The sequence below is a fragment of the Sphingomonas sp. KRR8 genome (assembly GCF_023559245.1).
GTDB lineage: Bacteria > Pseudomonadota > Alphaproteobacteria > Sphingomonadales > Sphingomonadaceae > Sphingomicrobium.
In genome coordinates this window covers 2363201-2476224 of sequence record NZ_CP097462.1, presented here as the reverse complement: position 1 = coordinate 2476224, position 113024 = coordinate 2363201, and the positions used below count along the sequence as shown (strand labels likewise).

The following is a 113024-nucleotide window of genomic DNA, read 5'->3' as shown; positions in this document are numbered from 1 at the left end:
CCACTGACCTGGTTCGCCCCTTCCGCGACCAGGGCGTCGATGATCCGACCGGATGCGCGGATGTCCCGGAAGCGGATGCTGAGCTGGTTGGTGGCCTGGTACCCCGTAAGCCGCGGTGGCTGACCGTCCGCATAGACGTAATCAGGATTGAGACTGACGGAACTGGTCTGAATGTCGCGCTCCGCCACTCCGGCGCGGCGCAGGGCGGCCCGAACCCGCTCAATCCGTGCCGCATTCTGCGACAGCGCGTCGACGGCATTGGCCGAGCGGGTCACGACGCCCGTCGCAATGATCGCCACGTCGGGCACTCGCGAGACTTCGCCCGTGGCGGCGATGTCGAGGCGTGTTCCACCGGTGGTTGCAACAGTGGCCAGCGGCTGCGCCTCGGCGGCGAGTGGCAAGGCGGCTGAACTCAGGGCCAGACCGATAAACCAGGCGTACTTCATTTCCTGCCTCCCTTGTGACGTGCTCAATCTGGAGCATCACAAGTGGAGGCAGGATGAACAAGCGAGCTGTCAGAGGCGGCGGCGGCCGACGATCATCCGGTAGATGAAGAGGATGATGAAAGCGCCGACGATCGCGGCGATGAAACCGGCATTCTGACCGGGCTGATAAAGACCAAGGATCTGGCCAAGGAACTTGGCAAGCAGGGCGCCGGCAATGCCGAGCAGGATGGTGATGAGGCAGCCACCCGGATCCTTACCCGGCATCAGCAGCTTCGCAATCGCGCCGGCCAGCAGGCCGATGACGATCGTCCCGATGATCCCATTGTCTCCGATCATTGTCGCTCCCTCACAAAGCCTCGCGGGTCACTCCCGTCGAAGCCAGCCATAGCCGAAATGACGGTTTGCGACACTGGTATAGCCGTTCATCGAAGAATCATTGCCGGTCCGACACCATTGCGGCCTGTTGCCCTTGGTGCTCTACTAGAGTAATACAGCTTCGCTCGGCACAGTTGCCAGACGGCACAGGATAGAAAGACGTTGGACATGAATCGCGAGACTCGGCTCGAGCGTTCGGACACTCTGGTAGTAGTCGATCGCTCCCGGCGTAACCGCAATCTGGCGATCGGCGCCTTTGTCGCGGTGGCAGTGCTGCTGGCGGGCTATTTCCTGATAGGCCATTCGCGCAAGCAATCGGCCGCTGCCTCCTCCGCGGCGGCGGGCAGCGCCGGCAAGGGCGGGCAGGTTCCGACCGTGACTGTGGTCGTGCCCGGCCGCACGCAGGTCGCCAGGGTCATCTCGGCGACGGGAGCGCTGGCAGCCAGGCGCGACCAGCCGGTCGGCGCCGCAGGCACCGGCGGGCGTGTCACCGCGGTGCTGGTCGACGCCGGCAGCTGGGTCAACGCAGGCCAGACGCTGGCGACGGTGGATCGCTCGGTGCAGACCCAGACCGCCGCGCAGCTGGCCGCTGCGGTCGACTCGGCGCGTGCATCGGCCGCGCTCGCGCAATCCAACTACGACCGCGCCGCCTCGCTGGTGAATCGCGGCTTCATCTCCAAAGCGGAGCTCGAGAGCCGCCGAGCCGCGCGCGATCAGGCACAGGCCCAGATCCGCGTTGCACAGGCACAGCTCGGCGCGACCCGCGCCGGCATCGGACTGCTCGACATCCGGGCACCGACCAGCGGCCTCGTGCTCCAGCGCAACCTCGAGGTTGGACAGGTGATCGGCGCGGGCAGCCAGGGCCTGTTCCGAATCGCCAAGGGCGGTGAGATGGAAATGCGCGCGCAGGTCAGCCAGCAGGACTTGGCGGCGCTCAAGGTCGGCATGCCCGCGTCGGTCACTCCGATCGGTGCCCAGCGCAGCGTGTCCGGCACCATCTGGCAGGTTGCCCCCGTGATCGATCCGCAAAGCCGGCTCGGCGAAGTGCGGATCGCCATCCCCTACTCCTCCGACATCCGCCCAGGCGGCTTCGCGGACGCCCGGATCACCTCCGGCGCCACCACCGCGCCGATCCTTCCGCAGAGCGCGGTGCTGGCCGACGAGGACGGAAACTATGTCTACGTCGTCAACGCCAAGAACCAGGTCGAGCGCCGCGCGGTGAAGATCGGCAACGTCAGCGAAGTGGGCGTGAGCGTGATCGACGGCCTGAACGGCACGGAGACGGTGGTCCTCTCGGCCGGGCCGTTCCTGAACCCGGGCCAGAAGATCAATCCCAAGCGCCAGGCGGCGCGCTAACTTTACCAAGGACGGCCCCGCGCCATGAGTTTCCGCAACATCTCCGCCTGGTGCATCCGCAACCCGGTGCCGCCGATCGTCCTCTTCATCGCGCTGCTGCTGACCGGCATCTACGCCTTCGCGACGATGGAAGTGACGGACAATCCGGACATCGATTTTCCGGCCGCTACCGTCACCATCTCGCAGCCGGGCGCGGCGCCGTCCGAACTGGTCAACCAGGTCACCCAGAAGGTCGAGGCGGCGGTGCGCGGCGTCGAGGGAATCGACGAGATCAACTCGGACGTGCGCGAAGGCACCAGCAACACCTTCGTTCAGTTCAAGATCGGCACCCCCACCGACCGGGCGGTGAATGACGTCCGCGACGCGATCGCGCAGATCCGTGGCGACCTGCCCGAGGGGATCCTCGAGCCGCAGATCAACCGGGTGAAGGTGAACGGCGACAGCTTCGTCTACATCGCCGCCCAGACCACCGACATGAGCCTGGCGGACCTCAGCTGGTACATCGACGGCAAGGTATCGCGCCGGCTGCTCAGCCAGGATGGTGTTGCGCAGGTCACCCGCGAAGGCGGCGTCGACCGCCAGATCCGTATCGTCCTCGACCCGGCATCGTTGCAGTCGCAGGGCATCACCGCCGCGCAGGTCAATGCGCAGCTGCGCACCCTCAACCTCAACGCCGCCGGCGGCCGCGCCCAGATCGCCGGGTCAGAGCAGACCGTGCGCGTGCTCGGCAACTCGCAAACCGCGCAGGAGCTGTCGCAGAAGCAGATTGCGCTGCCCGGTGGACGCTTCATTCGCCTGGGTGACATTGCCCAGGTCCAGGACGCAGCGGCCGAGGCTCGCTCGGCGGCGCAATATGGTGGCCGCCCGGTGGTCAGTTTCAACGTCGCCCGGGCAAAGGGTGCGTCCGACGTGACCGCCTACGACAATACCTGGAAGGAACTGCACAAGATCGAGAAGGAGGACCCGCGGGTCCACTTCCTGGAGATCGACAACAGCGTCGACCGCACCAAGCTGCAGTATAGCAGCGCGATCGACGGCCTGGTCGAGGGTGCGGTCCTCGCGGTGCTGGTCGTGTTCCTGTTCCTTCGCGACATTCGCGCCACCCTGATCAGCGCGCTCGCCATTCCGCTGTCGGCCATCCCCGCCTTCTGGTTCATGGACCTGATGTCCATCAACCTGAACGGGCTGTCGCTGCTGGCGCTCAGCCTGGTTGCCGGCGTCCTAGTGGACGACGCGATCGTCGAGATCGAGAACATCGTTCGCCACATGCGGATGGGCAAGTCCGCCTATCAGGCGTCGATCGACGCGGCCGACGAGATCGGGCTGGCGGTGCTTGCCACTACCATGTCGATCGTCGCCGTCTTCCTGCCGGTCGCGCTCATGCCGGGCATCTCGGGCCAGTTCTTCCGCAACTTCGGGTACACCGTCGTTCTCGCGGTGCTGATGAGCCTGCTCGTTGCCCGGATGATCACGCCGCTGATCGCCGCTTATTTCCTCAAGAGCCACGGCGTGCAGGAGCATGCCGGCGGCAAGTCGATGATGCGCTACCTCGCAGCGCTTCGATGGACCATCGACAGCAGCAAGGTCGCCGAGGCCCAGGCCCGCGCCAATAGCTGGCTCGGCCGGCGGCTGGCGCGGCTTCGCGATCACCGGATCTGGATGGTTGGAGCAGGCTTCCTGATCCTCGCCTCGACCGGCGTGGGTATCGCGACGCTGTCCATGGCCTTCCAGCCGGATCAGGATCAGGAATCCAGCAGCGTCCGGATCCAGATGCCGCCGGGAACCACGCTCGAACAGACCATGCGCGTGGCTGATGAGGCAGCAGCGATCATCAAGCGCAATCCGAACGTCGAGAACGTGTTCATGCGCAGCTTCACCGGCTCCGCCTTCGTGAACGTGCTCTACAAGAAGAACCGGACCAAGAAGAGCTTCCAGATCGAGCGCGAGATCAATCCGCAGCTGGCGCAGATTCCGGACGCGAGGGTGAACTTCAACAGCAACGATGGCGGCCCCGGAAGCGGCGGACGCGCCCTCAGCCTGTATCTGGGCGGCGACGATCCGCAACAGCTCAACCACGTCGCCAATCAGATCGCAGCCGAGATGTCGAAACTGCCCGAGGTCGTGGCGCCCCGCGTGCAGGGCGACAATGTTCGCCCCGAGCTGATCATCAAGCCGCGCTTCGACCTGGCCGCAGATCTTGGTGTCAGCACGTCGGCCCTGGCGCAGACGATCCGCATCGCCACGATCGGTGACATCGACCAGAACAGCGCGCGCTTCTCGCTGTCTGATCGCCAGGTGCCGATCATCGTCAGCCTGGCCCAGTCAGAGCGTAAGGACATCGCCACCCTGGAGAACCTGCCGGTTCCGACGTCGAACGGCGGATCGGTGCCGCTCAAGTCGGTGGCCGAGATCAGCTTCAGTTCGGGACCGGTGGTGGTCAACCGTACCAACCAGGTGCAGCGGATCGTGGTCGGCGCCGATCTCGCACCCGGCCTGGTGTCCGGCGACGCATGGAAGAAGATCGACCAGCTCCCGACCCTCAAGAACCTGCCCGAGGGCGTTCAGCGCCTGCAGCTGGGATCGCAGAAGTGGCAGGCCGAACTGGTCATGAACTTCATCCTGGCGGTGCTGGCGGGCGTAGCCCTGGTGTTCGCGGTGCTGGTGCTCCTCTACCGGCGCTTCCTGGTTCCGTTCGTGAACCTGGGTTCGCTGGTCCTGGCGCCACTTGGGGCAGTGATCGCGCTGCACATCGCGGGGCAGCCCTTGAGCCTTCCCGTATTCATCGGTCTTCTGATGCTGCTCGGCATCGTCGCCAAGAACTCGATCCTGCTGGTCGATTTCGCGGTGGAGATGATGAACCACGGCATGCACAAGGACGAGGCGATCGTGGAGGCGGGCCACAAGCGCGCCCAGCCGATCGTGATGACCACGGTGGCAATGGTGGCCGGCATGATCCCGATCGCCTTGAGCCTCAGCGGTGATGGAAGCTGGCGCGCGCCGATGGGCGTCACCGTTATCGGCGGCCTGATCATGTCGACCGGGCTCACCCTGCTGCTGGTCCCCGCCTACTTCAGCCTGGCGATCGACATCGAGCAGTGGATCGGGCGTAAGTTCGGCAAGGGCCTTCGTGCCACCGCTCACGCCGTGCATGAGGAAGTGCCGGAGCAGCGTGCCCCCGGCTTCGGCGGGGGCGAACCGCAACCCGCGGAGTGAACCGGACGGGTGGCTCGGCTATTACACCGGCGATGAGCCGAGCCGAGCCAACCAGCCGCCGTTCCCTGACCCGCTTCAATCCGGTCCAGCCGGGTGCGGCCGGCATGAAGCTTGTTGCGACCGGGCTGTTGCTGGTGATGGCCGCGATCTTCGTCAGCGCACGGCTGCTGGAAGCACGCTGGCCGTGGCTTGCTTACCTGAAATCTTTCGCCGAGGCGGCGATGGTCGGCGGCCTTGCGGACTGGTTCGCGGTAACGGCGCTGTTCCGCCACCCTTTGGGTCTGCCAATCCCACACACGGCGATCATTCCGCGCAACAAGGACCGGATTGGCGACACCCTCGCCCAGTTCCTCAAGGACAATTTCCTGACTGCCTCCGTGATCGCGAGGCGGATGCGCGACATCGATCTGGCGGGCGCCGCCGGCAAGTTCCTCCAGGCGCCGATCGAGAGTGAAGGGCGTGGTCTTCGAATCCGGCAAGGTGCCTCCCGGCTGATCGCCGACGTGTTCGAGGCCCTGGATGACGAACGGCTCGGCGGAATCGTCAAAACCGCCATCTCTTCACGGCTGCGGCAGGCCGAAGTGTCGCCGGTGATCGGCGCGGCGCTGGCCTCGGCCATCAGCGAGGATCGCCACGTGCCGATGCTCGAAGCTGCCATCCGGGCGCTTGCCCGCACCCTCGACGCCAACGAGAGCCTGATCCGCGACATGGTCAAGAAGCGGGCCAGCTGGGTGCTTCGGCTGGCCGGACTGGACGAGAAGCTGTCGGATTCGATCATGGAAGGGATGCGAAAACTGACCGTCGAGATGAGCACCGATCCCGAGCACCCGGTGCGAAAGCGGATCGAAGCTGCCCTGGCGGACCTTGCGCGCGATCTTCAGGAAGATGCCGACACCCGCGCGCGGGTAGAAGGATGGAAGGACGAATTGCTCGCCAACCGCTCGGTCGCGAGCTGGCTCGACACCCTGTGGCAGAAAGGCCGTGCGGCCATCATCGCCTCGGCTCGCAATCCCGATGCGGTGCTGGCCGGCAAGCTGGGAGAGGTCATGCGATCGATGGGTGGCACGCTGGAAAGCGACCCGCGCATCCGCAAGGCGGTCAATCAGTTCGGACGGCGCGCGGTGGCCGGCATGGCGGCAAGCTACGGCAGTTCGATCGTCAAGCTGGTCAGCGACACGATAAGGGGTTGGGACGCACGCACGATCACCGCCCGACTGGAATCGGCGGTCGGCCGGGACCTCCAGTACATCCGCATCAATGGAACACTGGTGGGCGGGCTGGTAGGGCTCGTCCTGCACGTGCTGGACACGCTGTGATGGACGCTGACGCGCTTGCCGAACTGGCGAAGAACCGAGGCCTGAAGCTTAAACGATCGCGGGTGCGCTCACCAGAGAAGCCGGGCTTCGGCATGTTCGGGCTGACCGATGCGGCGGGTGAGCCGGTGTTCGGCATCCGTGGCAAGCGGGCGCTGCGGGCCAGTGGCGAGGAGCTTGAGAGCTACCTGCGCGGGCTGGAACAGGACGACTGGCGCAAGAGCCTGCGCGAAGCGGGTGCTTCCGTTTCCAGCGGCAAACGCAAGAAGGTACGGGAGCCCGTCGCCGCTGAAATCGCTGCACCGGAAGCCACGCCAGTGGCCAACCTCAAGCAGCCGCCGCCGCCTGCCTTGCGCGAAGCCAAGGGTAAGGACGCCGAGCAGCTTGCGGAACTCTACGCCCTGCTTGGCCATGCCATCGCTCCCGAACTGGTCCGCAAGAACGTGAAGGCGCTCGCCAGGTCGGGTGAGCCAGTGCTGGTGATCGCGCAAGGCGATACCGTGCTGGGCACCTGCGCTTATCATGCCACGCCGATGCCGCACCGCGACCCGCCGGTGGGCCGCATCACCGTGCTGGTTCTGACCGAAGAAGCGCGCGGGAAGGGGTTCGGGCGGCAGCTTGTCGCCGAGGCCGAGCGCCGCCTTGGCAAGCTTGGCTGCGGCATGGTCGAGGTCACCAGCAACGACCGGCTGCGCGAAGCCCACGCCTTCTACCGGCACCTTGGCTACGAGCGAACCTCCATGCGCTTTGCGAAGCCGCTCGGCGGCGGCTAGGGAGCGCCGATGACCAGCGAACCACGCAACTTTACCGTCGGCGAGGACGACGACGGCATTCGCCTGGACCGCTGGTTCAAGCGCCACATGCCCGACGTCAGCTTCAATCTCGTGTCGCGCTGGGCGCGGACTGGGCAATTGCGCCTCGACGGCAACAAGGCGACGCCTGGCGATCGGCTCCAGACCGGCCAGCAATTGCGCGTGCCACCGCCCGAAGCCGCGCCGGTGCGCACGGGCAAGCCGCAGCCGCGCCGCGATCCGCTCACCGCGGACGAGAAGGAGTTCGTGCGCGACATGGTCATCAAGACCACGCCGGACGCCTTCGTGCTAAACAAGCCCCCGGGTCTGGCCACCCAAGGCGGGACCAAGACAACCCAGCACCTCGACCGCCTTCTGGACGGACTCACCGACGATCCGGAAAGCCGGCCCAAGCTGGTCCACCGGCTCGACAAGGACACCAGCGGCGTGCTGCTGGTCGCGCGGTCCGCGCGTTCGGCGGCGTTCTTCTCGAAGAGCTTCTCCGGCCGCACGGCGCGCAAGGTCTACTGGGCGCTGATCAATGGGGTGCCCTCTCTGGATGAGGGATTGATCGACGCGCCGCTCGCCAAGCAGCCGGGTACCGGCGGCGAGAAGATGCACGTGGCGGAGGACGGACAGTCGGCGCGGACGAAGTGGCGGGTGATCGACCGCGCAGGCAATCGCGCGGCCTGGTTAGAACTTCAGCCGCTCACGGGCCGCACGCACCAGTTGCGCGCGCACATGGCGCACATCGGCCATCCGATCGTGGGCGACGCCAAATATGGCGGAGCCGAAGCGTTCCTGACCGGAGGGGTCAGCCGCAAGCTCCACCTCCATGCACGGCGGCTCAAGATTGATGCGCCTGGCGGGGTCATTGATGTGTCGGCCGAACTGCCGAGCCATTTCGCCGAGAGCCTGGGCCTGCTCGGCTTCGATCCTCTGGCTGGCGACAGCTTGCCGCTGGAGGCGCCCCGCAAGACACCCGAGGCGAAGAAGCGTGCCGCGAGTGCGGCCGCCAAGGACCGACGCAAGGAGCGGCGCGGCGAACGGCGTTCCCGTGGCGCTCCGAAGGCAGCGCCCCGGCGATGACGCGCCTTGCCATCTTCGACTGCGACGGAACCCTCGTCGACAGCGGCCACAGCATTCACGCGGCGCTGAGCGAAACCTTCACGGCCCATGATCGGCCCGTACCCCCTCGGGCCGAGGCTCAGCGGGTGATCGGGCTCAGCCTGACCGAAGCCATGGCGTTCTTGGCGCCAGATGCGGCGCCGGATGATCATGAGCGGTTCGCCGCCACCTATCGGTCTTCCTTTGCCAGCCTTCGGCAACGCGGGGCGGTCGAGGAGCCGCTGTTCGACGGGATCGTGCCCCTGCTTGACGCGCTTGAGGCGGACGGGTGGCTGCTGGCGGTGGCGACTGGCAAGTCCGACCGCGGGCTGCACCACTGCCTGATGGCGAACGGCCTCTACGACCGCTTCATCTCGCTGCAGACCGCCGACCGGCACCCGTCGAAGCCGAACCCCTCGATGGCGCTGGAAGCGATGCTTGAGGCCGGCGCGACGCCGGAGCAGAGCGTGGTGATCGGCGACACGGGCTGGGACATGGGCATGGCGCGCGCGGCCGGCGCGCATGCGGTGGGTGCCCTCTGGGGCTACCACGACGGCGCCGAACTCAAGCTGGCGGGGGCGCAGGCGCTCGCCTCGTCTCCGGCCGACGTGCACGGGCTCATGACCCGAATGATGGAGCAGGTGCCGCATGGCTGATGACGGTGGAAAGCGCGATTTCCTGATCTTCACGGCGCTGCGGCTCAGCGGCGCAGCCATCTTCATTCTGGGTGTTGCGATCACTTATTCCGATCTCGTGGCGAAGGGCGGCATGCCTTTCCTCGGCATCCCGATGGCGACCGCCGGGCTGGCCGAAGCGCTGTTCGCGCCCCGCATCGTGCGGCGGTTGAAGGCCTGACGCCTTGAAGCGCTTCTGGAAGGATGTGGCAGTCGTCCCGGAGGGCGCTGGCTTCGGTGTCACGCTCGATCAACGGCCGCTGCGCACCCCCGCGCGCCAGCCGCTGGTGGTGCCGACCGAGGCACTGGCGGCAGCAATCGCGGCGGAGTGGCTCGACAGCCCAGAGGAAGTCGATCCCCGGTCCATGCCGCTGACCGGCCTTGCCAATGCGGCCCTTGATCGCGTCGCTCCCGATCCAGAGACCTTTGCAACCAACCTCGCGCGCTATGGCGAAAGCGACCTGCTCGCCTATCGCGCAGAAGGGCCGTTGGCGCTGGCCGAACGGCAGGCCGACGCGTGGGACCCGCTGCTGCAGTGGGCACGGCGGCGCTTCGATGTCGATTTCGCCACCACGGCCGGTGTGTCCTTCGTTGCCCAGCCGGCCGACACAGTGCGCCGGCTTGCCCATGCAGTGGCGAGCCACTCTCCCTTTCAGCTTGCTGCGCTGTCACCCCTCGTGACCATCAGCGGATCGCTGGTGATTGCGCTGGCGGTGATCGAAGGCGAGGTAACGGCCGAGCAGGCGTGGGCGGCGGCGGCGGTGGACGACGCCTGGCAGCTGGAGAAATGGGGCGAGGACGCGGAGGCGATGATCGCTCTCGGCAATCGTCGGCGCGACTTCCTCAGCGCGGCCCGATTCCTGTCCCTGCTCGACTAGCGCGGGGCGACGAGGTCTCGAACGAAGGGCACCAGGCCAATCTGGCGCTGCCGCTTCAGGCGCTCGGCCGCGACGATCGAGCGGACCTCCGCCAGGCATGACTCCATGTCCTTGTTGATCAGCACATAATCATATTCGGCCCAGTGGCTGATCTCGCTCGCCGCCCGGGCCATGCGGAAGGCCACCACTTCGTCGGTGTCGGTGGCGCGTGTGCGCAGACGACGCTCCAGTTCGGCCATGGACGGCGGCAGGATGAAAATCCGGACCAGATCCTCGCCCATCGCGGCGTGAAGTTGCTGGGTGCCCTGCCAATCGATGTCGAACAGGATATCGCGCCCGGCCTTCAGCGCCGCCTTCACCGGAGCCTTCGGAGTGCCGTAGCGATAGTCGAACACCGGTGCCCATTCGACGAACTCGCCCGCCGTCATCAGTCGGTCGAATTCCTTATCGTCGACAAAGTGATAGTCGCGATCGGCCTGCTCGCCAGGGCGCGGCGGCCTGGTGGTGGCCGAGATCGACATGGTCACCTCGGGGTCGGCGCGAAGCAAGAGCCGCGAGATGGTGGATTTGCCGGCGCCGGACGGCGAGGAAAGCACGATCAGGAGGCCGCGGCGCGTGCGGGAAGGCTGGTCCATGCGCGCCTATGGCGCGACCGGCCCGAAATCGTCAATGCTGCGAGTGCGAGATAGGTCTTGATTTGCGGCGCGCTGCACTATATTGTGCAGTGCAACATAAAGGTACGATTGCATGACCGAGATCGAAAACGCCATCGTTGATACCGCCGCCGACGACGCCGTCGTTGAGCCGACGGTGCTCGAAGCCGTGAAGAAGGTCAACGCACGTCGCGTGAAGACCGAGCGTAAGCCGCGTGCCCGCAAGGCTGTGAATTCGGCCGCGAAGGCCACCACCACTCCGGCCCAGACGCCGGTCGAGACGAAGGAAATCCCCATGAACTATGATCCCGCCAATTGGATGAACCAGTTCGCGACCGCCATCCCGGGTGCCGACAAGTTCCAGACCCTGTTCGCTGACGCCGGTGAGCGTGGCCAGCAGCTCGTCGAGCGTTCGCAGAAGGTTGCGGGCGAGGTGGTCGAGCTGACCCGCGCCAACGTCGAAGCGCTTGTCGAGAGCGGCAAGGTCGCCGCTGCCGGCGCCCAGACGCTCGGCCAGGAAGCGATTGCCCGCACCCGCGAGAACCTGGAGCAGGCGACCCAGCAGGTCCGCAGCCTGACCCAGGCCGGTTCGCCGACCGAGTTCTTCCAGCTGCAGAGCGAGATCGCCCGCACCCAGTTCGACCGCATGGTCGCCGAGGGCAGCCGCTTCGCCGAGTCGATGGTCAAGCTGGCCGGTGAAGCCTTCCAGCCCTTGTCGACTCGCGCGGCGCTCAATGCCGAGAAGATCAACGAGATCACTGCCTGATAACTCCTCCTCCTGTCAGGCCAGTGCCGGCCGCCCCCCAACTCCTCCGGGGGGCGGCCGCTTTGTTTTCGGGGCAGAGGCGCTTGTTTTTGCGCCACTTCGGGTCAGGGGAAGCGCGGCGGTGCTTGGCAATGCTCCGGCGCGTGCCCTATCTAGGCGGAACATGATCACCGCGAACCACATGGGTCCTGAGGACGACGCCCCCGGGCAGGGCGACGGCATCGACGAGATCGAGCGCGGAGTCGCTGTTCGAACGCGGCCGCGCACCCGCAAGCCCAGCAACTACAAGGTGTTGATGCTCAACGACGATTATACTCCGATGGAGTTCGTCGTACTGGTCCTGCAGCAATTCTTCTCGATGAGCATCGAGGACGCGACCCGCGTCATGCTTCAGGTTCACCAGCAGGGCGTCGCGGTGTGCGGCGTCTTCACCTACGAAGTGGCCGAAACCAAGGTGTCGCAGGTCATCGACTTCGCCCGTGAGAACCAGCACCCCCTGCAGTGCACGCTCGAGAAGGCCTGATCGGGCGCTGCTCCGGGCGCTCCCTTGCGCCCCTCAAACGAACTTCTAAACGCTGTGCATGGACTCGATACTGATTCAGGGTGGCCGCCGGCTCGAGGGCGCCATTCCCATCTCTGGTGCCAAGAATGCGGCACTGACCCTGTTGCCCTGCGCGTTGCTGACGGCTGAGAAGCTGACGCTCACCAACCTGCCACGGCTGGCCGATGTGGACAGCTTCGGTCACCTGATGAACATGCTGGGGGTGTCGACCAAGGTCGACGCCATGCGCCCCGGTGAGTTCGGGCGGCGGATGACGCTACAGGCCCGGGAGATCACCGAAACCGTCGCGCCCTACGACATGGTGCGGCGGATGCGCGCATCCATCCTGGTCCTCGGACCGATGCTGGCGCGGGCCGGCGAGGCCACCGTTTCGCTACCGGGCGGCTGCGCCATTGGCGATCGCCCGATCGATCTGCACCTGAAGGCGCTCGAGGCCATGGGTGCCGAGATCGAGATCGCGGCCGGCTATGTGAAGGCGGTGGCGCCGAAGGGACGGATCAGCGGCGGCGACTTCAGCTTCCCCGTGGTTTCCGTCGGAGCCACCGAGAATGCGCTGATGGCGGCCGTCCTCTCGACCGGGCGCACGCAGTTGTTCAACGCGGCCCGCGAGCCCGAGATCGTCGACCTGTGCAACCTGCTCGTGGCCATGGGCGGCCGGATCGAGGGCATCGGCTCCTCACACCTCATTATCGACGGGGTCGAAGCGCTTCACGGCTGCACCTACGCCGTGATGCCCGACCGGATCGAGGCAGGCAGCTATGCCTGCGCGGCAGGGATCACCGGGGGCTCGATCGACCTGATCGGCGCGCGGGCCGAGGACATGCTGGCGACGACCAACGCCCTGGCGCACTGCGGCCTTGTGGTCGAACTTCACGACAAGGGCCTCAAGGTCACTGCCGACGGCCCGCTGAAGCCCATCGCTCTGTCTACCGCGCCTTACCCTGGCTTCGCGACCGACATGCAGGCGCAGCTGATGGCCATGCTGTGCCGCGCGCCGGGCGAGAGCTTCCTCGAGGAGACCATCTTCGAGAATCGCTACATGCACGTGCCGGAGCTGCGCCGCATGGGCGCCAACATCGACGTTCGCGGGCGGTCGGCAATCGTGCACGGGGTGGACAAGCTCACCGGCGCCAAGGTGATGGCGACCGACCTGCGCGCCTCGATGAGCCTCATCCTCGCCGGCCTCGCGGCGGAAGGCGAAACCGAAGTACTGCGGGTCTATCACCTCGACCGCGGCTATGAACGGCTGGAAGAGAAATTAAGCGCGGTCGGCGCGACGATCGAACGGCGCGGCGGCGGTTAAGCCTCCCGCGCCTGCCAGTAACGAAAGGCCAGGCGCTGCAATCGCTCGACCAGCTTGGCCGCCTCGGGACCGGTCCATTCGCCCGTGAAGCGGTGCTGCTCCCAGCTGCCGATCCACCACCCCTGCCCGGGAAGACCGTCCGACTGGCGCACGACCAGCACCGCCAATTCCGGCTCACCGGCTGCGGCCGCTTGCTCGTCGATCAGTGTCAGCACCTTGCAAAGCGCCCGCATCTTTGGCCGCGAGAAGGCGTAGCCAAGCCGCTCCAGCAATTCACCGTAAGTGAGCGCCGTTCCTGCCCGCGCGGCCGCGATCAAATGCGCACGGACCTCCTCGGGCGCGGCGAGCGCCATGCCTACTTCGGCTGCTCCGCCACGGGCGTCAGCTCATAGACGTCGAGCTTGGAGCCGGCCTGCGGCCATGGGATTACCAGCCGCCAGCGGAACGGGCCGATCCGCTCGAACACGCCGGCCATGTCGCGCTTGGGGTCGTCACCATAAGCCTTGGGCTGCTCCTCGTTCCCAAGGGCCAGGCTGCCCAGATAGATCAGCCGATTGGGATTGTCGTCGTCCCACAGCCGACCGGCCGGGCGCTGGCTGCCAGTCTGCTTCACGATCGTCAGAAGATTACCCTCCACTTCGACATAGCAGAAGAAGGGTTTGAACTTCTCGAACGCCTTGCCACGCGGCGTCGTGCGGCCGAGCCGGACCATGCGGCACTGGTAGCTCCCGGGAGTGGGCGAAGGTCTCGCCAGCGCCGCATCGGCCTTCAGCAGCGCGCCCTCCGCGTCGACGTCCCGACGGCTCCCGGCCGAACGGGCATCATCGAGTGCCTCGTTCCACGCCTGACCGAGGCGCGCGAGGCGGTCGCTGTCGGCCTTGCTCGCTACCCGTTGCCATTCGTCCGCCTTGGTCGATGCTTCCTGGACGACAGGCGTTGAAGCGGGTCGCGCCTCGGGCTGCGTACAGCCCGCCAGCAGCGTCGTGGCGATGAGCAGTGGAAGGCGGTTTCGCACGATGATTCCCCGAACAGCAACATGCACTCAGGTGCAAGGGTCTGCCGTCCGCTTCCATGCCCAAAGGGTTAACAAATCCTTTCACTTGCGCTCTCCCCTGCGCTAGCCGCGCCGGATGGAGCCTTCGTCCGGGCAACGCCCCTCACCCGCCAGTGCTGGTATCGCTTTCGGCCTTGCCGCTTATGGTTTCTGGGGCCTGCTGCCGATCTATTTCAAGCTGCTGACCAGCGTTCCGCCCGTCGCCATCGTCGCCCAGCGGATCGTCTGGTCGATCCTGTTCCTTTTCGTCCTCACGCTGGTCATGCGAGGATTCAGCCAGGTCCGCTCAGCGCTGAGCGACCGCCGCACCTTGCGCCTGCTGATGCTCACCGCCCTGCTGATCGGGACCAATTGGCTGATCTACGTCTATGCGGTGAACAGCGGGCATATTCTGGCCGCCAGCCTTGGCTATTACCTCAACCCCCTCGCCAACATCCTGCTCGGCTATTTCGTGCTGCGGGAGCCGCTGACCCGGACGCAGTGGATCGCGGTGGCGATCGCGGCGGTCGGCGTCGCCGTGCTGGCGGCCGGCGCACTCCAGCATCTGTGGATCAGCGTCGCGCTCTGCATCAGCTTCGCGCTCTATGGCCTGTTCCGGAAGATCGCCGCGGTCGAGGCCTCCGCCGGACTGGCGATCGAAACGGGGCTGCTGCTGCCGGTCGCCCTTGGCTGGCTGTTCTTCGGGGCCAGCAGCGGTATCGCCATCTGGGGTGACGGCAGCACCCGCGTGCTGCTCCTCCTGCTCGGCACCGGCATCGCCTCAACCCTGCCCCTGCTGTTCTTCACGGCCGCCGCCCGTCGCCTGCGCTACTCGACGCTCGGCATCCTCCAGTTCGTCGCTCCGACGCTTCAGTTCCTGCTGGCCGTGTTCGCTTACGGCGAGCCATTCACCCTTGCCCATGCGGTCGCCTTTGCCGCCATCTGGACAGCGGCGGCCCTCTACCTCATCTCGTCCGTGCGCAGCGCCCGTGCCGCGCATTGTGAAGCACTGCCCGACTAGGAGCCCGGCCCCATGTTCAACATTGTCTCGCTGCTGATCGGGCTGGTCAGCCTGGTGCTGGTCGCCATTGCCTTCCTGCCCATCCTCGGCGCCCTCAACTGGCTGATACTGCCCTTGCCGATCATCGGCGCGGGCATTGGCCAGCTTTCGGGTGGCAGCCGCTCCGGCCGTAACCTCTGCCTGATCGTGCTGGCGATCGGAGTAGTCCGGCTGATGCTCGGCGGCGGTATCCTCTGACCTTTGCTTGCACGGCGGTGACCGGTTAGGGCCACTCCCATGTCGGACTCGAAATATGACGCGTGGAAACATCTCGCGGCCAAGGAAGCGCGCGGCGCCGACCTGACCCGCACCACGCCGGAAGGCATTGCGCTGAAAACCGTCTACGGGCCCGGCGATGCAGCCGGGATCGACAGCGGCTTTCCCGGTGTCGCGCCCTACACGCGCGGCCCCTATGCGACGATGTACGCGGGGCGTCCCTGGACCATCCGGCAGTACGCCGGCTTCTCGACCGCCGAAGAGTCGAACGCCTTTTACCGCCGCAACCTCGCTGCCGGGCAGAAGGGGCTGAGCGTCGCTTTCGACCTCGCCACCCATCGCGGCTACGACAGCGACCACCCGCGCGTCACCGGTGACGTCGGCAAGGCGGGGGTGGCGATCGACAGCGTTGAAGACATGAAGCTGCTGTTCGATGGCATCCCGCTGGGCGAGATGAGCGTCAGCATGACCATGAACGGCGCGGTGCTGCCCGTGCTGGCGTTCTACATCGTGGCTGGCGAGGAACAGGGCGTCGAGCGCAAGGCGCTGACCGGGACCATCCAGAACGACATCCTCAAGGAGTTCGCGGTCCGCAACACCTATATCTACCCGCCCGAACCCTCGATGCGGATCGTCAGCGACATCATCGCCTACACCTCGCGTGAGATGCCCAAGTTCAACAGCATCTCGATCTCGGGCTATCACATGCACGAAGCCGGAGCGACGGCGGTGCAGGAGATGGCCTACACGCTGGCTGACGGCATGGAATATGTCCGCGCAGCGGTGAAAAGCGGGCTCGACGTGGACGCCTTCGCTCCGCGCCTCAGCTTCTTCTGGGGCATCGGCATGAACCTCTTCATGGAGGTCGCCAAGATGCGCGCGGCGCGCACCTTGTGGGCGCGGATCATGACCGACCTCGGCGCCAAATCGGAGAAGTCGAAGCTGCTGCGCACCCACTGCCAGACCAGCGGCGTGAGCCTCACCGAGCAGGACCCCTACAACAACATCGTCCGCACCACGATCGAGGCGCTGGCGGCAGTGCTTGGCGGCACCCAGTCGCTGCACACCAACAGCTTCGACGAGGCGATCGCACTTCCGACCGACTTCTCGGCCCGCATCGCCCGCAACACCCAGCTGATCCTCGCCGAGGAGAGCGGTGTCACCGCCGTGGCCGATCCGCTCGGCGGCAGCTGGTATGTCGAGGCGCTGACCCGCGAACTCGAAGACAGGGCCTGGGCGTTGATCCAGGAAGTCGAAGCGCATGGCGGCATGACCACGGCCGTTGCCGAGGGGCTGCCGAAGCGCAGGATTGAAGAGGCCGCCGCCGAGCGCCAGGCCAAGGTCGACACCGGCGAAACAGTCATCGTCGGTGTCAACCGCTACCGGCTGGAGCAGGAGGCGGAGCTCGACATTCTCGAGGTCGACAACGCCAAGGTCCGGGCTGGGCAGATCGAGCGCCTGACCAAGCTGCGCGCAAACCGCGATGAGGCGACGGTGCGGGCTGCTCTTGAGGCCCTGGAGCAAGCCGCCCGCGCCAACACCAACCTCCTGACGCTTGCCGTTGAAGCGGCCCGTGCCCGCGCAACGCTGGGCGAAATCTCCGATGCGTTGGAGCGCGCCTTCGGCCGCTATTCCACCAAGCCCACACCCGTCAGCGGCATCTATGGAAAGCGCGCGGACCAGCGGTGGGAAGAGGCCAAGCAGGGCACCGTCACCGTCACCCAGCGCCTCGGCCGCAAGCCGCGAATGCTGGTCGCCAAGATGGGTCAGGACGGCCACGACCGGGGCGCCAATTTGGTCAGCTCGGCCTTTGGTGACTTGGGCTTCGAGATCGTCGCCGGCCCACTGTTCCAGACCCCGCGCGAAGCGGCCGAGCTGGCGGTCACCAGCGACGTCGACGTGGTCGGCGCCTCCAGCCTTGCCGCCGGTCACAAGACGCTCATTCCCGAGCTGATCGACGCGCTGAAGGACATGGGCCGCGCCGACATCAAGGTTGTCGCCGGCGGCGTTATCCCCGCGCAGGACTATGCCGCGCTGCGGGCCGCGGGCGTGCAGGCGATCTTCGGGCCCGGCACCAACCTCGCCGACGCCGCCGACGAGGTTCTGCGCCTCCTCGGCCACAACAAGCCGCCGCTCGACGAGGCGGCGGAGTGATTGCCGTTCTACTTGCCGCTGCTGCGTTGGCGGACTGCGGCACTAAAGGCGCTGCTATCCTGATCGATCGGTGCCGTCTCGCAGAGTCGATTGCGTCGGAGCCGGATGCGAATTGCGCAAAGCAGAACACGCAATTCGACCTGAACGTCTGCTCATTCCGCGAATATCTGCGTGCCGATATTGAGCTCAATCAAGCTTGGGATGGCATCAAGCGCCGGCTGTCGAGTTCGCGCAAAGGTTACACGACCATGCTTGCCGGCCAGAAGGCTTGGCTAACGTATCGCGACAAGCAATGCCAATTTTGGGAGGGTTGGTATGAGGGTGGCAGCATCGCTGCCCTCGTCTCAAATTCGTGCCTGACCGACATCACGAAAGTGCGGTCGAAAGAACTTGGACAACAGTTGAAAGACCTCGACCACTGATGTTTTCCAAAATCCTTATCGCCAACCGCGGCGAAATCGCGTGCCGGGTGATCCGCACCGCCAAGCGCATGGGCATCAAGACCGTGGCCGTTTATTCCGATGCCGATTCGCGGTCGCCGCATGTGCGGATGGCGGATGAGAGCGTGCGGCTTGGGCCGGCACCGGCGAGCGAGAGCTACCTCAAGGCCGAGCTGATCATCGAGGCCTGCAAGGCGACCGGCGCCGAGGCGGTGCATCCGGGCTATGGCTTCCTGTCGGAACGGACGAGCTTCGCCCAGGCGCTCGCCGACGCCGGCATCGCCTTCATCGGTCCGCCGCCGAACGCGATCGCGGCGATGGGCGACAAGATCGAATCCAAGAAGCTCGCCAAGCAGGCCGGCGTCAACGTCGTCCCGGGCTATCTTGGCGATATCGCCACCACCGACGAGGCGGTAAAAATCGCGTCCGACATCGGCTTTCCCGTGATGATGAAAGCGTCGGCCGGCGGCGGCGGCAAGGGGATGCGCCTCGCCTGGTCCGAACAGGACGTGCGCGAGGGCTTCGAGGCGACCAAGCGCGAAGGCCTCGCCAGCTTCGGCGACGACCGCGTGTTCATCGAGAAGTTCATCGAGAGCCCGCGCCACATCGAGATCCAGGTGCTGGGCGACCAGCATGGCAACATCCTCTACCTGGGCGAGCGGGAATGCTCGATCCAGCGCCGCCACCAGAAGGTGGTTGAGGAAGCGCCCTCGCCTTTCGTCACGCCCGAGATGCGCAAGGCCATGGGCGAGCAGGCCGTCGCACTCGCTCGCGCGGTCGGCTACTATTCCGCCGGCACCGTGGAGTTGATCGTCTCGGGCGCCGACCCGACAGGCAAGAGCTTCTACTTCCTCGAGATGAACACCCGGCTGCAGGTCGAGCATCCGGTGACGGAGGAGGTGACCGGTCTCGACCTCGTCGAGCAGATGATCCGTGTCGCCGCCGGCGAGAAACTCGCCTTCGCTCAGGACGACATCAAGCTGAACGGCTGGGCGGTCGAGAACCGCGTTTACGCCGAAGACCCCTACCGCGGCTTCCTGCCGAGCACCGGACGGCTGGTCCGCTACCGGCCGAGCACGCCAACCCGCTCCGACGATCATGTCGTACGCGTCGACGACGGCGTGTTCGAAGGCGGCGAAGTGTCGATGTTTTACGACCCGATGATCGCGAAGTTGATCACCTGGGCCCCCACCCGCCAGCAGGCAATCGACGCGCAGGTGGAGGCGCTGGACGCGTTCGACATCCAGGGCATCGGCCATAACGTCGATTTCCTGTCCGCCCTGATGCAGCACCCGCGCTACCGTTCCGGCGACATCACCACCGGCTTTATCGCCGAGGAGTATCCCGACGGCTTCCAGGGCGCTCCGCTCGACGAGAAGCTGACCGCCGACCTGAGCGCTGTCGCGGCCTTCATCGCCGCAGCTCACGAACGTCGCAGCGTGCTGATCGACCAACAGCTTGGCCATACCGTCGGTATCAACGACGACCATATTGTCCGCCTGGACGGCGGAGCCGAGCATCGAGTTCACTTCGAACTCGACCGGGTGATCGTCGATGGCGGCGATCCGCTGACCTTCGACGCCGATTATCGCCCGGGCCAGCGCAAGGTGATGGCTCGCATCGGCCACCGCACCCGTATCGTGCTGGTCGCCAAGGACGGTCGCTCCTGGAAGATGACGACGCGCGGTGCCACGCACCGGGTTACGGTCATGACGCCGCTGGTCGCCGAGCTCGCGCGACACATGATCGAAAAGGTGCCGCCGGATCTGTCCAAGTTCCTGCTGGCTCCCATGCCCGGGCTGCTGACGCGGCTTGACGTGAAGGCGGGTGACAAGGTCGAGGCTGGCCAGCCGGTCGCGGTGGTCGAGGCGATGAAAATGGAGAACATTCTCCGTGCCGAGAAAAGCGCGACGGTGAAGTCGACCCCGGCCGGAGCTGGCGAGAGTCTGGCTGTCGATCAGGTCATCGTCGAATTCGAATAGGCAATGCGGCGACCGCCTGACCGTCGTCGCTTGCTCTTGTAGGCTGACGCCCTTTAGCGCGACCAGTCCACTACGGACCGATGTTGCGTTTTCGTTTTGTTCCTTGCTGCTACGATTGCGGGAGGGAGCCGGACGATGCCTGGTTGGTCGGAAGAAATCGCAAAGGAGTTCGTGAGGCTCGCCGAAGCAGGCGAAAGCCGCCTCGACCAGATGCAGCTCCAGAAGCTCGTTTATATTGCGCACGGCTGGTGCTTGGCCGCTACGGGGCAGCCTCTAACGGGCGATCGACCAGAGGCCTGGAAGTTCGGACCCGTCTACGCCCGTCTTGCTAGAGCACTAAAGATCTTGGGGACAAGTGCCGTCACCCTCGACAACTTCAATGCGGAGTCCACTGCCGACCTTGAAGCGTTCGAAATGGACCTAATCGTGATGACGTGGCGAGACTTCGGCATGTTACAAGCGCCGCAACTCGCCATTCTGACGCAAGGTGCCGGAACTCCGTGGATGTCCATCTATGCCGATGGTGTGGGCGAAGGACGCGACATCCCTCATCGGCTTGTCGCGGACCAATTCTGTGACTTGGCCCGCGCTTCCGGGCGCAAGCTCGCTTGCTGAGACCTCGCGCGACTGGGCCTCCCGTTCGAGCCGAAGTGAACCGGACGCCGACAATGCGGAGCTTGAGAGGCAGGCCTACCTTTCCTCGGCTCGCGAGGGCGCGCTTGAGTCAGCCTGCAAATCAGACAGGCTGGCCGTGCCGAAGCGGCCGCTTGCGTGGCTGGCAAGTCGGACCGACGGCATGCTGATGATGCTGCTCGGCTTGCTGATTGTCTCGGTCGTGGTACCCAACCGAGGCCCGCCGCCGATGGTCCTTGTTGCGCTGATGGGTCTGGTTGCCGCGGCCTTGAAGCAATTTGGATCGACCAGCGTCGCTTGGGCCGAGGCGGAAAGGCGTTCCCGTGAGCCGTGATCCGGCAAGAGCGTCGTTCTACTCCGCTCCGGCCGTGGATTTTGGCCGTGGCTTACGCGGCGCGCGCTTGCGCTTGGGAGCGGGCTTGGAATCCGACAAGGTGGCCAGAACCTCGTCCACAGGGGGCGGGTCAGCGCTTCGGCGGCCGAAGAGTGCACGAGGCCCGGATAGGAATAATCGTTCCATGACGGGCAGAAAAGCACGGGAAACTTAGGAAAGGCTTAAACCCGGCGCTTGCCTGCCTGACTCCGCGCGGCCGCTTAGGCAGCGGTGCCACCGTCAATCGTTACGCAGGCTCCGTTCACGCCGCCAGAGTCAGGGTGACACAGGTTGAGGATCGCGCGCGCAACTTCGTCCGCCCGGATCAGCCGGCCGTTGGCGTTCGTTTTGGCTAACCATGCGCGCGCCTCGTCCACGCTCTTCCCCGTCGCGCCGGCGATCCGCGCGGCGCTTTCATCGACCATCGGCGTATCGACGAAACTTGGGCAAATAGCGTTGACGGTCAGGCCGGTACGGGCGAACTCAAGCGCGAGGCTCTTGGCCAGCCCGACCGCGCCGTGCTTGGACGCGACATAGGGTGCCGCCATCGCAGCGCCCTTTAGCCCGGCCGCCGACGCGATGATGATCAGCCGCTTGCCTTGCTCCTGCAGGTCAGGAAGCGCGAGTTGCGCTCCGTCGAACAGGGCCGTGAGGTTTGTAGCGATGATCCGTTCCCACTGCTCACGCTTCGTGCGCAGGAAAGGTCGGCTATCCCCGATCCCGGCGTTCAGGATGACGAAGTCCAATGGGCCATGTGCCTGACGCGCGGCGGAAAAGGCGCCCTCTTGGGCTTCCGGGTCGGTCACGTCGCAGACGAAAGCGCGTCCACCTGTCTCGCTCGCGACCGCATCGAGCGGCTCCGACCGGCGGCCAAGCAGCGACAGGCGCGCGCCCTTGGCGGCAAGCCCTCGCGCCGTGGCAGCGCCGATACCCGTTCCGCCGCCGGTGATCAGCACGTGCTTGCCAGCTGCCCAGCTCATCACTTCCTCCGCTCCATCCTGCCCTTCGCAGGCTTGGCCGAAGCACCTCGGCGTGGCAACAGGCGCCCGAGGAGAGCCGCCCCATGAAGACCCGTGCCGCCGTTGCCTTTGAAGCCAAGCGCCCGCTGGAGATCGTGGAAGTCGATCTCGAAGAACCGAGGGCAGGCGAAGTCCTGGTCGAGATCATGGCAACCGGCATCTGTCACACTGACGCCTACACGCTGGATGGACTGGACAGCGAAGGCCTGTTCCCCTCGATCCTTGGTCATGAGGGCGCCGGTATCGTGCGCGAGGTTGGTGCGGGCGTCACATCGGTCGTGCCGGGTGACCACGTCATCCCCTTGTACACGCCCGAATGCCGCCAGTGTAAGTCGTGCCTGTCGGGCAAGACCAACCTGTGCACCGCCATTCGCTCCACCCAGGGCAAAGGCGTGATGCCCGACGGCACCAGTCGCTTCAGCTACCGCGGGCAGCCGATTTTCCATTACATGGGCTGCTCCACCTTCTCGAACTTCACGGTGCTGCCGGAGATCGCGGTGGCGAAGATCCGCGAAGACGCGCCGTTCAAGACCAGCTGCTACATCGGTTGCGGCGTCACCACGGGTGTCGGCGCGGTGACCACTACGGCCAAGGTCCAGGCCGGCGACAATGTCGTGGTGTTTGGGCTTGGCGGCATCGGCCTCAACGTCATCCAGGGCGCACGTCTGGTCGGCGCGGCCAGGATCATCGGCATCGACATCAATCCCGACCGCGAGGAGTGGGGCCGGCAGTTCGGCATGACTCATTTCCTCAATACCAAGGGGATGAGCCGCGACGAGATCGTCGCCAAGGTGGTCGAGCTGACCGACGGAGGTGCTGACTACAGCTTCGATGCGACCGGCAAAACAGAGGTGATGCGCACCGCGCTGGAATGCTGTCACCGGGGGTGGGGAACCAGCATCATCATCGGCGTTGCCGAAGCCGGCAAGGAGATTGCCACTCGCCCCTTCCAACTCGTCACCGGACGCAACTGGCGCGGAACGGCGTTTGGCGGAGTGAAGGGCCGGACGGGCGTGCCCAAGATCGTCGATTGGTACATGGATGGGAGGATCGCGATTGATCCGATGATCACCCACGTGCTCACCCTGGACGAGATCAACAAGGGCTTCGACCTGATGCACGCGGGGACAAGCATCCGCAGCGTCGTTGTTTACTGAGCAAAGAAGGAGAACCCGGTGTTCAATCATATCATGATCGGCTCGAACGACCTCGACCGGTCCAAGAGCTTCTACGACAAGGTGCTCGCGACCCTCGGCTTCAAGGGCGAGGCGCTCAAGAATGACGCGGCGACCGGTCATTCGCGATTGTTCTACCGCCATGCGGGCGGCACCTTCTGCATCTCGCAGCCGATCAACGATGAGCCCGCCACGGCCGCCAACGGCGCAACCATCGGGTTCAAGTGCGACTCGCCGGAGCAGGTGAAGGCCTTCCACGACGCCGCGGTCGCGGCGGGAGGCACGTCGATCGAAGACCCGCCCGGACCGCGCGATGCCGGCCAGCTTGGCCAGATGCACCTCAGCTATGTTCGGGATCCGGACGGTCACAAGCTCTGCGCGATCCATCGCTCCGCGTGATGGACGTCGTCAGCGAGAACCGGTCCCACGGTGGGCGGCAGTTGATCTGCCGCCACCTTTCGGCCAGCACGGGCACGGACATGGTCTTCAGCCTGTTCCTGCCGCCGCAAGCCGAACAGGGACCGGTACCGCTGATCACCTATCTGTCGGGCCTCACTTGCACCCACGCCAACGTCACGGACAAGGGCGAGTATCGCGCCGCTTGCGCTGAGTTGGGCCTGGCCTTTCTTGCGCCGGACACATCCCCGCGCGGAGAGGGCGTGCACGACGAGGAAGGCTGGGACATCGGGCTTGGCGCCGGCTTCTACGTCGACGCAACGCGGCAGCCGTGGAAGCCGCATTACGCCATGTGGTCCTATGTGACGAATGAACTGCCGGCAGTGGTGGCCGCCGAATTCCCGCTCGACCTCGCGCGGCAGGGGATCACGGGTCACTCCATGGGCGGCCATGGTGCCTTGACGGTGGCGCTGTGTCATCCGGATCGTTTCCGCAGCGTGTCGGCCTTCGCCCCGATCGTCGCGCCGTCACGGGTGCCGTGGGGCGAGAAGGCCTTCTCCGCTTACCTTGGCGATGATCGCTCCGCGTGGCGCCGCCATGACGCCGTGGCGCTGATCGAGGATGGCGCGCGCTTGCCCGAGCTGCTGGTCGATGTTGGCGAGGCGGACAGCTTCCTCGAGCGGGAGCTCAGGCCCGAGCTGCTTGAAGCGGCCTGCGCAAGGGCCGGCATCGGGCTCACGCTGCGGCGGCAGGCAGGGTATGATCACAGCTACTATTTCATCTCGACCTTCATGGCCGATCACCTGCGCTGGCACGCCGCAAGACTCGACTGACGCACTTGGGCTTTTCTTAACTGCCCTCCTCCTATGATGGGGCATGAGCAGCATCGCGCCCGCCATTCCCCCTGCCCGCTCTTCCTGCGCGGAGTGCCGGGAGGGCAAGCCCTTCCCGCTGCCCACCCGCGCTGCTTTCCACCCCATCCTCGACCTGCAGGAGGAGCGGGTGTTCGCCTACGAGGCGCTGATCCGCGGCATCGATGGACAGAGCGCCGCCTTTGTCCTCGAGCAGGTGGGCGCGGATCAGGAGCATAGCTTCGACCAGGCGTGCCGGATGACCGCCATCCGCGACGCGGCCGCCGCCGGCATCGCCGGGACCGGAGCCAAGCTGTCGATCAACTTCATGCCGAACGCCGTGCGCAACCCGCGCAGTTGCATTCAGCAGACGCTGCAAGCGGCGGAGCAGGCAGGCCTGTCGGCCAACCGGCTGGTGTTCGAGTTCAGCGAAAATGTGAAGTATGACCTCGCCCACGTCCGCGGGATCGTCGCCTGCTATCGCGAACTCGGCTTCCAGGTTGCGATCGACGATTTCGGCACCGGTCACGCGGGGCTTTGCCAGCTGGCGACCCTCCAGACCGACATGGTCAAGCTCGACATGGAGCTGATCCGCGGCGTCGACCGTGACCAGCGCCGTCGGGCGATCGTGGAATCGCTGGTACAGCTGATCCGCCGCCTCGGTACCGAGTGCATCGCCGAAGGCGTGGAGACCGAAGAGGAACTGGGCGTCCTGCGCCTGCTGGGCGTACGATACGTGCAGGGCTTTCTGTTCGGCCAACCGGTACTCGGCACCCTGCCATCCTACCCTGACCGCCTGCGCCGCGGCGCCGTCCGCCGCCGCCACGCACCGATCAGCGCCCGCTTCGGCTAGGCGTCCGCCGGCTTCTTGTCCTTGCGATGCGCGGCGCAACCTAGCGCCGCGTGGCAGCCCATTGGCTGATCCGGCTGTGGCTGCTGATGATGGCAAGGCATCGCCATGTGCTGGTGACCGGGGATGACGCAGCACAGGCCCGACAGCGACATGGCCGCGCAAGCTGCCAGCCCGAGAGTCGCTCCGCCCAGCATCAGATGGCGCTGCTGAAGCGACGAGCCTGCGGCTGTCGGTACTGGTCGAAGATGGCGGCGATCACGCGGGCATAGGGTTGCGCGTCTGGACGGAGGAACAGCTCATCCCCGTCCAGGCGGATGAGATCGGCGTCGACGAATGGGTGAAGGCGCTCGCCCACCGAGGCATCGAGCAGTCCAGCCGCCGAGGCGTTGCCACGGCAAAGCAGTGATTCGATCAGCCGCCCCCGCCGCTGGTCGGTCGCCGAGCGCCGCACGCCGCGCTCGACCGGCAGCAGGTGAGCCCCGACCTGCATACGGTAGCGCCCCGCGTTCTTTTCATTCTGGGCAAGCAGCCCTGGCAATTGGCTGATCGCGCTTGCGCCCATGCCGATCAGCACCTCCGCCGGGTCGTCCGTGAAGCCCTGAAAGTTACGGCGCAGCGTGCCTCCGCGCGCCGCGAGGGCGAGCGGGTCAGACGGCAAGGCATAATGATCGAAGCCCACCGGCTCATAGCCGGCCTCGGTCAGCAGCGCATGGCCAAGCTCGGCCTGGTGGAAGCGCTCGGCCGCGCCGGGCAATGCGCTGTCGTCGATCCGGCGCTGCCGCGGAATGAGGTGCGGCACGTGCGCGTAGCCGAACAACGCAGTGCGGTCGGGACGAAGCCTCACAGCATCGCGCAGCGTGGCCTCGAGGATTGCCGCATCCTGACCGGGGAGGCCGTACATCAGATCAAAATTGAGCGACGTCACGCCCGCGCGGCGGAGCCCCACAGTCGCTTGCTCGATCAGGGCGAGCGGCTGGACCCGGCCGATGCCGGCCTGGATATCTGGATCGAGCGTCTGCACGCCGAGGCTGGCGCGGGTGATGCCGGCCTTCGCAATGGCGTCGAACCAACCGTCATCGAGGGATCGCGGATCAAGCTCGATCGAGATGTCGGCGTCGTGGGCGTCGAACGCCTCGCGTACCTGTTGCAGCAGTGCCGCGAATTGCGAGGGCGCGATCGCATTGGGGCTTCCGCCGCCAAAGGCGATCCGCCCTATTTGCCCGCGACCGCCCAACCGAGCCGCCATCAGAGCGACCTCGGCGGCAAGCGCTTCGAGGTAGGTCGCGAGCCGGTGCGTCCGGTTTGCCGCCCCGGTGTTGCACCCGCAATACCAGCAGATCTCATGGCAATAAGGGATGTGCAGGTAGAGCGAGACCGGCTGATCCGCCCCAACCGCAGCGAGCGCCGAATCCATGTCGGCGCGTCCGACTTCGGTCGTGAACTCGGCCGCTGTCGGGTAGCTGGTGTAGCGCGGGACCGGCGTCGCCAGCAGCTCGGGATGGTAGGTCCAGCTCATTCCTCATCCTCGATCAGGATACGCATGCCTGCGCCGTCCATGTCGTCGAACTGCCCGCGCCGCATCGCCCAGAAGAAGGCGCCAAGGCCGCACAGGCCGAGCGCAAGGGCCAGCGGGATCAGCAACGCCAGGCCGGTCATTGTGCGGCGCTCCGCAGGCGCAGCGCATTGGCGACGACAACGATGGAGGAGCCGGACATGGCCAGCGCGGCGACTAGCGGTGTCACCAATCCGGCAAAGGCCAGCGGAACGGCGATGATATTGTAGCCGACCGCGATGGCGAAGTTCTGACGCACGACCCGCATGGTGCGGCGGGCTGCCCGAACCGCGCTTGCCACCGGCGCCAGGCTGTCGCCCAGGAAGACGGCGTCGGCGGCGTTCTGGCCAACGTCGCTGGCCGAAGCGGGGGCCATGGAGACGTATGCGGCGGCGAGCGCAGGTCCGTCGTTGAGGCCATCGCCGACCATCAGCACCTTGTGACCGGCACCCTGCAGCCGAGCGACCGCATCCATCTTTTCTTCGGGCCGCATGCCGGTCTGTGCGGTGAGACCCAGTCCGGCCAGCGCAGCGGCTACCGAATTGCGATTGTCGCCACTGACCACCGAGGCTTCGATCCCGAGCCGCTTGAGTTGCTGCAGGGTGGTCGCGCAACCAGGCCGAAGCACATCGGTGAAGTGGAGGACGGTGCGGTCATCGCCGATGGAGAGCGTGGCCGACAGCGTATCCTGGCCATCGCCGCGGCCAAGCGCGACCGGGACGCTGTTGCACGTGGCACGGATACCGAAGCCTGGCTCCTCCTCCGCCCCGGCGAGCGGCGCGGCGACGACGTCGGTGCTCTGCAAGGACCTCGCCAGTGCCCTTGCGAGCGGATGCCGGCTGGCCTGTGCGAGGGCGAGCGCGACGGGCCGCTGTTCGGGTCCGATCGCTTCGAGGTTGACCAGATCGGGCCGGCCGAGGGTCAGCGTTCCCGTCTTGTCGAACAAGGCCCTATCGGCCTCGGCCAGCCGCTCCAGCGCGGAACCGTCCTTGACCAGCACGCCGGCGCGCATCAGCGACCCGGCGGCAACGATCTGCGCGGCCGGGACCGCGAGTCCAAGAGCGCAGGGGCAGGTGATGATCAGCACGGCGGCCGCGACCAGCAGGGCCTGGTGCCCGCCGGCGCCGAGGATCAGCCACAGGAGGAACGAACTGGCGGCCAGCGTATGGACCGCCGGCGCATAGAGCCGCGCCGCACGGTCCGCGATGCGCACGTAGCGGGAGCGGCCCTGCCCCGCCTCGCTCATGAGCCGGGCGATCTCGGCGATGCCGGTGTCGGCGCCGGCGGCGGTCACCCGCACGGTCAGCGGCGCGGAGAGGTTGAGTGTGCCGGCCAGAACCTCGTCGCCCGGGATCACCGGACAGGGCTTGCTTTCGCCGGTGATCAGGCTGCGATCGGTGGCGCTGTCGCCCTGCTCGACCACGCCGTCCGCGGCGAGCCGCTCACCCGCGGCCACGATGATCCGATCGCCGGGGGTGAGCGCCTCGGCCCGCACCCACTCGGAGCGGCCGTCGGCACGAAGGACCATGGCGCCTGGCGCCGATTGCCGGACCAAGGCGGTTACGCCGTCGCGTGCCCGGTCGCGCATCACGCTGTCGAGCGCGCGGCCGGTCAGCAGGAAGAACAGCAGCATGACCGCGCCGTCGAAATAGGCATGCGCTCCGCCGGTCAGCGATTCATACAGGCTGAGGGCGGTGACCAGCAGGACACCGATCGAGACCGGCACGTCCATGTTGGTCTGGCCGCGGCGAAGCGCCGACCACGCCGAGCGGAAGAAGGGCCGACCGGCGTAGGCCACCGTGGGAATGGCGATGGCACCGGACAACAGGTGGAAGACGTCGCGGGTGGCGCCGCCAGCGCCCGACCAGACGGACACGGACAACAGCATGACGTTCATGGCCGCAAAGCCCGCCACCGCCGTGCAGCGCAGCAGCTGGCGGCTTTCGCTGCTGGCCGGCGTGCTGGCATCGGCGGTGAGGGGCTGCGCCTCGAAGCCGATGCGTTCGACCGCTGCCACGAGTTCCGGCAGCTGCAGCGTTGCGAGATGATCGACGCTGAGCTGCTTGCTGGTCATGTTCAGGCGGGCGTTGACGATCCCGGGGACGCCGGACAGCCCGTCCTCGATCCGGGCAATGCAGGCGGCACAGCGCACACCGGGGACCGCCAGCGTCGTATGCTCGACCGCCTCTCCCGACAGCGGCTGCTGAACCGTCACGAGAGGGTTTCCACCAGCCGATAGCTGTCGCTTCCCCGGCGGATGGTGAGCTGGACGTGCCACCGGCCCGCCGGAAGCGCGCGGTCGGAGATGAGCTGGCCGCCCTCCTCCCGGAAGTGCAAAGGCACGTCGGGCAGCCGGCCGAGCGGATGGCTGGCGACGCCGCTGGCCGTGGCGCCGGCCGCGGACACCTGCACGGTCACGCGGCGGTCGGCGGCGACGCCCGGCACGACCTTCCAGCCGAGCTGCGACTGACGACGGGATTGCGCCAGCCAGCCGTTATATTCCTGGCTGGCGACGTAGCTGTTCTCGACCACGACGCCGCCGAAGGTGCGGGTGGCGATGGTCGCCATCAGGATGTTGACCGCGATCACCACGCCGAAGAAGGCGCAAAGGATGGCGGTCATGGTCCGGCCGGTGATGCGCTTGGCGGTCATTGTTCCTCCGGACCTTCGAATTCCGCCCGGACGGCTGCCGTCTCGGGATGATCCTTCGTCAGGGCCCGTGCCCGGAACTCAAAGGATTCACTGCCCTCATCGACAAGTGGAGCAACGACGAAAATAGGTAGTTTCGCGAGGGAGTCGGCAGGCACCGTCGCTGTCAGCCGGTCGGTGGCCTGGGCGCGGCTGCCACCGTCCGTCCACAACACGGCACCGGGCAAGCCGGCGACGCTGACCTCGATCGCGCGCGGCCGCCCCTCCATGTTGCGCAACTTCACCGTGTAGCCGTTGCGAACATGTCCGTCGGACAACTGCACGAAGGAGGGGTTCCGTTGGTGCTGGGCGCTGATGGTCAGCCGGGCGCGATCGCCGACGGAGAACAGCATGGCAGCGCCAACGCCGCCCCAAACGGCGAAGTAGATCAGGGTGCGCGGGTGCGAGAGGACCTTGGACAGGCGGCGCGGCGCCCGGCCGGCCTTCTCCGCCGCGCAATCCTCGAGCGTTGCATAATCGATCAAGCCGCGCGGCTTGCCGATCTTGGTCATGACCTGGTCGCACGCGTCGATGCACAGGGCGCAGGTGATGCAGCCGATCTGGGGTCCCTCGCGAATGTCGATCCCCGTGGGACAGACGGCGACGCATTGATTGCAGTCGATGCAGTCGCCAAGCTTTTCCGGGCTTGCGCCGAGGTCGTCGAGGGTCGCCGGGCGGCGGCCACGTCCGCGCGGCTCACCGCGCCAATCCTTGTAGGTGACGATGAGGGTTCTCTCATCCATCATCGCCGTCTGGATGCGCGGCCACGGGCACATGTAGATGCACACCTGCTCGCGCATGAAGCCGCCGAACACGAATGTGGTGGTCGTGAGCAGGGCGACGGTCGCATAGGCGACATAAGGTGCGTCGCCGGCCAGGAATTCCCTCGCGAGGGTGGGCGCGTCCGCGAAGTAGAAAATCCACGCGCCGCCGGTCAGCACCGATACCAGCAGGAACAAGCTCCACTTGGTCAGCCGGCGCGCGGCCTTTGCGGGGCCCCACGGCGCCTTGGCGAGTTTCAGCTGGGCGTTGCGATCACCATCGACAAAGCGCTCGATGTGCTGGAACAGGTCCGTCCACACGGTTTGCGGGCAGGCGTAGCCACACCAGGCGCGGCCGACTATCGACGTGACCATGAATAGGCCCACACCGGCCATGATCAGCAGGCCAGCGACATAGTAGAATTCGTGCGGCCAAATCTCGATCGGGCCAAAGAAGAAGCGGCGGTGGGCAAGATCCACCAGAACCGCCTGGTTGGGCGCGTAGGCTCCGCGATCCCAGCGGAGCCAAGGCGTAACGTAATAAATGGTCAGAGCGGCGACCATCACCAGCCACTTGAAGCGGCGGAAGCGACCGTCGACGGCCTTCGGGAAGACCGGCTGCCGCTTCTCGTAGAGGCCGGAGTTCTTTCCCAACCCCATCAGGTCGGACAGACTGACCATGCTTATTCCGCCTCCCTGGCGCTGCGGTAGGCGCCCAGGCTTCAGCGCTTGGGCGGTGCCCCCGCTATCTGCACCGGCGCGCGCTCGCCGCCACCAAGGGAATACACGTAGGCGGCCAGCATCTTGACCTGCGTCGGGCCAAGCTTCGCCTCCCAGCGAGGCATCACGCCGTAGTGAGCGTTGGTCACCGTGTTGGTGAGCGACGCTTCGTCTCCGCCATAAAGCCAGATGCTGTCGGTGAGATTAGGCGCGCCAACAGCCCGGTTCCCGGTGCCGGTGGCGCCATGGCACGCCGCGCAATTGGCGGCGAAGATGGCGGCTCCGCGCCGGGCTTCGGCATTGGCCGGCTGCTGATGGCTGATGGTGCGCACATAAGCGACCACGTCGGAAATCTCGTTTGGCTGCAGCAGCCCGTCGCGCCCGAAACTCGGCATCTGCGAGGTGCGGGTCTGCGGATGGTCGGGATTCCGGACGCCATTGGCGATGGTGTACTGGATCGCCTTGAGGTCACCGCCCCACAGCCAGTCGTCATCGTTGAGGTTGGGATAGCCCTTGCTGCCGGCCGCGCCAGTGCCATGGCACTGGGTGCAATTGTTGCGGAAGGCGGCATGTCCACCTTCGACCGCCGCCTGCCACAGCTGTGGCTTGCCGGGCAGCTGCTCGATCGGCGTGGCGGCAATCGCCTTCAGCAGCGGTGCCTTGCGCGCCGCGTCAGCGGCGAGCTCCTGATCGAGTTGCCCCCTGCTCGACCAGTGGAGGACACCCGCAGTCGCCCGGCTGACCAGCGGCCAGGCCGGGAAGGCCACCGTATAGGCGATCGCCCAAACAATGCTCGCGTAGAAGGTCCACAGCCACCACCGGGGAAGCGGCGTGTTCAGTTCCTGGATTCCGTCCCACTCGTGACCGACGGTCTCGGTGCCGGTCGCCTGATCGATCGACTTGTTGTCAGCCATGATCGCTGTCCTTGAAGATGAGCTCGGCCGACGCCCGGTTGCGGTCGCGGTTGCGGGGCAGGAAAGCCCAGCCGACGAAGCTGGCCCACGCTACGCCCATCAGGACTAGGCCCCAGCTGTCGGCGAATTGGCGAAATGCTTCGTAGCTCATTTGGCCTGCTCCATCGGGGCGGCGGCCTTCAGGTCGACCTGAGTGCCAAGCATCTGCAGATAGGCCACCAAGGCATCCATTTCGGTCAGGCGATTGGGATTGCCGTCGAAGTCACGTGCCTGCGCCTTGGGATAGCGCTTGAGCAGCGCGGCATGGTCGGCGTCGGGATCAGCTTGGCTGAGCAGGTCCTCGTCGGCCTTGGCGATCGCATCGGCGCTGTAGGGAACGCCGGTCCGGCTGAGTGCGGTGAGGTGCCGATCCATTCCGCCGGTCTTGAGGTCGCGATCGGCCAGGAAGGCGTACGGCGGCATTATCGATTCGGGCACCACGGACCGCGGATCCTTGAGATGCTGGACGTGCCATTCATCCGAATAGCGGCCGCCAACGCGGGCAAGGTCCGGTCCGGTGCGCTTGGATCCCCACTGGAAGGGGTGATCGTACATGCTCTCGGCCGCCAGGCTGTAATGGCCATAGCGCTCCGTCTCGTCCTTGAACGGACGGATCATCTGGCTGTGGCAGCCGTAGCAGCCTTCGCGGATGTAGATGTTGCGGCCGGCGAGCTCGAGCGGCGAGTAGGGCCGCACGCCCTCCACCTTCTCGATGGTTGAATCAATGAAGAAGAGCGGCGCGATTTCGACAATGCCGCCGATGGTGACCACCAGCAGTGAAAGCACCGCCAGGATGGTCACGTTTCGCTCGATCGTGCCGTGGCTGAAGGTCGTGGAGGTCATGACGGTTCCTATTCGGCAGCGACGAGGGGAGCGCGCGGCTCAGTGGCGGGAGCGCGGGCCGCGGCAGGCGCGGGCAGCGGCTGGTCGGCATCCGGGTCATAGGCCGCGTCGGTCATCGGCTTTTCGACCCGGATGTTGCCGCGGATGGTCTGAATGACGTTCCACAGCATGAGGATGAATCCGCTTAGGTAGAGCAGACCGCCCGTCGCCCGGATCAGGTAGAGCGGGTGCATCGCCGCGACCACTTCGCTGAACGAATAGACGAGGTATCCGTCGGCTCCATATTCGCGCCACATCAGGCCCTGCATGATTCCGGCGGCCCACATCGCGGAGGCGTAGAGGACGATCCCCAGCGTCGCGGTCCAGAAATGCCAGTTGATCATCCGCAGCGAGTAGAGACGCTCCCGCTTCCACAGCCGCGGAACCAGGTAGTAGATCGCCGCAAAGGTGATCATGCCATTCCAGCCGAGCGCGCCGGCGTGGACGTGTCCAATGGTCCAGTCGGTATAGTGCGACAGAGAGTTGACCGCCTTCACCGACAGCATCGGACCCTCGAAGGTGGCCATTCCGTAGAAGGCCAGCGCCATCACCATCATGCGGATGATCGGATCGGTGCGGACCTTGTCCCAGGCTCCGTTGAGGGTCATCAGACCGTTGATCATGCCGCCCCAGCTCGGCATCCACAGGACGATTGAGAACACCATGCCCAGCGTCTGGGCCCAGTCGGGCAGCGCCGTGTAGTGCAGGTGGTGCGGACCGGCCCAGATGTAGAGGAAGATGAGCGACCAGAAGTGGATGATCGACAGCCGGTAGCTGTAGACCGGCCGCTCGGCCTGCTTGGGCACGAAGTAATACATCATGGCCAGGAAGGGCACGGTCAGGAAGAACGCGACGGCGTTATGGCCGTACCACCATTGCGTCAGCGCATCCTGCACGCCCGAGAACAGCGAGTAACTCTTGGAGCCATCAAAACTGACGGGAATGCTGAGATTGTTGACGATGTGCAGCATCGCGATCGTCAGGATGAAGCTGAGGTAGAACCAGTTGGCGACGTAGATGTGGGGCTCGCGCCGCTTCACGATGGTGCCGATGTATACGGCGGCGTAAGCGACCCAGACCACCGTCAGCCACAGGTCAACGTACCATTCCGGCTCGGCATATTCGCGCGCCTCGGTGATGCCGAGGACATAGCCGGTCGCAGCCAGAACGATGAACAGCTGGTAGCCCCAGAAGACGAACCGGGCGAGGGTTGGGAAAGCGAGCCGCGCTCGGCAGGTGCGCTGCACGACATAGAAGCTGGTGGCGATCAGCGCATTGCCGCCGAAGGCGAAGATGACGGCCGACGTATGCAGCGGCCGCAAGCGCCCGAAGGTAGTGTATTCGAACCCGAGATTCAGCACCGGGAAGGCCATCTGCAGGGCGATGAACAACCCCGCGGCCAAGCCGGCGGTGCCCCAGAACAGGGTGGCGATCACGCCCCAACGGACGGGATCGTCATCGTATCGGGATTGCGGCGGAACAGGCTTGGGCAGACCGTTCGCCATGGCGAAGTAATCGGCCTTGCGCATGGTCGCCACCATCGCAAGCAGCGCCGCAACGGCAATGATGCCGAGGTGGACCGAGAAGCCGAAGTCGGCCGAGGCGGTAATCGCCGCCACCGCAATCAGCGCAATGAGCAGCCACCCGCCGCTCTTCATCAACACAACGTCCATCAGACAATCCGCCCCAGCTATTCTGCCGATCGGATATCGCCGGTGCGCCGCCGCGCGCCTTACGCAAACATCCTTAGCCGGGCCGTGACTGGACGAAGAAAGAGCTGAACGAAGTGATTCAGATCAAAGGAGCGCTGATCAGTCCCTCTTAGGTGCGGTGCAGCAACAAGGGGAATGATTCATGAAGTCAGTTTGTATTCTCGCTGTCGCCGCTGCCGTGACCTGCGCCGTGCCGGCCCAGGCCGAGCAGGGGAACGTGCATGTTCGTGCCCGAGCGATCCTCGTCAGCCCAACGGAAAAGGCGAGCCCGGTGCTGCCGACCTTCTCCACCGGCAGCGTATCGGTCACGGCCTCCTGGGCGCCGGAGGTGGACGTCACCTACTTCGTCAAGCCGCACATCGGCGTCGAGCTGATCGCCGCAACCACCAAGCACAAGGTGCATGGCGAAGGCAGCCTCACGGGCGTCGGCAAGGTGGCGGACACCTGGGTTCTGCCGCCCACGCTGACCCTGCAGTACCACTTCGCGCCCGAGGCCAAGGTGCGGCCCTACGTCGGCGTTGGCGTGAACTACACGCACTTCTACTCGGAGAAGGCGAGCAGTTCGCTTCAGACTGCGATTGGCAGCACGGCCGTGCACCTCAAGGACAGCTTCGGCTACGACCTTCAGGCCGGCGTGGACGTCCAGCTCCAGCGCAACCTGTTCCTCAACCTCGACGTCAAATACATCGACATCGACACCACGGCCAGGCTGACGACCGGAACCCTGGTGAACCGCGTCAAGGTCAGCCTCGACCCGATCGTGGCCGGCGTCGGCATCGGGGTCCGCTTCTAAGCACTTCGGCGGGTGCAGCCAGCACCCCCCTCGACCGCCAAAACGAAAAAGGCCCGCTTCCCCATCGGAGAAGCGGGCCTTTCCCGTCTTTGATCAGCCGTTCAGCCGATCGCCGGCCTTAGCCACGCTCGGGAGCGGGCGGCGGCGGCGGCGGCGGCGGCGGCGGAACCGGGCAGCTGTCGGTCGCCAGGATCACCGAACCGTCCGGGCAGGTCTGCGTGGCAGGAGCCGGTGGCGGCGGGGGCGGCGGCGGGGGCGGCGGGGGAGCCACCTCGGCCGGCGCGCTCGGGCCGAAGCGGACGCCGACGCCAACCAGTGCAACCAGACGCGACGAGTCGGTCCGGTAGTTGGAATAGCGGCCCTCAGCCTTCACGTAGAAGTTGTCGCTGAGCAGCTGCTCGACGCCACCGCCAACGGTCCAGCCGCGGGTACGGTAGTGGTTGTAGTAATCGCCAAAGGCGGTGTTCACCGGAATGCCCGGAGTCGCAACCGTGTCGGCGTCGAAGCGCTTGCGCTGCTCGTTCACCACGATGCCGCCCTTGGCATAGACCAGGGTCGACGGGGTGACGAGAACGCCGGCGCGAATGGCGCCGCCCCACTCTTCGAAGGACTTGCGATACGCAATGCCCGGACCGTCACGGGTCACGTTCTCGTTGGGAGCCCACCAGAAGGTGCCCTCCGCGCCGAGCACGAAGTTCGACCCTACGAGGAAGTCGGCACCGGCCGAGCCGCCAACACCGATCTTGGTGTGGTGATTGCCTTCCGAGTAGAAGCGATCGCCGCCAACCTGCACATCCGCGCGGACGGCCGGGAAGCGGTATTCCTGCGCGCTGGCGGCGGTAGCCCCCAGCATCGACAGCGCAACCAGTGCGCTAGTGGCTAAGTACTTCATTCTGCTCCCTATTCTTCGTTGCGGTACAGTGACTTGCCTAATACGTAGAGATCAGGTCCCCCGCGGGTCATTCACCGTGCACTGCACAATACTCATCTTCTCTAACAAAATAAAGACTGCAGTGCCTTTGATAGACCCGGAACCGTGCCCCTTATAAAGCAGACCACGAAGCGGAGGGGAAACTCCTCACCGCAAAAGGTGGTTCCTTTTGCCGACGAAACGAGATTAGCGGTGCAGAATGGCAACAGTTTCGGCACTCGGAAACTATTCATTATTGGAATGCCATGAATAGCGAGTTGATCCACAAGGTTTCCGATATCCTTCTGGAAGTTTCCGAGGGCGTAATACTGCCCTCGTTTCAAGAGGGCGTCGCGACTGCCTCGTGGGAGAAGACCCCCGGCGAATATGTCACCCGTGTCGATCAACTCGCCGAGGGCCGCATTTCCGCGCGGCTAGGCGAGTTGCTTCCCGGAAGCGTCGTGGTCGGCGAGGAGGCCTGCGCCGCCCGCCCGCAACTGCTGTCTCATCTGCATGACGAAGTTGCCTGGTTGCTCGATCCCCTCGATGGCACCCGGAACTTTGCCTCCGGGCATGAGCCATTCGCCATGATGCTGGCATTGCTCCGCCAAGGGCGCGCCGTCGCCGCCTGGATTCTGGACCCCCTCACCAATCGGTTGATCGTGGCCGAAGACGGAGCCGGCGCCTGGCGGGGTGAAGACCGCCTGCGCTGTCGACAGCAGTCCCCTACCCTCCGCGCCGCGGACGCCATCGTCAGCGACGCTTTCGTGCAACCCGCCGAACAGGGGGGGCTTGCCGGCTTCAAGGCGGCCCTCGGCAACGTTCGGCCGACCCGCCGCTGCGCCGGCGCCGAATATCCGCTGCTGGCACTCGGCGACCTTGATCTCATTCTCTACTGGCGGACACTGCCGTGGGACCATGCCGCGGGGACGCTTGTCGTCACCGAGGCCGGCGCCATGGTGCGCCAGCTGGACGGGTCCGCTTATGACCCCGCCAGGAGCAAGCCGGGCCTCGTCTCCGCTGCGAACGAAGACCTGATGAAGCAGCTGCTCTCCTCAAGGCCGTGCCAAGGCGATGGCTGACGTTCATCAACGGGTCGGCCTTGTTGTGCCAGAGCGACGGTCTTAAGGGCCTCACTTCCGTGCACCCCCTCCCCTCGCATCCGGGTTCTCGATCAGCAATGCTTGCCCCTTCAATCCCTGGCCGACCCAAGCTCCCCGCGGCCTTGGTCCTCGTCACGCTGCTGTCGGGCTGCCAGGCCGTCGGCATCACCACTGCGGTCGGTCCGACCCGCAGGGAAGTGATCGCATCCGCGAACAACGCATCCATCCCCGGGTTGCAGATCATTCCCGTCACCACGCAAGTGGCGGCGCAGCTTTCCTCCGTCGAGCCGCAGCAGCGTTTCTCGGATGTGTTCGGCGATGCGAGGCCGATCGGAACGGTGGTCGGCGTTGGCGATGTGGTCGAGGTCACCATCTGGGAAGCGCCACCGGCCGTGCTGTTCGGCGGCGCTCCGGTCAGCACCCGCATCGGCAACGACGTGCAGGGCAGCCGCCCTGGCACGCTTCCCGAACTGATGGTGGGACCGAATGGGACCATCACTGTGCCGTTCGCCGGCCAGGTTCCGGCGGCGGGCCGGACCCTCGACCAGATCCAGCGGACGATCGTCGCACGCCTGCGCGGCAAGGCGAATGCGCCTCAGGCCATCGTGCGGATCACCCGCAACGCCACCGCGAACGTCTCGGTGGTCGGTGAGGTCGCGCAATCCGGCCGGGTTCCGCTGACCCCGAAGGGCGAGCGTCTGCTCGACGTGATCGCTGCGGCAGGCGGCACTCGCCAGCCGATCGAGCGTATCACCGTCCAGCTGGCGCGGAACGACCGCACCGCGACCATGCCGCTGCAGGCCGTGGTGCAGGACAGCCGGCAGAACATCATCCTGCAGAGGGATGACGTGCTGACCCTCCTTTATCAGCCGTACAGCTTCACGGTGCTGGGCGCGGCCGGCAAGAATGAGGAGATTCGCTTCGAGCAGACCGGGCTCACACTGTCGCAGGCGCTGGGACGCACGGCCGGCCTGCAGGATCAGCGGGCGGACTCGCGCGGGGTGTTCATCTTCCGGTTCGAACCGGTGGAGCGCCTCCGCGGCCTGACCGCCGCTCCCCTGCCCGCCACGGGCCGGGTTCCGGTGATATACCGCGTTGATCTCAGGAACCCGGAGACCTACTTCGCCGCGCAGCGCTTTGCGATGAAGGACGGCGATGTCATCTATGTCGCGAATTCGCCGGCGGCGGAGTTCCAGCGCTTCGTCAACGTCATCGCCAGCACCGTCCTGCCCGGCATCTCCGTTCTGAACACGGTCCGGCCCTGATCATTGCTGCTGCTTGACGTCAGCCGGCTGATCTGGCGCCGCTGGTCGGGCAGGCTGCCGACGGGCATCGACCGGGTCTGCCTGGCTTATGTCGAGCATTTCGGCGGCAATGCGTTGGCGGTGGTCCAGCAGGGTGGCTGGCGCCGGATCCTTGACGCGCGAACCTCGCAAGCCTTGTTTGCACGGCTGAGGCAACCGGGTCCTGACTTTCGCGCCGCTTTCACCCGCATGGTGCTGCGCCGCGCGTCGAATTGGGTGATCGGCCGTTCCATGCGCGGCGCGCTCTACCTCAACGTCGGGCACACCGGCCTCGACACGCCACACCTGGTGCCCTGGATCCATCGCGAAGGCCTGAAGGCGGTCTACTTCATCCACGACCTCATTCCGATCACGCATCCGGAATATTGCCGTCCGGGAGAAGAGGAACGCCACCGCCTGCGGATGGGCAGCGTGCTCGACAGCGGCGCGGGCGTGATCGGCAACAGCCAGGACACGCTCCGGTCCCTGTCCCATTATGCGCGGGAGGCCGGCTTCAAGATGCCGCCAGCCATCGCCGCCCCGCTGGGCAGCGATCTTCGCGCACTCACCCGCCGAGACGAGAGCCCGTCGCAACGCCCAAGCTTCGTCGTGGTGGGCACGATCGAGGGCCGCAAGAACCACCTGCTCCTGCTCCAGATCTGGGACCGGCTTGCGCGCGAGCTTGGGGAGCGCACGCCGCGCCTCATCATCGTCGGTCAGCGCGGTTGGGAAAGTGAGCAGGCGGCCGATCTGCTGGACCGGGCGCGCAATCTCAAACCACACGTGCTTGAACTCGGCCGGTGCACCGACCGTGAGCTGGCCGACCATCTGGCCAGCGCCCGCGCCCTTTTATTTCCCAGCTTCGTGGAAGGTTATGGTCTGCCGCTGATCGAGGCCTTGCACCAGGGAACGCCGGTCATTGCGAGCGACCTGCCGGTGTTCCGCGAGATCGGCGGCGACATTCCGGACTACCTTGATCCCATCGACGGTCCCGCCTGGCTGCGGACCATCATGGACTATGCGGCGTCACCCAGCCCGCGACGGGACGCGCAGATCGCCCGGCTCGGCAGCTACTGTGCGCCCAGCTGGTCCGAGCATTTCCGGATCGTGGAACCGTTTCTCGACGGCATCTGAGGCTTTCACCGGCGCACAGAGCCGGTCCGCCATGTTGTCGACGAGAGTCGTCACCGCCGATTCACTCGCCAGACCGCCCCGCACGAGGCAATCGTTCACGAGCACCTTCCGGAAGGCCTCGTACAATCCCGCGACCGGCGGCGGCGGATCGCGCCAGAAGCTGTCGAGATGTCCGCCGAAGGTCAGGCCGGGAATATTGTAGATGGCGTCACCAAGCACGCAGACCGGCCGGCCAGCGGAAAGCGCCAGGGTCGCCGAGGTGCTGTTCACGACCACCATGCCCTCGGCATTCGCGGCGAGCTCCTCGATGTCACCGCCGTCGATGTAGTGGACGCGGTCGGAGATCCTCAGTTTGCGCGCGCGGCGGCGAAGAAAGCCGCGCCAGTTGAAGAACGAGCCATCGAGCGGATGCGCCTTGATCAGCAGGTGCATGTCGGGCGCGGCGTGCATCGCGAAGCTCTGCAGCACGTAGGAGGTCGCCGAGGGCATATCGGTGAACGGCGAATGGGCCCTGATCTGGAAGTCGCCGGACAGCTGCAGAGCGTGGAGAAAGAATCGTTTTCCCTCGATCGCGGCAAGCCCGCGCTTCAACTCACGCTCGCGCAGCTTGCGGGTGAGATACCGCCAGCTCCACCCCAGGCCTTCGAACAGCGGCGTATGCTGGCGATGGTTTTCGTAGAAGGGGTAGATCAGCGCTCCCGCCTGCACGGCGGTGTAATAGCGTGCCGTATCGCGCACCCGCCGCCGAAAGCTCGCGGTCACCGGTGGCTCGTCCACCTGCTCGCGCGGCAGACGGCGGGCCTGCTCGAACACCCGCGCCGGATCGCGCGAGATCGGGCTGTGCGCATTCACTCCCTCCAGCTCGAGTGTCATCCAGTGCGGACGAAGGTAACCCTCCTCCAGCACATGGGTGCGCACCCCGCGCATGGCGGCAAGGCGGCGGGCGGTCACATGGTAGGGGCGGCAATCACCGAACAGCAGGATGTCCGTGATCTGCTGTTCCCGCAGGAAGTGATCGAAGAATACTGCCCATTCAGAGCGCCGGCCGCGAAAATTGACGGCAGGTCCCGCCCAGTCGAGCTGGTCGCCGGCTGACAGGTTGATCCGATGAACCGCAACTCCGCGCGCGCGCATGGTGGTGGCGAGACGGCTGAACAGCGGACCGGGCGGCCCCTGAAGGAAGACAAAGGCACGCGGCCGCTCGAGGTTCTTGTCCATGATCATGCGACAAGCTTCCTCCAGCCACGCAACAAGCGTCCCTGCACCCGGCGCAGGCCGACGAGCAGGCCGGTGCGCTTAGTGCCGTCACTGCACAGGCGATCGACCACAACTTCGGCAGGGCACGGCAGACCGGTCACCGGATCCAGATAGCGCGGATAGACCAGCAAGGCCAAGGCAACCAGTTCGTCGAGCGTGCGTCGCCGCGTACGCCGGGAAGGTACTGGCCCAAGGTCCCGCGTCAGCCCCCACCCGGCGTAGAAGGGAACGCCGTAGGTCGTCACCGGCTTGCCGCGCAGCAGCGCTTCGAAGCCCGCAAGTGAGGTGTTGACGTGAACCTCGTCCGCAAGCTCGATGAGGGAGGCAATGGGAAGGTCCGCAACGATCCGGTCGGCGAGGCTATCGGCAAGGTGCGGGGGTATGGCTCCTTTGCGATGCCCGGCTTCGACGTCGGGATGCGGTTTGTAGAGGATGAACGCGTCCGGGTGATCAGCCCGCACCCTCTCGAGCAGCGTGAGATTGGTGACGCCCATGCCTCCGGTCATCACCGAGCGGTCATCCTCGACCTGGCCGGTGACGAGCAGGTGGCGCCGCTCGCCGCCAAAGCGCGGCAGCGTTGTCCGGCCGCGCTCATATTTGCCCAGCCCCGCGGCCACGATGACGTCACGAAGACGACTCGCCCGCTCGAGCATGTCGCTGCCCACGTCCGCCCACTCCAGCAGCTGCTCGAGTTCGCTCGGCTGCGCGGGATCGAAGTAAGCGCCGAGCCGGTCGACGGTAATCGATAGCGGCGGCACGCAATCCGCGCCAAGGCCGGCGGAGCGGAGGAAGCCGTCCTCCACCTCGACGATGGGCACGTTCCGATCACCGAGCTCGGCTAGATCCTCGGCCCTCGCCTTCGCACCCCACACCGCCACGGCGCCGACGGGGAGCGGCTCGGGCAGGCTGCGCCAGAAAGGCAGTTCCCGAATTCCGTCCCACAGCAAGGGGGCGAGTGCCTTCTGCTTCCAGAAGGCGATTCCGAGCCCGCCGATGATCCCGCGGTTGGAAGCGATCAGGTCGCGCCAGAAAGCGCACAGGGCCACCGCGTCGAGGCCGCTCATCGCCTCACCCGTGAACGGGTTCTCGACCCGGAGAAACGGCGCGGCTTCCTGACGAGCCACCTCACGCGTGCCGCCTTCGGATGTTGGCTCCCAATAGCAGCCAGCCAGCCGTTCCGAGCGGATGGCGACAAGCAGCGCGTCGAGGTCGTCGGTGGGCTCGCTGGGAAGCGAGCGAAAGGCGCTCAGCTGGGCGCCCGGAAACGGCGGGATGCGGAGCAGCCCAGCGCTCGCGACTGTCTCAGGGACGGTCATGACCCGCTTGCTCATGGCTGCAGGAAGCGATCGCGAGCAGCCGCTTCAGGAGATCGCCCATCTGGCCGAGCGGAACGGCGTTCGGGCCGTCCGAGAGCGCCTGATCCGGATTCGGGTGGGTTTCCATGAACAGGCCTTCGACCCCGATCGCCACCGCGGCGCGGGCGAGCGGTTCGACATATTCTCTCCGGCCGCCGGACCGATCGCCGAGCGCTCCCGGCTGCTGAACGCTGTGGGTCGCGTCGAACACTATCGGGCAACCGGTCTCGCGAAGCACGACCAAGGAACGCATGTCCACGATGAGGTCACGGTAGCCGAACGAACTGCCCCGCTCGCAGACGAAGAATTGTCCCGCCAGGCCCGCGTCGCTGGCGGCCTGATTTGCCTTGCCGATCACCGCGCCCATGTCTTCGGGCGCCATGAACTGCGCCTTCTTGATGTTGGCCGGGCGCCCACTTGCTCCCACGGCGGCGATAAGATCGGTCTGGCGCGCAAGGAAGGCCGGGGTCTGAAGAACGTCGGCCACCTCCGCCACGCGGGCGACCTGCTCGGCCGAATGGACGTCGGTCAGCACCGGCAAACCAGTCTCGGCGCGCACCTTGGCGAGCACCTCCAGCCCCTGCTCCATCCCGAGCCCGCGGAAGGACGAACCCGACGTTCGATTGGCCTTGTCGAAGCTCGCCTTGAAGATGATCTGCAGGCCAAGCTCGTCCGACAGGCGGCGCAGATGCTCGGCCACCCGCAGGCACAGCGCCTCGCTCTCGATCACGCAGGGCCCGGAGATGAGGAACGGCCGGGATCGCGTGACCGGCCGGCCGAACAGCATCATGTCTTCAATCCAATTCGAGACGAGCAAGCTCCGCCTCGATCGGCGCAGCATCCTCGGGGTTATTAAGCTCGGCCGTTAGCTGGTCGGGCGGCGCGCAATCAACCACGGTGACGGGAACGCCCTGGTCCAGGAAGCGCAGTTGCTCCAGCCCCTCCGCCAGTTCCGCGGCCGATGGCGCGGCGGCGAAGTAGCGACGCAACGCCTCCCGTCGATAGGCATAGACGCCCAGGTGAAGGTAGACGGCGCTGCCCGCCCGCTCCGCGCCAAAGGGGAGCAAATGCTTGGAGAAATACAGCGCCTCCCCCTTGGCATTGCTGACCACGGTGGTTCCGCCGACGCGCCCCGAACGCTGTTCCTCAAGCAGGTGGGCAAGCGTCGGCCCCTCGGCGCGGATGGCAGGCGTGGTGACCACCACCTGTGGTTCCATCGCGATCCGCGCATACAGCGCGTGCAGGATGGCGGGAGGCGTCAGCAGCGCGTCGCCCTGAAGATTGATGACGAGGTCCGCCGCCTTGCCCAATCGCTCGGCCGCGACGGCGCAGCGCTCGGTACCATTACGGCATTCTTCCGGGGTGAGCATTGCCACACCGCCGAACCGCTCCACCTCCGCCACGATCCGGCGATCGTCGGTCGCGACAAGGACCGGCAGGTCCGCGAAGGCTCGCCGGGCTGCCCGCCAGGTCCATTCCACCAATGGCCGCTCGACGCCTCCTCGGCCACGCAGCAACGCCAGCGGCTTGCCGGGAAAGCGGGTCGACCCATAACGGGCGGGGATGATGATGGTGGTCGAGGATGCAGCGCCGGCCGGCTGCGCCTCAGCCATGCCTGGGCCGCGCCAGATCGTGAATGTGCACGAGGCCAATCGGCCTCAGCGGATCGTCATGTGCGGTCACGAAGATCGCCGTGATCCGGTGCTGCTGAAGCAGTTCAAGCGCGATCTCGCAGCGGGTTCCCTCGCTGACGGTCTTGGGCTCGGTGCTCATCACCTCGGACGCGACATGGCTGAACAAGTTCTCGCTGTGGCGGCGAAGGTCGCCGTCGGTAATGACCCCGACGAGGCGCCCGTCGGCGACCACGCCGGCAATGCCGAAGCCCTTGGCGCTGATCTCCACCACCACCTTGCTCATCGGCATGTCGGGCGAGACCAGCGGCAGCGCGTCGCCGAGATGCATGAGGTTCTCCACCGGCGCCAGCCGTTCGCCAATCGCGCCGCCCGGGTGAAGCAGCTTGAGGCGCTCGCGTGACAGGCCGCGGGTCCGCATCACGGCAATCGCCAGCGCGTCCCCCAAGGCGAGCATGACGGTGGTCGAGGTGGTCGGCGCGATATTCACCGGACAGGCCTCGCGGACGGCCGGGATGAGCAGCCGGACATTGGCCGATCGCATCATCGGCGACGCGTTCTGCGACCCAATGGCGATGATCGGGCAATCGATGCGCTTGGCATGATCGATCACCGCCCGAAGCTCGGGCGTGGCCCCGCTGTTGGAGATCAGCAGCAACAGGTCGCCCTGGGCGATCATGCCGAGATCGCCATGCGCCGCCTCGGCCGGATGGACGAACAGTGCGGGAGTTCCGGTGGAGGCAAGGGTCGCCGCCACTTTGCGGCCGATGTGACCGGACTTGCCCATCCCACTGACGATGACCCGCTGACGGGTGGCGACCAGAAGCTCGACCGCGCGCGCGAAGTCCTCATCCAACGCGTCGGCCAGCAAGCCCAGCGCGGACGCTTCCATCTCGATCACATCGCGCCCGATGGCGATCATCCGCTCAGCGCTGGAGGCGATTGCCTCGCTGCTGGTCTGGGCCTTGTTCATGTCCATGCTCAACTCTTCACCCGGCCTCTTCGCGCCGTCGTTCGGCGCGTTTAGCGGCCAAGTGTGGAATATACGTCAACCGTCTCGCGGATGCACCGCCCCCAATCGTAGCTGGTCGCTCTTGCGGAGCCTTGCGTCACTTTTCTGCATCGGTCGGCCTCGTCCGTAAGGGCGTGCGCAAGCGCTCCGGCAAAGCTCTCGACATCGTCGGGATCGACGAAGAAGGCGGCGTCGCCGCACACCTCGGGCAGGCAGGACCGATTGGCGACCACCACCGGCACCCCACTGGCCATCGCCTCCAGCGGCGGGAGGCCGAACCCCTCGTAGATGCTCGGGTAGATGAACAGGCGTGCGCCGGCGTAAAGGGCAGGCAGGTCCTCCTCGGGCACATAGCCCAGCAGCTTCAGCCATCCTTCCGCGGCGCCCCTGTCGATCGCGGCAAGCAATTCGGCGTCGCGCCAACCCTTCGCGCCCGCCAGCACCAGTGGAAATTGCCGGCGCAAGTCCGTGGGCAGCAGGCGCCAGGCGGCAACAAGTTCCGCGATCTTCTTGCGCGGCTCGATGGTTGAAACGCTGAGCGCGTATCCGCCAGCATCGAGGCCATATCTCGCCAGCGGCTCGGCGACTTCGAGGATGGTCGCCGGACGGAAGTTCGCGCTGACTCCGAGCGGAACCGCAGTGACCCTGGCCGGTGCGAGCCCGAACTCCGCGATGACTTCCTGCCTGACCGTCTCCGTATCGGTGATGACGTGTTCCGCGCGGTCAAGCGAGCGTGGCAGATCACGCGCAAATTGCCTCAGGCGCTCGGCCGGGTGGGTTTCGGGAAAGCGCAACACCGAGAGGTCGTGCACGGTCACGATCCCCCGCTCGACGAAATCCGGAAGGAAGTAGTTGGGGCCGTGGAACAGCCGGTTTTTCAAGCGGCGTCGATCGGACCAGCGCAGCAGCGGTCGAACGAGCTTGGGCCGCCGCCCAAGTTTGCCCTCGGTCAGCAGCAGTTCCGGCTCCTCGACCAGCCGCTGCCGCGCCCAGGTTGCGACCGAATCGACCCTCGGATCGTCCGGCAGGCCGCGCAGCAGTTCGAGCGTGTACCGGCCTATCCCCGTCAGCTGCGGCTGGAGGGCGTCGCCCCAGAGCGCGACATCCATCGCGTCAATCTTCCAGCATCCAGCGAAGCGTCTCGGCCAGCGGAATGGATTTCAGCGGCCCGATGGCGGCTTCGAGGCGCGCCGCCGAGCCGCTGAGGGTGCGGACCTCGTTGGCACGCACGAATGCCGGGTTGACCACCATCTCCATCGGTTGGCCGGTGATGGCCACGACCGCATCGACGACCTCGCGCAGGCTTACGGCCTTGCCGGAGCAGACATTGAAAGTGCTCCCTGCAAGGTCCGGCCGGTCGAGCAGCCGTGCGTAGGCATCGACCACCGTTCGCACATCCGAGAAGTCACGTGCCACATCCAGGTTGCCAAGCTCGATCCGGGTCGCACCCGCACGGGCATGGGCGACGATCTTGGGGATGAGGAAATTCTCGGCCTGGCCGCGACCCGTGTAGTTGAACGGACGGACGAGCGTGATCGGGAGCCGGTCGGAGTAGGTTCGGGACAGCGCCTCCACCGCCAGCTTGGAGACGCCATAATCATTGGCCGGCGCAGGAGGCAGGCTTTCGTCGAGCACGCCTTCATGCGCATTTCCGTAAATGTTGGCGCTGCTCGCCATCAGCACCAGTTGCGGCCGGGTAGGCGCGCCGGCCAGCGCCTCCAGCAGGTTGCGCGAGCCAAGCAGGTTGGTCTCGTACATCGCGCGCACGTCTCCATGCGCAACAAACGCCACCGCCGCCAGATGGACAACGTGGGTCGGCCTCACGAGGGAGACGACCTCTGCCAGCCGCTCGCGATCGGCCAGGTCGGCCACATGGAGGGCCGCCGAGCTCGCAGCGTCATCCTCCTCGGCCCGGTGCACAAGCCCATGCACGTGAGATCCGGCCGCAATCAGCAGCGGCTGCAGGTAGCGCCCGGTGAAGCCGGTCAGGCCGGTGACCAGAACGCGCCGGGCCGGGTCGGCCGCGCTACTCATCAGAAGGAAGCGCCGGCCTTGTTGCGGCGGAGGTCGGCCTCCACCATCATTCGGCAAAGCTCCTCGAGGCTGGTCTGGGGCCGCCAGCCGAGCTTCTCGGTAGCCTTGGCCGGGTCGCCGATCAGCAGTTCGACTTCGGCCGGCCGGTAGTAGCGCGGATCGATCCGCATCACCGTCTTGCCGGTGGCCGCATCGACCGCGATCTCCTCCTCACCGGATCCGCGAAACTCCACGTCATAATCGGCGGCCTTGAACGCCATCGCCACGAAATCGCGTACCGTCTCGGTGCGGTTGGTCGCGAGGACGAAGGTGTCCGGCTCATCGGCCTGGAGCATCCGCCACATGCCCTCGACATATTCCCTGGCGAAACCCCAGTCGCGCTTGGCGTCCAGGTTACCGAGGCGGAGGCAGTCGAGCTTGCCGAGGCGGATCTTGGCGACGGAGTCAGTGATCTTGCGGGTCACGAACTCGCGGCCACGAAGCGGACTTTCGTGATTGAAAAGGATGCCGCTGCTGCCGTGAATGCCATAGCTTTCGCGGTAGTTGACCGTAATCCAATGGGCGTAGAGCTTGGCGACGCCATAGGGGCTGCGCGGGTAGAAAGGCGTGTCCTCGCGCTGTGGCACGGCCTGGACCTTGCCGAACATCTCCGACGTCGATGCCTGGTAGAAGCGGACCGACGGGTCGACGATTCGGATCGCCTCCAGCAGGTTGAGCGGGCCGATCCCGGTGATTTCGGCGGTGGTCACCGGCTGGTCGAACGACACGCCGACGAAGCTCTGCGCCGCCAGATTGTAGATCTCCTTCGCGCCGGTCTGCTGAAGCAGGCGAATGGCGCCGGACAGGTCCGTCAGGTCGAACTCGACCAGGTGGAGATTGGGATGCTGATCGATCCCCAGCTCTTCCATGCGCCAGAAGTTGACCGAGCTGGTGCGCCGGTAGGTGCCGTAGACGGTGTAGCCCTTGGAAAGCAGAAGTTCGGCCAGGTAGGCGCCGTCCTGGCCGGTTACGCCGGTGATGATCGCGGTAGTCATGGCGGGGCTATTGGAAGGTGGGATGCCGATTGGCAACGCCCTTCAGCGGCTGTCCTGAGCCGTGACGAGCTGATGAAGCCGATCCATGATGACCCGGTAGGTCTCATCATAGCTGAACCGGCCGGCGCGGCGCTGCAGCTGGAGGGTGCGTTCCCGGCCAGCATCGGTGCCGAGTTCCCCGATCAGCTGCGTCATCGCGCCGTTGAACGATTCCACAGAATAGGGATCGAAATAGATGCCGTCGGGTCCGAGCACCTCCGGCACCGATGTCGTGCAGCTGGCGGCCACGGGAATGCCCAGCGCCATGGCCTCCAGCACGGGCAGGCCGAAGCCTTCGAACAGCGACGGGTAGATGAGGCCGCGGGCACCCATCATCAGCGCGGTCTTCTGCGCCTCGTTGACATAGCCGACGTGCAGGAGCCGGCCAGCGCTGACGGCGTTCGCAAGGCCGGCTTCGCCAACCAGCTCGGCAAAGGATTCGCCCCAGGCGTCACGGCCGACGAACAGGAAGCGGAAACGCTGCAGCATTTCCGGATTGCGGGCGAGCCAGGCCAGAACCAGCCGGACATTCTTGCGCGGTTCGATCGAGCCGACGCAGATGAAATAGGGCTCGACTGGCTCGCTTCCGAACCGGGCGACGAACTCCCAGGTCGAGGGAATGTCGAGGTGGTAGCCAAGCAGCGCGACCGTCGTGCGCTCCTCCGGGAAGGCGAAATAAAAGCCCAGGTCATTCGCGACCGACTGCGAGATGGTGAAGATGCAGTCGCTCGACTGCACCTGCTCGTTCAATGCCTTGAGGTGATAATCGATCGTATCCTGGTGGTGGCACTCGGGCACGCTCAGGAACGAGAAATCGTAGTACAGCTGGGCTTCGAAATCGAACTTACCACGCTCGGGCTTGATGTGCAGGAACAGGGCCGCGGTCGGCCCGTCATGTTCCGCCGCCATGTCGACGGACATGGTGAGGCTGCCAGCATCCTCGAAGAGGTGCCGCAGGGCCTGCCCCGATCGTTCGCGAACGCACTGCTCGATGATCGCGTGGTCGATCATCCGGTGAAAGACGCTGAAGCGGACGTCGAAGTGGGGTGCACCCGGAAGCAGGCGCTTGGTGATTTCATACACGACGTTGGCAATGCCGGTGAACTGCAGCTCCCACAGCGGAGAGACGTCGACGACGAGAAGGGTTGGCCGGCTCACGCGAGGGTGCCTTCGAATGCCGTCACGCGCTGCTCGAACAGCTCCAGCCCAAACGCGGTGTTGACGAAGGTGGCGCCCTTGGCGCCGAGCGCCTTGCGCTGCTCGGTCCCTAGGTCCGCCGCGTGATCGAAGGCCGCGGTGATGGCGGCGCTGGTCGGCGGATAGAAGGTCGTCTTGAGGTCGGGTCCGAGGGCATGAATATCGCCCATCGTAGGCTGGCGTATTGCCTTGAGGACGATTGCCCGCTCCTCGGAGACATAGTCGTTCATCGCGGTGCGGCTCGACGAGATCGCCGGGACCCCTCGTGCCATGGACTCGATTAGCGGCAGGTTGAGCCCCTCGGCCGCCGACGACGACACGAAGAAGGCGGCAAGGTCGTACAGGCTGTTCATCTGCGGCGTCGACAGATACTCGCCGCAGAAGACCACCGCTGGACTGGTGGCCTCAAGCTCGAAATCATCGGCCAGGATGTGATTGATGTTGGGCAGGCTGGTTACGACATTGTCGAGGATCAGCTTGATCAGCAGGGTCCCGGTCCTTGCCGCCTTGCTCGCCAGGAAGCCGTCGAGCAGCGCTCGAAGGTTCTTGCGCTTGTCGAACGGAGCCAGCACCGCAAGGTAGATATCCCGGTCGCCGGACCCGATCCCCAGCTCGCCCAAGGTCGTCATCGGCGACGGTGCGTAAAGCTTGCTGTCGAGGGTTACGGCGGCGACCTGGTCAATCGGCTCGCACCTGTGCTCACGACCGTAAGTCACCGGCGGCGGCAGGTGGAAGCTGTTGATGCCGTACGCGGCCAGGCTTTGTTGCGTGAAGCTGCTGGCGCACCAGACCGCGTCCATCGTCTTGAGCATTCGCACCTGGTTGGTGCGCGGGTCGCCCTCGATCGCGCGCTCGCTGAGTTCGGCGAATTCCCACAACTGGATGGCAACGTTGGTTCGGCCGAACAGCGGCCGCAACAGCTCCACCGGCTTGCTCGCAAGGTGGATCGCTTCCGCCGGAATGCCGCGGGTCTGCATGGCGATCGGGTGCTGGTAGATGTCGGGCGCATCGATCGGCGCGACCCGGCGAATTTCGGCCAGGCCACGCCGATACATGTCGGCCACGATCGACCAGGAATAATGTGCGGCGCCGAACCCGGTGCGGCCGCGATCGGCGAACGTCGGGATCCGCTGCTGACCGATGGCACTGCTGAGCAGGTATTCTCTATTCACGAAGCGGGTTCTCGAACGTGCCGATGATCTGCTCGATGGTGATGGCCGGGACCTCAGGCGTTGCCGCGGCACGCAGCTCGGCTTCGCGCTGCTCAGCCGCGACCTGGGCGATCAGCGCGCGTTGTTCGGCGACGCTGGCCTCCAGCGACCGGATCGACGCTTCATTCGCCCTCAACTGACCGCTTAGGCGTCCGATCTCATCGTGCAGCGCATTCACCGGCTGAGAGCCGCCGCGTTGAGGTTCAAGGCGCGAGTCCGGAAACAACCCTCCGACGAGCGGAAGCCTGGCGCGGCGGGCCCGGCGCAGCTCTGCATCAAGGCCCGCGATGCCGGGATCATGCTTGCGGCCTTCGGGCGAGCGACGAAGCTGCCACAGGATATCGAGCTTGGTGGCGCCCGCTCGAAGAGCTGCGCCATAATGCCGTTCACCCTCAGGGTCCGCTTCTCGACCGAGCAGCGTGACATAAGCGCAGCGAATGAAATCCGCGCCATGCAATCCGAGCAACTCCGGCAAGCTCGCCGCCCGCGAATACGGATGGCCTGCACCGGGAATGTCGGATTGAAATGCCTGCGGTTGCTCCTGCTCCGCTACGCCCGGCAATTGCTCCATGGCTCCATGGAGCGCCCTGCGCTCCGCCTCCGCTTGAGCCCTCACCGTCTCGAGCGCCTCGTTGGCGCGCTCCCGTTCCGCCTGCACGCGTTGCTCGGCCAGCGCCAGCTGCTCCAGCGCCTGGCGCTGGAACTCGACCCGTTCGGCCGAATGAAGCTCCTCCAGAGCCTGGCGAGCGCGCTCCGCCCTGGCCTCCACTTCCAGCCGCTGTTCATTGGCGAGCGCAACTTCGCGCGAACGGCGATCCTCCACCTCGGCAAGACGCACCGACGCTTGTTCAAGCTGTTGGCACAGCCGCTGAATCTCGGCAGCGGGGGCGGCCGCGCGTTCCTCCAGCCGGGCCAGTTCGATCCGGAGTGCGATTTCCTCGCCGTGCATCCGGTTCAGGGCATCGCGGGCGCGTTCGTCGGCGGCCAGCCGTTCGTCATGCGACTCCAGCAGCTGCTTTCGTACCTGCTCGACCTCGTGCACGCGCTCCGCATGGAGGTGGCGCAGGGTCGCCGCCTCGGTCTCGATCGCCGTAGCCAGTGCCGCGCTGGCGGCAGCCTTGCCCTCCGCCTCATTCAACCGTGCGAGCATTTCGCGGGCCACGAAATGATGTTCGCCGACAACGAAGCCGTCGAAGATGTTCGGCTGAATGGCGAACGCCTGCTTCAGCTCACCTTGGGACTGGTGCAGGAAGTAGCGGGAGAGGCCGTCGAAATAGACATCCTCATAGCCACGGTCCTCAAGTTGCCCCCGCCAAAGATGGTCAGTGCGCTCTTGGCTATTGGGCTCGGTCGCCTCGACCACCACCACCCACGGGCGCGCGGGATGATCGTCCCAGCTGGCGAGGGCGTCCGCCTCCATCCCCTCGACGTCGATCTTCATCCAATGGTACAACTCGGCCCGGTCGAGCAATTGGCTAAGCCGGATCGTGGGTACCAAGACTTCGCTGCGCTCGAAGCCGCCAGCATCGTGCGCCTCGGCGATCTCGCTGACCCCGGTGGAAAGCCCGGTACCCGCGAACTCGTAGAAGGTAATGGGACCCTCAGCCGTACTGACCGCGGCCTCGATCACGATTTCGTCAGGCCGCTTCTCCCTGATCTTCTGCGCATAAGCGGCGGTCGGCTCGACGTGCACGCCGCGCCAGGCATGCTCGTAGAAGCCAAGGCTGACGGAATCGATCTCCGGATCCTGAGCACCGATGTCGAGATATCGGCCACGTCCGATGTGGCCGAGTGCCCGCCACAGCAGCACATCCTCGAAGTTCTGGGCATAAGAAGTGAAGTTCATCGAACCGCCGTTACCCGCATCGACGGCTGCTCGTCACCGGCGACATTCGGGGCGGAATCGATCCCCATCTCCGACAGCAAACGGTCGGCGCACTCAGACCAGGTTGGAAGCTGCTGAACAGGCGGCGCGGAACGCGCAGCCGCGGCCATGATCAGTTCGATCGAGGCGGCAAGCGCAGGTGGCCGGTCGTCGCGGAAGTAGTGAACATTGCCCAGGTTCTGCTCCCGGAAAACCGGGAGGTCGCGGGCGAGCACCCATTTGCGGTGGCGGGTCGCCTCTACCAGCGGAAGGCCGAAGCCTTCGCTGCGGGTTGCCAGCAGCAGCGCCGACGCGTCCTTATAGGCGCGATCGAGCGCTTCATCGCTGGCGCCCTCCACCCACTGGAGCCGGCGGCCAAATTCGCGATGACCCCGGATCTGCTGCTGCAGTTCGTCAGTCTTCCACCCGGCCTTGCCAAGGATCAGCAATGAGGGCGCCTTGTCCCCCCGCTCCGCCCAAAGATATTCCATCGCCCGCAGTGCTTCGGCATGACCCTTGCGGGGCTCCACCGTTCCGACCATCAGCAGCGTCGGAACCCCGCTCAGATCCTTGAGCAGCTGTTCGACGTTTCCGCACACCCCTGTCGATGGCCGCGAATGGGCCAGATCACCACTGAGGAAGAGGCGGCCGATCTCCGGATTGTCACGCGTGCCGAGCCGGTCGCGCACTTGCCCGGCGACGGCGTCGGAGATGCATAAAAGCCGGTCGCCGTGCGCGGTGATGGCCGTGAACCACCGACGGAAGTGACGAACGGTTGGACGATTGAACCAGTCGGGCCTGCTCAAGGGCAGCAAATCGTAGACGACGAAGTTGATGGACACGCCGGCGCGGCGCCACTCCGCCAGCTGTTCGGCGCAGTGCGGAACATAATGGGCAGCAAGGTCGAGGCCGAGGAACTGGTCGCCAGGTTGCGCCACCACCGTCTGGCGGGTGAGCGTGGGCCGCTCCGCCTCGGCGCCCCAGCGGGCGTGCAGATAGCCGTGCCCGGCTCCCGCATAGACAGGACAGAAGTCGACGCCGGGATGACCGCGGCGGCTAAGCTCCAGCCAGAGCGCGCGAACCACGCGCTGGATACCCGTCCGAGCATCCTCCCGGGCAATGACCGACACGTCGACGAACAGTCGCGTTCGCCGCGCGGCAGGGGCGGTAAATCGTCCGCGTCTCCGGGCAAACCAGCCGCGCCTGCGGAACGCGGCGAATCCACGGGCGAGCTGCCTCACGCCGCCGCTGCCGTCTGGCTTGCCCCGGTATAGAAGTCGTAGGCGGCGTCGATATCGTCGAAATGCACCAGCTCGCCCTGGTGCAGAACGGCGGCGCGGTTGCAATGTTCGCGGATGTAGCTGGCTTCGTGAGAAACGATGATCATGGCCCTGTCGCCGCGCTTCACAAACAATTCCTCGCCGCACTTGTGGTGGAATCGCGTGTCGCCGACGGCGATGATCTCGTCGATCAGGAAGCAGTCGAACTCGATCACCATTGAGATGGCGAAGGCAAGCCTTGCCCGCATGCCGGATGAATAGCTTTTCACCGGCTCGCGCAGGTAGATGCCGAGCTCGGAGAACTCCTCGACGTAAGCCTTCTTGTCGTGCCAATCGACGCCGTAGACCCGGCAGATGAACCGCAAATTATCGTAGCCTGTCAGCGTGCCCTGGAACGCGCCGCCGAATGCCAGTGGCCAAGAGACGCTCATGTCCCGGTAGACCGTTCCGCCGGTTGGCAGTTCGGCACCGCTGATCAGCCGAATCATGGTCGACTTGCCAGCGCCGTTGCGGCCAAGGATGCCGACGCGCTCACCGCGATCGACAGTCAGGTTCACATCCTTCAGCACACGAACGGGCCCCGAGCGCGTCATGTACGTCTTGCTGATATTCTTGAGCTCGATCATTCGGGAATGACCGTGCGGCTGGTCTTGGCGACCTCGGCAAGGCCAAGTGCCGTCAGCACGAGATTGATGATGGCCATGTAGGCCATGTCATAATGCGCCGTCATCTGCGTGCCGAAGTAGCCCTCACGCACATATTCCACGCCATGCACCATCGGCAACAGCAGCACGTAATGCTGTGCCTCGGTCGGTAGCGCGTCCACGAGGAAGCCCGCACCCGATAGCGGAAAGAGGATGTAGGACGCCGGGTGCCACAGCTTTTCAACGATCTCGTGCCGCTCCGACAAGGCTCCGAAGAACAAGGCGAGGCCCAGCCCGAACCAGGCCAGCATGACCCAGCCGAAAAGGATCTGCAGCACATCCTCGGGCGGCTCCAGCCATCCGATGAAGGAGAAGAAGAGCACCAGGGAGACGAACGACGTGGACGCGCCGGCGATCTCGAGCAGCAGGCGCGAGAGGTATATATCGATCGGCCGAACGTTACGGTGATAGAGCAGCGCCAGGTTGGGAGTCAGTGCGCCGATCGTCCGGTTCGGCATGTTCCGCCACAACAGAACGCTGGAATAGCCGGTGATCGCAAAGGCCACGATCGGCAGGTTTGACCCGTGCACGGCCTTGGTCGCGGTCCACAAGGCGGTCACCGCGAGCGTGAAGATCATCGGCTCAACGAACAGCCACAGGAAGCCGATGTTGTGGCGACCGTAGCGAGTCAGGATCTCGCGAAGGAGCAGCGCCCAGATGACGCGGCGCTGGATGGCCCAGGATCGGGCAAGGCTCGTCGGGCCAGGCCGCGGAGCGTCGTCGGCGCCGATCAATCCCTGTGCTCCCGCACCCCCGCAAGCAGCATGCTGAGAATGCCGTAGGCGACTAGGCCAAGGATCAGCACCGACAGGATACCGCGCAGGCGGCGAGGTTCTTCGGCGTCGTCGGGAAGATTGGGCTCGACGATCCGCTCGACATAGGCCTGCTTTCGGCGCGCTTCATTACGCGCCTCCTGGAGCGAGGCGAGCGCGGCGGCGAGCCGCTTGTCGGCATATTCGCGGTCAAGCGTGAGCCGCTGATACTGCACGGCGGCCGCAGACAGAGAACGTGACGACCCCGCTGCACGACCGACCTCCACGTCGATAGCCCGCCCAAGCCCGGCGATGCGGGTGCGCAGCTGCGGAATTTGGGGATTGTCAGGAGCGATTGATTCCAGCTGCTGAAGCTGAAGGCGGGCCCCGATCAACTCATCCTGCAGCTTGGAAACCAACTGCAGCTGGACGGTGGCCTGACGCTCGGGATCGACCACGCCGGAGCGGTTGCGGAAGGCGGCCAGGGACTGCGACGCCCGCCGCGCGCCTTCCTCGGCTTCACGCACCTCGCGCTGCGAATAGCCCAGCAGGTCGGCCTCGCCGCGATTGTTGAGGCGGTTCACAAGGTCTTCCGCGAGGTCGAGCAGCTGGCGGTTCATCCGCTGCGAATCTTGGGGCGTATAGGCGCGAACGGACAAGGTCGTGATCGACGAGATTGTGTCATGCTCGACCCCGACCCGCTTGCGAAAATATTTGTACAGGTCTTCGAAGCTGCCGCTGAAGCCAAAGGGGTTGAAGCGATCGAACACCGAGATGCTGGGCCGGGTAAACGCCACTTGCACCGCATCCTTGCGGTTCAGTTCGCGCAGCGCGTCGCGCGACGTCACATACTTCTGGGCGACGAAGATCTCGTCCCCGGCATTTGAGAAGCCGACCGACTTGAGCAGCACGCCAAGCCCCGTCGCGGACGGCTTGTCCGGGCTTCGCACCACGAACTGCGATTCAGAAACATACACGTCGGACGCGAACAGGCCGAAGTACAGGATCGCGAGAACTGTCGGCAGAATGACCGTGACGGCGAACAGCGGATTCGCAAGAAACCGGGCGCGAGACAGCCGCAAACGCTGGAGCGACAGGGATTCAGAACGGCGTTGCAGCATCAAAAAGTCTAACAATCAGACAGACAAAGTGGAGGGTGGCGCGCTTTAACCTTTTCAGGCGGTGGCTGCCAGTTGTTTGATTTCCTGGCTCCGTCCCTTGCGCATGATCACGACCTGGTCGCCCTTGGCCACCACGATCAGGCCTTCGACCCCGAGCATGGAAATACGGGCGCCGTCGCTCCGGACAAAGCAGTCGTCGCAGTCCACGAGGTTTGCGGCGGCCCCGCCGTCGGATACCTCCGCCAGCGCGTCCCAGCTTCCGACGTCCGACCAGTCGGCATCGAGGGGAACCATGGCAATGCGATCACTTCGCTCCATCACCGCATAGTCGACGGAGATGTCGGGACAGAATTCAAGCTGCTCGCGAGACGGCCGGACCGTTGATCCGTCCCTGTGCGCGTCGCGAAGCGCCTTCACTGCGCTCTCGAATACCGGCGCCGCCAGCCGTTCGCACTCCGCAAGGAATGTCGCAGCCGAGTAAAGGAAGATGCCGCCGTTCCAGAAGAAGCGGCCGGTAGCGATCATCGCCTCGGCGGAGCGTTGATCAGGCTTCTCGATAAAACGCTCGACCGCCAAGACGCCGTCCAGTCCTTGGCAGGCGTTCCCGGCCTCAAGGTAGCCGTAGCCGGTCTCCGGACCAGTTGGGTTGATCCCGAAGGTGATCAGCCGACCAGTTTCCGCAGCGCGGCTGCCACGGACGACCGCCTCGTGAAAACGGTCGACCTGTCCAATTCGATGATCACTCGGCATGACGAGCAGCAGTGCGGACGGGTCCTGTTCGGCCACCACCAGGGCAGCCATGGCGATTGCTACCGCCGTGTTGCGGGCAATCGGCTCCAGGATAAGGGTCGCGGGGCGACCCGCCAGTTCTTCGCCGCACAGCCGTTCATGCGCGGCATTGGCAACGATCACGGGCGGGCCGTAACCCTGGTCACCGGCAACCCGCGCCAAAGTTTCTGCGAAGAGGCTTTGCTTGCCCGTTAGGGGCAAGAATTGCTTGGGGCGTTCGGGCGTGGACAGCGGCCACAGGCGCGTTCCGCTGCCGCCGCTCAAGATGACTGGAACGATCACGCGGCTTGCGCCATCGCTTCCTGCACGGGCCAAGCCAGGAGCAGTTCGGAATCGGCCGGCAATTCGAGGCCCGCCAGGGTAGTGCTGTGGAACGCCTGCCCGGCCTGGTAGCTCTCGCCTTGGTGGCGCACCGTACCGCTGACGACGACCAACTGCCAGTCGCGAGAACTCGGAAGGCCGGTGGGAAGTCCCCCGGCGCACCAGGCCGATCCGAAATAGGGTCCATCGGCAAGCACCCGGCTGCTGCCGTCGGCGATGCTGCAGTCCCGGCTGCCGTCATGGCGGCCGAACCGCGATACCCGGAGACCCTCCTCCAAATGCAGTTCGCGCGGGCGGCCATAGTCGAACAGCCGGTACGTCAGGTCGAGGCTCTGCTGCACTTCAAGAAGGACGAGGCCGCCGCCGGCCGCATGGATGGTGCCGGCGCTGTTGTAGATGACATCGCCGCGTCGCACCGGCTTCCAGTCGATAAGGTCGACGACGCTGCCATCCAGCACGGCAGCCGCGAAGCAGGCCGGCTCGCACTCGCGCTTGAGGCCCAGGCCGATGGTGGCACCAGGTTCGGCGTCGAGGACGATCCACATCTCGTCCTTGCCGCACGGATAACCGGCCGCCTGCGCCTGAGTGTTGTCTGGATGAACCTGGATCGACAGGCGCTCGCTCGTGTAAAGATATTTGACCAGCACCGGCATTTCCACGCCAGCGGGGTGCCGGAAGGCCACTTCGCCGATGCGCTTCCGGAGCAATCCGCCATGTTGCGCCGGAACATCCACCTGGCCCCACGGTTTCTCACTCAAGCACGCGGTGAGCTTCACGTTTGCCCCCTGATGAATAGAATGTCTTGCTACCGACAACAGCAGCCTCGGCCCAGCCTCGTGTACGCAAATCCTCAAGAGATATCCAGCCCGGGTCTGCGCTTCTTTGATTTGAGTTGCATTCTAAGTCTTAGCGCCATCATCTTACGAAATGATGGCACGCCGTTAGTCTTTCCTTTGCATCAACCGACGTAACGAATTATTACGTTTCAGTAGCGTTCAAGACGTGAGCGGCTGAATTACCCGATCAGCGTTCGGCTAAGCGGCGGTTGATTGCGGCCCGGTGAACAGCTCCGAGCCTCCCTGATCCGGCCTCACTCGAGCGCACCGCTTTCGGGCGCTCGCAGGTTCGATAGCTTGCCGCATGGCCGCTTGCCCGAGCCGCTCCATCGAGGTCTCTGCTTGACGCTACGGCCTTCTCCTTATTGGCCGAAAGCACCACTCGGCCCAGATCCGCCTCTCTTTCCCCTGTCTTGACGAGTGACCCGTGACTGCACCCGAATCTCACGCTGTCCAGGCTCGCGAAGCCAAGCGCACCGCTGCAGCGGCGATCGGCATTGACGACCGGTTCGTGTCGGATCTCGTCGAGCAGTTCTACGACAGTGTGCGCGATGACACGATGCTGGGCCCGATCTTTGCCGAGCGGATCGGCAATTGGCCTAACCACCTGGAGCAGATGAAGCGCTTCTGGCGCTCGATCCTCTTCAGTAGCGGCGAGTTTTTCGGCAGCCCCATGGCGAAGCACGTGGCCATTCCAGGCCTCGACCGAGACCACTTCCTCCGCTGGCTGGAGCTGTTCCACAGCACGTTGGACGAGCTCGGCCCAGCTGCGGCCAGCGCTCATGTCTACGAAAAGGCGCGCTCCATCGCGGCCAGCCTCCTCAACGGTATTCGGATCCACCGGGACGGTACGCTGGGTCTCTCACGAGACGAAGCCCTCGTATGACAAGGACCGTCATTGTCATCCGGCATCGGCAAAGATGGCGGTGGTGACCCCTACGGGAATCGAACCCGTGTTTCAGCCGTGAAAGGGCCGCGTCCTAACCGCTAGACGAAGGGGCCGTGAGGCGGGGGTGCGCTTAAGGGAGCGGGCCCGGGCGGTCAAGCGAGTGCGGCGTCATCCACGTGCATCTCGGCACGGTCACCACCGTTCCACTCGTCGCGCTTGACCGAGCCCGCCAGCCAGAAACGCTGATCGGCTCCGGCGGCCAGCAAAGCCTGTCCGAGCAGCGTGTCAGCCTGACGGAAGGCAATCCACTTGAAACTGGCCCCGTCGTCACCGCAGGCGATGCCCCGGACATGGCCGTTGCCCACCACTCCAACCTTGATCAACCGCACCGGTCCCGACACCAGCCGCGGGCTCGGCCAGCCGGCGCCGTAGGGTCCGCCAGCGTCGAGCGCGTCGCACAACCCCGCGGACACGCCGCGCGGCGCGCAGAGCGAATCAATCAGGAGGGCGCGTCCGGCGCGGGCGCGCTCGATATTGTTGGACAGGCGCTCGGACAGGTAAGCGCGCAAGGCGTCGAACCCACCGGACGGCATCGTAAGCCCCGCGGCCATGGCGTGGCCACCACCGGCGATGAGCAAGCCTTCCTCCTTGGCGGCGAGAATGGCGGCGCCCAGGTCGACACCGCTGATCGAGCGGCCGGATCCCTTGCCCACGCCCTCTTCGTCGAGGGCGATGACGATGGCCGGACGATCGTATCGTTCCTTGAGCCGGCCCGAGACGATGCCGATCACGCCGGGGTGCCAGCCGGGCGCCGCGACGATGATCAGCGGCGCATCCGCCTGTTCCTCGGCCTGCGCTTCCGCCTGTTCGAGTACGATGAGCTCAATCGCCCGCCGCTCCTCGTTGAGGCGGTCTAGCTCGGCAGCGAGGCTTCGTGCTTCCTCCGGGTCAGTGGCGGTCAACAGGCGCACTCCGAGGTCGGACTTCCCGACCCGGCCGCCCGCGTTGATGCGGGGTCCCAAGGAAAAGCCAAGATCACGGCAGGCGGGCGGGCGGGTCAGCCGTGCCGCCTCGGCCAGCGCGACGAGGCCGATGTTTTGTCCGGCGGCCATGACCTTCAGCCCTTGCGTCACGAACGCCCTATTGAGGCCGTGGAGCTTGGCCACGTCGGCGACAGTGCCGAGCGCAACCAGGTCGAGCAGGTCGATGATCTTGGGTTCGGGTCGCTCAGCAAAAAAGCCGCGTCCGCGCAGCTCGCGAAGCAGCGCCACGCCAAGCAGGAAGGACATGCCCACAGCGGCCAGATGGCCGTGCGCGGCGCCCACTTCATGTTCATCCAGGCGGTTCGGGTTGACCAATGCATGGCAAAGCGGAAGTGCGCTTGCGCACTGGTGGTGGTCGACGACAACGATCTCGACCCCGGCGGACTGGGCGGCGGCGAACGCATCGAACGCCTGCGCACCGCAATCGACGGTTACGACCAGGTCGGCCCCGAGATCCTTGAGCGCCAGCAACGCGGGCGCGTTCGGCCCATATCCTTCCGCCTGCCGGTCTGGGATATACAGCATCGGCTCGATACCCAGCCGCCGCAGCAGCAAGGTCAGAAGCGCGGCGCTGGTAGCCCCATCGACGTCATAGTCACCGAAGATGGCGATGGTCTGGGATTGCTGAATCGCATCGGCGACGCGAGCCGCAGCCTTGTCCATGTCGCGGAAGACCGACGGATCGGGGAGGAAGTCGCGGATGGTGGGCGCGCGGTGACGCGGCAGGTCCTCACGCGGCACACCGCGGGCAAGTAGCAACTCGTCGATCAGGGCGTCCGGGGTAAGCTGATCACCGCCCCCTCGCCGCCAGCGCCAAGGATGGCCCGACAGCGATGCGGCGACATTGCAGGCAAGGTCTTCACGGGCCATCGCCACCTTGTAGGCGCCTTTGGTGCCCCCGTGAATCCCGTTCTGGACCTCAGGCGAGCTTGTGATGCTCGCCGGTCACGCGGCGGACGGTGCCGCTGCTCGCCCGCATGACGATGCTTTCCGTCGAAATGAAGCTGCGGCGCCGCTTCACGCCCTTCAGCAGCGATCCGTCCGTCACACCCGTCGCCGCGAAGATGCAATCGCCCTTGGCCATGTCGTCGAGCCGATAGATGCGGTCGAGGTCGTCGATGCCCCAGCGGTGGGCCCGGCCACGCTCGTCGTCGTTGCGGAACAGAAGCCTGCCCTGGATCTGCCCGCCGACGCAGCGCAGCGCGGCGGCCGCCAGCACGCCCTCCGGCGCACCGCCCGAGCCCATGTAGATGTCGATGGTCGTGTCGGGATCGGTCACCGCGATCACCCCGGCGACGTCACCGTCTGGGATGAGCGTGATGCCACAGCCGAGCGCGCGAAGCTCGGCGATGACCGCCTCGTGGCGCGGCCGGTCGAGGACGCAGGCGTTGATCTCGTTCGGCTGCACGCCCTTGGCCCGGGCCAGGCTGGTGACGTTCTCGGTCGGGCTGCGGGCAAGATCGATCACGTCGTCTGCGTAACCGGGCCCGATGGCCAGTTTCTGCATGTAGACGTCGGGCGCGTTCAGAAGTCCGCCCTGCTCAGCGATGGCGAGCACCGCGAGCGCGTTCGGGCCGGCCTTGGCGGTGATGGTCGTGCCTTCCAGCGGATCAAGCGCGATGTCGATCTTGGGACCGCTGCCCTGCGCGGAGCCGACCTTTTCGCCGATAAACAGCATCGGCGCTTCGTCGCGCTCGCCCTCGCCGATCACGACCGTCCCGTCCATCGGCAGCTCGTTCAACGCGGCGCGCATGGCTTCAACCGCGGCATGGTCCGCGGCCTTTTCGTCGCCGCGCCCGATGAGCTTGCTCGCGGCAATGGCGGCGGCCTCGGTCACCCTGACCATCTCAAGCACGAGCACACGGTCGAGCACGCTGCTGGCGGAAACCATGTTCTGTATCCCCTTGTTCTTATCCCGCCGCGCTTACGGAGCGGCATGGCTCCTGTCGAGGCAACGGTGCGTTGACGGGGTATGAAGCATCCTGCCCTCGTCCTGTTCCCGTTGTTCCTCGCCGCCTGCTCCAACAACGGCAACATCGCGGAAAACGCCGTCACCCCGCCGCTCAATGTCACGAGCGAGACACCGGGCGACTGGTCCGAGTTGGCGGGCATGATCGGGCGCACCCCCGCGGCCAGTGGTCTATTCGAGAAGAGCCCGGTGACGATCGACCTCAACGCGCTGCTTGGTCCCGACGCCATGCGCTACCGCCGGGCAGCGGAAACGGGTTCGGCGCTGGTCAAGGATGGACCGGTGCTGGTGACGGTGGGAGGTGACCGCACATCCTATCTCGTCATTCTGCCGAGCGACCATGCGATTTCGGCCGGCCTCAAGCAGAACGGCCGCTGGAGGGTATGGACGACGCCGGCCGCGCAGGTGCCGGAACCGGCGCGGATCGCAGCCCTTCGAGCGAGTTAGCCTTTGTCGGGTTCATGCTCGAGAATGTCGCGGTCAATCCGGAGCGCTCGCGCAGCGACGCGGGTCTCCACCAGGAAGATGAAGAAGCCGCAGGCGAGACTTACCATCGAGCCGATGAACATCAGCGCGATGGCCGTGCCCACGTGAAGGTTCACCAGGGACGCCGCAAATAGCAGAACGACCACGGCGCAGACCAACACTGCCGAGAGGACGGTGACGCTGATCGCCCAACTCACCATGTGCATGCGCCGGTCGAGCACCCGCAGGTCCCGAACGTAGCCGTCATGCTTGCCGCCGCGGCTGGCCAGCAGCTTGGGCGTTACCTCGCGGGCTCGGTCGACGATCCGCGCGAGACGGGACGCGCAAACGTTCAGAAAGGCGCCGATGCCTGCCAGCAGGAACACCGGCGCGACGGCCAGCTGGATGATCTGTGCCACCTGACGGGCAGTTTCGGGCGTGGAGGTCATCCCCGGCTTGCTCTGTTAGTCTTTTCTTAGGGTCAAGAGCGGAAGGCTGGGGTCCACTGCCGATGAGGCCCGAATATCCGTGACGGACGCGACCGCCACTACTTTTGTCCTGCCGTCCAGGCTGCCCTGGCTGGATGGAGCCGGCTTTGTGCCAGAACCCGAAGAGCCGCTCGACCCCACCACCGTGCACATTGGGCCGGTTGCCCTCGACTCCGAAATCCGCGATATTTCCGCCCTGGGCGCGACCCTGCGCGGCTGGCTCGACGTGCCGCTCGGCGCTGGCCTGTTCATGGAACTTGGCAATGGGCAACGGGTGGAGGCGGTGATCGCCTGGCGCGGCGAGCAGGACGTGGGCGTGCGCTTCACCCGGCCGATCGACGTGATGGCTCTGATCACCCGCCAGCTGGTCGCACAGCCGGCCGATCGCCGGCAGATGCCGCGCGTGGAAGTCCGGGCCAGCGCCTGGCTGCGCAAGGACGAACGGTTCCTTCCCGCCACCATCCGCAACATCTCGGCGGGCGGATTGCAGATCGAGGGCGAAGAACTGCCGGCGGTACATGAGCCCGTCCAGGTCTTCATCGAAGGGCTCGGCGTGCCGCCGGGCGAAGTTATCTGGCGCCGCGACAAGGTCGCAGGCATCCGCTTTGAACGCGAACTCGGCTGGCAGGCCATCCTGCCCTGGGTCAAGGAGCTGCACGCCGGTCGCAAGCGCTGAGCGTTGGGCGGCGGCGCCGCGATCGCCGCGTAATCTTCAATCCGGCAAAAAGGGCCGCGGTATTTTAGCCGCGGCCCTTTCGCGTTCCCGAGCAGGGGAACTCTAGAACTCGCGCCAGTCGTCCTGCGCTGATGCAGGCGGCTTGAGTGCGGCGACGGCTTCGGCAGGCAGCGCCTTGACCGGCGAGCGGTAGGCGCCCTCCTTGCCGGCCCGCGGCAGGTTGCGCGGCTTGGCGACAGCTTCCGTGCCGGTGGTGAACCGCGACGCCTGTTCGGACAGTGCGTTGACCTCGGCCAGGAGGTTGCGGGCGGCGGCGGAAGTTTCCTCCACCATGGCCGCATTTTGCTGCGTTGCCTGGTCCATGCTGCCGACCGCGGCGTTTATCTCGGTGATCGCGCCGGCCTGCGCCTGGTTGTCGGCGGCAATCGTGGCCAGCAGGCTGTGCACCTGCTCGACGTCGCCCGAGATGTTCTGCAACGCGCCGTCGACCTTCTCCACCGCTTCCACCGCCGTCACCACGTCGGCCTGGGTGACGGTGAGCTGGTCACGCGCCCGCTTGGCTTCCTCCTCGGCCCGCATGGCCAGCGCGCTGACCAGGTCCGCGACCACCGCGAACCCGCGTCCGGCCTCGCCGGCACGGCCGGCCTCGACCGCCGCGTTCATCGCCAGCACGCGCGTCTGGAAGGCGATCTTGTCGAGGCCCTCGATCACGCTGTCGATCCCCTTGGCGCTTTCGCTGACCCGACCCATCGCCTGCACCGCTTCATCCGCGACCGAGCGGCCGCTGGCCACCGTCACCTTGGTCTGGTCGGCGCGCGCCACCGTGTCGCGCGCCGCGCTGGCGGTCGCTTTCAGGCGCCCGTCCATCTGCCCGATGCCCGCCGCGGTCTCCTCCAGGCTCGCGGCATTGCTCTCCGTCCGCCGCGCCAGATCCTCACTGGCCTGCGCAATCTCGATCGAACCGGTGCGCAGCTGCTCGGCCGACGTGATCACCGAACCGATCAGCGACCGAAGCTGGGCGACGGCTTCGTTGAAGTTGGTCTTCAACGCCGCATAGTCGCCGCTGAACTCCGCGGACACCGAGGTTGAAAGATCACCCTTTGCAAGACGGTCGAGGCTCTCGCTGAGCGTGGCCACAACCAACTGTTGGTCAGCCTCGCAGCGGTCCTTCGCGGCCTGCAGATGAACCTGTTCGCGAGCGGCGTCACGAAACGTAAGCAGTGCCTCGCCCATGCGGCCGAACTCGTCCTTGCGCTGGGCGCACGGCACCTCAAAATCGCGATCACCATCGACCAGCCGGCGCATGTTCCGGCTCATGTTGGCGACGGGCACGACGACGCCCTGACGCACGATCCAGTAAGCCAACACAAGGCCGCCCAGGGTCGCCAGCACAGTCAAGATGAGGTTGGTCGTGATCAGCTGACGCGTGCTGGCGCTCAGCGCATCTGATTGAGCGGCCGTGTTCTTGACCCGCGCTTCATTATAATCCCGCATGGAAGCACTGAGCTGCCGAAGCTGCGCGTCGGCACTCTTGAGGGACTTGCTGGCGCCGGCCGAATCGCCCGCGCGTGTCAGCGACACCGCGGCTTCGGCCTTTCGCTTGATCTCGTCCATGGCGCTGCGAAGCTCGCCCGCACGACCGGCGATTACCGGATCAAGCTCCACCGCCTTTTCGATCGAGGAAAGCGCATCACGATGCGCGGCTCCGATAGCGGCGAGGGCATCGTCTGCACTGCCCCCCTGATTGCCGGCCGCGACGGCGAAATCCGCATCCTTCACCAGCTCAACGATGAAGCGGTTGGCGCGAACCAGATGGGTGGTCGCAGGGAGCTGATGTCCGACGAGAAGCGAATAGCTGTTGTCGATACTGTTGAAAGACACGGCATTCATCACTGCCATGACGATGGAAATGACGCCCAGCAGCCCAAGGACTGTCAGGACTTTCACGGCGATACGCGTATTGGCCAAATAGTATTTAAGCATGCGGAGTTCCTCAGTCCGGGGGCTGAGAGCGCTAGCCATGAGCTAGTCCCTACATCTCCGCTATTTAGCTGCTGCAACGCGGGTGCGGTTCGGGCCACGTGATTTAAAGTCCACCACTTCACACCACTTCGCAAAGGGTTGCCCGGGTGAGCGGCCCTCCCCTCGGGTCGACGGCTTCGCCACAATCGCGCACTTGCGTTGCCTGCCAGGTAAGGTGAAGTAAGCCCCCGGGGGAAAGCATATGCGGTACTTGTCGATGGCGTTGGCCTTGGTGTGTGCAACCACCTCATTGGAGGCGGCAGTACCACCCCCGGCGCCATCCGGGCAGACGACCGCTGCTCATGCAGGACTGGTTGCGCTGTTCCATGACTGGCGGACCTTTGTCCGACCGACAATCGTCAACGGCGTACCGGACTATTCGGCGTCGGCGATGGCCCGGCAGGCTGCCGCCCTTCCAGAGTGGCGAAGGCGCCTTGCGGCAATCGATCGCAGCGGCATGAACGTCGCGCAGGCAAATGACGCCCGCTTTCTGGAGACGGAAGTAAACGCCCTGGATTTCTTCCAGCGCGTGCTTCGTCCGTGGGCCCGTGACCCGGGCTTCTACCAAACGGTCTTCGCCGAAATGAGCGACGTTCCGGCCCATGAAGGCCCTTCGGCCGAACCTAACGTCGACCTTTGGCAATTCACCTACCCGCTTAGCCGCGCCGACGATCGCCGGCTGGCGGAAGCGCTGGAGACAGTGCCTGCTTTGCTTTCCGCAGCCCGCGTCAATCTGGCGTCGAGCAACGCTCATGACTTGTGGGCCTACGGCGATCGGGCGTTCACCGAGCAAGCGGAGGCGCTGGCCGCGCTGGAAACCGGCACCCTGTCCCTTAACGATTTGGGCGGGCGCCGGACGGCATCGCTTGCTGGGGGAAGTGCGCGTCTGCGAACGGCCGTCCGCGCCGCGCGAATAGCCTCCGAGGAATTCGCCGCGTGGATCCGTGCCGAAGCGCCACGACGGGCCGGGCCCTCGGGAGTCGGCAAGGAGAACTACAACTGGTACCTCAAGAACGTCCTGCTGAGCCCTTATGACTACGACCAGCAGGTCATGATCCTGCAGCGGGAGCTCGACCGTTCGCTCGCCTCATTGAGGCTCGAGGAAATTCGCAACCGCTCCGAGCGGCCAATACCGGAGATCAGCGATCCGGCCGCCTACAAACAAGTGGCCGAAGCGCGCGAGGAACGGCTTTACAGATTGCTGGTCGGAGCCGGGTTCATTGCGGACCGTCCTTACTACCGCAGCGCGCTGTTCGGTCAGCTCGGCGACTACACGCCGCCAGCGCAGCGCAACTTCTTCACCCACGTAACGGCGCTTGATCCGCTGCCGCTTTCCTCGCACCAATTCCATTGGATCGAGCTTGCGCGCCTGAAGTTCGAGCCGCACGCAAGTCCGATCCGCGCCACACCGCCGCTCTTCAACATCTACGCGGATCGATCCGAAGGTTTCGCGACCGCCATGGAGGAAATCCTCATGCAGGCGGGCCTCTACGACGATGAGCCACACGGGCGCGAACTTGTCTGGATCATGCTTGCAAACCGCGCCGCCCGAGGTCTTGCGTCGCTGCGCGTACAGAGCAACGAAATCAACCTGGCCGAAGCGGGCCGCTTCCACGCACAATGGACGCCGCGCGGATGGTCCGATCCGAACAGCCGCCTCGTTGGCTTCGAGCAGCTGCTTTACCTTCGCCAGCCCGGCTACGGCCCAAGCTACATCATCGGTAAGGTGCAGTTGGATGAGCTGATTGCGCTCCAGTCGCACGCTGCGGAAATGGAGCGGAGGCCCTTCAACCTCGGTCAGGCCATGCAGCGGATCATCGCCAGCGGCATTGTTCAGCCCGCGCTGATCAGAAGTGAGATCACCGAATCACGCTGATCCCCACGGGGGTGCGCGACGTCTTCGTGAATGGGGTCCAGGTGCTCAAGGGTGGCGAGCCCACCGGTGCCACGCCGCACAGGTTTGTGCGGGGACCCGGGTGGACAGGCTGGCCGGGCGGCGGTGCTTGTCGCCGGCACGGAGCCGGCGGCTAGACGGTCAGGCCCGTCAGCGGCTCGCCAGGAGCTTCTTCACGCCCCGCGCCGCCTGCCGGAGCCGCTGCTCATTCTCGACCAGCGCGATCCGTACGAAGCCTTCGCCTTCCTCGCCGAAGCCGACGCCCGGCGCCACGGCGACTCCCGCCTTCGTCAGCAAATCCTTGGCGAACGCCATGCTGCCGGCTGCGCGGAAACGGTCGGGGATGGGCGCCCAGGCGAACATGCTCGCCTGCGGGACGGGAATGTCCCAGCCGGCACGACCAAAGCTTTCCACCAACACATCGCGCCGCTTCTTGTAGAGCGCGCGGTTGGCGGCCACGCAGTCCTGCGGGCCATTCAGGGCAGCGACGGCAGCGGCCTGCACCGGCGTGAAGGCGCCATAGTCGAGGTAGGACTTCACCCTCGCGAGCGCCTCGATCAGAATGGGATTGCCGACTGCGAAGCCGATTCGCCAGCCGGCCATCGAATAGGTCTTGGACATGGAGGTGAACTCGACCGCCACGTCCTTTGCCCCTTCGACCGCTAGGATCGACGGGGTCGGCTCCTCCCCGAAGTAGATCTCGGCGTAAGCGAGGTCCGAGATGATCCAGATCCCGTGCTCGCGCGCGAAGGCGACCAGCCGCTCGTAGAAGGGCTTGTCGGCGACGTAGGCGGTCGGGTTGGAGGGATAGCCGATCACCAGCACCTTGGGGCGCGGCACGGTGTAGCGCATGGCGAGGCGGAGGCGCTCGAAGAAGTCCTCGCCCGGTGCGGCGGGGATGGAGCGGATCGCCGCGCCGGCGATAATGAAGCCGAAGCTGTGAATAGGATAAGAGGGGTTAGGCGCCAACACCACGTCACCGGGCGCAGTGATCGCCTGCGCGAGATTGGCGAGGCCTTCCTTGGAGCCCAGGGTGACGATGATCTCCTTGTCAGGATCGAGGGTCACCCCGAAACGACGCTCATAATAAGCGGCCTGGGCCTTGCGGAGGCCGGGTATGCCGCGGCTGGCGCTATAGCCGTGGGCGCTCGGGCTGGCGGCGACTTCGGCCAGCTTGGCGACGACGTGTCGGGGAGGGGCGCCATCAGGATTGCCCATGCCGAGGTCGACGATGTCCTCTCCCCGCGCCCGCGCGGCGGCCTTCATCGCATTCACCTCGGCGAAGACGTAGGGCGGTAGCCGGCGGATTCGGTAGAAGTCGGTGTCCATCCTGGCAGTGTGACGGCCTTGCTGCGGTGCGGCAAGGCGGGCGCGGCTCAGCGCCCCCGAACTGCGGCGACCCGCTCGGCCGCGGTGAGGATTCCGTCGTGATTGGTGTCCATCGCATCGAAGTGCGCAAGCCACGCGGCCTCGAACTGTGGCCGCGTCACAAAGGCAGCTCCGCCGAACCGGGCCTTGAGATACTCCAGCGTGTGGCCGCCAAGGCCCGGCGCTGAGTCGCGCCCGGTGATCGCGCGCAGCAGCATCAGCTTGCTGCCTTCCACTTCCGCCTCGCCGTGCGTGATCACGCCGTCCTGATTGAGGTCGAATCGCGCAAACAGCTGATCGGCCCGCACCAGCGCCTCGGAGCGGGACAGGTCCGGCTGCAGCGAAGGGTCATTCGAGGGAACGGCGGTGGCGATCGACGCGGCAGCAAACGGTAGCAGGAACATGGGCACACTCCTTCGCTCCACCCTTTGCGACCGATGGCGTGGCCGGACCGTTGAACGCCGATGACAAGCGGGCAATGCCCGCGTCGCGGGCTCAGCCGGGGTAAGCGGGCAAGCTCCAGCCCCGAGCGATGGCGAGGCCGCGCAGCGCGAAGCCCGCGGAGGCCGCGGCGAGCGCGGCCAGCGGTAGCGGCAAGCCAAGCAAGGCGAGGCCGACGAACAGGCCGGAACTGAGCGCCGCGGCGGTCACATACAGTTCCGGCCGCATCAGGATGGATGGCTGGCCCGCCAGCACGTCGCGAATGATACCGCCGGCGCAGGCGGTGAGCACGCCCATGGCGAAAGCGGGCACCGGCGCGACGCCCCAGGCGGTCGCCTTGGCCGCGCCATAGGTCGCGTATGCCCCAAGGCCGAGCGCGTCGAACCAGAGGAGAGCCCGCTCCGAGAAGTGCCGACTTCGGACGACCCACACCGCGAACGCCGCGCCCATGCAGATCAGCAGCATGGCGTTGGTATGCACCCAGAACACCGGCGCGCCGATCAGCAGGTCGCGCAAGGTGCCCCCGCCAACGCCGGTCACCACCGCGAAGAAGATGAAGGTGACGAGCGTCTGGCGCTTCTCCGCGGCAAGCAGCGCGCCCGAAATCGCGAAAACGGCGATGCCGAAATAATCGAGCAGGACCAACGCCTGCGGCAGAGTCGGCGTGGGGAGCGCGGGAGCCATGGGTCCTTCTCGCCCGTCCTGGGCGGGGCACGCAAGCGCCGGATGCTTCCGCCCTCCGCTGCCAGTCTTCCAAGGTTGGGTTCTGGCGGGAGGTGGCGTAAGTCCTGCTCATGACGGACAGCGCCAGCCCCACCCCGCCCTTCCCCACGCTCGAGGATTGGCAGCACTGGACGCTGGTGATGGGCCGGGCACAGCAGATGCTGATGGAGGCGTGGGCCGAGGGGCTGAAGCAGGGCCAGCCGCTGCCGGGGGTGAAGCCGCCCGCCGCGCCCGCCGACCCGATGGCGTTCCTGACCGCGGGCGCGGCCGCCTGGAGCAAGGGCCTGGAAGCCTGGGGACAGTTGCTGGCGACCACGCAGGCGGCGACCAACCAGAAGGACAAGCGCTTCGCCGCGCCGGAATGGCGCGACAACCCGCTGTTCGACACCATCCGCCAGAGCTACCTCGCCATTTCCGACCAGCTGCTGCGCGGCGTCGAGCAGATCGATGGACTCGACGATGCGGCGCAGCAGCGGCTGCGGTTCACGACCAAGGCTTTCATTGATGCGATGAGCCCGTCCAACTTCGCGCTAACCAATCCGCTGGTGCTGAAGAAGACCATCGAAACGCGCGGCGACAATCTGCTGAACGGGCTCAAGCACATGCTTGATGACCTGAAGGCGGGCCAGCTGACGCAGACCGCCAAGGGCGCGTTCGAAGTCGGGCGCAACCTGGCGACCACTCCGGGCAAGGTGGTCAGGGAAACGCCGCTCTACCAGCTCATCCAGTATACGCCGACGACGGAGAAGGTGCTGGGCACGCCGCTGGTGATCTTCCCGCCGTGGATCAACCGCTTCTACATTCTCGACCTGACGCCGGAAAAAAGCTTCGTCCGCTGGTGCGTCGAACACGGCATCACGCTGTTCATGGTCAGCTGGAAGTCGGCCGACGAGACGATCAAGGACATAACGCTCGACGACTATGTGCTGCGCGGTCAGATCAATGCCATCGACACCATCCGCGACCTGCTCGGCGTCGAGAGCGTGCACACCATCGGCTATTGCGTGGCGGGGACGACGCTGGCCGCCACCCTCGCTTATCTCGCCGCGAAGGGCGAGGCCACGAAGGTGAAGAGCGCGACCTTCTTTACCGCACAGGTGGATTTCACGCAGGCCGGCGACCTTAAGCTGTTCCTGGGTGACGAGACGATGGCGCTGCTTGAGCAGCTGTCCGCCAAGACGGGGATCGTGGACGGCCGCGTGATGGCCAGCACCTTCAACCTGCTGCGCGGCCGCGACCTCATCTGGAATTATGTCGTGGGCAACTACCTGCTGGGCGAGGAGCCGGCGCCGTTCGACCTGCTGCACTGGAACAGCGACGTTACCAACCTGCCCGCGGGCTGGCACCGCGACTATCTCGAGACGCTGTATCGCGGGAACCAGTTAGCACAGGGCAAGGTGGCGGTGGCGGGAACGCCGGTCGACCTCGGGAAGGTCGAGACGCCCTGCTACATTCAGGCCGGGCGCGAGGACCATATCGCCCCGCCCGAAAGCGTGTGGAAGATCATGGACCACTTCCGCGGCAAGAAGCGCTTCGTGCTGGCGGGATCGGGGCATATCGCCGGGGTGGTGAACCCGCCGTCCGCGATGAAGTATCAGTATTGGGTCAATGACACCGACGCGGCGACGCTGGACGAGTTCGTCCAAGGCGCGGAGGAGCATAAGGGCAGCTGGTGGCCGGACTGGCTTCAGTGGCTGAAAGCGCAGGACCCGAGCGAAGTCGAGGCCAAGGGCGCACGCCTGCCGGGCAAGGGCAAGCTCAAGGCGATCGAGGACGCGCCGGGACGCTACGTGAAGACGCGCTGACGCCCGTCAGTGCGCCTGGCGCGGTGACTCCATGAACTCGGTGAGCACGCCGCCCATGTCCTTGGGATGCACGAAGAAGATCGGCGTGCCGTGCGCGCCGATGCGGGTCGGCCCGAGGATGCGAACGTTCAGACCCTCGAAGTGGGCGCGCGCGGCGTCGATGTCGTCGACCTCGAAACAGACATGATGCTGACCGCCCTCTGGGTTCTTCTCCAGAAACTTGGCGATCGGACTCTCGGGGCCGAGCGGCTCGATCAGCTCGATCTGGCTGTTGGGCGCGTCGACAAAGCAGACGCGCACACCCTGCGCGGGCAAGTCGAACGGGTCGCCATGCGGTTCCGCGCCGAGAAGCGTACGATAACGCTCCAGGCTGCGCTCGATCGACGGGGTGGCGACCCCGACATGGTTCAGGCAGCCGAGTTTCATATTACCGTAGTCTCGTGAGTATGCGCTCAATGAGCTTAAATCTTTGTTCGGTGTCCGTAAGAGCCTGCAAGACATATGCCTTACTGTTGCTAGAGGAAACGGAGGCAGTGCTGTTTGCAAGTAGCCGGCAGGTTTGTGTGCTTCTTGCCGGTAGGTAGCCTCTTCCGCCGTTCCCCCAGGCGATCACCCAAGCGTTCGTTTCCGCCGTGTTCCTGCGCAGCAACCCTAATTTAGCGTTGAAACTGGCAGCTCTACTCCAAGGCCAAGCTTGAAGGATGCTCCCGAATAAGCCGACCAGATGCGTCGAGCCTGCCAGCTCAGACTTGAGCTGAGCAGCGTCAACGGAGATCTCATGGCTTCGTCGAGCGATGAGACGGGCTGACTGAAAGTTGGGAGTGAAATTCGGCGCACTGTCGCATGCGGCCAAGTAGCGGTCAGCAGAACGTCCACCGCAACCCTCGAGAGGCACGAGCAAGAAAAGAAGAACGCTACAACGGAATGTTGTCATGCTTCTTCCACGGGTTTTCCAGCTGCTTGTCGCGCAGTTTCCTTAGGCCAAGCGCCACCTTCCGCCGCGTCTCCCTCGGTTCGATCACGTCGTCGATGAAGCCCATGCTTGCCGCCACAAACGGGTTGGCGAAGCGCTCTTCATATTCTCGGGTGCGTTCCGCGATGGCGTCTGCATCGCCGATGTCCTTGCGGAAGATGATCTCGACTGCGCCCTTGGCGCCCATCACGGCGATCTCGGCCGTCGGCCAGGCGTAGTTCAAGTCGCCGCGCAGGTGCTTCGACGCCATGACGTCGTAGGCGCCGCCATAGGCCTTGCGGGTGATCACGGTGATCTTGGGGACTGTCGCCTCGGCATAAGCGAACAGCAGCTTGGCGCCGTGCTTGATGATGCCGTTATGCTCCTGGCCCACGCCTGGGAGGAAGCCGGGAACGTCGACGAAGGTCAGGATCGGGATATCGAAGGCGTCGCAGAAGCGGACGAACCGCGCCGCCTTCTTCGACGAGTTGATATCGAGCACGCCGGCCAGCACCATCGGTTGGTTCGCGACCACGCCGACCGTGCGGCCCTCGATCCGGCAGAAGCCGATGATGATGTTGCCGGCGTGGGCGGGCTGGAGCTCGAAGAAGTCGCCCTCGTCGGCGACCTTTCGGATGAGCTCGTGCATGTCGTAAGGCTGGTTGGCGGACGGCGGGATCAGCGTGTCGAGGCTGTCCTCGGCACGGTCCCACGGGTCCTCGGTCGGGCGCTCCGGCACGGCGACGCGGTTGGACAGCGGGAGGAAGTCGAAGAACTCGCGCGCGCCGAGCAGCGCGTCGATGTCATTCTCGAAGGCGAGGTCGGCGACTGACGACTTGGTGGTGTGGGTGATGGCCCCGCCCAGTTCCTCCTGGGTCACGACTTCGTTGGTCACCGTCTTCACCACGTCGGGACCCGTGACGAACATGTAGGACGAATCCTTCACCATGAAGATGAAGTCGGTCATCGCCGGCGAATAGACCGCGCCACCAGCGCACGGGCCCATGATCAGGCTGAGCTGCGGGACCACGCCGCTGGCCAGCACGTTGCGCTGGAATACTTCGGCATAGCCCGCGAGGCTGGCGACACCCTCCTGGATGCGTGCACCGCCCGAATCGTTGAGGCCGAGCACCGGGGCCCCGACCTTCATTGCGGCGTCCATCACCTTGCAGATCTTCTGCGCGTGGCGTTCGGACAGGGAGCCGCCGAACACCGTGAAGTCCTGCGCGAAGACATAGACCAACCGGCCGTTGATCGTGCCCGAGCCGGTCACCACGCCATCGCCGGGGATCTTCTGCTCGGCCATGCCGAACTCGGTGGCATTATGTTCGACGAAGCTATCCATCTCCTCGAAGCTTCCTTCGTCGAGGAGGACAGCAAGGCGCTCCCGGGCGGTCAGCCGGCCTTTGGAATGCTGCGCCTCGATGCGCTTGAGGCCGCCGCCAAGCCGGGCGGCTTCGCGCCGGCGCTCCAGTTCCACGGTCGTCGTTGTCATGGGCCGAGGCTCTTCGGCCCGTGCGCCAGCTTCGTCAACATGGGGCCACAAGCGAGCATTGTCCTAACCCAGGTTATCATTTGAAACGGCCCGCTTGTTTCAGTGGTTGGTGGCCTGCCATCATTGAGGAGAACAGGACAATGACCCAGAACGGAAAGGCCAAGCGTGGCTTCGCCGCCATGGACCCCAACCGGCAGCGCGAGATTGCCAGCAAGGGCGGCAAAGCGTCGGGAGGGAATTTTGCGAATGATCGCAGCCGCGCCGCGGAAGCCGGGCGGGTCGGCGGCAAGGTCAGCCGGAGCCGCGCGAGCGAGATGGCCTGAGGCCGTCATGGAACTGCCAGCCCACTCCGGATGTTTGATCTAAAGCAGGACTGGCGGTTCTACGCCGCACTGCAACAAAAATTTGCCGATAGGTCTGCCACCCGGCGGAACTCGAATCGGAACCTTGTTGTTTGGACGTAACCATTCGCCTTTTTCAAAAGGATCGCAGTCGCATGTTCGAGAAAGTTGGCGTTCACGGGTCTGGTTCTTCATCGGTCCAGGCATTCTCGAACTCACGCACGACCCTCATCTGCTTCTCGCACCTGCGATGGGAATTCGTCTTTCAGCGGCCCCAGCATCTGATGAGCCGCTTCGCCAGGACACAGCCGGTCGTCTTCTGGGAAGAACCCGTCTCAACCGCCGCCGGCGAGGCGCCGTCGCTGGACGCGCGAGCCGCCAAGAATGCGCCCGGCGTGACCATTGTCACGCCTCGTCTTCCTGAGGGTATGGACGCCGACAAGCAGCAGACGGTGCTGAAGGGACTGCTCGACCAGTTCGTCTCGACTCTCCCGGGCAAGTTCGTGCGCTGGTATTATACGCCGATGATGCTGCCCTTCTCGCGGCATCTCGATGCGCTGGCGACCGTCTATGACTGCATGGACGAGCTGTCCGCCTTCCGCTTCGCGCCGCAGGAATTGCTGAACCTCGAGACCGAGCTGCTGAACGCGGCGGACCTCGTCTTCACCGGTGGCTATTCGCTCTATGAAGCGAAGAAGAAGCGCCACGGGAATGCCCACCCCTTCCCCTCGTCGGTCGACCGAAAGCATTTCGGCGCGGCCCGCAGTGGCATTGCCGATCCTGCTGATCAGGCCGGCATCGCTCACCCGCGCCTCGGTTTCTACGGCGTGATCGACGAGCGGATCGACCTTGAACTGCTGGCGGAAGTGGCGGACCTGCGCCCCGACTGGCAGCTGGTGATGGTCGGTCCGGTCGTGAAGATCAGCGAGAATGAGCTGCCGCGTCGCGCCAACATCCATTACCTCGGCGGCAAGAGCTACGACGAGCTGCCGTCCTACCTCGGCAATTGGGACGTCGCCATGATGCCCTTCGCCATCAACGAGGCGACGCGCTTCATCTCACCGACCAAGACTCCGGAATATCTGGCGGCGGGCAAGCCGGTGGTCTCCACTCCGATCCGCGACGTGAAGCGTCATTACGAGAAACTGTCCGGCGTCCGCATCGCTGCGACTGCCGAACAGTTCGTCGATGCGGCCCAGCGCCTGCTGGAAATGGCCACCGAGGACAACGACTGGCTAGCGGAGGTCGACCTGGCACTCGCCGACATGAGCTGGGACACCACCCAGGCCCGCATGGCCGCGCTGATCGACGAGGTGACCGAGCCCGCGCGCAAGATCGAGCGCCCGGCGTTTGGCAACGGCCCCGGGTCGTTCACTCACCTGCCCAAGGCCAAGAAGTACGACTATCTGATCGTCGGCTGCGGCTTTGCCGGGTCGGTACTCGCCGAGCGACTGGCGACCCAGCATGGCGCCCGCGTGCTGATGGTCGACAAGCGGAACCATGTCGGCGGCAACGCCTATGACGAGCTCAACGAGCACGGCATCCTGTACCACAAGTACGGCCCGCACATCTTCCACGCGAACAGCGACGAGATCGTCAGCTACCTGTCGCAGTTCACGCAGTGGCGCCCGTATGAGCATCGCGTGCTCGCCAATGTGCGCGACATGCAGGTGCCGATCCCTATCAACCGCACCACGCTCAACATGCTGTTCGACGCGGGCCTCAAGAACGACGAGGATGCGGCGGCTTTTCTGGCGGCTCGAGCCGAGCCGGTGGCCAACATCCAGACCTCGGAAGACGTGGTCATCAATGCGGTCGGACGTGAGCTCTACGAGCTGTTCTTTCGTGGTTACACCCGCAAGCAGTGGGGTCTCGATCCCTCCGAACTCGACAAGCAGGTGACCAGCCGCATTCCGACGCGGACCAACACCGACGACCGCTACTTCACCGACGCGCACCAGATCATGCCGCTTCACGGCTACACCAAGATGTTCGAGAAAATGCTCGACCATCCGCTCATCGACAAGGCGCTGGGCACCGACTTCCGCGACATCAAGACGGACGTGGATGCGGCGCACATTATCTACACCGGGCCGATCGACGAGTATTTCGACTGGCGCTTCGGCAAGCTGCCCTATCGCTCGCTCCGGTTCGTCCATTCGACGATCGAGAAGGAGCAGTTCCAACCCGTCGCCGTGGTCAATTATCCGGACACGGAAACGCCTTACACCCGCATCAGCGAGTATAAGCACATGACCGGCCAGGAGCATCCGCGGACCACCATCACGCTCGAATATCCGAGCGCCGAGGGTGACCCTTATTATCCGATCCCGCGACCGGAGAATCAGGCGCTGTTCAAGAAATATGAAGCGCTGGCCGATGCGACCAGCGGCGTCACCTTCGTCGGCCGCCTGGCGACCTACCGCTACTACAACATGGACCAGATTGTCGGACAGGCGCTCGCCACCTTCCGCCGGATGGATGAGCAGCGGGCCAGCCTTGGTGCGTCACGCCGGGAGCTTCGCCTGGCCGTCTAGGCCAGGAGGAGGCGCCTATGCAGAGCCGAGAAACCAGCACCACCCCGCTCGAACTCTGGGGCGGGGTGGAGTGCACGGTCGTCCGGATCGGCGATGAATACCGCGATCAGCTGGTGGAGACCGGTCACGCCTACCGCATGGCCGACCTGGACGAGATCGCCAGGCTCGGAATCCGCACCGTCCGTTACCCGATCGTGTGGGAACGCGTGGTCGGCGACCATCCGGATAAGCTCGACTTCAGCTGGCACGACGAGCGGCTGCGGCGCCTCCGCGACCTTGGGGTCAAGGTCATCGGCGGGCTCGTCCACCATGGCTCGGGGCCGCGCTTCACCAGCCTGCTTGATCCCGACTTCCCGGCCAAGCTCGGCCATTATGCGGCCAAGGTGGCGGAGCGCTACCCGTGGATTGATCGCTGGACCCCAGTCAACGAGCCGCTGACCACCGCGCGCTTTTCCTGCCTCTACGGCCACTGGTATCCGCACACCAAGGATTGGGGCGCCTTCATGCGCGCCCTGGTGCTGGAATGCGCCGGTTCGCTGCTGGCCATGCGCGCCATCCGCGCGGTGAATCCGGGCGCGCTGCATGTCACCACCGAGGACATGGGCAAGACCTTCGCCACGCCCGCGCTGCAGCATCAGGCGAACCACGAAAATGAGCGGCGCTGGCTCAGCATGGACCTGCTCGCCGGCAGGGTCGGCGCTTCGCACCCTTTTCGCGAGACACTCGAGCGTCATGCCGATCGCAAGCTGCTCGACCTGCTTGCCACCGGCGAGGCAGCGCCCGACATCATCGGCATCAATCATTACCTGACGAGCGAACGCTACCTCGACGAGCGGGTGGACCTCTATCCCAACGTCGAACCCGGCACGAACGGGCGTGACACCTATGTCGACCTTGAAGCAGTGCGAATGCCGCACCTGGCGGAGGAGGTCGGGCCCGCCGCGCGTTTGCGCGAAGTGTGGGAGCGCTATGGCATCCCGCTGGCGATCACCGAGGTTCACCACGGCTGCACCCGTGAAGAGCAGGTGCGCTGGCTGCAGCAAGTGTGGCAAGCGGCCGAACAGGTGCGAAGCGAAGGCGCCGACGTGCGTGCGGTCACGATCTGGTCGCTGTTCGGCAATGTCGACTGGCGCTCGCTGATTACCCGTCGCGAAGGCATCTACGACGTCGGCGCGTTCGACACCCGCGGCGGCAAGCCCCGGCCGACGATGGTTGCGCGGGCAGCGGCGAGCCTTGCGACAGGCGGCAAGGTCGAGCACCCGATCATCCACGGCAAGGGCTGGTGGCAGCGTCCCGAGCGCTTCTACATCGGTGCGTCCGCCTGCGAGCCAGCGGCCTTTGGTCACCACCCGGTGCTGATCACCGGAGCGACCGGCACGCTAGGGCAGGCGTTTGGCCGGATCTGCACCCACCGCGGCCTGCAGCACGTCGTCACCGATCGCGCCACGCTCGACGTCACCGATGCGGCCTCGATCGACGAGGCACTCGACCGCCTTCGGCCGTGGGCGGTGATCAACACCGCCGGCTTCGTCCGGGTGCCGGAAGCCGAGCACCAGCCCGACGATTGCTTTCGGATCAACACGACCGGCCCTGAGCTGCTGGCCGCCGCCTGCCACAAGCGCGGAATCCCGTTCGTCACTTTCTCCAGCGACCTAGTGTTCGATGGCCAAAAGGGCGAGGCGTACCTTGAGCCCGATCCCACCAGCCCGGCCTGCGTCTACGGGCGCAGCAAGGCCGATGCGGAGCAGCGGGTGATGACCATCGACCCGCGTGCGCTGATCATCCGGACCAGCGCCTTCTTCGGGCCATGGGACCGCTACAACTTTCTCCACGACACGCTGGGCCGGCTGCACCGCGGCGAAGAAGTGCTCGCCAGCGACAACAGCATGGTCAGCCCGACCTACGTCCCTGACCTCGTCCACGCGACGCTCGACCTGCTGCTCGATGGCGAGCAGGGCATCTGGCACCTGGCGAACGAAGGCAGCGTCAGCTGGCACGGCCTCGCCCGCGACATCGCGGGCCGGGCTGGCATGAGCCCGCGCAAGATCGTCGACAGCGCGGGACCCCGAGCGGACAACACGCTCGCCACCAGTCGCGGGCAGTTGCTGCGGCCACTCGAATCGGCGCTGACCGACTTCATGCTCCACGCCGAGACGCTGCCTGGGCGCTAGTTTCGCATGGCCGGTCCGGGGAATTGGACCTCTTCTCTCGACTCGTGCTTTGTTGTCCCGATGAGCGATCGAGGAGATAGGATGCAGGTATCGCACTGGCCGGCCCGCTTGTGGCTGGTCCGCCACGGCCAGAGTCAGGGCAACGTCGCTCGTGACCATGCCGACGCGCGCGGACTGGCGGAGATTGGCATCGACATTCGTGATGTCGATGTGCCGCTCAGCGACCTCGGCCATGAGCAGGCGCAGGCGACCGGCCGCTGGTTCGCGGCGTTGCCCGACGAGCAGCGGCCCGAAGTGATCCTGTCCTCACCCTATCTTCGCGCGCGCCAGACCGCTCGCCACATCTGCGAAGCGGGCGGACTTGCCGGCGGCAAGTCTCGCACCGTCGTCGACGAGCGCCTGCGCGAGCGGGAGTTCGGCGTGTTCGACGGGCTCACGACGCTCGGCATTCGGGAGCGCTTTCCAGAGGAAGCGGCACACCGGACGAGGCTTGGCAAATTCTACCACCGGCCTCCGGGTGGGGAGAGCTGGGCCGACGTCATCCTGCGGCTGCGCTCGGCGATGAACTCTATCAACCTTCATTATCCGGACCGGCGTGTGCTGATCGTCTGCCATCAGGTCGTGGTGCTGTGCATGCGCTACATCCTCGAGGAGCTGGACGAGCCCACCATCCTCAAGATCGACCGGCAGTCCGAGGTCCTCAACTGTGGGATATGCGCGTTCGATTTCCAGCCGGCCGAGCTCGATTCCGTGCCAAAGCTGTCGTTGTGGAATCAGGCTGCCCCGCTGGAGCTGGAGCGCGCGCCGATCACCAGCGAACCCGACAAGATGACCGGAACGAGGTGAGCGTCACGGAACTCGACGCGGCGCTGCTGGCCAAGCATCCGCTGCCTGCGGTTGGGCAGGGCGACAAGGACCAGCATGGCGCGATTCTGATCATCGCCGGCAGCCGCGACGTGGCCGGCGCGGCACTGCTCACGGCGATGGGCGCGATGCGGGCGGGAGCCGGCCGACTGCAGATCGCGACCGTCCGCAGCGCGGCGAGCGGCCTTGCCTTCACCATGCCCGAGGCGATGGTGGTCGGCTTCGAGGAGGACGCCGACGGCGGTTTCGTAGGCTCCGCCAACGACAGGCTGGCGCGCCTGGCGGGCAAGGCGGATGCCGTGGTCGCCGGGCCGGGGTTGCAGCAAACCGATGCCTGCGCCGCGCTGGCGGCCGCGCTGCTCAAGAACGGCAATCGGTTGGCGCTCGATGCCGCGCTGCTTCACGCACTGCCGGCCCGCACGGCGGATGCCAAAGCCGCCGAGATCCCGCCCATCCTGCTGCCGCATGCGGGTGAGATGGCCAGCCTGCTCGAATGTGAGACGGCCGAGGTCGAGGCCGACCCGCTCGGCGCCGGACTGCGGTGCGCGAAACGCTATGACGCAGTGACCCTGGTCAAGGGCGTCCAGAGCCATGTGGTCACGCCGGACGGCCGCGCCTTTCGGTACCGCGGTGGCGGGCCGGGGCTTGGCGTCTCAGGCTCGGGCGACATGCTGGCCGGCATTGTCGGCGGGCTGCTGGCGCGCGGCGCCGCGCCGCTTACCGCACTGCTTTGGGGCGTCTGGTGCCACGGTGAGGCGGGACGCCAGCTGGGCGAAAGGATTGGCACCCTCGGCTACCTGGCGCGCGAGCTGGCGGACGAAGTGCCCGCCTTGCTCTTTCCGGTTCAGGCCCCTGCGTAATCGTCCAGCTCGTCCCCGACCAGCTGTGCCACGTGCATGACGTTGGTGGAGCCGGTCTTGCCGAAGGGAATGCCGGCGAGGATCACCAACCGCTGGCCACCGCCGGCGAGCTTCGTTCGCAACGCCATCCGCTTGGCCTTGGCGACCATTTCTTCGAAGCTGGAAACGTCGCGCGTGTTGACGGCATGCACGCCCCAGACGAGGCCCATGCGGCGGGCAACGGTCTTGCTCGCGGTCATCACCAGCAGCGGCACGGGCCCACGTTCGCGAGCGATGCGTCGGGCGGTCGAGCCGGTGCTGGTGTAGCAGACCATCGCCGCGATCGGGACCGTGTTGGCAATGCTTCCCGCGCTTTCCGACAGGGCGTCGGCGGTGGTCGGCTCGGCTGGGGTAGCCGTGAAGTGGACGCGGGCGGCATAGCCCGGATCGGCTTCAACCGAGCGACCGATGCGATCCATCATCTGCACCGCCTCGCACGGATAATCGCCCGCGGCGCTCTCCGCCGACAACATCACTGCGTCGGCACCATCGTAGATGGCATTGGCGACGTCGCTGACTTCAGCGCGGGTGGCGGTCGGCGAGTGGATCATGCTTTCCAGCATCTGGGTGGCGACGATCACCGGCTTTCCGAGCTCACGGCAGCGGGCAACGATCTGCTTCTGCAGTGCCGGTACGGCTTCGGGCGGAAGCTCGACGCCCAGGTCGCCGCGCGCGACCATCGCCGCGTCGGCGTGGGCGAGGATGCCTTCGAGCCGCTCAATGGCGGCGGGCTTCTCGATTTTGACCATCAGCGCGGCCTTGTCGCCGATCAGCGCGCGCGCTTCCTCCACGTCCTCGGCCCGCTGGACGAACGACAGCGCAATAAAGTCGGCGCCCTGGTCGAGCGCGAACTGAAGGTCGCTGCGGTCCTTCTCGGTCAGTGCCGGGATCGGCACCAGGACGTCGGGCACATTGACGCCCTTGTTGTCGCTGATTCGTCCGCCGACCTCGACGATGGTCTCGATCCGGTCGGGCGTGACGGCGGAGACCCGCAGGCGGACCTTTCCGTCGTCGATCAGCAGCCGGTCGCCCTCGCCCACTGCCTCGAACAGTTCCGCGTGGGGCAGCTCCACCCGCTCGGGGGTGCCCGGCTCGCTCGACCGGTCGAGCAGGAAGCGGCTTCCGGTCGGGACCTCCACTCCGCCGCCAGCGAAGCGGCCGACGCGCAGCTTGGGTCCCTGAAGGTCGAACAGGATAGTGGAGGGACGCCGGGTCTGCTCCTCGAGGCTGCGGATCGCCTGAACCAGCTTGATCTTGGCGGCCTGGTCGCCGTGGCTCATGTTGATTCGGAACGCGTCAGCGCCGGCCGCCATCAACTTGGCGATCATCTCGCGGGTGTCGCTCGCTGGCCCCAGTGTCGCGAGGATTCGGACCTTGCGCCCGCGCGGGCCGACCGCCTGTACCAAAGTATCGCACTCCCTTGTTGCGCCACGGCCATAGCCGCAACGCCGCGTGGTTCAACCGCTTGAAACGGTTCCCACGGCTGGCCTAAGGCGCGGGTACGACGATTTTCTGACAGATGGGATGGGGATATGGCGGACGGCAACGTCTCGGCGGAACAGCTGCGGCTGTTCATTGAGCGCATCGAGCGGCTCGAGGAAGAGAAGAAGGGCATCGCTGACGACATCAAGGACGTCTACGGCGAGGCCAAGGCGACCGGCTACGACACCAAGACGATGCGAACCATCGTTCGCCTGCGGAAGATGGAAAAGAACGCACGTGATGAACAGGACGCTCTGCTGGAAACCTACCGCAACGCCCTGGGCCTCCACTAGGCCTTAGCTGCCTCCCGCCAGTGTCAACGCCAGGAAGAAGGCGTTGCTGCTGGCGTGCAGCGTAAGGTTGGCCCACATTCCGTAGCGCACGCGGGCGAAGCCGAAGATCAGTCCGGCTACCAGCTGCGGCAGGACAAAGGGCACCAGCAGCCAGGGCCGATCCAGCGGGTAGTTGCTGAAATGCGAGCCCGCGAACGCGATCGCCTGAAGGTAGAATATCGCCGGGAACAAGCGCACGAACCACTGCGGAACCGTTCTGTCGGCACGCCAGACGAGCGCCGCGCCGACCAGCAGCAGGACGAGCGCCAGTCCGATTGCGAGCAGTGGCTGGTCCATCGCGCCGAACTTCCAGAACACGCCAAAAGTCAGCAGCACCATCAGGAAGAAGGTGATGTGCCGGCGCTTGCCGTCGAGCCATGAGCGGAACAGCACTTCCTCCATCAGCGGCGCCATCAGCGCTCCGAGGAGCAGCGTGAACGCCGGGCCGTTCCTGGTCAGCTGCTCCAGCTGCGGCGTCGCCAGAGTGGCGCGCTTGCTCAGCCAGCCAAGCAGCGAAGCAAGCGGCAGATCGACGAGCACGCCGAGCACCAGCAGCCAAAGCACGGCCCGGACGGCCACCAATCCGAAACGCTCGCGGGGGGTGTGGAGGGAGGGCGCTCGAAGGAAGGCGAACCAGTCACGCCAGACCTCGGGAACGAGCCTGCCGACGGGCCCCACGCTTGTCGATCGCTCACTCATCCGTCTAAGGGTCCCGGCACCAAATTCACGTCAATCAGGTCAGGAGCCCCGCCGGATGGCAGGCCATTCCAAATTCAAGAACATCATGCATCGCAAGGGCGCACAGGACAAGAAGCGCTCGGCGATGTTCAGCAAGCTCAGCCGCGAGATCACGGTGGCCGCCAAGTCCGGCCTGCCCGATCCGGACATGAACGCGCGCCTGCGCGCGGCGGTGCTCGCGGCCAAGGCGCAGTCCATGCCCAAGGACAACATCCAGCGATCGATCGATAAAGCGTCCAGCGGTGAGGCCGAGAATTACGAAGAGATTCGCTATGAGGGTTTCGGTCCCGGCGGCGTCTCGCTGATCGTCGAGGCGTTGTCCGACAACCGCAACCGCACCGCGACGAACGTCCGCACCGCATTCAGCAAGAATGGCGGCAACCTTGGCGCGAGCGGGTCGGTAAGCCACGGCTTCGACCGCCTCGGGCTGGTCGAATATCCGGCGTCGGCGGGCGACAATGACAAGGTGTTCGAGGCGGCGATCGAGGCTGGCGCCGACGATGTCGAGAGCGACGAGGACGGCCACCGCATCTGGACCGCGCAGGACAGCCTGCACGAGGTCGCCAAGGCGCTCGAGGGCAGCCTGGGCGAGCCTGAATCGTCCAAGCTCGCCTGGCGGCCGCAGACCCCGGTCGAAGTCGGTGAGGACGATGCCGGCCAGCTGATGAAGCTGATCGACACACTCGAGGAAGACGACGACGTCCAGACGGTGTGGGGTAATTACGAGATCAGCGACGCGGTGGCCGAGAAGCTCGGCTGATGTGGTGGCTGGCGGTCAAGGCGCTGGTGAGCGGCGCGATCGTCGCCGCCGTGTCGGAGATCGCCAAGCGCTATCCGGGGTTCGGTGCGCTGGTCGCCTCGCTGCCGCTGGTGTCGGTGCTCGGCATGCTGTGGCTGTGGAACGACAAGCCCGACGCGGCGAACATGGCGGCGCATGCCCAGGCGACCTTCTGGTTCGTGCTGCCGAGCCTGCCGATGTTCCTGGTCATCCCCGTCCTGCTGCGCGGCGGGATGAACTTCTACCTGAGCCTGGCGCTCGGCTGCGCACTGACCGTCCTGCTATACCTGCTGATGGTGTGGGCCGGGCCGAGGTTCGGGCTCAAGCTTTGATCGTCCTGGGCCTGGACCCGTCCTTGAGCTGCACCGGCTGGGGACTTATCCGCGCCGAGGGCAACAGGCTGACACATCTCGCCAACGGGCAGATCCGGACCAGGGGATCCGCTCCGTTCGCGTCGAGACTGGTGGAACTTGCGGACACGCTTGACGGGCTGATCGCGGAACATCGCCCGCAGGCAGCGGCCGCGGAAGAAGTGTTCGTAAACCAGAACCCCTCCTCCACCCTGAAGCTCGCACAGGCCCGCGGCGTGGCGCTGCTGTGCGCGGCGCGCGGAGGGCTGGAGGTGGGCGAATATGCGCCGACACTCGTAAAGAAGGCGGTGGTCGGCACCGGCGGCGCATCGAAGGATCAGGTCCACGCGATGATTGCGCGGCTGCTACCGGGAATTGCGATCACGGGGCCTGACGCGGCGGACGCGCTGGCCGTGGCGGTCACCCATGCGCACCATCTTGCAAGTGCCGGGCGCGGCGTGCGCTAAGGCCGCACCGCTGCTGACCGCCGGGACCTGGAACAAGTTCAGGGTGACGGGTGGGGGAAAGCTTGCTCTAAACCCTCCCCATGATCGCTCGCCTCTCCGGAACCCTCGTTGAAACAAGCGCGGACAGCGCGGTCCTGGATGTGGGCGGCGTCGGCTATCTCGTGTTGCTTTCGGGCAAGACGCTGAGCGCGCTTCCCAGTCCGGGCGGCGATGTGGTCCTGCTGACCGAACTGCAGGTCCGCGAGGACAGCATGACCCTGTTCGCCTTCGGCTCTGCCGCCGAGCGGGAGGCGTTCCGGCAGTTGACCTCGGTGCAGGGCGTCGGCGGGCGACTGGCGCTAGCGATCCTGTCCATCCTCTCGCCCGACGAGCTGGCACGTGCGGTGTCCGCCGGCGACAAGGCGATGATCGCCCGGGCAAGCGGGGTGGGACCGAAGCTTGCGCAGCGGATCTCCCTGGAGCTTCAGGGCAAGCTGGGGCTGGCAGCTGGAGTGTCGGGCGGCCCCGCGCCGGTGCGCGGCGGGGCCGCGAACGACGCGCTGTCGGCACTCGCCAACCTTGGGTTCAAGCCGGTCGAGGCAAGCACGGCCGTGGCGGCGGCGCAGGAGGAGTTGGGCGCCGACGCGACCCTCGACGCGCTGGTCCGGCTGGCGCTGAGGAAGGCCGCGAAGTAGCGCGAGCAACGAAAAGGGGCGCCGGTCCGCGACCGACGCCCCTTTTCTTCATCTTCAGTCCTTAGAAGCCGAGGCGGAAGCCAAGTTGGGCGTTGACCTCATTGCCCTCCTTCTTGCCGACAGTCGTGCCGAGTTGGACGTCAAGGCTGGCGGCGCCGCCGAGCGGGGCGCTGGCACCGCCCGTGATGCGACCGTAGACCTTCTTCGAACGATCGGCGAGCTGCCAGCTGTCCACGATAGTGGGCGACGCGGTCTGCGCGAACTGAATGAACTGTGCGTCGCCCGACAGCAGCTTTTCGGCGCTGGCGGCGATGAACGGATGCACGGTCACTCCGCTGGTGTCCCAGTTGCCGCGTGCCTCCACGCCGAGGTCGCCGACGAACGCCTTGGTCGACTGACGGCGAACGCTGAGGTTGAGCGCTTCGTCGCCCGTCTCGGTATAGGCGTCGAGCTTGACCTTGGCATAATTCGCGGCCGCAAACGGACCGACCTTCAGGCCGCCCAGATCGGCGAGGTAGCCGGCCTTCGCACCGGCAATCCAGTGATGCCCCTTGGGATCGGCGGTGATCGGCAGAACCACGCCAGTTCGGTTGATGTCGTGGCGCGTGCGGCCGTAACCGGCGTGACCCTGGACGAACAGGCCACCTTGGGCGATGCCGCCGTAGACGCCCGCCTGAAGTGTCTTGCCCTTGTCGCGCAAGCCGCTGGCGAGGACGTTGGCGCGGTCGCGGTCATAGTTCACCGCCACGCCGACAAGACCGGCGTCACCCACTCCGAACTCGGCGCCGGCCGTCACGCCGTACCCGCGCAACTCGAACCGGTCGGTGCGCTCGGTCGCCTTGGCGTTGCGCTGGAAGCCGTTGCCAGTGACGAAGAAGCGCAGGCCCTGCGGTGTCACGCCTGCGCGGGCGGCGCTGGTGTCGACGCGTCCATCGAGCGTGCGGCCAAACTGGCGCGCCGTATCAAGCTGCAGATTGATCGGTGCACCGAGCACCAGCGGGGCGCGCAGCTGGGCGGCGACATATTGGCCGACGACCGCAAAGCCGTCCGAGCTCAGGTGAAGGGCGTCGACGTAGAACAAATAACCCTTGCAGCCGGAGATCACGTTCGCCTGCGTCGCCGGGCAAGCCACGCCGTTGGCGAGGCCATAGGCCGCCGGATTGGTCTGAATGCTGCCAAGCACCTTGGTGAGGTCGAGATAATGGACCATCACGCCATTGGCGGCGAAGCCGGCGAGCTGCGCCTGCACGGCAGCGTTGTAGCTGGTCGAGAAGGTGTTCCGAGTAGCCTGCGCGACGGGGTCGGCGGCCACTTCGGGAAGAAGGGCGGTGTTGCCGGCGAGCACGCTGATCGTCCGCGCGCCCGCGCCGACAACCCGGTTGAACTGGGTCGTGGTTGCGTTGATGGAGTCGGTCAGGGTGCGACCATTATTGAGGCCCTGCTGGAAGTAGCGGGCATCGTTGCCGCCAATCGAAACCGTCACCAGGTCGTTTGGACCGAAGCTCGGCGCGCCGTTCGGAAAGACCGGGGCCTGCGTTCCGACGTTGAGGAAATTGTCGACCTCGAACTGGAGGTCAAACGGCGAGCTGCTGCCGCGCACCGCGGTGGCGCCGCCAACCGCGAAATTCTCGACCGGAGCGTTCAGGATACTGGACAGCGTGTCGATGTAGTTGGTGCCGCCGGAAAAGCGGCCGGTCGGATAGATGCCGCTCTGGAAGGTCAGCGGGTTGAGACCGGTCAGGCGGAACAGGTTGCCGGTGTCGGCATAGCTGTCGCCGAAGGTTACGATACGGGTGATGCGCTGCGCCGATGCGGGCGTCGCCGCGGAGATGGCGGCGAGACCGAACAGACTGGCACCCAGAAGGGCGCGGCCGAACTTCGACATGATTGATTTCCTCCCCAGACCGCGACGGCGCGGTTGTTGACGACGGTTATGGCCCGTGGTCGCCGCGCCTGACAAGTGACAGGAAGGTCACAGGTCGATGACGGTCGGCATTTAGTCGAGGAGTTCAGCCGACCCTGGGTCGAGGAGGTCGCGGGTCTCTGCATGCTTGCGCATGTAGGCCGCGAAAAATGGGCACTTGGGGATGACCTTCAATTCATGCTCCCGGGCATATTCGAGCCCCGCTTCGATCAGCCGGGTTCCATAACCATGGCCCTCATGGCCGTCCGGCACGACCGTGTGCGGGAACAGGATGCGCTTGCCGTCCAGCAGGCGGTATTCGGCGAAGCCCACCTCGCCATCGCCAAGATCGAGCTCGAAGCGATGCCGTTCGCTGCGGTTGACGACGTCGCTCATTTGCGACGGCGCTCTTGGCTCAAGCGGGTGATAAGGATGGCCGCGCGGGTTGCCTGCGGCCACATCGACGCGATGTCGACCCGCTCGGCCGGCGTGTGATCGCCGCTGCTGGTCGGACCCAATCCCGCGATCCCATCCACGTCGGCCGCGACGAAGCTGATGTCACCTGCCCCGCGTTTGACGGGGTCTAGCGCTGGCATCGCAGGCAGGCCGAGATCCGCGTTGACGCGGTTGAGCTTGTCCAGGATCGCCTGGTTGCCTGCGGTCGGCGCCATCGGCGGGTAGCCTTCCTCGAAGCCGAGTTCGGCGCCGGTTACTCCGGTCAACCGGTTCTGGTCGACGATCTGCTGCATACGCTGCTTCACGCGGGCAATTTGGTCATTGCTGATCGCCCGCAGGTCGCCGCGGGCGACCGCCTCGGCGGCAATGATGTTGGTCTTGCCGGTTACGTCCGCGCGGATCCTGCCAGCATCGAGCTTGGCGCTAGAGCCGCCAGCGATCAGGCCGACATTGTAGGTCAGATTGGGCTCGCGCAGCTCGCGGCGGAACTGGTCAAGGATCCGGACGAGCTCATAATTGGCCCCGTAGGAGGAGCCGAACACCCCGCTGCTGTGACCGGGCGTCGCCTTTATGGTCAGTTGCCAGTCCGTCACGCTGCGACGGGCGATGGAGCCCATGTCGCGACCGTTCTCCCGCACCAGGCCTTCAAAATCGAGCGCCACGTCGGCCGCCTTGCCGGCGGCGATGAGGTCGCGGCGAGCGAGGCTGAGTGGCGTGCCGGGATCCTCCTCATCGCCGGTCAGGAAGACCGTGACATTGGCTTGCCGAAGCGTTCCGGCCGCCTGCATGGCGCGCAGGGCCGCGATGATGACAGCGACTCCGCCCTTGTCGTCGGCGGCGCCCGGGCCATGGCCCTGTTCACCCTCACGGACGAATTTTTGGAACGGCGAGTCCGGTTCGAACACCGTGTCGAGGTGACCGATCAGCAGGATGTTCTTGGTACCAGCGCGGCCACGATGGGTGGCGACGAGGTGGCCGGCGCGGCCCGTCTCGCGCAAGGGAATCCAGCGGACCTGAAAGCCGAGCGGCTCCAGCTCCGCACGGATCATGCCGCTGACCGCCTCCACGCCGGCGATGTTCTGCGAACCGCTGTTCTGGTTCACCATCCGCTCGAGCAGGGCGAGCGTGCGACCCTGCTCGGCAGATACCGTCGCGGCCATTCGCTGCTCGGCGGGAGTGAGCGCGGCGGTGGCTGGTGCGGCCAGCAGGGCCGCGGCGAGGAGGAGCGCCAGGTGCTTCACGCAACCACCAGCCCACGGCATTCGCCAAAGCCGATCGACACGGCGCCCGCCGCTTCGGCCCGGGCAGTGAGGATCACCTCGTCGCCGTCCTCGAGGAAGCTGCGGGTCTCCCCGCTCGGCAAGGTCAGTGGCTGCTTGCCGCCCTTGCTGATCTCCAGCAGGGAGCCCAGGCCCTCGCCGTCCGCCGTCGATAGAGTGCCGGTGCCGATCAGGTCACCGGGCTGAAGATTGCAGCCATTGACGGTGTGATGGGCGATGATCTGGTTGACCGTCCAGTACATGGCGGCGGCGGCCTCCCCGTGACTGAGCCGGTGCGGTGCCAACCCGCCGGCGCGCATTGCCTCGGTCGAGATCAGCGCTTCGACAGTGAGGCCGAGACCGGGCTCGGCATCTTGATCGCGCAGATAGTCGAGCGGCTCCGGGTCGCTGGCTGAGCGCGGCATTGCTGCCACGCGAAACGGCTTCAGCGCTTCGCCCGTGACCACCCAGGGAGAGATACTGGTCAGGAAGTTCTTTGCGAGAAAGGGCCCGAGCGGCTGATATTCCCACGCCTGCACGTCGCGAGTGGACCAGTCGTTGAGGAGGCAATAGCCGGCAATGTGATCGGCCGCCTCGCCGATCGGGATGGGTGAACCCAGGCGATTGCCGGCGCCGATCCAGATGCCCAACTCCAGCTCATAGTCGAGGCGGCGCGACGGGCCGAAGACGGGCGCATCGGCGTCCGGCGCCTTGCGCTGACCCGAAGGCCGCATCACCGGCTCACCCGATACGCGCACGCTGGACGCCCGGCCGTGGTAGCCGATCGGCACATACTTGTAGTTTGGAAGCAGCGGCTGGTCGGGGCGGAACTGCTTGCCGACGTTGGTAGCGTGATGGATGCCGACGTAGAAGTCGGTGTAGTCGCCGATCAAACACGGCAGGTGCATGGTCGCTTCCGACTGCCCGATCAGCATCGGCTCGACATCGTCGCGATAGCGGGTGTCGCTGAGCAACTCGGACAGGCGATGGCGAAGCGCGCGCTGGGCTCCCGGGCCCCGCGCCAGCCAAGCGTTCAGAAGTGGGTGGCCAAGATCCTCACGATGCTCCTCGTCGAGCAGGTCGGTGGCCTGCGTGAGGTCAAGGATGAAGTCGCCGATCGCAACGCCGATACGCCGCTCGGTTCCTTCGGCGCTGAACACGCCCAATGGGAGGTTCTGGATGGGGAAGTCGCGGTGCCCATTGGCGCTATGAACCCAGCTGGTCAGCGCCGGATCGTGGGTGTGGTCAAGTTCGCTCAAGGAAGCTTCGCTTTCGGGAAATCGGCCCAGGCCATGTCATAATCGCTCTGCGCGGTGGACAGCGAGGCTGAAGTGACTTCGAACGGCCAGCAGCTTTCGACCATGAAGGCCATGGTGCCGGAGATCTTGGCGGGCTTCAGCTCCGCTTCCGACGCCTTGCGCCAGGTGCCGACGTCCGGACCGTGCCCAGCCATCAGGTTATGCAGCGACAGGCCGCCCGGCGAGAAACCGTCGGCCTTGGCATCATACTCGCCGATCAGCAGGCCCATGCACTCGCTCATCACGTTGCGGTGGAACCAGGGAGGGCGGAAGGTATCTTCACCGACCATCCAGCGCGGCGGGAAAATCACGAAGTCGGCGTTAGCCCGGCCTGGTACGGAGGATGGGGAGGTCAGCACGGTGAAGATCGACGGATCGGGATGGTCGAAACTGACGGTGCCGATGGTGTTGAAGCTAGCAAGATCGTAGCGCCACGGCGCGAAATTTCCGTGCCAGGCGACCACGTCGAGCGGCGAATGGTCGAGCGTCGTCGTCCACAGCTTGCCGCCATACTTCTGGATGACTTCGGTCGGCTCATCCCGGTCCTCAAACCATGCGACCGGCGTCTCGAAGTCGCGCGGATTAGCAAGGCCGTTGGCGCCGATGGGGCCAAGGTCCGGCAAACGGAAAGGAGCGCCATAGTTCTCGGTGAGGTAGCCGCGGGCCGCCCCGTCCGGCAGCATGACGCGCACCCGCACCCCTCGCGGAACCAGCGCAATCTGCCCCGGGCCCACCTCGATCCGGCCGAACTCGGTCAGCAGGTCGAGCCTGCCGTCCTGGGGGAGGAACAGGAGTTCGCCATCAGCCGAGAAGAAAACCCGACCGTCCATGTCGCGGTTGGCGGCGTAGCGATGCAGCGCGACCCCCTCGAGCTCGAACGGCGTGCGGTTGAACACGGCGGTGACCAGCCCATCAACGAAATCGGTGCCGGCGGCGACCTCAGGAAGCGGATCCCATCGCAGGCGATTGGGGGCGAGTGGTTCGGGTCCTCTGTCGAAGGACGGCCCAGGTGCGCCACCATAGGCCGTGAATGGCCGATGGTCGGCGGTCGGGCGCAGGCGGTATAGCCAGCTGCGCCGGTTCTCGTGGCGGGCCATCGTGAACGCGGTGCCCGACAATTGCTCGGCATAGAGGCCGAAGGCAGGACGCTGGGGTGAGTTGCGACCCTTGGGCAGGGCGCCGGGGACAGCTTCGGTGGCGAAATGCCCGCCGAAGCCGGTGAGGTAAGCGGGGGAAGCCTGGCTCAGCATGCCCCTGCTCTACGCCGGGTGGGCGCGGGAGAAAACCCGCCCGTGCCGGTCACGGGCGGGTCTCCCTTCGACCCGTTGACGGTCGCGTCAGTTGACGTTGACGTTGATCGAATCGGGAACCTTGATCTCGGTCTTGTGACCACCGAAGCCGAGGTTGTCGCGGAAGATGTAGGCGAGGACGAGCAGCACCAGCACGAGCAGCACGACCGCGATCACGCCGCCTCCACCGCCGCCGCCGGTTTCGACGATCGTGGTGCGTTCAACCGTGGGCCCGGTGTCGTTCACGCCGTCATTGTTGAGATCGGCCATATGTCCCTCCTGTTTGACTGGCGTAACGAACGAAGTGCACCGCAGCAGAGTTCCTTGGCGTCCCGCGGCTGGTCAGTCGTTGGCGGCGCGGCTTCGGCGCGGGGCGGCCGGACTCGCCAGCTCATGGCAGAGGAACTGTCCTTTGATGGCTTGATTGAAAAAGCGGCCCTTCGATGGGGCCTCCACGAAATCGTGGGCGAGTAGTGGTGGCACGCCAAGGTAGAGGAACCGCCGCCCCGTGGCGAAGCAAAGTTCGAGGGCCCGCTCATCAGGCCAGTAACGCGCATCTCGGATCAGACTTGATGCCATGATGCAGCAACGCCGGCACGGCGCGGAGGATTCATCCTTGCGACAGAGGGAGTCAGACGCGAGTCGAACCGATTGCTCAACGCTTTGGTAACCTTGACCTGCCAAACGGACGGCAGAATTCTCCGACAAAAGGGCGGTGGGGTACCCATGGACAGTTTTCGCGACTTCGCCAGCGAGCTCGAGCCGGCATTCGGCAGCCATGCGGCGGACACGCCCGAAATCCTCGACGACGCCGAAGAGCGGCGGATGCAGGTCAAAGCCTACAACTACTGGACCTCCCTCCTCGGCGGCCGCGACTTTCCCTCGATCGAGGACCTCGAGCCCTCCAGCATCGCCGAATTCGCCAAGCATAGCGTGCTGATCGACTTCACCAGCGGTCCGGCGAGCGCCACCACAGCCTATGTCGGTGGGGCGCTGCGGCGCGAATGCGATCTCGACCCCGACAGCGACCGGCTGGCGGACGCACCGGCGGGCTCCCTGCTTGCTCGGCTGCCGGCCTATCACGGGCAGATCATGGACAGCCGCGCACCCGTCGGCTTCGAAACCAGCTTCCGTAATCAGCGTGGCGTAGGCCAGGCCTATCGCGGCATCCTCATGCCCTTCTCATCCGACGGCGACACGATCGACTTCGTCTACGGGGTGTTCAACTGGAACGAGGTCGATGTCGTCGACGAGCCGGTTGGCGAGCAGCATGACGAAGACGTGCTGGAACTCTCTCAGGAGCCGGCGCCGGCACCTGTCGCCGGACTCGACCACCTGATGGGCCGGGGTGCCTTCAACGCGGGCGATGAATCGCCGGTCTATGGGGAAGAAGCAGACGAGGAGCAGGCGGTAGAAGCGCTGCATTCGGACGACGTCCTCGAATTGGCCGAGGAAATCGACGCGCCGGACGATGTGCTCGAACTCTCGCCGGATCTCGGTGCTGGGCACGACCCTGAGGTTGGCGAAGTGTTCCCGCCCCAATCGCATGACGAAGTTGACAGCGCTGAGGACTCTGAGGAGCAGCCGCAGAGCTGGCATCAGGAATTCGCCGCCTACAGCGCTCCGCAGCCCTTCGAAACCAGCCTCGAGCCGGACGGTGAAGAGCCGGCGGTGGACAGCGCCCGGGAAGAAACCCCATTCGAGCCGGCGCCCTTGCCGGTCGCGACCATCACCTCGGTTTCCATCGGCGAAATGGATGTTCCGATCGAGCCCGTAACGGACCCGGAGGAGCTCTCGGCATGGCATCAGGCCGAATCGCAGACCGACGACGTCGGGCACGGTGAAGCGGGTGAAGCGAGCCTTGATGAATGGCTGACCGCGGCCCGCGCCACGGCCGAGGACGCCAAGGCTGCTGACGGACGCAGCCGCCAGGCGCTCTACCGGGCGCTGGCCGAGGCTTATGACTTCGCCTGCGCCGCGGTAAGCGCGCCCGTCGAATATGACCGGCTGCTGGAGGAAAGCGGTATCTCCGTCCAGGCGCGCGCGCCGATGACAGCCGTCGCCAAGCTCGTCTTCGGCGTGGATTACGACAAGGCGCGCCTCACCGAATATGCCGCGGCCCTTTCCTATGGAGCGCGCCAAGGCATCGAAAGCGGCGAGTTCCTTCCCTTCATCGACAGCATGGAAGGCGGTCTGAAGGCGATGGTGGAGGCCGAGCGCCGCGAGCGCCGTCCCGCCAGTCAGCCAGCTTCGAACTGGCGCGACCGGGTGGTGAGCCGCTTGCGTACCCTTGAGGCGCAGCCCCTCGACCGTTTGGCGGGCAATGGCGAGTTCGCACTGGTTCTGGTCCGCCGCGATGCTGACGGGTCCGTCTCGCCGGTGGCGCCGGTGACCGATGAAGCGCTGCTTGAAAAGGCAATGAAGAAGGCCGGGCACTGAACGCGGCCGCCACGGTGCGCAGGGTTGTCCCCCTGCGCCACCCGGCCTAAAGGCCCGGCATCCTCAACAGACCCGGGCACGTCAAAGCATGTTGGCAGGTGAGCGCACCGCGCCGTCCCTCGAAGTTCAATTGCGCGAGGCCTTGATCCACGGCGCCCTCCCGGGCGAAACCGCGGACTTTGCCGCCGGAGAGCAGGAGGAAGCGGCCCGGTTCGTTGCCGAGGTTTCCGCTCACCGCAAACCTGGCGCCGTCGCGCTCAAGCTGCAGTCGCTTGGAGGGGAAGCCGGCCGCCGGACCATGCGGCTGGCGATCGTCAATGACGACATGCCCTTCCTAGTCGACAGCGTTGCTGGCGTGATCGCCGGCCACGGGCTGACCGTACGGCGCCTCCTTCACCCCATCCTCAAGATCAGCCGCAACGATGACGGCAGCCTCAAGGCGATCGGCGAAGGCCAGGCAGAATCGCTGATCTACGTCGAACTGGACCGCGCCGACGCACGCGGCCGGCAGGAGCTGGCGCACGACGTGGAGGCGGTGCTCGCCCATGTCCGCAGCGCCGTCGCCGACTGGCAGCCGATGCTGGCGCAGATGAAGGCGGACGCAGCGGCGCTGGAAGCTGAAGATCCCGAGAATGCGGCGCTGCTGCAATGGTTCGCGGCCAATCATTTCACCTTGCTTGGCCATGCCGACCTCGACCGCAGCGGCAAGGCCAGTAACGGCCTTGGCATCTTGCGCGACGAGCAGCTGGAGCTCTGGCAGGGCGGCCTCGGCACCGCCGCGGTGGAACATCTTGCCAGCGAGGATCGGCGCGTTCTGATCCTGAAGGCTGATCGCATCTCGCCGGTGCACCGCCGAGTGCCACTGGACGTGGTGATGGTCCGTCGCTCGGATGGCAGCGTTTCGTTGCATGCCGGCCTGTGGACGAGTGCTGCCCTGCGCTCTCCGCCGCTTCAAGTGCCGGTGCTTCGCCAGCATCTCGCCGCGCTGGACCAGGAGTTCGGCTTTGCTCCGTCGAGTCACGGCGCCAAGGCGCTCGCCCACTCCATCTCAACCCTGCCTCACGACCTGCTCGTGTCGTTCGGCGCGGTCGAGGTGCGAGCCGCGGCACTGACCGCGATGAGCCTTGCGGATCGGCCGCGGCCCGCCCTGCTGCTACTGCCCGGCGCGCTCCGCCGCCACCTGTTCGCCTTCGTCTGGCTGCCGCGCGATGAGCTGACGACCAGCCGCCGCCTGGCAATCAGCCGAATGATCGAGGAAGCGGTGCTGAGTTCCGTCCAGAGCTTCTCGGTCGAGCTTGGTGACGGTGAACTGGCGCTGATCCGGCTGACGTTGGGCTTTGATCCATCGCGGCCGCTGCCCGACGTTGCGGCGCTTGACCGGCAACTCGTCGAGATGGTGCGCGGCTGGGCCCCGTCCGTCGAAGCGCAACTGGTGGAGGAGGTCGGAAGCGGCCGCGCCACCCGATTGGCGCTGAGCTATCTGCCGAGCTTCCCCGAAGGCTATCGTCTTCGTACCGGGTCGGGCGAAGCCGCCGCCGACATCCTGCGCTTGTGCGCGCTCGACAGCGACCAGCAGCGCGGCGTGCGCCTGCTGCGCATGGGCAACGAGCGCCCTGGCCAGCTTCGACTCAAGGTGTACCGCAAGAACGCCATCGTTCCGCTGTCGGATGCGGTTCCGGTGCTCGAGAACTTCGGCTTCCGAGTGCTCGAGGAGCAGCCGACCGCGCTTGGTGACGGCAGCCTCGGCCACATCCACGACTTCCTGGTAGCGCTGCCCGACGGCCATCACACGGACGCGCTGCTCAAGCGCGCTGGGGTGATCGAAATCGCCATTGGCGCCGTGCTCGAAGGCCGCGCTGAGAACGACGAGTTCAACCAGCTGGTGCTGCTCGCCGACCTCGACCCTCAGCCAGTCGTCTGGCTGCGAGCCTGGTTCCGCTATCTGCGCCAGACCGGCGTCGCTTATGGACTGGTGACCATCGTCGAAGCGCTCCGCCGCTCGCCCGGTGCGACCCGCTCGCTGATTAATTGGTTCACCGCCGCGCACGATCCCGCCTCAACGGATGATCGTGACGGCGTGATCCAGCGCTCCCGCGAAGCCTTTGACGAAGCGCTCCTGACGGTGAAGGCGATCGACGACGATCGCATCCTGCGCCTGTTCCGGTCGGTGGTAGAAGCGACGCTGCGCACCAACGCCTTCGCACCCGCCGCCGCCGAAGCGCTGGCGTTCAAGCTCGATCCCACCAAGGTGCCCGGACTGCCGGCGCCCATCCCCTATCGCGAGATCTGGGTCTATTCGCCGCGGGTCGAGGGCATTCACCTGCGCGGCGGCCCGGTCGCGCGCGGCGGCCTGCGCTGGTCCGACCGGCGCGACGATTTCCGCACCGAGATCCTCGGCCTGATGAAGGCCCAGCTGGTCAAGAACGCGGTGATCGTGCCGACCGGCGCCAAGGGTGGCTTCTATCCCAAGCAGCTGCCCGCCGCGTCGAACCGCGATGCCTGGCTGGCCGAGGGGACGGAGAGCTACCGCATCTTCATCCGCTCGCTGCTGTCGGTCACCGACAACATCGTCGATGACAAGGTCGTGCACCCCGACAGGATCGTGATCCACGACGGCGACGACCCCTATTTCGTGGTCGCCGCCGACAAGGGTACCGCCACTTTCTCCGATGTCGCCAACGCCATTGCTCTGGAGCGTGGCTTCTGGCTCGGTGACGCCTTCGCCAGCGGCGGGTCCAACGGCTACGACCACAAGGCGATGGGAATCACCGCCAAGGGCGCGTGGATCTCGGTCCAGCGCCACTTCCGCGAGATGGGCATCGACGTCCAGACCCAGCCGGTCCGCGTGGTCGGTTGCGGCGACATGTCGGGCGACGTGTTCGGCAATGGCATGCTGCTCAGCAAATGCCTCAAGCTGGTCGCCGCCTTCGACCACCGCCACATCTTCATTGATCCCGACCCCGATCCGGCCGACAGCTGGGGCGAGCGGCAACGCCTGTTCGAACTGCCGCGGTCGAGTTGGGACGATTACGACCGCAAGCTGCTGAGCCCCGGCGGCATGATCGTCGCGCGGACGGAGAAGTCGATTCGCCTCAGCAAGGAGGCACGCGAAGCACTGGGTCTCACCGACGACACGCTTGATCCGACCAGCCTGATCAACGCGATCCTGAAGGCGCCGGTTGACCTCGTCTGGTTCGGGGGCATCGGCACCTATGTGAAGGCGTCGAGCCAGGCGAACAGCAGCGTCGGCGATCCCACCAACGATGCATTGCGGGTGGACGCGAACGAGCTTCGCGCCAAGGTCATCGGCGAAGGCGCCAACCTCGCCATCACTCAGGCAGCGCGGATCGAATTCGCGCTGCTGGGCGGTCGCTGCAATACCGACTTCATCGACAATTCGGCCGGCGTCGATTGTTCGGACAATGAGGTCAACATCAAGATCCCGCTCAACCGGGAGATGCGCGAAGGCCGCCTGAGCGAGCACGACCGCAACCTGCTGCTAGCGCGGATGACCGATGACGTCGCCAAGCTGGTGCTGGAAGATAACCGGCTGCAGACGCTGGCGATCTCCATCGCCGAACATGGCGGCGTCGCGGCGCTGCCGGCGCAGGTTCGCACCCTCGAACTGCTCGAGGCAAGCGGGCGCCTCGACCGCCGGGTGGAAGGGCTGGAAGGAAGCGACCAGCTGCTGCGGCGCTTGGCCGATGGACGAGGCCTCACCCGTCCTGAACTGAGCGTCCTCATCAGCCTGTCCAAGATCGCGCTGCAGGCCGCGGCCGAGAAGAAGCCGCTGGCCGACGACCCATTGCTGCACAACCAGCTGCTTGAAGCGTTCCCGCCCGCGATGCGCCGTGCTCACCGCGACGCGATCCTCACGCACCGGCTGCGGCACGAGATCGTGGCGACGAAGGTCGCCAATCGTTTCGTCAATCGCCTTGGACCAAGCACCGCACTCGACATGACCGAGGAGGAAGGCGCCAGCCTAGGGCAGGTCGTGGTGGCGTTCCTCGCGGCCGAGCATTTGCTGCAATTGCGGGTGCTGTGGGACAGGATCGACGGCGCCGACCTGACCGAAGAGGCGCGGCTGGAGCTGTTCACGCTGGCGGCGACCAGCATCCGTGCGCACATCGCCGACATCCTGCGTGCCGGCGGCGGCGAAGCCAGCCTTTCGAAGCTGGTTGCGCTGCTTGAGCCGGGGATGAGCAAGGTCAATTCGGCTGCGCGGTACATCATCCGCGAGGAAGTGCGGCACGAAGCCGGTGAGCGGCGCGAGCGATTGCAGGCGCTGGGCGCAAGTCCCGAGATCACCCGCGGGCTGGTGAAATTGTTCGAGCTGGACGGAGTGTTCGGTATCGCCGCGCTCGCCGCGCGCAAGGAGCAGGACGAACTCAAGCTCGCGCACGCTTATGTGCGGCTCGGCGAAGCGCTGGGGATCGATTGGGCAACCGGCCAGATCAGTCGTTTCGCACCGGCGGACCAGTGGGAACGGTTGCTGGTGGCCGGCCTGGCGCGAGAGTTCGAGCAACTCCGCCTAGACTGGCTGTCACGCAGCCGGGGTGATGACCCCGAAGCGGCGGTCGAGCGGTGGTGCGAACGTCACGCCCCGCGCATCGAGCAGTTCCGCGAGGTCGTGGCTCGAGCCCGCGCCAGCGCCAATCCGACGGTGCCGATGCTGGCGCAGATCGCCAACCAGGCGCGAATTCTCCTGTCGCGATGACGCCGCATCTACTGCTTCTGACGCCGGATCCAGACTATCCGGAGCCGTTCGCCTGGGCTTTTCACGTGCAGGCGGACGCGCTTCGCGAGGCGGGCGCGAAGGTTACGGCACGCCCGTGGTCGCAGGCGGGTGAGCTTGGCGACTTCGATGCCGTGCTGCCGCTCGTGGCCTGGGGCTACCACCTGCAATACGCCGAATGGCTGGCCTTCCTGGACCGCGCCGAAACCGAAGCCCAGCGGGTGATCAACCCCGCGCCGATGCTGCGGTGGAACAGCGACAAGGCCTATCTGAAGGAACTTGGCGCGGCCGGCGTGCCGACCGTTCCGACGTTGGAAGTCGACCATCTGAACGAAGCGGCGCTTGCGGCCGCGTTCGGGACATTGGGCACCAACGAGGTCGTGGTGAAGCCGCCGGTGTCGGCGGGTGCGTCGGGTACCTACCGCCTGCGCGAGGGTGAAGCGGCACGGGTGCCGGAAGATGTGCACGGCGAGCGGATGATGATCCAGCCGTGGTTGCCGACGATCCAGACCACTGGCGAGTATTCGCTGATCCTGTTCGGCGGAGAACTCAGCCACGCGGTGGTGAAGCGGCCGGTGGGAGGCGACTTCCGGGTGCAGCCAAACTTTGGCGGCGAGACGGTGGCTTGCGAGCCGCCCGCGGGCACGCTTGATCTGGCCCATGCCGCTCTCGCGCTCGCCCCTGGCGAACCGACCTACGCTCGGGTCGATCTGGTCGAGGGCCTCGATGGCCAGTGGCAGGTGATCGAGCTCGAGCTGATCGAGCCGGCCTTGTTCCTGCACTGTGCGGAGCACGCGAAGCCGCGGTTCGCGAACGCGATCCTGTCAGTCGCCCAGGGCGCGGCCGAATAACCACTGGCGCAGTGCCGAGGTGAGGTTGGGCGGCTCGGCGACTTTCAGGCGTTCCTCGTCCACCAGCGCCACCACTGCGTTCACCGGCAAGGACATGTCTGCCGCCGCCACCTCCAGCGCGCGCCAAAACAGGGGCTCAAGGCTGACGCTGGTCTGGTGACCAGCGATGAGCACGCTGCGCTTGATCGGCGGCGAGTAGGTGAGGGTTTCGGGCAGTTGCGTGTCCTTCAAACCGACGCGGAGAAAACTTGCCTCGTCCGTCCGGTCGGCTCCACGCCGCGCGCCGGCCGGCGCTCCGCGTCTCTCGCGCAGCTTGCCCGCCATGACGGGCTGCGCGGCGCTCGGTGCGTTGCTCAATACATGTGCTGCCCGCCGTTGATCGACAGCGTCGAACCGGTGATGAAACCGGCATTGACGTCGCACAGGAAGGCGACGCCGCGGGCGATCTCCTCCGCCTTGCCGAGCCGTCCGACCGGAATCTTCGCCACGATCTTGCCCAGCACTTCTTCAGGAACGGCGGCGACCATGTCGGTGTCGATATAGCCGGGCGCGATGGCGTTGACGGTGACGCCGCTGCGGGCGCCTTCCTGCGCCAGTGCCTTGGTGAAGCCGTGGATGCCGGATTTGGCGGCCGCATAATTGACCTGGCCGTACTGGCCCGCCTGGCCGTTGATCGAGCCGATGTTGACGATTCGCCCATACCCGCGGCTGGTCATTCCGTCCCACACCGCCTTTGCCATGTTGAAGCACCCGCCGAGGTTGGTGTCGATCACCTCCTGCCACTTGGCATGGTCCATCCGTTTCATGGTGGTGTCGCGGGTAATGCCAGCGTTGTTGACCAGCACGTCGACGGGGCCGAGTTCTTCCTCGATCTGGCGGACGCCCGCCATGCACGCGTCATAGTCGCTGACGTCCCACTTGAAGGCGCGGATCCCGGTACGCTCGGTGCATTCGCGCGCTCGGGTGTCGTTGCCCGCGTAATTGGCGGCAACGATCATGCCTGCGTTCTTGAGGGCAACGCTGATCGCCTCACCGATCCCGCGGGTGCCGCCGGTCACGATTGCTACTCGGGCCATGAATTATCTCCTCCAGCCGGGGAGACTAGGCAGGCGTCACCCAGCCCGCAAGTTCGCGCGACAGAATGGCGTCCAGCATCGCCATCCCCTCATCGCTGTCGTTGAGGCAATCGAGGCGCGCGAAGTGAGTGCCCCCGGCCGCTTCGAACGTTTCCTTGCCGCGGATACCGAGTTCTTCAATCGTCTCGATGCAATCTGCCGAGAATCCGGGCGCGGCGATCGCAAGCTTGCGAACACCTTGAGCGGGATAAGCGGCCAGAACGTTCTCGGTCGAAGGCTCGAGCCATTTGGCGCGCCCGAAGCGGGACTGGAAAGCGGTGTCGGTCGGAATGCTCAGCTGCTCGCCCAGCAGCCGCGCGGTCTTGCGGCAGTGGCAGTGGTAGGGATCTCCCTTGAACAGCGTCCGCTCTGGCATGCCGTGAAAGCTGAGCAACAGCCGGTCGGGCGTAAAGTCGAGCGCGGCCAGTTGCCGCTCGATGCTGTTCTTGAGCGCGCCAATGTAGGCAGGATCGTCATGGTAGGGCGGCAGCGTGCGCAGCGCCGGCTGCCAGCGCATTTCTGCGAGCATTCCGAACAGCGTGTCGTTGGCGGTGGCGGTCGTTGCGGCGCAGTATTGCGGGTAGAGCGGCGCGGCCAGGATGCGGTCGCAGCCAGCCGCGAACAGCTTCTCCACCGCGAGACGGATGCCCGGATTGCCATAACGCATTGCCCAATCGACCATCACCCGGTCACCCCAGTGGGCCTGCAGCGCTTCAGCCTGCCGCCGGGTGATGGCGGCAAGCGGGGAACCGTGCTCCGTCCAGACCTGCCGGTACGCGTGGGCCGACTTGGCCGGACGGGTCCGCAGGATAATCCCGTGCAGGATCGGCTTCCAAGCGATGGGCGGAATCTCGACCACTCGGCGATCCGACAGGAATTCGGCAAGATAGCGGCGGACCGCCGGCGCTTCGGGCGCATCGGGCGTGCCGAGGTTGATCAGCAGTACACCCACCTTGCGCGGCGGGATCGTCGGGTGATCGGCGGGTGGCTTCATGGCTGCGACATCGGATCGAACGGGTGCGCACGCAAGCGCCGGCCACTCGCCGCCGATACGGCATTTGCGACAGCTGGCGCGACCAGCGGAACCGCCAATCCACTCAGGCCGCCGGCCTTGGCGTCGCTGGGAATGACCTCGACGGTGATGCGCGGCGTGCCGGCGAGGCCGGGTGCGGTTCCACCGCCCGAGCGCAGGAGACCGTCGCTGACGCTCGGCGCCGGCGCGCGCGCATACGCCAGGCCAGCGATGATTGCGGACTCCACCTGCTGCCTGACAAGCTGCGGGTTGACCACGCGGCCGCAATCGACCGCGCAGACCAGCCGATCGACTGCAACCTGCCCGTCGCCGCCGATCGTTGCGCTGGCGAGCAGGGCGGCATGGCTTCCGTAAGCACTGTGCACCGCGAGGCCGAGCGTGCTTCCCGCGCCGCCGCCATCCCAGCCGCCCAGCGCCGACGCCGTGGTCAGGACGCGGGCAAGGCGCGGGTGCCCACCCAGCATGGCGATGCGAAAGGCAAGCGGCTCGAACCCGGTCTGTCGCGCCAACTCGTCAACGAAGCTCTCGCGGGCAAAAGTGGCGAACAAGTCATCGCCGCCGCGCAGGTGGCCCGTGCGCAGCCTGCTGAGCTTGGGATCGATCAGGTGAATATCGACTTGCGGCACGGTGTACGGCATGGGGATCGGGGAAATGCCGACCAGCCTCCCGACCCAGGCGAGCACGCGATTGTCGGGGCCGAGCTTCGCCCGAAAGCGAGCCTGCGCGGGCGCAAGGACCGGATCGATCGCGCGGGCATGGGCGGGGCTGAGCGTCACCTGCACCGGTCGGCTCAGCCGCCGTGCCAGTTCGGCCGCGATGGGCGCAGCCTCGTTGGTCATCAGCCGGTGATCGGGCCCGCCGACCGGCAGCGGAAAGAGGTGAGAGCCCGGTCCGGGGCCGCTCGACGCCAGAGTCTCATCGGGCCGGTGCGTGCCTGCCCATAACTCAAGACGCCCTTCGTTCCAGCGCGCCGTAGCGGTGGGCGGCTCAAGCGCGAGGTGCGGGACTGCGGCCATGCGATAATCGGCAGTGACCGTGCGCCCGGTCAACGGCGGCAGCTCCTCGCCCTCAAGCGCGGCGGCCATGGCGAGTTCGATGGCACGGTCGTCGAGCCGGGTGGTTCGAAAGGCGGGTGCAGCGCGAGCGAGCGCCTGGCGTGCGGCCCAACTCGTCGCGCCGATCGCCGCCACCCAGCCCTCGCCAAGGTGAAGGCCGGAAATATCGCGCTCGGCCGTGTCACCGATCAGGGCCGCAGCATGGACTAGGCCGGGCAAGCGGATATCAGCGGCGAAGCGGACGCTTCCATCGACTTTGGGCGGCCCGTCGAGGCGAGGCAGCGGCTGCATCGCTAGCCCTGCAGGACGGGCGCGAAGCGGAGCGTCTCGCGGTACAACCTCCTCTGCCGCGGCCTCGGCCAGGTCGCCGAAGGACAGCCGTCTGCCGCCGCAGGCAACGAAGCCGGCGGCGGTGTCGCACTCGGCCGCACTGACGCCCCAGCGGCGGGCCGCGGCAGCGCAGAGCATGGCGCGGGCGGCTGCACCGGCCTGCCGTAGCCGGTCGCCGAAGGCCCGCACCGACGTCGCTCCGCCGGTCACGCGCCCCTTGCCCAGCGGGCCAGCGAGCACATTGTCGTAGGCCTTCCCCGCCGGCGAAGGGATCACCGCCACCTTGTTCCAGTCGGCGCCGAGCTCGTCGGCCAGCAACTGCGGCAGCGCCGTCCACACGCCTTGGCCATGCTCGACCTGTGGCACGGCGACCGTGACCAACCCTGACGGCGCAATCTTGAGGAAGTGATCGAACGCCTGCTCGCCCTTCGCCAGCGGCAGGCCCGGCGCATAGCGGCGCGGCCATACTCCCCAGGCGACGACCAGCCCCACTCCTGCGCCGCCGCCGATCAGCAGCGTCCGGCGATCAACCTTCACGGTCGCATCAGGCGGCGTACTGCGCTTTCAGCGCAACCCGGTCGATCTTGCCCGTACCGAGCCGTGGTAGTGGCTGGTCGGCCAGGATGAAGCGCGAGGGAACCTTGAAGGCCGCCAGCCGGGCTTCGAGGAAGGCGCGCAATTCATGGTCGCTCAAACTCGCGCCCTCCGCCGGGTGGATGATCGCGATCGGCACCTCGCCCAGCCGCTCGTCAGGCACCCCGAACACCGCCGCCTCGGCCACCTTCTCGGAGCCGTAGATGGCGGCCTCGACTTCCGCCGAGCTGATGTTCTCGCCACCCCGGATGATGATGTCTTTCTTGCGGTCGACGATGAACAGGTAATTGTCCTCGTCGAGGTAGCCGACATCGCCCGTTTTCATGAAGCCGTCAGCGGTAAAGGCGGCGGTGGTCGCTTCGGGGTTCTTCCAATAGCCCTTGATATTGGCGGCGGCCTTTATTCCGACCTCACCCCGCTCGCCCTGCGGCAAGTGCGCGTCTTCCGCTCCGAGAATGGCAACCTGGACATAGGGCAGCGGCCGCCCGGTGGAGGCCGGTTTCGCCAGGTAATTGCCCCAGTAATTGCCGCAGCCGACCGCATTGGTCTCGGTCAGGCCATAGCCGAGCGCCGGCTGGGCAGTTTCAAAGCTGTCCTTGAGTCGCTGCACGTGACTTACCGGCCGGGGGGCGCCGCCCGCGGCGATGTCGGTCAGCGTCGAGAGATCATATTTGTCCCGGTCGGGATGGTTCATCAGCTCGAGGCTCATGGTCGGCACGCCGACGTAATAGGTGACCTTTTCCTTCTCGATCAGCCGCAGCGCCTCGCCGGCATCCCACTTGGGCATCAGCACCATTCCGCGCCCAATGACGAAGCTGTTCAAGAGCACCGGCACCTCGCCGGTGACGTGGAACAGCGGCACGCTCACCAGCGTCTTTGGCGGATTCTTCGGCCCCTCGCCCATGCTTTCCATGATGCCGAGCAGGCAGATGATGCTGGTGGCATAGGTGTAGACACCCTGAGTCACCGCGCGATGGTCGGATAGCGCGCCCTTCGCGCCCCCGGTCGAACCCGAAGTGAAGAGAATGGTGGCGTCATCTTCCGGCACAATCTCGGGCAGCGGCGCGTCTTCTGGACAACCGTCCTTGAGCAATGGCGCAAGGGCTTCGGCAATCGGCCGCTCAATCGGCAGCGAGACGACCGGCCAGGGCCCGCAGGCACCAGCGATCCGCTGCGCGCGGGGAGCGTCCGCAATGATCAGCTTGGGCTCCGTCAGGTCCAGCGCGTGCGCCATCTCATGGCTCTGCCACCAGCCGTTCAGGAGCGTGGAGATCCCACCGGCCTTGAGGATCGCCATGTGGCTGACGATCCAGGCCGGGCAGTTGCGCATCGCAATGCCGACGCGGTCGCCCTTCTGGATGCCGTGGCCGTGCACGAGCGCGCGCGCCAGCGCATCCGAGGTCCGGTCGAGATCGGCAAAGGTCAGCCGCTCGTCACTCGTGATCACGGCCTCGACCGCACCGTTCAGCGCGCAGAAGGTCTTGAAGAACGCCGGCAGGGTGGCCGGCAAGTTGGTCACGATGGTGCATCCCTGCTCGTCCGTGCCCGTGACGATCCGCCCGCCTGGACCAGTGACCGCAGCCAACACCGCATCATAGCGTTGGTCGAGTTCACTGGGCATCCGGCTCTCCTTGGCGTTTCCGTGTCCCGGCCTTATGAGACGGCCTCAGGCAACGGGGAAGAGCTTAAAAGATGAGCATGATGGCGGCGGCGACGAATGGCATTGCCTGGACCAGCCTGCACCTGTCCCCCGTGGCCCTCGACCTCGGCTTCTTCCAGCTGCGCTGGTACAGCCTGGCCTACCTGGCCGGCATCTTCCTTGGCTATTGGTACATGCTCCGGCTCATCCGCGAGCCCGGCGCGCCCATGGCCCGCCGCCACGCCGATGACTTGGTATTCTACGCCGCGCTGGGCGTGATCCTGGGTGGCCGGATTGGCTATATCCTATTCTATAACTTGGACAAATATCTCGAAAACCCGATCGAGATGGTGAAGCTGTGGGATGGCGGGATGAGCTTTCACGGCGGTGTGATCGGCACCAGCCTCGGGATCATGTACCTTGCCTGGAAACAGAAGCTGAACTGGCTTCGGCTGCACGACTATGTCGCCTGCGTGGTGCCCATCGGGCTGTTCTTCGGCCGGCTCGCCAACTTCGTGAACGGCGAATTGTGGGGTGCACCGACCACCGTGCCATGGGCAGTGCGTTTTCCCGAAGTAATCGCGGGCGTCCAGGTGCTTGGTCCGCCACGCCACCCGAGCCAGCTTTATGAAGCGGCGCTGGAGGGACTGGCTCTTTTCGCTATCCTCTGGGTGATGTTCTGGAAGACCCGCGCGCGTTACGAGCCGGGCAAGCTCGTCGGCATCTTCCTGCTCGGCTACGGCCTGTTCCGCTTCGGGGTGGAGTATATCCGCGAGCCGGACGAGCAGCTGGTCGCCTTCGCCCGCGCGACCGGGCTGCACATGGGCCAGTGGCTGTGCGTACCCATGATCCTTGGCGGTGCCTATCTGGTGGCGACTGCGAAGGGCCGGAGGCAGCGGGTCGAACCGATCGCCGGGGCGGAGAGCGTGGCCTGAAGTGACGCCCTTCGAGCGCGCTGTCCGGACCCGGATTCGAACCGAAGGGGCGCTAAGCGTCGAGGCCTATATGGAGGCCTGCAACGCTTATTATTACGCCACTCGCGATCCCCTCGGCGCGGCCGGCGATTTCACCACCGCGCCCGAGATCAGCCAGATGTTCGGCGAACTGGTGGGCGCCGCGCTGGCCGACGTGTGGGCGCGCGCTGGCCGGCCTTCGACCGTGCGCTACGTCGAACTGGGGCCGGGCCGCGGCACCTTGGCGAGCGATGCGCTCAGGGTGATGCGCTCGGCGGGGCTGTCGCCCCCAGCGCACTTTATCGAGACGAGCGAGACACTGCGGGCCGCGCAGTTGGCGGCGGTGCCTGGGGCCAGGCACCATGACAGCATCAGCGACCTGCCGGCCGACGGGCCATGCCTGGTGGTCGCCAACGAGTTCCTCGACGCGCTGCCGATCCGCCAGTTCGTCGGTGGATTGGAGCGCAAGGTTGTCCTGACCGGTGGGCATCTGGCGTTCGATCGGGATGGAGAAGTGATCGAGGACTCACCGGCGCGCGACGAGGCCGTGCGGGCCTTGAGCGAAGGACTGGTCGCGCTCGGCGGTGTGGCGATCATCATCGATTATGGTCACGAGCGCAGCGGACCCGGGGACACGCTGCAGGCCGTTCGCGAGCATCGCTACGCTCCGGTCCTGGCAAGCCCTGGCGAGCAGGACCTGACCAGCCATGTCGACTTCCATCGAGTTGGCGAGGTGGTGCTCGAGGCCGGGGCATTCGTCGACGGACCGGCCGAGCAGGGCGCATGGCTCGAACGGCTCGGGATCATGGCGCGCGCCCGGGCCTTGGCGAATGCGGCGCCCGACCGTGCGGCGGAGATCGAAGCGGCGCGGGCGCGGCTGTGCCGGCCGGACCAGATGGGGAGCCTGTTCAAGACCCTTGCCATCCGCTCACCGGAATGGCCAAGCGTGGCGGGATTATGACCGACCTGGCACTCACCGTTCGGCCCGCCACGGCCGCCGACCTGCCCGACATTGACCGGGTTTTCGACACGAGTTTCTGCGACACCTTCGCGCACCTGTACGATCCACGCGACCTCCAGACCTTTCTCGGCGGCTTCACGCTCGACGATTGGCGCGCCGAGTTCGACAATCCGCTGTTTGCCTTTCAGGTCGGCGAACTGGACGGGGAAATCGTCGGCTACGCCAAGGTGGGGCCGAACAAGCTGCCCTACGTCCAGAGCGAGGGCACGCTTGAGCTGAAGCAGTTGTATCTGCTCAAGACCGCGCACGGCACCGGGTTGGCCCAGCAGCTGATGGCGTGGGTGATGGAGGAGGCTCGGCGCCGTTCGGCCCGGCGCGTTGCCTTGTCGGTGTTCAGCGAGAATTTTCGCGCGCAAGCCTTCTATGCAAAGTACGGCTTTACCGACCGGGGTCCAGTCACCTTCATGGTCGGTGATCATCCCGATGAAGACCGCGTCTGGGCCGCTGAGCTCACGCCCGCGCGCTTGTGGCGGGCGCAGTCCCTGTCCGGCGTACCTCACGGCTTCTTCGGCCGCGTCGGCGGGATCAGCACGGGCGCCATGGCCAGCCTCAATTGTGGCTGGGGCAGCGGCGAGGACCTGCACATCGTCCGCGTCAATCGCCGGATCGCGGCCGACGCGGTGCTGCCCGGGGCGCGGATCGTCTCGCCGCATCAGATTCACTCGGCCGCCGTTGTGGAAGCCGGCGAATGGCCTGACCACGACCGGCCTCATGCCGATGCGGTGGTGACCGATCGACCCGGCCAGCTGCTCGGCATCCTCACCGCTGACTGCACGCCCGTCCTGCTGGCCGACGCCGAAGCGGGCGTGATCGGCGCGGCTCACGCCGGCTGGAAGGGCGCCATCGCTGGCGTGACGGACTCGACCATCGCGGCCATGGAGCGGCTGGGCGCCCGGCGTGAGCGGATCGTAGCCGCGGTGGGGCCGTGCATCGCGCAGCGCAGCTACGAGGTCGACTACGCCTTTCCGGAAGCCTTCACGGCCAATGAGCCGGAAGCGGACCGTTTCTTCACTGAAGGTCCAGCCGGCAAGCCGCACTTCGACCTTGAAAGCTACGTCGTTGCGCGGCTCGCCCGGGCCGGCCTGCGCCAGGTCGAGGCGCTGGGCCAGGACACTTACGCGCAGCCGGACTTGTTCTACAGCTACCGCCGCGCCACGCACCTTGGCGAGCCAAGCTACGGCCGGCAGATCAGCCTGATCGGGATGACCCCCTAGCCTCCGGAAAAGTGGCGCTAGCGTGCCCCGGACGCTTTTTTACGCCGCGGAAAGCGGCGCAATCGTCCCCCGGACGCTTGCTTACGCCGCTTTCCTCTCCGCGATCCAGCGGTCGATCTTCTGCTCCAGGATCGTCAGTGGCAGCGCGCCGGTCATCAGCACCTGTGCATGGAAGTCGCGGATGTCGAACTTGGGCCCAAGCTCCGTCTCCGCCTTGTGCCGCAGCCGCTGAATGGTGAGTGCGCCCAGCTTGTAGGCGAGCGCCTGGCTCGGAATGGCGATGTAGCGCTCGACCTCTGCGGTGGCGTCCGTGCGGCTCATTCCCGAGTGGCCGAGCATGTAGGCGATCGCCTGGTCACGGGTCCAACCCTTGGAATGGATGCCGGTATCGACCACCAGCCGCATCGCGCGCAGCATCTCGTCGTTGAGCGTGCCGAAGCGCTGATACGGGTCCTTGTAGAAGCCCATCTCGTAGCCGAGCGTCTCCGAGTAGAGCGCCCAGCCTTCGACGTAGGCCGTGTTCCCGCCAAACCGCATGAACTCGGGCAGGTCCTTGTTCTCCTGCGCCAGGCTGATCTGGAAGTGATGTCCAGGCTCACCCTCATGGAGGAACAGCGTGGTTTCCTCCCACGTGCTGCGCGAAGGCAGGTCGTAGGCGTTGAAATAAAACGTGCCCGGACGCGAACCGTCCGGCGTGCCCTGCTCGTAGGAACCACCCGCCTCGAACTTTTCGCGGAAGGGCTCGTAGGGGCGGATCACCAGCGGCGCCTTGGGAATGGTGCTGAAGAAGCGCGGGATCTGCGCCTCCACCGCCTTGCCGATGCGGTAATAGTCCTCCGTCAGCCCTTCGCGGCTCTTCGGCTGAAAGCGCTTGGCGGTGCGCATATAGTCGAAGAATTGGGCCAGCGTGCCCTTGAACCCGACCTCCTGGCGCACCTTTTCGAACCCGTCGGTGATCCGGGCGACTTCGGAGAGGCCCAGCTGGTGGATTTCCTCGGGGCTCATGTCGAGCGTCGTCGTCGACCTCACCAGGTACCGATAGAGCTGGTCGCCGCCCTTCATCTGCGACAGGCCCACGCTGTCACGCGCGTGGGGCAGATAGTCGTCGCGAAGGAAATCACGCACGCGGGTCAGCGCTGGATAGAGCTCGGTGACAATCGACTGGCGGGTGGCCGCCCGCAGCCGCGCCTGGTCCGCGGCCGAGATGCCGGCCGGGAATTCCTTCACCGGGCCATAATAAGGCGAATCCTCGGGCCGCTGCTTGAGCTGGGTGTCCAGCTGCTCGATCATGTTGCGGACGGTCAGTTTGGTGTCGACGACGCCGCTCGCCAGTCCCTCGCGCCAGCGCCCGATCGCCCGGTCGAGGTAGACCACCGCCTGATGATGACGGGTGAGATTGTCCTCATAGTCCTTCACCGTCTTGAACGGCGCCGCGCCCTTGCCGCTGGCGAAGGTGGGATAGAAGGTGTGGAAGCCGTAGAAGTGGTTCATCGGCCGCACCTTGGTCAGTGCGAGCAGGTCGGGCTGAAGCCCGCGAAGCGTGTCCGACGTCGAAAACTTGAACGTGTCGTAAGCGAGCTGGTCGGTCTCGCTGAGGACCGAGCGGTCGACCGTGCCGAGAGCGGCGAGGTCATGCTCCGCGGCGGCCTTCTCGCCCGTGAAATAGGCATCGGTGATGCTGTCGCCGAGCTGGTCGGAATAGCGCATGTCGCCGCGGAACAGCGCGTTCAGAGGATTGCGCTTGAGGCTGGCCTCGTCGCTGGCGGTGAAGATGGCGAACAGCTTGGCATGTTCGCTTTGCGCCGTGGCGGGCGGCGGTGCCGGAACCGGCTGGACCAGCGGAGTCGCCGGCATCGGGGGCACGGCCGGCGTGGTGGCGCAGGCCGCAAGCGGCAGGAGGCTGGCGGACAGCAGAAGCAGGCGTGTCATCGGCATCGGATCCTTGCGGGCAAGCGAAACTCAGCCGCACAGGAAGACGGGCGCTGCCGTTCTGGCAACGCCCGCTTCGATGGACGGCGTGCTTTCCTCTACCAGAAGAAAGCGTTGATGACGTCAACTACCCGCCCGTCCCGAACATCGACCAGCAGCGCGTCGTCGTAATAACGCACCCAGCGATAAGGCCAGCTCACCATGGGCAGGCTGTAGTAGCTGGGATCGCCGATCCAGTAGCGTTGGGAGTAATAGTCGGGATAGATCTGCCACCCGGTGCTGATCGGGCGATAGCCCCAGCCGAACGGGTCGATGTACACCCCAATGCGGAAGATCGACCGATGGCGGTCGCGGTAACGCTGCCAGTCGTAGCGTGGATCGCGCCGCCAGTCGGGCCGCCACGCACCCGTGTCCGAACGGCGGTTGCGCCAGTCGTCACGGTCGTAACGCCGGTCAGAACCGTTTCGCCCTGTCCATTGGTCGCCATCACGGCGTCCGTCGCGGTCCCGCCAGCGGTCGCCATCACGTGGCCGGCGATCGGTATAGGTCGCACCATCGATCTGGACGGCAGGGCGCGGCGGCGTGGTGACCGGGCGCTCTCCGCCACGGCGATCGCGCCAACGCCAGTCACTGACGCTGTCGCCGCTCGGACGACCCGCTGCTCCGACACCAACGACAGGCGGCGGCGTCTGCGGTTGCTCGGGCTGACGATCGCGCCAGCGCGCGCCACCATCGGCGCTACGGGTTTGACCGCCGTCAAAGCGCCGTTCCGGCCGGTCGAACCGTACTTGCGGCGACGATGGACGCTCCGCCCGCTCGATCTGCGGCACGGGGGCCTGAGGCTGTTCGATTCGCACCGCGGGTTGCGGGGCGGGCCGCTCGAAGCGGGGCGGCGGCGGGCGTTCGGCGCGCTCTTCGCGCTGCTGCTGGCGTTCCTGGATGCGCTCGGCGCGGCGTTCGCCCGCGTCCTGGTCACCAGGATCGGCCAGCGCTGGCGCGGCCACGGAGAGGAGAAGCAAGGGAAGGAAAAACCGCATGGCGCACACTCGCTCAGGTGATGTTGTTACCTGTGGGTGCGCTTGTGCGGATTAGCCGTGGCTTAACGGTTCGGCGGGGTTGCGGGGCGCTTCACCGCGGCCTCGGTCATCGCCGCCGAGGCGCGCCGGATCGCGCGCAGGATCCGCGGCTGGGCGCCACAAGCGCAGCGATTCGGCAGGGCGTCGATCTGCTGCTGGCTGGGCCGCGGACTGGCCTGCAGCAACGCGGCAATGGCCATGATGAAGCCCGGCTCGCAAAAGCCGCATTGGGTGACCTGCTCGGCCAGCCAGGCCAGCTGCACCGGATGCGAGCGGTTGGCGGACAAGCCTTCGATCGTGGTGACGACCGAGCCCTCGAGTGATCCCAGCGGCAGCTGGCAGCTCCGTTCCGCCCGCCCGTCAACGATCACCGTACAGGCGCCGCAAGCGCCATCGTCGCAGCCATGCTTGGTCCCCGTGAG

The 113024-nt window shown here is 65.9% G+C and carries 106 protein-coding genes and 1 tRNA gene (2 of these 107 running past the window's edge); 47 read left to right on the top strand and 60 right to left on the bottom strand.

Annotated elements, in window-relative coordinates; translation table 11 throughout:
• Both M8312_RS12505 and M8312_RS12500 read right to left on the bottom strand, forming a co-directional pair.
• Positions 1 to 446 carry the 5' portion of an SIMPL domain-containing protein gene (locus M8312_RS12505; RefSeq protein ID WP_250118015.1) on the bottom strand. It extends 268 nt beyond the left edge of the window, so 446 of the gene's 714 nt are visible here — the first part of the coding sequence; its start codon is at positions 444 to 446; its stop codon lies off the left edge, out of view.
• Between the two features lie 69 nt (positions 447 to 515).
• Positions 516 to 782 (bottom strand): GlsB/YeaQ/YmgE family stress response membrane protein, encoded by a 267-nt coding sequence (locus M8312_RS12500; protein WP_250118014.1) that lies wholly within the window; start codon positions 780 to 782, stop codon positions 516 to 518.
• 207 nt (positions 783 to 989) lie between these two features.
• Between M8312_RS12500 and M8312_RS12495 the strand changes: the two genes are divergently transcribed.
• The 8 genes from M8312_RS12495 to M8312_RS12460 all read left to right on the top strand — a co-directional run bounded on the left by M8312_RS12495 (position 990) and on the right by M8312_RS12460 (position 10153).
• Entirely contained in the window at positions 990 to 2177 is a 1188-nt protein-coding gene (locus M8312_RS12495) for an efflux RND transporter periplasmic adaptor subunit (RefSeq protein WP_250118013.1), read from the top strand.
• A 24-nt stretch (positions 2178 to 2201) separates the two neighbouring features.
• The gene (locus tag M8312_RS12490) at positions 2202 to 5390 is read left to right on the top strand and encodes an efflux RND transporter permease subunit (protein ID WP_250118012.1); all 3189 of its coding nucleotides are present in this window, start codon (positions 2202 to 2204) and stop codon (positions 5388 to 5390) included.
• Positions 5391 to 5494: 104 nt separating this feature from the next.
• Entirely contained in the window at positions 5495 to 6706 is a 1212-nt protein-coding gene (locus M8312_RS12485) for a DUF445 domain-containing protein (RefSeq protein ID WP_250119784.1), read from the top strand.
• On the top strand, positions 6706 to 7476 hold the full coding sequence (locus tag M8312_RS12480) for a GNAT family N-acetyltransferase (RefSeq protein ID WP_250118011.1): 771 nt from the start codon (positions 6706 to 6708) through the stop codon (positions 7474 to 7476). Before M8312_RS12485 ends, M8312_RS12480 begins: the two co-directional genes overlap by 1 nt.
• 9 nt (positions 7477 to 7485) lie before the next feature.
• Positions 7486 to 8583, top strand: coding sequence for an RluA family pseudouridine synthase (locus tag M8312_RS12475; protein ID WP_250118010.1), 1098 nt, complete (start codon positions 7486 to 7488; stop codon positions 8581 to 8583).
• Entirely contained in the window at positions 8580 to 9257 is a 678-nt protein-coding gene (locus M8312_RS12470; protein WP_250118009.1) for an HAD-IA family hydrolase, read from the top strand. The genes M8312_RS12475 and M8312_RS12470 overlap by 4 nt, the downstream gene beginning before the upstream one ends.
• On the top strand, positions 9250 to 9456 hold the full coding sequence (locus M8312_RS12465; RefSeq protein ID WP_250118008.1) for a hypothetical protein: 207 nt from the start codon (positions 9250 to 9252) through the stop codon (positions 9454 to 9456). The genes M8312_RS12470 and M8312_RS12465 overlap by 8 nt, the downstream gene beginning before the upstream one ends.
• A 4-nt stretch (positions 9457 to 9460) precedes the next feature.
• A complete protein-coding gene (locus M8312_RS12460) occupies positions 9461 to 10153 on the top strand; it encodes an ATP12 family chaperone protein (protein ID WP_250118007.1) in 693 nt (230 codons plus the stop codon).
• On the opposite strand, the gene gmk is transcribed toward M8312_RS12460, so the two are convergent.
• The gene (gene gmk, locus M8312_RS12455; protein ID WP_250118006.1) at positions 10150 to 10788 is read right to left on the bottom strand and encodes a guanylate kinase; all 639 of its coding nucleotides are present in this window, start codon (positions 10786 to 10788) and stop codon (positions 10150 to 10152) included. The genes M8312_RS12460 and gmk overlap by 4 nt on opposite strands.
• Before the next feature lie 112 nt (positions 10789 to 10900).
• On the opposite strand from gmk, the gene M8312_RS12450 reads away from it, so the two are divergent.
• From M8312_RS12450 to murA, 3 genes are all read left to right on the top strand, one after another.
• Entirely contained in the window at positions 10901 to 11572 is a 672-nt protein-coding gene (locus tag M8312_RS12450; protein ID WP_250118005.1) for a phasin family protein, read from the top strand.
• 163 nt (positions 11573 to 11735) lie between these two features.
• Positions 11736 to 12095 carry an ATP-dependent Clp protease adapter ClpS gene (gene clpS, locus M8312_RS12445; RefSeq protein ID WP_502957424.1) on the top strand — a complete coding sequence of 120 codons (360 nt, stop codon included), beginning with the start codon at positions 11736 to 11738 and terminating at the stop codon, positions 12093 to 12095.
• A 58-nt stretch (positions 12096 to 12153) separates the two neighbouring features.
• On the top strand, positions 12154 to 13437 hold the full coding sequence (gene murA, locus M8312_RS12440; RefSeq protein WP_250118004.1) for a UDP-N-acetylglucosamine 1-carboxyvinyltransferase: 1284 nt from the start codon (positions 12154 to 12156) through the stop codon (positions 13435 to 13437).
• Here the strand turns inward: murA and M8312_RS12435 are convergent.
• Both M8312_RS12435 and M8312_RS12430 read right to left on the bottom strand, forming a co-directional pair.
• A complete protein-coding gene (locus tag M8312_RS12435) occupies positions 13434 to 13790 on the bottom strand; it encodes a ribose-phosphate pyrophosphokinase (protein WP_250118003.1) in 357 nt (118 codons plus the stop codon). The genes murA and M8312_RS12435 overlap by 4 nt on opposite strands.
• A gap of 2 nt (positions 13791 to 13792) precedes the next feature.
• Positions 13793 to 14452 (bottom strand): DUF4893 domain-containing protein, encoded by a 660-nt coding sequence (locus tag M8312_RS12430; RefSeq protein ID WP_250118002.1) that lies wholly within the window; start codon positions 14450 to 14452, stop codon positions 13793 to 13795.
• Positions 14453 to 14567: 115 nt separating this feature from the next.
• On the opposite strand from M8312_RS12430, the gene rarD reads away from it, so the two are divergent.
• From rarD to M8312_RS12395, 7 genes are all read left to right on the top strand, one after another.
• Positions 14568 to 15491: an EamA family transporter RarD gene (gene rarD, locus M8312_RS12425; RefSeq protein ID WP_250118001.1), complete on the top strand. Its 924-nt coding sequence runs from the start codon at positions 14568 to 14570 to the stop codon at positions 15489 to 15491.
• A 12-nt stretch (positions 15492 to 15503) separates the two neighbouring features.
• Positions 15504 to 15728 (top strand): hypothetical protein, encoded by a 225-nt coding sequence (locus M8312_RS12420; protein ID WP_250118000.1) that lies wholly within the window; start codon positions 15504 to 15506, stop codon positions 15726 to 15728.
• A gap of 39 nt (positions 15729 to 15767) precedes the next feature.
• On the top strand, positions 15768 to 17900 hold the full coding sequence (scpA, locus tag M8312_RS12415; RefSeq protein WP_250117999.1) for a methylmalonyl-CoA mutase: 2133 nt from the start codon (positions 15768 to 15770) through the stop codon (positions 17898 to 17900).
• Entirely contained in the window at positions 17897 to 18322 is a 426-nt protein-coding gene (locus M8312_RS12410) for a lysozyme inhibitor LprI family protein (protein WP_250117998.1), read from the top strand. Before scpA ends, M8312_RS12410 begins: the two co-directional genes overlap by 4 nt.
• Positions 18322 to 20322, top strand: a complete 2001-nt coding sequence (locus M8312_RS12405) for an acetyl-CoA carboxylase biotin carboxylase subunit (protein ID WP_250117997.1) — start codon at positions 18322 to 18324, stop codon at positions 20320 to 20322. The genes M8312_RS12410 and M8312_RS12405 overlap by 1 nt, the downstream gene beginning before the upstream one ends.
• Positions 20323 to 20457: 135 nt before the next feature.
• Positions 20458 to 20937: a Panacea domain-containing protein gene (locus tag M8312_RS12400; RefSeq protein WP_250117996.1), complete on the top strand. Its 480-nt coding sequence runs from the start codon at positions 20458 to 20460 to the stop codon at positions 20935 to 20937.
• 187 nt (positions 20938 to 21124) lie between these two features.
• The gene (locus M8312_RS12395; protein ID WP_250117995.1) at positions 21125 to 21289 is read left to right on the top strand and encodes a hypothetical protein; all 165 of its coding nucleotides are present in this window, start codon (positions 21125 to 21127) and stop codon (positions 21287 to 21289) included.
• Positions 21290 to 21549: 260 nt separating this feature from the next.
• Here M8312_RS12395 and M8312_RS12390 read toward each other — a convergent pair whose 3' ends face one another.
• A complete protein-coding gene (locus M8312_RS12390) occupies positions 21550 to 22308 on the bottom strand; it encodes an SDR family NAD(P)-dependent oxidoreductase (RefSeq protein WP_250117994.1) in 759 nt (252 codons plus the stop codon).
• 83 nt (positions 22309 to 22391) lie between these two features.
• Here M8312_RS12390 and M8312_RS12385 point away from each other — a divergent pair, with 83 nt between their 5' ends.
• From M8312_RS12385 to M8312_RS12370, 4 genes are read left to right on the top strand one after another with little or no spacing between them, the layout of a single operon-like run.
• A complete protein-coding gene (locus tag M8312_RS12385) occupies positions 22392 to 23504 on the top strand; it encodes an S-(hydroxymethyl)glutathione dehydrogenase/class III alcohol dehydrogenase (RefSeq protein WP_250117993.1) in 1113 nt (370 codons plus the stop codon).
• A gap of 18 nt (positions 23505 to 23522) precedes the next feature.
• Complete coding sequence (locus M8312_RS12380) at positions 23523 to 23921, top strand: VOC family protein (RefSeq protein ID WP_250117992.1); 399 nt, start codon at positions 23523 to 23525, stop codon at positions 23919 to 23921.
• Positions 23921 to 24751 carry an S-formylglutathione hydrolase gene (gene fghA / locus M8312_RS12375; protein WP_250117991.1) on the top strand — a complete coding sequence of 277 codons (831 nt, stop codon included), beginning with the start codon at positions 23921 to 23923 and terminating at the stop codon, positions 24749 to 24751. Before M8312_RS12380 ends, fghA begins: the two co-directional genes overlap by 1 nt.
• Positions 24752 to 24794: 43 nt before the next feature.
• Positions 24795 to 25622 carry an EAL domain-containing protein gene (locus tag M8312_RS12370; RefSeq protein ID WP_250117990.1) on the top strand — a complete coding sequence of 276 codons (828 nt, stop codon included), beginning with the start codon at positions 24795 to 24797 and terminating at the stop codon, positions 25620 to 25622.
• A 193-nt stretch (positions 25623 to 25815) separates the two neighbouring features.
• Here the strand turns inward: M8312_RS12370 and hemN are convergent, their stop codons facing one another.
• The 9 genes from hemN to ccoN form a co-directional block, all read right to left on the bottom strand.
• Positions 25816 to 27138: an oxygen-independent coproporphyrinogen III oxidase gene (gene hemN / locus M8312_RS12365; protein WP_250117989.1), complete on the bottom strand. Its 1323-nt coding sequence runs from the start codon at positions 27136 to 27138 to the stop codon at positions 25816 to 25818.
• A complete protein-coding gene (gene ccoS, locus M8312_RS12360) occupies positions 27135 to 27278 on the bottom strand; it encodes a cbb3-type cytochrome oxidase assembly protein CcoS (protein WP_250117988.1) in 144 nt (47 codons plus the stop codon). Before ccoS ends, hemN begins: the two co-directional genes overlap by 4 nt.
• A complete protein-coding gene (locus M8312_RS12355) occupies positions 27275 to 29389 on the bottom strand; it encodes a heavy metal translocating P-type ATPase (RefSeq protein WP_250117987.1) in 2115 nt (704 codons plus the stop codon). Before M8312_RS12355 ends, ccoS begins: the two co-directional genes overlap by 4 nt.
• A complete protein-coding gene (locus M8312_RS12350; protein ID WP_250117986.1) occupies positions 29386 to 29826 on the bottom strand; it encodes a FixH family protein in 441 nt (146 codons plus the stop codon). The genes M8312_RS12355 and M8312_RS12350 overlap by 4 nt, the downstream gene beginning before the upstream one ends.
• Positions 29823 to 31283, bottom strand: coding sequence for a cytochrome c oxidase accessory protein CcoG (gene ccoG / locus M8312_RS12345; RefSeq protein ID WP_250119782.1), 1461 nt, complete (start codon positions 31281 to 31283; stop codon positions 29823 to 29825). Before ccoG ends, M8312_RS12350 begins: the two co-directional genes overlap by 4 nt.
• Before the next feature lie 62 nt (positions 31284 to 31345).
• Positions 31346 to 32257: a cytochrome-c oxidase, cbb3-type subunit III gene (ccoP, locus tag M8312_RS12340; RefSeq protein WP_250117985.1), complete on the bottom strand. Its 912-nt coding sequence runs from the start codon at positions 32255 to 32257 to the stop codon at positions 31346 to 31348.
• A complete protein-coding gene (locus tag M8312_RS12335) occupies positions 32250 to 32408 on the bottom strand; it encodes a cbb3-type cytochrome c oxidase subunit 3 (protein ID WP_250117984.1) in 159 nt (52 codons plus the stop codon). Before M8312_RS12335 ends, ccoP begins: the two co-directional genes overlap by 8 nt.
• The gene (gene ccoO, locus M8312_RS12330) at positions 32405 to 33139 is read right to left on the bottom strand and encodes a cytochrome-c oxidase, cbb3-type subunit II (RefSeq protein WP_250117983.1); all 735 of its coding nucleotides are present in this window, start codon (positions 33137 to 33139) and stop codon (positions 32405 to 32407) included. Before ccoO ends, M8312_RS12335 begins: the two co-directional genes overlap by 4 nt.
• Positions 33140 to 33147: 8 nt before the next feature.
• Positions 33148 to 34851, bottom strand: coding sequence for a cytochrome-c oxidase, cbb3-type subunit I (ccoN, locus tag M8312_RS12325; protein WP_250117982.1), 1704 nt, complete (start codon positions 34849 to 34851; stop codon positions 33148 to 33150).
• A 181-nt stretch (positions 34852 to 35032) separates the two neighbouring features.
• On the opposite strand from ccoN, the gene M8312_RS12320 reads away from it, so the two are divergent.
• Positions 35033 to 35683: an OmpW/AlkL family protein gene (locus M8312_RS12320; RefSeq protein WP_250117981.1), complete on the top strand. Its 651-nt coding sequence runs from the start codon at positions 35033 to 35035 to the stop codon at positions 35681 to 35683.
• Between the two features lie 118 nt (positions 35684 to 35801).
• Here the strand turns inward: M8312_RS12320 and M8312_RS14460 are convergent, their stop codons facing one another.
• Positions 35802 to 36575: an outer membrane protein gene (locus M8312_RS14460; protein ID WP_284070180.1), complete on the bottom strand. Its 774-nt coding sequence runs from the start codon at positions 36573 to 36575 to the stop codon at positions 35802 to 35804.
• Positions 36576 to 36859: 284 nt separating this feature from the next.
• Here M8312_RS14460 and M8312_RS12305 point away from each other — a divergent pair, with 284 nt between their 5' ends.
• The 3 genes from M8312_RS12305 to M8312_RS12295 all read left to right on the top strand — a co-directional run bounded on the left by M8312_RS12305 (position 36860) and on the right by M8312_RS12295 (position 40113).
• Positions 36860 to 37675: an inositol monophosphatase family protein gene (locus M8312_RS12305; RefSeq protein WP_250117980.1), complete on the top strand. Its 816-nt coding sequence runs from the start codon at positions 36860 to 36862 to the stop codon at positions 37673 to 37675.
• Between the two features lie 143 nt (positions 37676 to 37818).
• Positions 37819 to 38961, top strand: a complete 1143-nt coding sequence (locus tag M8312_RS12300; protein WP_250117979.1) for a polysaccharide biosynthesis/export family protein — start codon at positions 37819 to 37821, stop codon at positions 38959 to 38961.
• 3 nt (positions 38962 to 38964) lie between these two features.
• Positions 38965 to 40113 (top strand): glycosyltransferase family 4 protein, encoded by a 1149-nt coding sequence (locus M8312_RS12295; RefSeq protein ID WP_250117978.1) that lies wholly within the window; start codon positions 38965 to 38967, stop codon positions 40111 to 40113.
• Here M8312_RS12295 and M8312_RS12290 read toward each other — a convergent pair.
• The 17 genes from M8312_RS12290 to M8312_RS12210 form a co-directional block, all read right to left on the bottom strand.
• A complete protein-coding gene (locus M8312_RS12290; RefSeq protein WP_250117977.1) occupies positions 40006 to 41337 on the bottom strand; it encodes a capsule polysaccharide biogenesis protein in 1332 nt (443 codons plus the stop codon). The genes M8312_RS12295 and M8312_RS12290 overlap by 108 nt on opposite strands.
• On the bottom strand, positions 41334 to 42686 hold the full coding sequence (locus M8312_RS12285; RefSeq protein ID WP_250117976.1) for a capsular polysaccharide export protein, LipB/KpsS family: 1353 nt from the start codon (positions 42684 to 42686) through the stop codon (positions 41334 to 41336). Before M8312_RS12285 ends, M8312_RS12290 begins: the two co-directional genes overlap by 4 nt.
• Positions 42673 to 43515, bottom strand: coding sequence for a 3-deoxy-8-phosphooctulonate synthase (kdsA, locus tag M8312_RS12280; RefSeq protein ID WP_250117975.1), 843 nt, complete (start codon positions 43513 to 43515; stop codon positions 42673 to 42675). Before kdsA ends, M8312_RS12285 begins: the two co-directional genes overlap by 14 nt.
• A 4-nt stretch (positions 43516 to 43519) precedes the next feature.
• Positions 43520 to 44338, bottom strand: coding sequence for a 3-deoxy-manno-octulosonate cytidylyltransferase (locus tag M8312_RS12275; protein ID WP_250117974.1), 819 nt, complete (start codon positions 44336 to 44338; stop codon positions 43520 to 43522).
• On the bottom strand, positions 44331 to 45335 hold the full coding sequence (locus M8312_RS12270; RefSeq protein ID WP_349773286.1) for a KpsF/GutQ family sugar-phosphate isomerase: 1005 nt from the start codon (positions 45333 to 45335) through the stop codon (positions 44331 to 44333). The genes M8312_RS12275 and M8312_RS12270 overlap by 8 nt, the downstream gene beginning before the upstream one ends.
• 44 nt (positions 45336 to 45379) lie before the next feature.
• The gene (locus M8312_RS12265) at positions 45380 to 46477 is read right to left on the bottom strand and encodes a glycosyltransferase family 4 protein (RefSeq protein ID WP_250117973.1); all 1098 of its coding nucleotides are present in this window, start codon (positions 46475 to 46477) and stop codon (positions 45380 to 45382) included.
• Positions 46478 to 46481: 4 nt separating this feature from the next.
• A complete protein-coding gene (locus M8312_RS12260; RefSeq protein WP_250117972.1) occupies positions 46482 to 47402 on the bottom strand; it encodes an NAD-dependent epimerase/dehydratase family protein in 921 nt (306 codons plus the stop codon).
• Entirely contained in the window at positions 47402 to 48436 is a 1035-nt protein-coding gene (gene gmd / locus M8312_RS12255) for a GDP-mannose 4,6-dehydratase (RefSeq protein WP_250117971.1), read from the bottom strand. Before gmd ends, M8312_RS12260 begins: the two co-directional genes overlap by 1 nt.
• A 42-nt stretch (positions 48437 to 48478) precedes the next feature.
• Complete coding sequence (locus tag M8312_RS12250; protein WP_250117970.1) at positions 48479 to 49633, bottom strand: glycosyltransferase family 4 protein; 1155 nt, start codon at positions 49631 to 49633, stop codon at positions 48479 to 48481.
• On the bottom strand, positions 49630 to 50844 hold the full coding sequence (locus M8312_RS12245) for a glycosyltransferase (RefSeq protein ID WP_250117969.1): 1215 nt from the start codon (positions 50842 to 50844) through the stop codon (positions 49630 to 49632). Before M8312_RS12245 ends, M8312_RS12250 begins: the two co-directional genes overlap by 4 nt.
• Positions 50837 to 52729, bottom strand: coding sequence for an FkbM family methyltransferase (locus M8312_RS12240; protein ID WP_250117968.1), 1893 nt, complete (start codon positions 52727 to 52729; stop codon positions 50837 to 50839). Before M8312_RS12240 ends, M8312_RS12245 begins: the two co-directional genes overlap by 8 nt.
• Positions 52726 to 53832: a glycosyltransferase family 4 protein gene (locus M8312_RS12235; RefSeq protein ID WP_250117967.1), complete on the bottom strand. Its 1107-nt coding sequence runs from the start codon at positions 53830 to 53832 to the stop codon at positions 52726 to 52728. The genes M8312_RS12240 and M8312_RS12235 overlap by 4 nt, the downstream gene beginning before the upstream one ends.
• Before the next feature lie 152 nt (positions 53833 to 53984).
• Positions 53985 to 54653: an ABC transporter ATP-binding protein gene (locus M8312_RS12230; protein WP_250117966.1), complete on the bottom strand. Its 669-nt coding sequence runs from the start codon at positions 54651 to 54653 to the stop codon at positions 53985 to 53987.
• On the bottom strand, positions 54650 to 55465 hold the full coding sequence (locus M8312_RS12225; RefSeq protein WP_250117965.1) for an ABC transporter permease: 816 nt from the start codon (positions 55463 to 55465) through the stop codon (positions 54650 to 54652). Before M8312_RS12225 ends, M8312_RS12230 begins: the two co-directional genes overlap by 4 nt.
• On the bottom strand, positions 55462 to 56604 hold the full coding sequence (locus M8312_RS12220) for a KpsE/RkpR family capsule polysaccharide export protein (protein WP_250117964.1): 1143 nt from the start codon (positions 56602 to 56604) through the stop codon (positions 55462 to 55464). Before M8312_RS12220 ends, M8312_RS12225 begins: the two co-directional genes overlap by 4 nt.
• A gap of 54 nt (positions 56605 to 56658) precedes the next feature.
• Entirely contained in the window at positions 56659 to 57675 is a 1017-nt protein-coding gene (locus M8312_RS12215; RefSeq protein ID WP_250117963.1) for a mannose-1-phosphate guanylyltransferase, read from the bottom strand.
• Positions 57672 to 58490 carry a class I mannose-6-phosphate isomerase gene (locus M8312_RS12210; RefSeq protein ID WP_250117962.1) on the bottom strand — a complete coding sequence of 273 codons (819 nt, stop codon included), beginning with the start codon at positions 58488 to 58490 and terminating at the stop codon, positions 57672 to 57674. The genes M8312_RS12215 and M8312_RS12210 overlap by 4 nt, the downstream gene beginning before the upstream one ends.
• A gap of 487 nt (positions 58491 to 58977) precedes the next feature.
• On the opposite strand from M8312_RS12210, the gene M8312_RS12205 reads away from it, so the two are divergent.
• A complete protein-coding gene (locus tag M8312_RS12205) occupies positions 58978 to 59436 on the top strand; it encodes a group III truncated hemoglobin (RefSeq protein ID WP_250117961.1) in 459 nt (152 codons plus the stop codon).
• Between the two features lie 41 nt (positions 59437 to 59477).
• Here M8312_RS12205 and M8312_RS12200 read toward each other — a convergent pair.
• The 3 genes from M8312_RS12200 to glpX all read right to left on the bottom strand — a co-directional run bounded on the left by M8312_RS12200 (position 59478) and on the right by glpX (position 62373).
• Positions 59478 to 59552 (bottom strand) — tRNA-Glu (locus M8312_RS12200).
• 39 nt (positions 59553 to 59591) lie between these two features.
• Positions 59592 to 61352, bottom strand: a complete 1761-nt coding sequence (recJ, locus tag M8312_RS12195) for a single-stranded-DNA-specific exonuclease RecJ (RefSeq protein ID WP_250119780.1) — start codon at positions 61350 to 61352, stop codon at positions 59592 to 59594.
• A gap of 49 nt (positions 61353 to 61401) precedes the next feature.
• Positions 61402 to 62373 carry a class II fructose-bisphosphatase gene (gene glpX, locus M8312_RS12190; protein ID WP_250117960.1) on the bottom strand — a complete coding sequence of 324 codons (972 nt, stop codon included), beginning with the start codon at positions 62371 to 62373 and terminating at the stop codon, positions 61402 to 61404.
• Between the two features lie 81 nt (positions 62374 to 62454).
• Between glpX and M8312_RS12185 the strand changes: the two genes are divergently transcribed.
• The gene (locus M8312_RS12185) at positions 62455 to 62898 is read left to right on the top strand and encodes a hypothetical protein (protein ID WP_250117959.1); all 444 of its coding nucleotides are present in this window, start codon (positions 62455 to 62457) and stop codon (positions 62896 to 62898) included.
• Here the strand turns inward: M8312_RS12185 and M8312_RS12180 are convergent.
• Positions 62895 to 63365, bottom strand: a complete 471-nt coding sequence (locus tag M8312_RS12180; protein WP_250117958.1) for a DUF2721 domain-containing protein — start codon at positions 63363 to 63365, stop codon at positions 62895 to 62897. The genes M8312_RS12185 and M8312_RS12180 overlap by 4 nt on opposite strands.
• A gap of 148 nt (positions 63366 to 63513) precedes the next feature.
• Here M8312_RS12180 and M8312_RS12175 point away from each other — a divergent pair, with 148 nt between their 5' ends.
• Positions 63514 to 64080, top strand: a complete 567-nt coding sequence (locus M8312_RS12175) for a PilZ domain-containing protein (RefSeq protein WP_250117957.1) — start codon at positions 63514 to 63516, stop codon at positions 64078 to 64080.
• Positions 64081 to 64182: 102 nt separating this feature from the next.
• On the opposite strand, the gene M8312_RS12170 is transcribed toward M8312_RS12175, so the two are convergent.
• Positions 64183 to 66063, bottom strand: a complete 1881-nt coding sequence (locus M8312_RS12170) for a methyl-accepting chemotaxis protein (protein ID WP_250117956.1) — start codon at positions 66061 to 66063, stop codon at positions 64183 to 64185.
• A gap of 256 nt (positions 66064 to 66319) precedes the next feature.
• Between M8312_RS12170 and M8312_RS12165 the strand changes: the two genes are divergently transcribed.
• Positions 66320 to 67978: a DUF885 family protein gene (locus tag M8312_RS12165; RefSeq protein WP_250117955.1), complete on the top strand. Its 1659-nt coding sequence runs from the start codon at positions 66320 to 66322 to the stop codon at positions 67976 to 67978.
• 168 nt (positions 67979 to 68146) lie between these two features.
• Here M8312_RS12165 and M8312_RS12160 read toward each other — a convergent pair whose 3' ends face one another.
• The 3 genes from M8312_RS12160 to M8312_RS12150 form a co-directional block, all read right to left on the bottom strand.
• Positions 68147 to 69325 (bottom strand): LL-diaminopimelate aminotransferase, encoded by a 1179-nt coding sequence (locus tag M8312_RS12160; RefSeq protein WP_250117954.1) that lies wholly within the window; start codon positions 69323 to 69325, stop codon positions 68147 to 68149.
• Between the two features lie 47 nt (positions 69326 to 69372).
• The gene (locus tag M8312_RS12155; RefSeq protein ID WP_250117953.1) at positions 69373 to 69768 is read right to left on the bottom strand and encodes an EF-hand domain-containing protein; all 396 of its coding nucleotides are present in this window, start codon (positions 69766 to 69768) and stop codon (positions 69373 to 69375) included.
• A gap of 91 nt (positions 69769 to 69859) precedes the next feature.
• A complete protein-coding gene (locus M8312_RS12150) occupies positions 69860 to 70489 on the bottom strand; it encodes a trimeric intracellular cation channel family protein (RefSeq protein WP_250117952.1) in 630 nt (209 codons plus the stop codon).
• 110 nt (positions 70490 to 70599) lie between these two features.
• Between M8312_RS12150 and M8312_RS12145 the strand changes: the two genes are divergently transcribed.
• Entirely contained in the window at positions 70600 to 72333 is a 1734-nt protein-coding gene (locus tag M8312_RS12145; protein WP_250117951.1) for a PHA/PHB synthase family protein, read from the top strand.
• Between the two features lie 6 nt (positions 72334 to 72339).
• Here M8312_RS12145 and mce read toward each other — a convergent pair whose 3' ends face one another.
• Together mce and M8312_RS12135 are read right to left on the bottom strand one after the other, a co-directional pair.
• Complete coding sequence (mce, locus tag M8312_RS12140) at positions 72340 to 72759, bottom strand: methylmalonyl-CoA epimerase (protein ID WP_250117950.1); 420 nt, start codon at positions 72757 to 72759, stop codon at positions 72340 to 72342.
• A 488-nt stretch (positions 72760 to 73247) separates the two neighbouring features.
• Positions 73248 to 74780, bottom strand: a complete 1533-nt coding sequence (locus M8312_RS12135; protein WP_250117949.1) for an acyl-CoA carboxylase subunit beta — start codon at positions 74778 to 74780, stop codon at positions 73248 to 73250.
• A 140-nt stretch (positions 74781 to 74920) separates the two neighbouring features.
• On the opposite strand from M8312_RS12135, the gene M8312_RS12130 reads away from it, so the two are divergent.
• The 5 genes from M8312_RS12130 (at position 74921) to M8312_RS12110 (ending at position 81553) form a co-directional block, all read left to right on the top strand.
• A complete protein-coding gene (locus tag M8312_RS12130) occupies positions 74921 to 75103 on the top strand; it encodes a con-10 family general stress protein (protein WP_250117948.1) in 183 nt (60 codons plus the stop codon).
• Between the two features lie 173 nt (positions 75104 to 75276).
• Complete coding sequence (gene glf, locus M8312_RS12125; protein WP_250117947.1) at positions 75277 to 77658, top strand: UDP-galactopyranose mutase; 2382 nt, start codon at positions 75277 to 75279, stop codon at positions 77656 to 77658.
• Positions 77659 to 77675: 17 nt separating this feature from the next.
• Positions 77676 to 79829 carry a family 1 glycosylhydrolase gene (locus M8312_RS12120; protein WP_250117946.1) on the top strand — a complete coding sequence of 718 codons (2154 nt, stop codon included), beginning with the start codon at positions 77676 to 77678 and terminating at the stop codon, positions 79827 to 79829.
• Positions 79830 to 79910: 81 nt separating this feature from the next.
• Positions 79911 to 80675: a histidine phosphatase family protein gene (locus tag M8312_RS12115; protein ID WP_250117945.1), complete on the top strand. Its 765-nt coding sequence runs from the start codon at positions 79911 to 79913 to the stop codon at positions 80673 to 80675.
• Positions 80672 to 81553: an NAD(P)H-hydrate dehydratase gene (locus M8312_RS12110; protein WP_250117944.1), complete on the top strand. Its 882-nt coding sequence runs from the start codon at positions 80672 to 80674 to the stop codon at positions 81551 to 81553. The genes M8312_RS12115 and M8312_RS12110 overlap by 4 nt, the downstream gene beginning before the upstream one ends.
• Here the strand turns inward: M8312_RS12110 and pyk are convergent.
• A complete protein-coding gene (gene pyk, locus M8312_RS12105; RefSeq protein ID WP_250117943.1) occupies positions 81538 to 82998 on the bottom strand; it encodes a pyruvate kinase in 1461 nt (486 codons plus the stop codon). The genes M8312_RS12110 and pyk overlap by 16 nt on opposite strands.
• A 126-nt stretch (positions 82999 to 83124) precedes the next feature.
• Here pyk and M8312_RS12100 point away from each other — a divergent pair, with 126 nt between their 5' ends.
• Positions 83125 to 83367, top strand: coding sequence for a DUF2312 domain-containing protein (locus M8312_RS12100; protein ID WP_114229170.1), 243 nt, complete (start codon positions 83125 to 83127; stop codon positions 83365 to 83367).
• A 3-nt stretch (positions 83368 to 83370) separates the two neighbouring features.
• Here M8312_RS12100 and M8312_RS12095 read toward each other — a convergent pair whose 3' ends face one another.
• On the bottom strand, positions 83371 to 84105 hold the full coding sequence (locus M8312_RS12095) for a CPBP family glutamic-type intramembrane protease (protein WP_250117942.1): 735 nt from the start codon (positions 84103 to 84105) through the stop codon (positions 83371 to 83373).
• A 55-nt stretch (positions 84106 to 84160) separates the two neighbouring features.
• Here M8312_RS12095 and M8312_RS12090 point away from each other — a divergent pair, with 55 nt between their 5' ends.
• The 4 genes from M8312_RS12090 (at position 84161) to ruvA (ending at position 86413) form a co-directional block, all read left to right on the top strand.
• Positions 84161 to 84904 carry a YebC/PmpR family DNA-binding transcriptional regulator gene (locus M8312_RS12090; protein ID WP_250117941.1) on the top strand — a complete coding sequence of 248 codons (744 nt, stop codon included), beginning with the start codon at positions 84161 to 84163 and terminating at the stop codon, positions 84902 to 84904.
• Complete coding sequence (locus M8312_RS12085) at positions 84904 to 85254, top strand: DUF3147 family protein (RefSeq protein ID WP_250117940.1); 351 nt, start codon at positions 84904 to 84906, stop codon at positions 85252 to 85254. The genes M8312_RS12090 and M8312_RS12085 overlap by 1 nt, the downstream gene beginning before the upstream one ends.
• Positions 85251 to 85739, top strand: coding sequence for a crossover junction endodeoxyribonuclease RuvC (ruvC, locus tag M8312_RS12080; protein WP_250117939.1), 489 nt, complete (start codon positions 85251 to 85253; stop codon positions 85737 to 85739). The genes M8312_RS12085 and ruvC overlap by 4 nt, the downstream gene beginning before the upstream one ends.
• A gap of 80 nt (positions 85740 to 85819) precedes the next feature.
• A complete protein-coding gene (gene ruvA / locus M8312_RS12075; RefSeq protein ID WP_250117938.1) occupies positions 85820 to 86413 on the top strand; it encodes a Holliday junction branch migration protein RuvA in 594 nt (197 codons plus the stop codon).
• Between the two features lie 61 nt (positions 86414 to 86474).
• Here ruvA and M8312_RS12070 read toward each other — a convergent pair whose 3' ends face one another.
• The 7 genes from M8312_RS12070 to M8312_RS12040 form a co-directional block, all read right to left on the bottom strand.
• Positions 86475 to 88298: an autotransporter domain-containing protein gene (locus M8312_RS12070; protein WP_250117937.1), complete on the bottom strand. Its 1824-nt coding sequence runs from the start codon at positions 88296 to 88298 to the stop codon at positions 86475 to 86477.
• Positions 88299 to 88409: 111 nt separating this feature from the next.
• Entirely contained in the window at positions 88410 to 88712 is a 303-nt protein-coding gene (locus tag M8312_RS12065) for a GNAT family N-acetyltransferase (RefSeq protein ID WP_250117936.1), read from the bottom strand.
• Positions 88709 to 90034 carry a M20/M25/M40 family metallo-hydrolase gene (locus M8312_RS12060; RefSeq protein WP_250117935.1) on the bottom strand — a complete coding sequence of 442 codons (1326 nt, stop codon included), beginning with the start codon at positions 90032 to 90034 and terminating at the stop codon, positions 88709 to 88711. The genes M8312_RS12065 and M8312_RS12060 overlap by 4 nt, the downstream gene beginning before the upstream one ends.
• Positions 90010 to 91290, bottom strand: a complete 1281-nt coding sequence (gene fahA / locus M8312_RS12055) for a fumarylacetoacetase (protein WP_250117934.1) — start codon at positions 91288 to 91290, stop codon at positions 90010 to 90012. Before fahA ends, M8312_RS12060 begins: the two co-directional genes overlap by 25 nt.
• Positions 91287 to 92579 (bottom strand): homogentisate 1,2-dioxygenase, encoded by a 1293-nt coding sequence (hmgA, locus tag M8312_RS12050; protein ID WP_250117933.1) that lies wholly within the window; start codon positions 92577 to 92579, stop codon positions 91287 to 91289. Before hmgA ends, fahA begins: the two co-directional genes overlap by 4 nt.
• A gap of 87 nt (positions 92580 to 92666) precedes the next feature.
• Entirely contained in the window at positions 92667 to 92888 is a 222-nt protein-coding gene (locus M8312_RS12045) for a hypothetical protein (RefSeq protein ID WP_250117932.1), read from the bottom strand.
• A 72-nt stretch (positions 92889 to 92960) separates the two neighbouring features.
• Positions 92961 to 93197, bottom strand: coding sequence for a KTSC domain-containing protein (locus tag M8312_RS12040; RefSeq protein WP_250117931.1), 237 nt, complete (start codon positions 93195 to 93197; stop codon positions 92961 to 92963).
• Between the two features lie 147 nt (positions 93198 to 93344).
• On the opposite strand from M8312_RS12040, the gene M8312_RS12035 reads away from it, so the two are divergent.
• From M8312_RS12035 to M8312_RS12025, 3 genes are all read left to right on the top strand, one after another.
• Positions 93345 to 95057, top strand: coding sequence for a PAS domain-containing protein (locus tag M8312_RS12035; RefSeq protein WP_250117930.1), 1713 nt, complete (start codon positions 93345 to 93347; stop codon positions 95055 to 95057).
• Positions 95058 to 95145: 88 nt separating this feature from the next.
• Positions 95146 to 99774, top strand: coding sequence for an NAD-glutamate dehydrogenase (locus M8312_RS12030; RefSeq protein ID WP_250117929.1), 4629 nt, complete (start codon positions 95146 to 95148; stop codon positions 99772 to 99774).
• Positions 99771 to 100643 (top strand): ATP-grasp domain-containing protein, encoded by an 873-nt coding sequence (locus tag M8312_RS12025; RefSeq protein WP_250117928.1) that lies wholly within the window; start codon positions 99771 to 99773, stop codon positions 100641 to 100643. Before M8312_RS12030 ends, M8312_RS12025 begins: the two co-directional genes overlap by 4 nt.
• Here M8312_RS12025 and M8312_RS12020 read toward each other — a convergent pair.
• Genes M8312_RS12020 through M8312_RS12000 form a run of 5 tightly spaced genes read right to left on the bottom strand, consistent with a single transcriptional unit; the run spans position 100617 to position 106391 of the window.
• Positions 100617 to 101000, bottom strand: a complete 384-nt coding sequence (locus M8312_RS12020; RefSeq protein WP_502957422.1) for a ribbon-helix-helix domain-containing protein — start codon at positions 100998 to 101000, stop codon at positions 100617 to 100619. The genes M8312_RS12025 and M8312_RS12020 overlap by 27 nt on opposite strands.
• Positions 100997 to 101719: an acetoacetyl-CoA reductase gene (gene phbB / locus M8312_RS12015; RefSeq protein WP_250117927.1), complete on the bottom strand. Its 723-nt coding sequence runs from the start codon at positions 101717 to 101719 to the stop codon at positions 100997 to 100999. The genes M8312_RS12020 and phbB overlap by 4 nt, the downstream gene beginning before the upstream one ends.
• Before the next feature lie 25 nt (positions 101720 to 101744).
• Complete coding sequence (hemH, locus tag M8312_RS12010; protein WP_250117926.1) at positions 101745 to 102752, bottom strand: ferrochelatase; 1008 nt, start codon at positions 102750 to 102752, stop codon at positions 101745 to 101747.
• On the bottom strand, positions 102749 to 104713 hold the full coding sequence (locus tag M8312_RS12005) for a molybdopterin cofactor-binding domain-containing protein (RefSeq protein WP_250117925.1): 1965 nt from the start codon (positions 104711 to 104713) through the stop codon (positions 102749 to 102751). Before M8312_RS12005 ends, hemH begins: the two co-directional genes overlap by 4 nt.
• A gap of 7 nt (positions 104714 to 104720) precedes the next feature.
• The gene (locus M8312_RS12000; RefSeq protein ID WP_250117924.1) at positions 104721 to 106391 is read right to left on the bottom strand and encodes a class I adenylate-forming enzyme family protein; all 1671 of its coding nucleotides are present in this window, start codon (positions 106389 to 106391) and stop codon (positions 104721 to 104723) included.
• A gap of 71 nt (positions 106392 to 106462) precedes the next feature.
• Between M8312_RS12000 and lgt the strand changes: the two genes are divergently transcribed.
• From lgt to pgeF, 3 genes are read left to right on the top strand one after another with little or no spacing between them, the layout of a single operon-like run.
• Positions 106463 to 107344, top strand: coding sequence for a prolipoprotein diacylglyceryl transferase (lgt, locus tag M8312_RS11995; protein ID WP_250117923.1), 882 nt, complete (start codon positions 106463 to 106465; stop codon positions 107342 to 107344).
• 1 nt (position 107345) lies between these two features.
• Positions 107346 to 108323, top strand: coding sequence for a class I SAM-dependent methyltransferase (locus M8312_RS11990; RefSeq protein WP_250117922.1), 978 nt, complete (start codon positions 107346 to 107348; stop codon positions 108321 to 108323).
• Positions 108320 to 109597, top strand: coding sequence for a peptidoglycan editing factor PgeF (pgeF, locus tag M8312_RS14485; RefSeq protein ID WP_349773284.1), 1278 nt, complete (start codon positions 108320 to 108322; stop codon positions 109595 to 109597). The genes M8312_RS11990 and pgeF overlap by 4 nt, the downstream gene beginning before the upstream one ends.
• Positions 109598 to 109678: 81 nt before the next feature.
• Here pgeF and M8312_RS11975 read toward each other — a convergent pair whose 3' ends face one another.
• The 3 genes from M8312_RS11975 to M8312_RS11965 all read right to left on the bottom strand — a co-directional run.
• Positions 109679 to 111532, bottom strand: coding sequence for a DUF885 domain-containing protein (locus M8312_RS11975; RefSeq protein WP_250117921.1), 1854 nt, complete (start codon positions 111530 to 111532; stop codon positions 109679 to 109681).
• Between the two features lie 92 nt (positions 111533 to 111624).
• On the bottom strand, positions 111625 to 112530 hold the full coding sequence (locus M8312_RS11970; RefSeq protein ID WP_250117920.1) for an RcnB family protein: 906 nt from the start codon (positions 112528 to 112530) through the stop codon (positions 111625 to 111627).
• Positions 112531 to 112625: 95 nt separating this feature from the next.
• Positions 112626 to 113024: the 3' portion of a (2Fe-2S)-binding protein gene (locus M8312_RS11965; protein WP_250117919.1), read on the bottom strand. It continues 90 nt past the right edge of the window; 399 of the gene's 489 nt are visible here — the last part of the coding sequence; its start codon lies off the right edge, out of view; the stop codon is at positions 112626 to 112628.

Bases quoted from the DNA above. Each gene is read 5' to 3' on its own strand.
- M8312_RS12500 (WP_250118014.1), bottom strand. From the start codon at position 782: ATGATCGGAGACAATGGGATCATCGGGACGATCGTCATCGGCCTGCTG.
- M8312_RS12495 (WP_250118013.1), top strand. From the start codon at position 990: ATGAATCGCGAGACTCGGCTCGAGCGTTCGGACACTCTGGTAGTAGTC.
- M8312_RS12490 (WP_250118012.1), top strand. From the start codon at position 2,202: ATGAGTTTCCGCAACATCTCCGCCTGGTGCATCCGCAACCCGGTGCCG.
- M8312_RS12485 (WP_250119784.1), top strand. From the start codon at position 5,495: ATGAAGCTTGTTGCGACCGGGCTGTTGCTGGTGATGGCCGCGATCTTC.
- M8312_RS12480 (WP_250118011.1), top strand. From the start codon at position 6,706: ATGGACGCTGACGCGCTTGCCGAACTGGCGAAGAACCGAGGCCTGAAG.
- M8312_RS12475 (WP_250118010.1), top strand. From the start codon at position 7,486: ATGACCAGCGAACCACGCAACTTTACCGTCGGCGAGGACGACGACGGC.
- M8312_RS12470 (WP_250118009.1), top strand. From the start codon at position 8,580: ATGACGCGCCTTGCCATCTTCGACTGCGACGGAACCCTCGTCGACAGC.
- M8312_RS12465 (WP_250118008.1), top strand. From the start codon at position 9,250: ATGGCTGATGACGGTGGAAAGCGCGATTTCCTGATCTTCACGGCGCTG.
- gmk (WP_250118006.1), bottom strand. From the start codon at position 10,788: ATGGACCAGCCTTCCCGCACGCGCCGCGGCCTCCTGATCGTGCTTTCC.
- M8312_RS12450 (WP_250118005.1), top strand. From the start codon at position 10,901: ATGACCGAGATCGAAAACGCCATCGTTGATACCGCCGCCGACGACGCC.
- clpS (WP_502957424.1), top strand. From the start codon at position 11,736: ATGATCACCGCGAACCACATGGGTCCTGAGGACGACGCCCCCGGGCAG.
- murA (WP_250118004.1), top strand. From the start codon at position 12,154: ATGGACTCGATACTGATTCAGGGTGGCCGCCGGCTCGAGGGCGCCATT.
- M8312_RS12435 (WP_250118003.1), bottom strand. From the start codon at position 13,790: ATGGCGCTCGCCGCGCCCGAGGAGGTCCGTGCGCATTTGATCGCGGCC.
- rarD (WP_250118001.1), top strand. From the start codon at position 14,568: ATGGAGCCTTCGTCCGGGCAACGCCCCTCACCCGCCAGTGCTGGTATC.
- M8312_RS12420 (WP_250118000.1), top strand. From the start codon at position 15,504: ATGTTCAACATTGTCTCGCTGCTGATCGGGCTGGTCAGCCTGGTGCTG.
- scpA (WP_250117999.1), top strand. From the start codon at position 15,768: ATGTCGGACTCGAAATATGACGCGTGGAAACATCTCGCGGCCAAGGAA.
- M8312_RS12405 (WP_250117997.1), top strand. From the start codon at position 18,322: ATGTTTTCCAAAATCCTTATCGCCAACCGCGGCGAAATCGCGTGCCGG.
- M8312_RS12400 (WP_250117996.1), top strand. From the start codon at position 20,458: ATGCCTGGTTGGTCGGAAGAAATCGCAAAGGAGTTCGTGAGGCTCGCC.
- M8312_RS12395 (WP_250117995.1), top strand. From the start codon at position 21,125: ATGATGCTGCTCGGCTTGCTGATTGTCTCGGTCGTGGTACCCAACCGA.
- M8312_RS12390 (WP_250117994.1), bottom strand. From the start codon at position 22,308: ATGAGCTGGGCAGCTGGCAAGCACGTGCTGATCACCGGCGGCGGAACG.
- M8312_RS12385 (WP_250117993.1), top strand. From the start codon at position 22,392: ATGAAGACCCGTGCCGCCGTTGCCTTTGAAGCCAAGCGCCCGCTGGAG.
- fghA (WP_250117991.1), top strand. From the start codon at position 23,921: ATGGACGTCGTCAGCGAGAACCGGTCCCACGGTGGGCGGCAGTTGATC.
- M8312_RS12370 (WP_250117990.1), top strand. From the start codon at position 24,795: ATGAGCAGCATCGCGCCCGCCATTCCCCCTGCCCGCTCTTCCTGCGCG.
- hemN (WP_250117989.1), bottom strand. From the start codon at position 27,138: ATGAGCTGGACCTACCATCCCGAGCTGCTGGCGACGCCGGTCCCGCGC.
- ccoS (WP_250117988.1), bottom strand. From the start codon at position 27,278: ATGACCGGCCTGGCGTTGCTGATCCCGCTGGCCCTTGCGCTCGGCCTG.
- M8312_RS12350 (WP_250117986.1), bottom strand. From the start codon at position 29,826: ATGACCGCCAAGCGCATCACCGGCCGGACCATGACCGCCATCCTTTGC.
- ccoG (WP_250119782.1), bottom strand. From the start codon at position 31,283: ATGGGGTTGGGAAAGAACTCCGGCCTCTACGAGAAGCGGCAGCCGGTC.
- ccoP (WP_250117985.1), bottom strand. From the start codon at position 32,257: ATGGCTGACAACAAGTCGATCGATCAGGCGACCGGCACCGAGACCGTC.
- M8312_RS12335 (WP_250117984.1), bottom strand. From the start codon at position 32,408: ATGAGCTACGAAGCATTTCGCCAATTCGCCGACAGCTGGGGCCTAGTC.
- ccoO (WP_250117983.1), bottom strand. From the start codon at position 33,139: ATGACCTCCACGACCTTCAGCCACGGCACGATCGAGCGAAACGTGACC.
- ccoN (WP_250117982.1), bottom strand. From the start codon at position 34,851: ATGGACGTTGTGTTGATGAAGAGCGGCGGGTGGCTGCTCATTGCGCTG.
- M8312_RS12320 (WP_250117981.1), top strand. From the start codon at position 35,033: ATGAAGTCAGTTTGTATTCTCGCTGTCGCCGCTGCCGTGACCTGCGCC.
- M8312_RS14460 (WP_284070180.1), bottom strand. From the start codon at position 36,575: ATGAAGTACTTAGCCACTAGCGCACTGGTTGCGCTGTCGATGCTGGGG.
- M8312_RS12305 (WP_250117980.1), top strand. From the start codon at position 36,860: ATGAATAGCGAGTTGATCCACAAGGTTTCCGATATCCTTCTGGAAGTT.
- M8312_RS12290 (WP_250117977.1), bottom strand. From the start codon at position 41,337: ATGATCATGGACAAGAACCTCGAGCGGCCGCGTGCCTTTGTCTTCCTT.
- M8312_RS12285 (WP_250117976.1), bottom strand. From the start codon at position 42,686: ATGACCGTCCCTGAGACAGTCGCGAGCGCTGGGCTGCTCCGCATCCCG.
- kdsA (WP_250117975.1), bottom strand. From the start codon at position 43,515: ATGATGCTGTTCGGCCGGCCGGTCACGCGATCCCGGCCGTTCCTCATC.
- M8312_RS12275 (WP_250117974.1), bottom strand. From the start codon at position 44,338: ATGGCTGAGGCGCAGCCGGCCGGCGCTGCATCCTCGACCACCATCATC.
- M8312_RS12270 (WP_349773286.1), bottom strand. From the start codon at position 45,335: ATGGACATGAACAAGGCCCAGACCAGCAGCGAGGCAATCGCCTCCAGC.
- M8312_RS12265 (WP_250117973.1), bottom strand. From the start codon at position 46,477: ATGGATGTCGCGCTCTGGGGCGACGCCCTCCAGCCGCAGCTGACGGGG.
- M8312_RS12260 (WP_250117972.1), bottom strand. From the start codon at position 47,402: ATGAGTAGCGCGGCCGACCCGGCCCGGCGCGTTCTGGTCACCGGCCTG.
- gmd (WP_250117971.1), bottom strand. From the start codon at position 48,436: ATGACTACCGCGATCATCACCGGCGTAACCGGCCAGGACGGCGCCTAC.
- M8312_RS12240 (WP_250117968.1), bottom strand. From the start codon at position 52,729: ATGAACTTCACTTCTTATGCCCAGAACTTCGAGGATGTGCTGCTGTGG.
- M8312_RS12230 (WP_250117966.1), bottom strand. From the start codon at position 54,653: ATGATCGAGCTCAAGAATATCAGCAAGACGTACATGACGCGCTCGGGG.
- M8312_RS12220 (WP_250117964.1), bottom strand. From the start codon at position 56,604: ATGCTGCAACGCCGTTCTGAATCCCTGTCGCTCCAGCGTTTGCGGCTG.
- recJ (WP_250119780.1), bottom strand. From the start codon at position 61,352: ATGGCCCGTGAAGACCTTGCCTGCAATGTCGCCGCATCGCTGTCGGGC.
- glpX (WP_250117960.1), bottom strand. From the start codon at position 62,373: ATGGTTTCCGCCAGCAGCGTGCTCGACCGTGTGCTCGTGCTTGAGATG.
- M8312_RS12185 (WP_250117959.1), top strand. From the start codon at position 62,455: ATGAAGCATCCTGCCCTCGTCCTGTTCCCGTTGTTCCTCGCCGCCTGC.
- M8312_RS12180 (WP_250117958.1), bottom strand. From the start codon at position 63,365: ATGACCTCCACGCCCGAAACTGCCCGTCAGGTGGCACAGATCATCCAG.
- M8312_RS12170 (WP_250117956.1), bottom strand. From the start codon at position 66,063: ATGCTTAAATACTATTTGGCCAATACGCGTATCGCCGTGAAAGTCCTG.
- M8312_RS12165 (WP_250117955.1), top strand. From the start codon at position 66,320: ATGGCGTTGGCCTTGGTGTGTGCAACCACCTCATTGGAGGCGGCAGTA.
- M8312_RS12160 (WP_250117954.1), bottom strand. From the start codon at position 69,325: ATGGACACCGACTTCTACCGAATCCGCCGGCTACCGCCCTACGTCTTC.
- M8312_RS12155 (WP_250117953.1), bottom strand. From the start codon at position 69,768: ATGTTCCTGCTACCGTTTGCTGCCGCGTCGATCGCCACCGCCGTTCCC.
- M8312_RS12150 (WP_250117952.1), bottom strand. From the start codon at position 70,489: ATGGCTCCCGCGCTCCCCACGCCGACTCTGCCGCAGGCGTTGGTCCTG.
- M8312_RS12145 (WP_250117951.1), top strand. From the start codon at position 70,600: ATGACGGACAGCGCCAGCCCCACCCCGCCCTTCCCCACGCTCGAGGAT.
- mce (WP_250117950.1), bottom strand. From the start codon at position 72,759: ATGAAACTCGGCTGCCTGAACCATGTCGGGGTCGCCACCCCGTCGATC.
- M8312_RS12135 (WP_250117949.1), bottom strand. From the start codon at position 74,780: ATGACAACGACGACCGTGGAACTGGAGCGCCGGCGCGAAGCCGCCCGG.
- M8312_RS12130 (WP_250117948.1), top strand. From the start codon at position 74,921: ATGACCCAGAACGGAAAGGCCAAGCGTGGCTTCGCCGCCATGGACCCC.
- glf (WP_250117947.1), top strand. From the start codon at position 75,277: ATGTTCGAGAAAGTTGGCGTTCACGGGTCTGGTTCTTCATCGGTCCAG.
- M8312_RS12120 (WP_250117946.1), top strand. From the start codon at position 77,676: ATGCAGAGCCGAGAAACCAGCACCACCCCGCTCGAACTCTGGGGCGGG.
- M8312_RS12115 (WP_250117945.1), top strand. From the start codon at position 79,911: ATGCAGGTATCGCACTGGCCGGCCCGCTTGTGGCTGGTCCGCCACGGC.
- M8312_RS12100 (WP_114229170.1), top strand. From the start codon at position 83,125: ATGGCGGACGGCAACGTCTCGGCGGAACAGCTGCGGCTGTTCATTGAG.
- M8312_RS12095 (WP_250117942.1), bottom strand. From the start codon at position 84,105: ATGAGTGAGCGATCGACAAGCGTGGGGCCCGTCGGCAGGCTCGTTCCC.
- M8312_RS12090 (WP_250117941.1), top strand. From the start codon at position 84,161: ATGGCAGGCCATTCCAAATTCAAGAACATCATGCATCGCAAGGGCGCA.
- M8312_RS12085 (WP_250117940.1), top strand. From the start codon at position 84,904: ATGTGGTGGCTGGCGGTCAAGGCGCTGGTGAGCGGCGCGATCGTCGCC.
- ruvA (WP_250117938.1), top strand. From the start codon at position 85,820: ATGATCGCTCGCCTCTCCGGAACCCTCGTTGAAACAAGCGCGGACAGC.
- M8312_RS12070 (WP_250117937.1), bottom strand. From the start codon at position 88,298: ATGTCGAAGTTCGGCCGCGCCCTTCTGGGTGCCAGTCTGTTCGGTCTC.
- M8312_RS12065 (WP_250117936.1), bottom strand. From the start codon at position 88,712: ATGAGCGACGTCGTCAACCGCAGCGAACGGCATCGCTTCGAGCTCGAT.
- M8312_RS12060 (WP_250117935.1), bottom strand. From the start codon at position 90,034: ATGCCGTGGGCTGGTGGTTGCGTGAAGCACCTGGCGCTCCTCCTCGCC.
- hmgA (WP_250117933.1), bottom strand. From the start codon at position 92,579: ATGCTGAGCCAGGCTTCCCCCGCTTACCTCACCGGCTTCGGCGGGCAT.
- M8312_RS12045 (WP_250117932.1), bottom strand. From the start codon at position 92,888: ATGGCCGATCTCAACAATGACGGCGTGAACGACACCGGGCCCACGGTT.
- M8312_RS12040 (WP_250117931.1), bottom strand. From the start codon at position 93,197: ATGGCATCAAGTCTGATCCGAGATGCGCGTTACTGGCCTGATGAGCGG.
- M8312_RS12035 (WP_250117930.1), top strand. From the start codon at position 93,345: ATGGACAGTTTTCGCGACTTCGCCAGCGAGCTCGAGCCGGCATTCGGC.
- M8312_RS12030 (WP_250117929.1), top strand. From the start codon at position 95,146: ATGTTGGCAGGTGAGCGCACCGCGCCGTCCCTCGAAGTTCAATTGCGC.
- M8312_RS12025 (WP_250117928.1), top strand. From the start codon at position 99,771: ATGACGCCGCATCTACTGCTTCTGACGCCGGATCCAGACTATCCGGAG.
- phbB (WP_250117927.1), bottom strand. From the start codon at position 101,719: ATGGCCCGAGTAGCAATCGTGACCGGCGGCACCCGCGGGATCGGTGAG.
- hemH (WP_250117926.1), bottom strand. From the start codon at position 102,752: ATGAAGCCACCCGCCGATCACCCGACGATCCCGCCGCGCAAGGTGGGT.
- M8312_RS12000 (WP_250117924.1), bottom strand. From the start codon at position 106,391: ATGCCCAGTGAACTCGACCAACGCTATGATGCGGTGTTGGCTGCGGTC.
- lgt (WP_250117923.1), top strand. From the start codon at position 106,463: ATGAGCATGATGGCGGCGGCGACGAATGGCATTGCCTGGACCAGCCTG.
- pgeF (WP_349773284.1), top strand. From the start codon at position 108,320: ATGACCGACCTGGCACTCACCGTTCGGCCCGCCACGGCCGCCGACCTG.
- M8312_RS11975 (WP_250117921.1), bottom strand. From the start codon at position 111,532: ATGCCGATGACACGCCTGCTTCTGCTGTCCGCCAGCCTCCTGCCGCTT.